Origin of the sequence: Rhodococcus sp. NPDC056516, assembly GCF_042794655.1 — a bacterium.
Taxonomy (GTDB): Bacteria; Actinomycetota; Actinomycetes; order Mycobacteriales; family Mycobacteriaceae; genus Rhodococcus_F.
The window spans coordinates 455,634-570,976 of record NZ_JBHTTG010000005.1 but is presented as its reverse complement, the minus strand read 5'-3'; the positions used below and the strand labels follow the sequence as shown (position 1 = coordinate 570,976).

General features: G+C 61.9%; 101 protein-coding genes (2 of these 101 cut by a window edge). 35 read left to right on the top strand and 66 right to left on the bottom strand.

The features are described 5' to 3' along the window. A protein-coding gene (locus tag ACFQ6Y_RS18505) for a globin domain-containing protein (protein ID WP_378635614.1) crosses the window boundary here: on the bottom strand, positions 1 to 268 show its 5' portion. The gene continues 893 nt to the left of window position 1, outside the view; only the first 268 of its 1,161 coding nucleotides appear in the window; the start codon lies at positions 266 to 268; the stop codon falls past the left edge of the window. A 235-nt stretch (positions 269 to 503) separates the two neighbouring features. Between ACFQ6Y_RS18505 and ACFQ6Y_RS18500 the strand changes: the two genes are divergently transcribed. Continuing rightward, a complete protein-coding gene (locus ACFQ6Y_RS18500; protein WP_378536081.1) occupies positions 504 to 1,691 on the top strand; it encodes a nitric oxide synthase oxygenase in 1,188 nt (395 codons plus the stop codon). 6 nt (positions 1,692 to 1,697) lie between these two features. Here the strand turns inward: ACFQ6Y_RS18500 and ACFQ6Y_RS18495 are convergent, their stop codons facing one another. Together ACFQ6Y_RS18495 and ACFQ6Y_RS18490 are read right to left on the bottom strand one after the other, a co-directional pair. Continuing rightward, positions 1,698 to 3,101 (bottom strand): CitMHS family transporter, encoded by a 1,404-nt coding sequence (locus ACFQ6Y_RS18495; protein WP_378635604.1) that lies wholly within the window; start codon positions 3,099 to 3,101, stop codon positions 1,698 to 1,700. Positions 3,102 to 3,194: 93 nt separating this feature from the next. Further along, positions 3,195 to 4,247: a Bug family tripartite tricarboxylate transporter substrate binding protein gene (locus ACFQ6Y_RS18490; RefSeq protein WP_378635600.1), complete on the bottom strand. Its 1,053-nt coding sequence runs from the start codon at positions 4,245 to 4,247 to the stop codon at positions 3,195 to 3,197. A 112-nt stretch (positions 4,248 to 4,359) separates the two neighbouring features. Here ACFQ6Y_RS18490 and ACFQ6Y_RS18485 point away from each other — a divergent pair, with 112 nt between their 5' ends. Together ACFQ6Y_RS18485 and ACFQ6Y_RS18480 are read left to right on the top strand one after the other, a co-directional pair. Continuing rightward, a complete protein-coding gene (locus ACFQ6Y_RS18485) occupies positions 4,360 to 6,012 on the top strand; it encodes an ATP-binding protein (RefSeq protein ID WP_378635596.1) in 1,653 nt (550 codons plus the stop codon). Beyond that, positions 6,009 to 6,692: a response regulator gene (locus tag ACFQ6Y_RS18480; protein ID WP_378635593.1), complete on the top strand. Its 684-nt coding sequence runs from the start codon at positions 6,009 to 6,011 to the stop codon at positions 6,690 to 6,692. The genes ACFQ6Y_RS18485 and ACFQ6Y_RS18480 overlap by 4 nt, the downstream gene beginning before the upstream one ends. A gap of 24 nt (positions 6,693 to 6,716) precedes the next feature. Here the strand turns inward: ACFQ6Y_RS18480 and ACFQ6Y_RS18475 are convergent, their stop codons facing one another. Next, on the bottom strand, positions 6,717 to 8,291 hold the full coding sequence (locus tag ACFQ6Y_RS18475; protein WP_378635712.1) for an AMP-binding protein: 1,575 nt from the start codon (positions 8,289 to 8,291) through the stop codon (positions 6,717 to 6,719). 222 nt (positions 8,292 to 8,513) lie between these two features. Here ACFQ6Y_RS18475 and ACFQ6Y_RS18470 point away from each other — a divergent pair, with 222 nt between their 5' ends. From ACFQ6Y_RS18470 to ACFQ6Y_RS18450, 5 genes are all read left to right on the top strand, one after another. Next, complete coding sequence (locus tag ACFQ6Y_RS18470; protein WP_378635589.1) at positions 8,514 to 9,059, top strand: hypothetical protein; 546 nt, start codon at positions 8,514 to 8,516, stop codon at positions 9,057 to 9,059. 126 nt (positions 9,060 to 9,185) lie between these two features. Next, positions 9,186 to 10,382 carry a Rieske 2Fe-2S domain-containing protein gene (locus tag ACFQ6Y_RS18465; RefSeq protein ID WP_378635584.1) on the top strand — a complete coding sequence of 399 codons (1,197 nt, stop codon included), beginning with the start codon at positions 9,186 to 9,188 and terminating at the stop codon, positions 10,380 to 10,382. Positions 10,383 to 10,433: 51 nt separating this feature from the next. Continuing rightward, positions 10,434 to 11,615, top strand: coding sequence for an acyl-CoA dehydrogenase family protein (locus ACFQ6Y_RS18460; protein ID WP_378635578.1), 1,182 nt, complete (start codon positions 10,434 to 10,436; stop codon positions 11,613 to 11,615). Positions 11,616 to 11,654: 39 nt separating this feature from the next. Further along, positions 11,655 to 12,566: a biphenyl-2,3-diol 1,2-dioxygenase gene (gene bphC, locus ACFQ6Y_RS18455; protein ID WP_378448546.1), complete on the top strand. Its 912-nt coding sequence runs from the start codon at positions 11,655 to 11,657 to the stop codon at positions 12,564 to 12,566. Between the two features lie 188 nt (positions 12,567 to 12,754). After that, positions 12,755 to 13,537 carry an IclR family transcriptional regulator gene (locus tag ACFQ6Y_RS18450; protein ID WP_020968790.1) on the top strand — a complete coding sequence of 261 codons (783 nt, stop codon included), beginning with the start codon at positions 12,755 to 12,757 and terminating at the stop codon, positions 13,535 to 13,537. Position 13,538: 1 nt separating this feature from the next. Here ACFQ6Y_RS18450 and ACFQ6Y_RS18445 read toward each other — a convergent pair whose 3' ends face one another. Beyond that, positions 13,539 to 14,240: a PadR family transcriptional regulator gene (locus ACFQ6Y_RS18445; RefSeq protein WP_378448547.1), complete on the bottom strand. Its 702-nt coding sequence runs from the start codon at positions 14,238 to 14,240 to the stop codon at positions 13,539 to 13,541. 225 nt (positions 14,241 to 14,465) lie between these two features. Between ACFQ6Y_RS18445 and ACFQ6Y_RS18440 the strand changes: the two genes are divergently transcribed. The 3 genes from ACFQ6Y_RS18440 (at position 14,466) to ACFQ6Y_RS18430 (ending at position 15,712) form a co-directional block, all read left to right on the top strand. Continuing rightward, positions 14,466 to 14,966: a flavin reductase family protein gene (locus ACFQ6Y_RS18440; RefSeq protein ID WP_378548515.1), complete on the top strand. Its 501-nt coding sequence runs from the start codon at positions 14,466 to 14,468 to the stop codon at positions 14,964 to 14,966. Positions 14,967 to 15,080: 114 nt separating this feature from the next. Continuing rightward, positions 15,081 to 15,467 carry a nuclear transport factor 2 family protein gene (locus tag ACFQ6Y_RS18435; protein ID WP_020906616.1) on the top strand — a complete coding sequence of 129 codons (387 nt, stop codon included), beginning with the start codon at positions 15,081 to 15,083 and terminating at the stop codon, positions 15,465 to 15,467. Continuing rightward, positions 15,467 to 15,712 (top strand): hypothetical protein, encoded by a 246-nt coding sequence (locus ACFQ6Y_RS18430; protein WP_317552662.1) that lies wholly within the window; start codon positions 15,467 to 15,469, stop codon positions 15,710 to 15,712. The genes ACFQ6Y_RS18435 and ACFQ6Y_RS18430 overlap by 1 nt, the downstream gene beginning before the upstream one ends. Here the strand turns inward: ACFQ6Y_RS18430 and ACFQ6Y_RS18425 are convergent. Then, a complete protein-coding gene (locus ACFQ6Y_RS18425) occupies positions 15,685 to 16,170 on the bottom strand; it encodes a flavodoxin family protein (protein WP_378548509.1) in 486 nt (161 codons plus the stop codon). The two genes, ACFQ6Y_RS18430 and ACFQ6Y_RS18425, sit on opposite strands and share 28 nt — an antisense overlap. Before the next feature lie 119 nt (positions 16,171 to 16,289). On the opposite strand from ACFQ6Y_RS18425, the gene ACFQ6Y_RS18420 reads away from it, so the two are divergent. From ACFQ6Y_RS18420 to ACFQ6Y_RS18410, 3 genes are all read left to right on the top strand, one after another. Then, positions 16,290 to 16,724, top strand: a complete 435-nt coding sequence (locus ACFQ6Y_RS18420) for a nucleotidyltransferase domain-containing protein (protein ID WP_378536057.1) — start codon at positions 16,290 to 16,292, stop codon at positions 16,722 to 16,724. Continuing rightward, on the top strand, positions 16,721 to 17,350 hold the full coding sequence (locus ACFQ6Y_RS18415) for a uridine kinase (protein ID WP_378536055.1): 630 nt from the start codon (positions 16,721 to 16,723) through the stop codon (positions 17,348 to 17,350). The genes ACFQ6Y_RS18420 and ACFQ6Y_RS18415 overlap by 4 nt, the downstream gene beginning before the upstream one ends. 789 nt (positions 17,351 to 18,139) lie before the next feature. After that, positions 18,140 to 18,382: a hypothetical protein gene (locus tag ACFQ6Y_RS18410; RefSeq protein WP_378536053.1), complete on the top strand. Its 243-nt coding sequence runs from the start codon at positions 18,140 to 18,142 to the stop codon at positions 18,380 to 18,382. 57 nt (positions 18,383 to 18,439) lie between these two features. Here ACFQ6Y_RS18410 and ACFQ6Y_RS18405 read toward each other — a convergent pair whose 3' ends face one another. Next, positions 18,440 to 19,711 (bottom strand): EAL domain-containing protein, encoded by a 1,272-nt coding sequence (locus ACFQ6Y_RS18405; RefSeq protein ID WP_378536051.1) that lies wholly within the window; start codon positions 19,709 to 19,711, stop codon positions 18,440 to 18,442. Between the two features lie 236 nt (positions 19,712 to 19,947). Beyond that, positions 19,948 to 20,259 (bottom strand): STAS domain-containing protein, encoded by a 312-nt coding sequence (locus ACFQ6Y_RS18400; RefSeq protein WP_378536049.1) that lies wholly within the window; start codon positions 20,257 to 20,259, stop codon positions 19,948 to 19,950. 425 nt (positions 20,260 to 20,684) lie between these two features. Between ACFQ6Y_RS18400 and ACFQ6Y_RS18395 the strand changes: the two genes are divergently transcribed. Beyond that, a complete protein-coding gene (locus ACFQ6Y_RS18395) occupies positions 20,685 to 22,127 on the top strand; it encodes an FAD-dependent oxidoreductase (RefSeq protein ID WP_378635573.1) in 1,443 nt (480 codons plus the stop codon). A 1-nt stretch (position 22,128) separates the two neighbouring features. Here the strand turns inward: ACFQ6Y_RS18395 and ACFQ6Y_RS18390 are convergent, their stop codons facing one another. From ACFQ6Y_RS18390 to ACFQ6Y_RS18375, 4 genes are all read right to left on the bottom strand, one after another. Continuing rightward, positions 22,129 to 22,431, bottom strand: coding sequence for a hypothetical protein (locus tag ACFQ6Y_RS18390; RefSeq protein ID WP_378448553.1), 303 nt, complete (start codon positions 22,429 to 22,431; stop codon positions 22,129 to 22,131). Positions 22,432 to 22,498: 67 nt separating this feature from the next. Next, complete coding sequence (locus tag ACFQ6Y_RS18385) at positions 22,499 to 23,329, bottom strand: mycofactocin-coupled SDR family oxidoreductase (RefSeq protein ID WP_378635568.1); 831 nt, start codon at positions 23,327 to 23,329, stop codon at positions 22,499 to 22,501. Positions 23,330 to 23,333: 4 nt separating this feature from the next. Then, entirely contained in the window at positions 23,334 to 24,131 is a 798-nt protein-coding gene (locus tag ACFQ6Y_RS18380) for a mycofactocin-coupled SDR family oxidoreductase (protein WP_378635564.1), read from the bottom strand. Then, positions 24,128 to 25,753, bottom strand: coding sequence for a flavin-containing monooxygenase (locus ACFQ6Y_RS18375; protein ID WP_378635559.1), 1,626 nt, complete (start codon positions 25,751 to 25,753; stop codon positions 24,128 to 24,130). Before ACFQ6Y_RS18375 ends, ACFQ6Y_RS18380 begins: the two co-directional genes overlap by 4 nt. A 279-nt stretch (positions 25,754 to 26,032) precedes the next feature. Here ACFQ6Y_RS18375 and ACFQ6Y_RS18370 point away from each other — a divergent pair, with 279 nt between their 5' ends. Next, complete coding sequence (locus ACFQ6Y_RS18370) at positions 26,033 to 26,473, top strand: hypothetical protein (protein WP_378548446.1); 441 nt, start codon at positions 26,033 to 26,035, stop codon at positions 26,471 to 26,473. A 7-nt stretch (positions 26,474 to 26,480) separates the two neighbouring features. Here ACFQ6Y_RS18370 and ACFQ6Y_RS18365 read toward each other — a convergent pair whose 3' ends face one another. Then, on the bottom strand, positions 26,481 to 27,140 hold the full coding sequence (locus tag ACFQ6Y_RS18365; RefSeq protein ID WP_378635555.1) for a response regulator: 660 nt from the start codon (positions 27,138 to 27,140) through the stop codon (positions 26,481 to 26,483). A gap of 176 nt (positions 27,141 to 27,316) precedes the next feature. Here ACFQ6Y_RS18365 and ACFQ6Y_RS18360 point away from each other — a divergent pair, with 176 nt between their 5' ends. Further along, positions 27,317 to 27,778, top strand: coding sequence for a hypothetical protein (locus ACFQ6Y_RS18360; RefSeq protein ID WP_283305945.1), 462 nt, complete (start codon positions 27,317 to 27,319; stop codon positions 27,776 to 27,778). 88 nt (positions 27,779 to 27,866) lie between these two features. Here the strand turns inward: ACFQ6Y_RS18360 and ACFQ6Y_RS18355 are convergent, their stop codons facing one another. From ACFQ6Y_RS18355 to dnaK, 9 genes are all read right to left on the bottom strand, one after another. Continuing rightward, positions 27,867 to 29,042 (bottom strand): NADH:flavin oxidoreductase, encoded by a 1,176-nt coding sequence (locus ACFQ6Y_RS18355; RefSeq protein WP_378536035.1) that lies wholly within the window; start codon positions 29,040 to 29,042, stop codon positions 27,867 to 27,869. Between the two features lie 133 nt (positions 29,043 to 29,175). Continuing rightward, positions 29,176 to 29,895, bottom strand: a complete 720-nt coding sequence (locus tag ACFQ6Y_RS18350; RefSeq protein WP_138870008.1) for an ABC transporter ATP-binding protein — start codon at positions 29,893 to 29,895, stop codon at positions 29,176 to 29,178. After that, positions 29,895 to 31,745, bottom strand: a complete 1,851-nt coding sequence (locus tag ACFQ6Y_RS18345; protein ID WP_378635550.1) for an ATP-binding cassette domain-containing protein — start codon at positions 31,743 to 31,745, stop codon at positions 29,895 to 29,897. Before ACFQ6Y_RS18345 ends, ACFQ6Y_RS18350 begins: the two co-directional genes overlap by 1 nt. 1 nt (position 31,746) lies before the next feature. After that, a complete protein-coding gene (locus ACFQ6Y_RS18340) occupies positions 31,747 to 32,604 on the bottom strand; it encodes a branched-chain amino acid ABC transporter permease (RefSeq protein WP_378536030.1) in 858 nt (285 codons plus the stop codon). Beyond that, the gene (locus ACFQ6Y_RS18335) at positions 32,601 to 33,815 is read right to left on the bottom strand and encodes an ABC transporter substrate-binding protein (protein WP_378635545.1); all 1,215 of its coding nucleotides are present in this window, start codon (positions 33,813 to 33,815) and stop codon (positions 32,601 to 32,603) included. Before ACFQ6Y_RS18335 ends, ACFQ6Y_RS18340 begins: the two co-directional genes overlap by 4 nt. 330 nt (positions 33,816 to 34,145) lie before the next feature. Then, entirely contained in the window at positions 34,146 to 34,556 is a 411-nt protein-coding gene (locus ACFQ6Y_RS18330; RefSeq protein ID WP_003944355.1) for a heat shock protein transcriptional repressor HspR, read from the bottom strand. Then, positions 34,553 to 35,725, bottom strand: coding sequence for a molecular chaperone DnaJ (dnaJ, locus tag ACFQ6Y_RS18325; RefSeq protein WP_050656306.1), 1,173 nt, complete (start codon positions 35,723 to 35,725; stop codon positions 34,553 to 34,555). The genes ACFQ6Y_RS18330 and dnaJ overlap by 4 nt, the downstream gene beginning before the upstream one ends. A 22-nt stretch (positions 35,726 to 35,747) precedes the next feature. Next, complete coding sequence (gene grpE, locus ACFQ6Y_RS18320) at positions 35,748 to 36,344, bottom strand: nucleotide exchange factor GrpE (RefSeq protein WP_249037189.1); 597 nt, start codon at positions 36,342 to 36,344, stop codon at positions 35,748 to 35,750. Continuing rightward, entirely contained in the window at positions 36,341 to 38,194 is a 1,854-nt protein-coding gene (gene dnaK, locus ACFQ6Y_RS18315; protein ID WP_019749384.1) for a molecular chaperone DnaK, read from the bottom strand. The genes grpE and dnaK overlap by 4 nt, the downstream gene beginning before the upstream one ends. Positions 38,195 to 38,456: 262 nt before the next feature. On the opposite strand from dnaK, the gene ACFQ6Y_RS18310 reads away from it, so the two are divergent. Together ACFQ6Y_RS18310 and ACFQ6Y_RS18305 are read left to right on the top strand one after the other, a co-directional pair. Continuing rightward, positions 38,457 to 39,032 (top strand): hypothetical protein, encoded by a 576-nt coding sequence (locus tag ACFQ6Y_RS18310; protein ID WP_378536021.1) that lies wholly within the window; start codon positions 38,457 to 38,459, stop codon positions 39,030 to 39,032. Next, on the top strand, positions 39,029 to 40,033 hold the full coding sequence (locus ACFQ6Y_RS18305; protein WP_378536019.1) for a TIGR03617 family F420-dependent LLM class oxidoreductase: 1,005 nt from the start codon (positions 39,029 to 39,031) through the stop codon (positions 40,031 to 40,033). Before ACFQ6Y_RS18310 ends, ACFQ6Y_RS18305 begins: the two co-directional genes overlap by 4 nt. Positions 40,034 to 40,064: 31 nt before the next feature. On the opposite strand, the gene ACFQ6Y_RS18300 is transcribed toward ACFQ6Y_RS18305, so the two are convergent. From ACFQ6Y_RS18300 to ACFQ6Y_RS18280, 5 genes are all read right to left on the bottom strand, one after another. After that, positions 40,065 to 40,709 carry an FMN-dependent NADH-azoreductase gene (locus ACFQ6Y_RS18300; RefSeq protein WP_378548437.1) on the bottom strand — a complete coding sequence of 215 codons (645 nt, stop codon included), beginning with the start codon at positions 40,707 to 40,709 and terminating at the stop codon, positions 40,065 to 40,067. A gap of 23 nt (positions 40,710 to 40,732) precedes the next feature. Further along, positions 40,733 to 42,328 (bottom strand): MFS transporter, encoded by a 1,596-nt coding sequence (locus ACFQ6Y_RS18295; RefSeq protein WP_378548434.1) that lies wholly within the window; start codon positions 42,326 to 42,328, stop codon positions 40,733 to 40,735. A 104-nt stretch (positions 42,329 to 42,432) separates the two neighbouring features. Continuing rightward, complete coding sequence (locus tag ACFQ6Y_RS18290) at positions 42,433 to 43,917, bottom strand: dynamin family protein (RefSeq protein ID WP_378635541.1); 1,485 nt, start codon at positions 43,915 to 43,917, stop codon at positions 42,433 to 42,435. Further along, on the bottom strand, positions 43,914 to 45,782 hold the full coding sequence (locus ACFQ6Y_RS18285) for a dynamin family protein (protein WP_378635536.1): 1,869 nt from the start codon (positions 45,780 to 45,782) through the stop codon (positions 43,914 to 43,916). The genes ACFQ6Y_RS18290 and ACFQ6Y_RS18285 overlap by 4 nt, the downstream gene beginning before the upstream one ends. Before the next feature lie 123 nt (positions 45,783 to 45,905). Then, positions 45,906 to 48,221, bottom strand: coding sequence for an IniB N-terminal domain-containing protein (locus tag ACFQ6Y_RS18280; protein WP_378635531.1), 2,316 nt, complete (start codon positions 48,219 to 48,221; stop codon positions 45,906 to 45,908). Between the two features lie 334 nt (positions 48,222 to 48,555). On the opposite strand from ACFQ6Y_RS18280, the gene ACFQ6Y_RS18275 reads away from it, so the two are divergent. The 5 genes from ACFQ6Y_RS18275 (at position 48,556) to ACFQ6Y_RS18255 (ending at position 57,072) form a co-directional block, all read left to right on the top strand. Further along, positions 48,556 to 50,277, top strand: coding sequence for an Hsp70 family protein (locus tag ACFQ6Y_RS18275; RefSeq protein ID WP_378548422.1), 1,722 nt, complete (start codon positions 48,556 to 48,558; stop codon positions 50,275 to 50,277). A 14-nt stretch (positions 50,278 to 50,291) separates the two neighbouring features. Beyond that, entirely contained in the window at positions 50,292 to 52,727 is a 2,436-nt protein-coding gene (locus ACFQ6Y_RS18270) for a LuxR C-terminal-related transcriptional regulator (RefSeq protein ID WP_378635527.1), read from the top strand. Between the two features lie 111 nt (positions 52,728 to 52,838). Further along, positions 52,839 to 54,086, top strand: a complete 1,248-nt coding sequence (locus ACFQ6Y_RS18265) for a hypothetical protein (protein WP_378635522.1) — start codon at positions 52,839 to 52,841, stop codon at positions 54,084 to 54,086. Positions 54,087 to 54,195: 109 nt separating this feature from the next. Then, positions 54,196 to 55,536 (top strand): S1 family peptidase, encoded by a 1,341-nt coding sequence (locus ACFQ6Y_RS18260; protein ID WP_378635518.1) that lies wholly within the window; start codon positions 54,196 to 54,198, stop codon positions 55,534 to 55,536. Between the two features lie 225 nt (positions 55,537 to 55,761). Then, on the top strand, positions 55,762 to 57,072 hold the full coding sequence (locus ACFQ6Y_RS18255) for a S1 family peptidase (RefSeq protein WP_158170301.1): 1,311 nt from the start codon (positions 55,762 to 55,764) through the stop codon (positions 57,070 to 57,072). A gap of 79 nt (positions 57,073 to 57,151) precedes the next feature. On the opposite strand, the gene ACFQ6Y_RS18250 is transcribed toward ACFQ6Y_RS18255, so the two are convergent. After that, the gene (locus ACFQ6Y_RS18250; RefSeq protein ID WP_050655717.1) at positions 57,152 to 57,802 is read right to left on the bottom strand and encodes a glycine zipper family protein; all 651 of its coding nucleotides are present in this window, start codon (positions 57,800 to 57,802) and stop codon (positions 57,152 to 57,154) included. A gap of 359 nt (positions 57,803 to 58,161) precedes the next feature. On the opposite strand from ACFQ6Y_RS18250, the gene ACFQ6Y_RS18245 reads away from it, so the two are divergent. Then, positions 58,162 to 61,299, top strand: a complete 3,138-nt coding sequence (locus tag ACFQ6Y_RS18245) for a (Fe-S)-binding protein (protein ID WP_378635513.1) — start codon at positions 58,162 to 58,164, stop codon at positions 61,297 to 61,299. Positions 61,300 to 61,473: 174 nt separating this feature from the next. Here the strand turns inward: ACFQ6Y_RS18245 and ACFQ6Y_RS18240 are convergent, their stop codons facing one another. Both ACFQ6Y_RS18240 and ACFQ6Y_RS18235 read right to left on the bottom strand, forming a co-directional pair. Then, complete coding sequence (locus ACFQ6Y_RS18240; RefSeq protein WP_378635508.1) at positions 61,474 to 61,929, bottom strand: hypothetical protein; 456 nt, start codon at positions 61,927 to 61,929, stop codon at positions 61,474 to 61,476. A 40-nt stretch (positions 61,930 to 61,969) separates the two neighbouring features. Continuing rightward, a complete protein-coding gene (locus ACFQ6Y_RS18235) occupies positions 61,970 to 63,148 on the bottom strand; it encodes a DUF6745 domain-containing protein (protein ID WP_378635505.1) in 1,179 nt (392 codons plus the stop codon). Between the two features lie 244 nt (positions 63,149 to 63,392). On the opposite strand from ACFQ6Y_RS18235, the gene ACFQ6Y_RS18230 reads away from it, so the two are divergent. Beyond that, the gene (locus tag ACFQ6Y_RS18230; RefSeq protein ID WP_378635502.1) at positions 63,393 to 64,361 is read left to right on the top strand and encodes a hypothetical protein; all 969 of its coding nucleotides are present in this window, start codon (positions 63,393 to 63,395) and stop codon (positions 64,359 to 64,361) included. Here the strand turns inward: ACFQ6Y_RS18230 and ACFQ6Y_RS18225 are convergent. After that, positions 64,309 to 66,246 (bottom strand): prolyl oligopeptidase family serine peptidase, encoded by a 1,938-nt coding sequence (locus ACFQ6Y_RS18225; RefSeq protein ID WP_378635499.1) that lies wholly within the window; start codon positions 66,244 to 66,246, stop codon positions 64,309 to 64,311. The genes ACFQ6Y_RS18230 and ACFQ6Y_RS18225 overlap by 53 nt on opposite strands. 99 nt (positions 66,247 to 66,345) lie before the next feature. Here ACFQ6Y_RS18225 and ACFQ6Y_RS18220 point away from each other — a divergent pair, with 99 nt between their 5' ends. Further along, on the top strand, positions 66,346 to 67,599 hold the full coding sequence (locus ACFQ6Y_RS18220) for a pyridoxal phosphate-dependent aminotransferase (protein ID WP_378535989.1): 1,254 nt from the start codon (positions 66,346 to 66,348) through the stop codon (positions 67,597 to 67,599). Positions 67,600 to 68,130: 531 nt separating this feature from the next. Beyond that, complete coding sequence (locus ACFQ6Y_RS18215; protein WP_378548396.1) at positions 68,131 to 69,393, top strand: YibE/F family protein; 1,263 nt, start codon at positions 68,131 to 68,133, stop codon at positions 69,391 to 69,393. Positions 69,394 to 69,402: 9 nt separating this feature from the next. On the opposite strand, the gene ACFQ6Y_RS18210 is transcribed toward ACFQ6Y_RS18215, so the two are convergent. After that, positions 69,403 to 71,082, bottom strand: a complete 1,680-nt coding sequence (locus ACFQ6Y_RS18210; RefSeq protein WP_378635496.1) for an Hsp70 family protein — start codon at positions 71,080 to 71,082, stop codon at positions 69,403 to 69,405. Positions 71,083 to 71,231: 149 nt separating this feature from the next. Beyond that, positions 71,232 to 72,551, bottom strand: coding sequence for a UDP-glucose dehydrogenase family protein (locus tag ACFQ6Y_RS18205; RefSeq protein ID WP_378635493.1), 1,320 nt, complete (start codon positions 72,549 to 72,551; stop codon positions 71,232 to 71,234). A 108-nt stretch (positions 72,552 to 72,659) separates the two neighbouring features. Between ACFQ6Y_RS18205 and ACFQ6Y_RS18200 the strand changes: the two genes are divergently transcribed. After that, positions 72,660 to 73,184 (top strand): low molecular weight phosphatase family protein, encoded by a 525-nt coding sequence (locus ACFQ6Y_RS18200; RefSeq protein WP_378635490.1) that lies wholly within the window; start codon positions 72,660 to 72,662, stop codon positions 73,182 to 73,184. Here the strand turns inward: ACFQ6Y_RS18200 and ACFQ6Y_RS18195 are convergent. The 20 genes from ACFQ6Y_RS18195 to ACFQ6Y_RS18100 all read right to left on the bottom strand — a co-directional run bounded on the left by ACFQ6Y_RS18195 (position 73,156) and on the right by ACFQ6Y_RS18100 (position 98,981). Then, on the bottom strand, positions 73,156 to 74,580 hold the full coding sequence (locus ACFQ6Y_RS18195) for a polysaccharide biosynthesis tyrosine autokinase (RefSeq protein WP_378635487.1): 1,425 nt from the start codon (positions 74,578 to 74,580) through the stop codon (positions 73,156 to 73,158). The two genes, ACFQ6Y_RS18200 and ACFQ6Y_RS18195, sit on opposite strands and share 29 nt — an antisense overlap. 130 nt (positions 74,581 to 74,710) lie before the next feature. Next, positions 74,711 to 76,036 carry a UDP-glucose dehydrogenase family protein gene (locus tag ACFQ6Y_RS18190; protein WP_378548381.1) on the bottom strand — a complete coding sequence of 442 codons (1,326 nt, stop codon included), beginning with the start codon at positions 76,034 to 76,036 and terminating at the stop codon, positions 74,711 to 74,713. Between the two features lie 55 nt (positions 76,037 to 76,091). Next, positions 76,092 to 77,060: a GDP-L-fucose synthase family protein gene (locus ACFQ6Y_RS18185; protein WP_378548378.1), complete on the bottom strand. Its 969-nt coding sequence runs from the start codon at positions 77,058 to 77,060 to the stop codon at positions 76,092 to 76,094. Continuing rightward, positions 77,057 to 78,088: a GDP-mannose 4,6-dehydratase gene (gmd, locus tag ACFQ6Y_RS18180; RefSeq protein WP_378548375.1), complete on the bottom strand. Its 1,032-nt coding sequence runs from the start codon at positions 78,086 to 78,088 to the stop codon at positions 77,057 to 77,059. The genes ACFQ6Y_RS18185 and gmd overlap by 4 nt, the downstream gene beginning before the upstream one ends. Before the next feature lie 97 nt (positions 78,089 to 78,185). After that, positions 78,186 to 78,986 (bottom strand): WecB/TagA/CpsF family glycosyltransferase, encoded by an 801-nt coding sequence (locus ACFQ6Y_RS18175; RefSeq protein ID WP_378635485.1) that lies wholly within the window; start codon positions 78,984 to 78,986, stop codon positions 78,186 to 78,188. A 5-nt stretch (positions 78,987 to 78,991) separates the two neighbouring features. Further along, on the bottom strand, positions 78,992 to 80,158 hold the full coding sequence (locus tag ACFQ6Y_RS18170) for a glycosyltransferase family 4 protein (RefSeq protein ID WP_378635477.1): 1,167 nt from the start codon (positions 80,156 to 80,158) through the stop codon (positions 78,992 to 78,994). Continuing rightward, positions 80,155 to 81,051, bottom strand: a complete 897-nt coding sequence (locus ACFQ6Y_RS18165) for a glycosyltransferase family 2 protein (RefSeq protein WP_378635474.1) — start codon at positions 81,049 to 81,051, stop codon at positions 80,155 to 80,157. The genes ACFQ6Y_RS18170 and ACFQ6Y_RS18165 overlap by 4 nt, the downstream gene beginning before the upstream one ends. Further along, complete coding sequence (locus ACFQ6Y_RS18160; protein ID WP_378635471.1) at positions 81,048 to 82,259, bottom strand: hypothetical protein; 1,212 nt, start codon at positions 82,257 to 82,259, stop codon at positions 81,048 to 81,050. The genes ACFQ6Y_RS18165 and ACFQ6Y_RS18160 overlap by 4 nt, the downstream gene beginning before the upstream one ends. Beyond that, entirely contained in the window at positions 82,256 to 83,467 is a 1,212-nt protein-coding gene (locus ACFQ6Y_RS18155; RefSeq protein ID WP_378635467.1) for a glycosyltransferase family 4 protein, read from the bottom strand. The genes ACFQ6Y_RS18160 and ACFQ6Y_RS18155 overlap by 4 nt, the downstream gene beginning before the upstream one ends. Position 83,468: 1 nt before the next feature. Beyond that, positions 83,469 to 84,794 (bottom strand): O-antigen ligase family protein, encoded by a 1,326-nt coding sequence (locus ACFQ6Y_RS18150; protein ID WP_378635463.1) that lies wholly within the window; start codon positions 84,792 to 84,794, stop codon positions 83,469 to 83,471. After that, positions 84,781 to 86,304, bottom strand: coding sequence for a sugar transferase (locus ACFQ6Y_RS18145; protein ID WP_378635459.1), 1,524 nt, complete (start codon positions 86,302 to 86,304; stop codon positions 84,781 to 84,783). The genes ACFQ6Y_RS18150 and ACFQ6Y_RS18145 overlap by 14 nt, the downstream gene beginning before the upstream one ends. A 1,190-nt stretch (positions 86,305 to 87,494) precedes the next feature. Further along, entirely contained in the window at positions 87,495 to 88,940 is a 1,446-nt protein-coding gene (locus tag ACFQ6Y_RS18140; RefSeq protein ID WP_378635456.1) for a polysaccharide biosynthesis tyrosine autokinase, read from the bottom strand. A 711-nt stretch (positions 88,941 to 89,651) separates the two neighbouring features. Then, the gene (locus ACFQ6Y_RS18135) at positions 89,652 to 91,004 is read right to left on the bottom strand and encodes a UDP-glucose dehydrogenase family protein (protein ID WP_378635451.1); all 1,353 of its coding nucleotides are present in this window, start codon (positions 91,002 to 91,004) and stop codon (positions 89,652 to 89,654) included. Positions 91,005 to 91,103: 99 nt separating this feature from the next. Further along, positions 91,104 to 92,546, bottom strand: a complete 1,443-nt coding sequence (locus ACFQ6Y_RS18130; RefSeq protein WP_378635447.1) for a lipopolysaccharide biosynthesis protein — start codon at positions 92,544 to 92,546, stop codon at positions 91,104 to 91,106. Positions 92,547 to 92,555: 9 nt separating this feature from the next. Continuing rightward, entirely contained in the window at positions 92,556 to 93,302 is a 747-nt protein-coding gene (locus ACFQ6Y_RS18125; RefSeq protein WP_378635443.1) for a polysaccharide pyruvyl transferase family protein, read from the bottom strand. 37 nt (positions 93,303 to 93,339) lie between these two features. Further along, a complete protein-coding gene (locus tag ACFQ6Y_RS18120) occupies positions 93,340 to 94,431 on the bottom strand; it encodes a hypothetical protein (RefSeq protein ID WP_378635439.1) in 1,092 nt (363 codons plus the stop codon). Then, the gene (locus tag ACFQ6Y_RS18115; RefSeq protein ID WP_378635436.1) at positions 94,428 to 95,324 is read right to left on the bottom strand and encodes a glycosyltransferase family 2 protein; all 897 of its coding nucleotides are present in this window, start codon (positions 95,322 to 95,324) and stop codon (positions 94,428 to 94,430) included. Before ACFQ6Y_RS18115 ends, ACFQ6Y_RS18120 begins: the two co-directional genes overlap by 4 nt. Further along, a complete protein-coding gene (locus tag ACFQ6Y_RS18110; RefSeq protein ID WP_378635433.1) occupies positions 95,321 to 96,076 on the bottom strand; it encodes a WecB/TagA/CpsF family glycosyltransferase in 756 nt (251 codons plus the stop codon). The genes ACFQ6Y_RS18115 and ACFQ6Y_RS18110 overlap by 4 nt, the downstream gene beginning before the upstream one ends. Next, a complete protein-coding gene (locus tag ACFQ6Y_RS18105; RefSeq protein ID WP_378635430.1) occupies positions 96,077 to 97,369 on the bottom strand; it encodes a hypothetical protein in 1,293 nt (430 codons plus the stop codon). Between the two features lie 91 nt (positions 97,370 to 97,460). Continuing rightward, positions 97,461 to 98,981, bottom strand: a complete 1,521-nt coding sequence (locus ACFQ6Y_RS18100) for a sugar transferase (protein ID WP_378635427.1) — start codon at positions 98,979 to 98,981, stop codon at positions 97,461 to 97,463. Between the two features lie 872 nt (positions 98,982 to 99,853). Between ACFQ6Y_RS18100 and ACFQ6Y_RS18095 the strand changes: the two genes are divergently transcribed. From ACFQ6Y_RS18095 to ACFQ6Y_RS18085, 3 genes are all read left to right on the top strand, one after another. Continuing rightward, positions 99,854 to 101,323, top strand: a complete 1,470-nt coding sequence (locus ACFQ6Y_RS18095; RefSeq protein WP_378635425.1) for a hypothetical protein — start codon at positions 99,854 to 99,856, stop codon at positions 101,321 to 101,323. A 29-nt stretch (positions 101,324 to 101,352) separates the two neighbouring features. Then, entirely contained in the window at positions 101,353 to 102,789 is a 1,437-nt protein-coding gene (locus ACFQ6Y_RS18090; protein ID WP_378635709.1) for a glycosyltransferase, read from the top strand. Positions 102,790 to 103,050: 261 nt separating this feature from the next. Beyond that, positions 103,051 to 103,377, top strand: coding sequence for a helix-turn-helix domain-containing protein (locus tag ACFQ6Y_RS18085; protein ID WP_378635421.1), 327 nt, complete (start codon positions 103,051 to 103,053; stop codon positions 103,375 to 103,377). On the opposite strand, the gene ACFQ6Y_RS18080 is transcribed toward ACFQ6Y_RS18085, so the two are convergent. The 4 genes from ACFQ6Y_RS18080 to ACFQ6Y_RS18065 form a co-directional block, all read right to left on the bottom strand. Beyond that, entirely contained in the window at positions 103,371 to 104,294 is a 924-nt protein-coding gene (locus tag ACFQ6Y_RS18080) for a UTP--glucose-1-phosphate uridylyltransferase (protein WP_378635417.1), read from the bottom strand. The genes ACFQ6Y_RS18085 and ACFQ6Y_RS18080 overlap by 7 nt on opposite strands. A 572-nt stretch (positions 104,295 to 104,866) precedes the next feature. After that, positions 104,867 to 106,015, bottom strand: a complete 1,149-nt coding sequence (locus ACFQ6Y_RS18075) for a beta-mannosidase (RefSeq protein ID WP_378635413.1) — start codon at positions 106,013 to 106,015, stop codon at positions 104,867 to 104,869. Between the two features lie 46 nt (positions 106,016 to 106,061). Next, the gene (locus ACFQ6Y_RS18070) at positions 106,062 to 107,795 is read right to left on the bottom strand and encodes an ArnT family glycosyltransferase (protein ID WP_378635410.1); all 1,734 of its coding nucleotides are present in this window, start codon (positions 107,793 to 107,795) and stop codon (positions 106,062 to 106,064) included. Further along, the gene (locus tag ACFQ6Y_RS18065; RefSeq protein WP_378635407.1) at positions 107,792 to 109,753 is read right to left on the bottom strand and encodes a hypothetical protein; all 1,962 of its coding nucleotides are present in this window, start codon (positions 109,751 to 109,753) and stop codon (positions 107,792 to 107,794) included. The genes ACFQ6Y_RS18070 and ACFQ6Y_RS18065 overlap by 4 nt, the downstream gene beginning before the upstream one ends. Positions 109,754 to 110,058: 305 nt before the next feature. On the opposite strand from ACFQ6Y_RS18065, the gene ACFQ6Y_RS18060 reads away from it, so the two are divergent. Further along, positions 110,059 to 110,781 carry a hypothetical protein gene (locus tag ACFQ6Y_RS18060; RefSeq protein ID WP_378535927.1) on the top strand — a complete coding sequence of 241 codons (723 nt, stop codon included), beginning with the start codon at positions 110,059 to 110,061 and terminating at the stop codon, positions 110,779 to 110,781. A 34-nt stretch (positions 110,782 to 110,815) separates the two neighbouring features. Here ACFQ6Y_RS18060 and ACFQ6Y_RS18055 read toward each other — a convergent pair whose 3' ends face one another. The 9 genes from ACFQ6Y_RS18055 to ACFQ6Y_RS18015 form a co-directional block, all read right to left on the bottom strand. Continuing rightward, positions 110,816 to 111,013, bottom strand: coding sequence for a CsbD family protein (locus ACFQ6Y_RS18055; RefSeq protein WP_378448616.1), 198 nt, complete (start codon positions 111,011 to 111,013; stop codon positions 110,816 to 110,818). An 80-nt stretch (positions 111,014 to 111,093) separates the two neighbouring features. Next, positions 111,094 to 111,357 (bottom strand): GlsB/YeaQ/YmgE family stress response membrane protein, encoded by a 264-nt coding sequence (locus ACFQ6Y_RS18050; RefSeq protein ID WP_378448617.1) that lies wholly within the window; start codon positions 111,355 to 111,357, stop codon positions 111,094 to 111,096. 406 nt (positions 111,358 to 111,763) lie between these two features. Then, entirely contained in the window at positions 111,764 to 112,348 is a 585-nt protein-coding gene (locus ACFQ6Y_RS18045) for a hypothetical protein (RefSeq protein WP_378535923.1), read from the bottom strand. Continuing rightward, positions 112,345 to 112,914, bottom strand: a complete 570-nt coding sequence (locus tag ACFQ6Y_RS18040; protein WP_378535921.1) for a DUF6286 domain-containing protein — start codon at positions 112,912 to 112,914, stop codon at positions 112,345 to 112,347. Before ACFQ6Y_RS18040 ends, ACFQ6Y_RS18045 begins: the two co-directional genes overlap by 4 nt. Then, the gene (locus ACFQ6Y_RS18035; protein WP_378535919.1) at positions 112,911 to 113,300 is read right to left on the bottom strand and encodes an Asp23/Gls24 family envelope stress response protein; all 390 of its coding nucleotides are present in this window, start codon (positions 113,298 to 113,300) and stop codon (positions 112,911 to 112,913) included. The genes ACFQ6Y_RS18040 and ACFQ6Y_RS18035 overlap by 4 nt, the downstream gene beginning before the upstream one ends. Then, complete coding sequence (locus tag ACFQ6Y_RS18030) at positions 113,293 to 113,472, bottom strand: hypothetical protein (RefSeq protein WP_230816399.1); 180 nt, start codon at positions 113,470 to 113,472, stop codon at positions 113,293 to 113,295. The genes ACFQ6Y_RS18035 and ACFQ6Y_RS18030 overlap by 8 nt, the downstream gene beginning before the upstream one ends. Before the next feature lie 38 nt (positions 113,473 to 113,510). Further along, complete coding sequence (locus ACFQ6Y_RS18025) at positions 113,511 to 113,777, bottom strand: hypothetical protein (protein WP_378535917.1); 267 nt, start codon at positions 113,775 to 113,777, stop codon at positions 113,511 to 113,513. Further along, complete coding sequence (locus ACFQ6Y_RS18020) at positions 113,770 to 114,054, bottom strand: hypothetical protein (protein ID WP_378448622.1); 285 nt, start codon at positions 114,052 to 114,054, stop codon at positions 113,770 to 113,772. The genes ACFQ6Y_RS18025 and ACFQ6Y_RS18020 overlap by 8 nt, the downstream gene beginning before the upstream one ends. Continuing rightward, the gene (locus tag ACFQ6Y_RS18015) at positions 114,051 to 114,515 is read right to left on the bottom strand and encodes an Asp23/Gls24 family envelope stress response protein (RefSeq protein WP_378635405.1); all 465 of its coding nucleotides are present in this window, start codon (positions 114,513 to 114,515) and stop codon (positions 114,051 to 114,053) included. Before ACFQ6Y_RS18015 ends, ACFQ6Y_RS18020 begins: the two co-directional genes overlap by 4 nt. Before the next feature lie 185 nt (positions 114,516 to 114,700). Here ACFQ6Y_RS18015 and ACFQ6Y_RS18010 point away from each other — a divergent pair, with 185 nt between their 5' ends. Then, on the top strand, positions 114,701 to 115,279 hold the full coding sequence (locus ACFQ6Y_RS18010; RefSeq protein WP_378635402.1) for an RNA polymerase sigma factor: 579 nt from the start codon (positions 114,701 to 114,703) through the stop codon (positions 115,277 to 115,279). Then, positions 115,276 to 115,343, top strand: partial view of a hypothetical protein gene (locus tag ACFQ6Y_RS18005; protein ID WP_378635399.1) — the 5' portion only. Its footprint extends 424 nt past the window's final position; 68 of the gene's 492 nt are visible here — the first part of the coding sequence; its start codon is at positions 115,276 to 115,278; the stop codon falls past the right edge of the window. The genes ACFQ6Y_RS18010 and ACFQ6Y_RS18005 overlap by 4 nt, the downstream gene beginning before the upstream one ends.

Sequence of the window (115,343 nt, the reverse complement as noted above, 5' to 3'; positions counted from 1 at the left end):
TGACTCCGTACTTACGGTGATCGCGGCCGAGCTGCGCGAGGTACTCGAGTATCGCGTCGGACTCGTCGAGACGTTCGACGACGTGAGCGATAGCGCTGACGAGCCGATCCCGCTGCACATCCATCGCTGCCGGAAAAAACTCACGGGTTTCGGGCGATCGAGCGAACAGAATCGAATAAAAGGTACGGGCGAGCCGTTCCGGACCATCTTCTACCGCAGCGACGGATTTGAAGCTCGACCGGACCAGAGAAATTGCTTGCGAATCCACGCTCATCCTCGTCCCGACTAGACGCGGCAAGACCCGCCGCGGAATTTCGTCTGCAGCTTATGTCACAAATGTCTGACTCGTAAATCATTCTGGACAAGTGTCACAATGCGACCCCATTTCGCGGTGTGACCGTCCCTTTCTTATTCTTGCGTGCAAGATAAACAAGAGCTTCGACACTCTCGATCGCCGAGCTAACGTTCAGCGAAATCTCAACCAGCCAAACAGGAGTCGTGCCGTGGATTTTGTTCGACAGGACGAATTGCCCACCGATAGCGGGCTTACGTCCCAGATCGCCTCCACTACCCCGACGCTGACCGAGCTTCAACGTCGGGAACTCGAGTGCGTCGAATTTTTCGACTCTCCGGAACTGGGCCACCTCCCGACGTCTCGGCGGCGCGAGGCCTTGCGTGAGCTCCATCGGACCGGTACCTACACGCACACAGCGGAGGAATTGCTCGTCGGCGCCAAACTCGCCTGGCGAAACCACGCCAGGTGTGTCGGTCGCGCGCATTGGCGGACCCTCAAACTCATCGACGCGCGCGATGCCGTCACGGCTTCCGCTCTCGCAGAAGCATGCTGGGAGCACCTGCGTATGTCGACCAACGGCGGCGCTCTGCAGTCGGTCGTGACGGTCGGGCCACTCCCCCGAGAGGACGGTCAGGAGTACCGCATCCTCAGCCCGCAACTGATCCGCTACGCCGGCTACCGGCAGCCTGACGGCACCATCCTCGGCGACCCGTGGCACGTCGATCTGACCGCTCAGGTCACCGCGATGGGATGGAAAGGCGCCGGTACGCCGTTCGACGTTCTCCCCGTACTGATTTCGGTTCCCGACGAACCCCTGCAGTACTTCGACGTCCCGGCCGACCTCGTTCTCGAGGTCGAGATCGAGCATCCCGAATACAGCTGGTTCGCTGATCTGGGGCTTAAATGGCATGCCGTTCCCGCAGTCTCGGACATGAACCTCGACATCGGCGGAATCGTGTATCCCTGCACGCCGTTCAGCGGTTGGTACGTCAGCACCGAGGTCGGAGCCCGTAACTTCAGTGACGGCGATCGCTACAACATGTTGCCCACCATCGGAGCGATGATGGAGCTCGACATGAGCCACGACCGCACGCTCTGGAAGGACCGCGCACTGGTCGAGTTGAACCGCGCAGTTATTCACAGCTACCGCAAGGCCGGCGTCATCATGGTCGACCACCACACTGTCGCAAAGCAATTCATCGATCACATCGCGCGCGAGGACAAGGCCGGGCGCAAGTGCCCCACCGACTGGTCATGGGTGAACCCGCCCATGTCCAGCTCGCTCACGCCGACGTTCCACCGCCTGTACGACGAGCCCGATCTCGACATCCGGCCCAACTTCGTGACAAAAAAGAAGAAGGGCACCGACCAAGGCCGGTGCCCCTTCCACAACTGATCGCGCTCAGAAGGGGATCTGTCCCAATCCGACGCCGACCACGAGCATCGTGATCGAGATCAGACCGGCTCGCCACAGAACCTTCTTGTGGTGATCCGCCAGCGACACACCGGCGAGTGTGACCAGGAGCAGGATCGCCGGGACCAGCGGGCTCTGCATGTGCACTGCCTGCCCGGTGATCGACGCACGTGCCATCTCCACCGGCTCGATTCCGTACTGCGCTGCCGTCTCGGACAGCACCGGGAGTACACCGAAGTAGAACGCGTCGTTGGTCATGAAGAACGTGAGCGGAATGCTCAGGACGCCCGTGATGACGGCGAGGTGCGGGCCCATCGCGTCGGGAATGACCTGGAGCAACCACTCGGCCATTGCCTCGACCATGCCGGTTCCCTGGAAAACGCCGGTCAGCACGGCTGCTGCCAGCACCATCGCGACCACCGAGACGATGCTCGACGAATGGCGTGCGATTGCTTCACCCTGATCCTTGACCGCCGGGAAGTTGACCGCGAGGGCGATCGACGACGCGATCATGAAGAGGACCGGAATGGGCAGGATGTCCATCACGAGCACAACGAGAAGGATCGTCGTCAGCGCTGCGTTGAACCACAGGAGTTTCGGCCGCAAGGTGTCACGCCCGGGGGCAAGCCCGTCGATGAAGCGTCCGGTGTCGCCGCCGTCGTCTTCCGGCTCGTTCGAGCCGCCGGTGCCGGCGCTTCCGGTGCTTCCGGTGCTTCCGGTGCTAGAACTTCCACCGTTTCCGACCTTTTCGAGGATGCGCTCAGAAGTCAGGACCAAAGTCCCGATCCTTCGGCGCTCCATGATCCCGAGGTGAATGGCGAACCCGAGCACCATGATCAGTCCGACGATCAACGACGGCACCATCGGGACGAAGACGTCGGAAGGTGAGAGTCCCAGCGCGCTCGCGGCCCGGACGGTCGGGCCACCCCAGGGAATGATGTTCATCGTCGCGTTCGACAGGCCGGCGATCACCGTCAGGACGACGGGACTGACGCCGAGTTTGAGGTAGAGCGGGAGCATCGCGGAGGTCACGATGATGAAGGTCGTCGAACCGTCGCCGTCCAGGGAGACAACCATCGCGAGCACTGCGGTTCCGACCACGAGCCGCATCGGATCGTCACGCACCATCCGCAGGATGAGCTTGACCAGCGGATCGAAGAGTCCGACGTCGATCATGATTCCGAAGAAGATGATCGCGAAGAACAACAGCGCCGCGGTGGGTGCGAGCGACTTGATGCCGTCGGTGATCATGTCGCCGATTCCGAGGCCGGCCCCGGCAAGTAGTCCGAAGGCCACCGGAACCAGAGTCAGTCCCACCACCGGGGTCGCGCGTTTGGTGAGGATCAGGAACATGAACACCGCAACCATGAGGAAGCCGAGTGTGACGAGCATGATGAACTCCTTTTGTGCTGAATTGCCGAGAAAAACGGCACGGCAAATCGAGCCGGTGACCTTCGTTGAGGTGAAACGAAACTTCGGTTGTGCTTAGTTGATGCCGGGCGGATCGAGTGTTGCGTCGACAAACCGGGATTGATCGGTGAGGAATGCGGAGAACTCGGGTTCGGTGAGAACTGCACTGTTCCAACCGTTTCGGCGAGACAGCTCGTTCCACCGCGGGCTTGCCGCCAGATCCCCTACCAAATTCTGCAAGTGCTGACGCTGATCGTCCGTCAGGCCCGGCGGCGCCATGAGCCCGCGCCAATTGGTGAACGTGACGTCGACGCCGGACTCCGCCATCGTGGGCGCATCCACCGCCGGGGTACGGGCCGGCGAGCTGACCGCAAGGACCCGAACCGTGCCTGCCGCAATCTGATCGAGGTACTCACCGATACCCGTAGCAGCGACGTCGACCTGCCTCGTGAGCAGTGCGGGAAGCAGTTCTCCACCGCCGTCGTAGATGCGGTACGGGGAGCGCGACGGATCGACACCGACCGCCCGGGCGAACAGAAGGCGGAACAACCCGTCCGGTCCACCTTCACTCGAACCGCCGCCGATCGAGATCGACGACGGATCCGCCACCCAGGCCTGCGTCAGATCGGCGAGAGTTTTGTACGGTGAATCTGCTGGAACCAGTAGCGCTTCCGGTTCTTCGACCAGTCTCGCGATCGGCGTCACGTCGGCAAGTGTGTGCTCGGACGGCAGTATCTCGAGCGAACCGAGAACTCCGAGTCCCATGACCATGAGAAGGTCGGGGTTTCCGCGTTCGAGAGCCAACCGGTTGAGTCCGACGATGCCGCCCGATCCGGGCAGCACAACGACGTCGGCGTCGACGGTTCCTTCGTCGGCAAGTGCTTGCACCATGGTCCGGGCAGTCAGGTCGTAACCACCACCGGCCACCGAGGGCACCAGTACGCGCAGTTCCTCGGAACTCTCACCCGCTCGGCCACCGGCAAAAAAGGACTCGAGCGGAGTACATCCGGTCGAGAGCACAAGAGTCATCGCGCAGGCACCGAGCAGGGCGATATGCCTGCTCAGCCGCTTCGATGCGCTCATGGCCTTGTCCTTGTCTGCCGGTACCGATGTGTGAACAGGTTTCATACTGACGCACTTTGTGACTGGGGTCACCATTGGGAAAGCAAATTGATTTGTGCTCATTGTGCTCACGAACGGCCGCTTCCCCGGCATCGAACTGAAGGCTAGGGTCTGGCTGGTGTCCTCAGGAAACGAGCAGGCGGAGCGAGAGCGCAAGTTGCCTCTGCGTGCGCGACTTCGTCGGCGCCGGCACACTCTGGCGACACAACTTCTCGAACTGCAACTTCTGATCGTCGTCGCGGTTCTCGTGTGCGTCACTGCCCTCTCCCTCGCGCAGTCGTCTGCGAGTTTCCAACGCGAGGAAGGACGCCGCGCACTCTCGGCAGCGGAATCGCTCGCAGCCAATCCGGCAGTGCGCGAACTGCTCCCCCAGGCTCAGACCCGCCTCCGCTCCGGACTACAAGGTTCGGTCGACTCGGTGCGCGCCATCTCGGGCGTCACCTATGTCTCGCTTGCCGACGCCGACGGCGGTGTCGTGATTTCGACGCGTCCCGGCGACGTCGGCATCGACGCACGTCAGACCCAGGATCGGTCATGGACGGGTTTGGTCGACACGCCCTCCGGCAAGGCCGTGGAGGCGCACGTTCCGATTCTCGGCAGTGAAGGAGCGATTACCGGGACTGCGATCGTCGGCATCGAGTACCCCTCGATCTGGACGCGGCTAGGACAGTCCGCGCCGAATCTCCTGGTGTACCTCGCGGTGGCATCCCTTCTCGGCGGCGTCGGGTCGATCCTGTTGGCCCGCAGGGTCAAACGGCAGACCCTCGGCATGGAAGCCGGCGAGATCCTGGACCTGGTTCGCCAACGTGAGGCAATGCTGCGCGGTCTCAAGGAAGGCGTCATCGCATTCGACGCGCAGGGAAAAGTGGTGCTGATGAGCGACAGTGCCCACCAACTCCTCGACATCCCACGCGGCAGTGCCGGCAGATCGGTGCGGGACCTCGGTCTCGACGACCGCCTCCAGAGTGTACTGACTTCCGGCACAACCGAATCCGATCAGTTGGTTCTTGTCGGCGATCGCCTGCTCGTCCTCAACACCGTCTTGATCGAATCGAAGGGCCGCACCATCGGTTCGGTCACCACTTTCCGCGACCGCACCGAATTGCGTTCCGTGGAAGAAGAACTCGACGTGACCAAAACCAGCACCGACGCACTACGCGCTCACATCCACGAGTTCGACAATCAACTGCACACCATCTCCGGCCTCATCCAACTCGGCGAATACGACGAGGTGGTCGGCTACGTCGAGGGTCTGACCATGGAGCGCGCGCAGGTCAGTGCGACCGTGACCGAGAAGATCGCCGACGTCGGCACCGCCGCACTCGTGATCGCCAAGATAGGCGCCGCTGCACAGGGGTTGGTCACGGTCGAGTTGGCGCCGGACACGCATCTGGAGGCGGTGGACCGCGGACTCGGACGAGATCTCGTGACGGTAGTCGGAAACCTCGTCGACAATGCCGTCGACGCCGTCGGTGAGATGCCGGAAGCCTCGCGTCGCAAGGTTCGGTTGTCGATTCGCGACCGTGGCACCGCCGTCGAAGTGCGTGTCGAGGACGCCGGCCCCGGTATCGCGCCGGAGAATCGCGACAGGGTTTTCGGCCAGGGTTGGAGCACCAAGGGACAATCGAGTGACGGACACGGTTTCGGCTTGGCGCTGGTACGCCTCACGTGTCGTCGACGGGGCGGCGACGTCACCGTGAGCACTCGTTCGGCAGAAGGCATCGAGTGGACTGTCTTCACGGCAGTCCTACACGACGGAGAGGGCGCATGATCCGGGTACTGGTGGTCGACGACGACTTCATGGTGGCGAAGGTGCACAGCGGATTCGTCTCGCGGATAGACGGTTTCGAAGTGTGCGGCGTCGCCCATTCGGCCGAGGCCGCCCTGACCGCAGTCGGTGAGTTGCAACCCGACCTGGTTCTTCTCGACGTCCACCTGCCCGGCACCACCGGACTCGATCTGATCGCCCCGTTTCGCGAGCTGGCACCGGAGCTGGATGTTCTTGTCATCACGAGTGAACGCGAGGCGGGCTCGGTCAAGAAGGCACTGCGCAGCGGCGTCGTGCATTACCTGATGAAGCCATTCACGTTCGAGGTTCTACGTGAGCGTCTCGAGCGGTACCGATCGACGTACGCGAAGCTCGACAGCATCGGCGAAGCTGAACAGCGAGCGGTGGACGAGGCTTTCGGCGTGGCCGGTGGCGCGACCGCGGCATCGTCGCTCAAGGGTCTACCGAAGGGACTCAGTCCTGAGACCCTTCAGCTGGTCGAGACAGCACTGCGTGACGGAACCGAACCCGCCTCGGCTACAGACATTTCCGAGAGGGTCGGCATCTCGCGGGCGAGCGCGAGGCGCTACCTCGAGTACCTGTACGAAACCGGGCGGTCCACCACCTCGCTGAAATACGGAGTGGTGGGCCGCCCGGAGCGTCGATACGTCTGGAAACGCTGAACCTGCGCTACACGACGCTGGTTGCTAGACCGCGCGGGCGCTGGTCTCCCAGTACCTCGCGCGCAGTGCCTTCTTGTCCAACTTGCCCAGCGGCGTCAGCGGAAGGGAATCCACGAAGTCGATGCTCTTGGGCGCGTGAACCGAACCCTTGGCTGCCTTCACCTTCTCGACCAGTTCCTCGGTGTCGACGGTCAGTCCGGCACGAAGCACCACGCACGCCTTGACGGCTTCGCCCCACTTGTCGTCGGGCACACCGACTACCGCCACCGATGCGACGGACGGGTGCGCCGAGATCACGTCCTCGATTTCGCGCGGGAACACGTTGAAACCACCGGTCACGATCATGTCTTTCTTGCGATCGACGATCGACATGAACCCGTCCTTGTCCTTACGCGCGATGTCGCCGGTGTGCAGCCAACCACCACGGAATGCCTCGGTGGTCTCGGCAGGCTTCTTCCAATACCCCTTCATGATCAGCGGACCGCGCACGCAGATCTCACCAAGTTCTCCCTGCGGCACCTCGTTGAGGTCGTCGTCGAGCAACCGGACGTCGAGCCACGGCACCGGACGCCCACACGTGGCGAGGCGGGCCGGATCGTCGGCGAGGTGTTCTTCCTTGCGCAGCACCGAAATTGTCATGCCGCACTCGGTCTGACCGTAGAACTGGAAGAATATCTGACCGAACTTCTTGATGCCCTCCTGCAATCTGGCGGGAGACATCGCGGACGCTCCGTAGAACAGCGTCTGCAAACTCGAGACGTCACGCTTAGGTAGATCCGGGTGATCCATGAGCATGTAGATCATGGTGGGCACCAGCATGGTTGCCGTGATCTTGTGCTTTTCGATCGCCTCGAGCACCGCGCCTGGTTCGAAGGCGGGCAGGACGATCAACGCGCCGCCGCGCAGCAAAGTCGGGATGAAGAACGCCGCACCCGCGTGCGAGAGGGGCGTGCAGATGAGGAAGCGGTTGTCCTCGGGCCACTGCCACTCCGACATCTGGATCTGATTGAGCGCCGCACCCGAACGGAAGGACCCCACAACACCTTTGGGCTTGCCGGTCGTTCCACCGGTGTAGACCATGCTGCTGGCGTCTTCGGCGTCGACGTGCGCTGCCTTCAGCGGCGCAGGCTCGAACGTGGCAGCCAGCGCGAGGATGTCGATTCCCACCTCGGACGGCCCCATCGAGAGCACGTTGGTCAGCGAAGGCGACGACGCCTTCAACTCGGCGGCACGCTCCTCGAAGGCGTTGGGATCGAAGATGAGGGTCTCGATCTCGGCGTCGTCGACGATGTACTTGTGGTCGTCGAGCGATCCCATCGGGTTCAGGGCGCTCGCCCGACAGCCGGTGATCATGGTCGCGCCCATGCTGATCAGGACCTCGGGACGGTTCTTCGACAGCATGGCGGTGCTGGTGCCCTGAGTGATTCCCAGTGACGCGAGCGCCTGGGCGAAGCAGCTGATCTGATCGCGCATCTGACCGCCGGTGAGAATCACGTCGCCGAGGTACAGCGCGGGCTTGTCGTGATTGCGTTCCAGAGCGGTGATGAGCAGGTCCGGACCGTAAACCGGTCGGTGCAGGTCAGCGAACTCGTCTGTCATCTGGTCTTCCTTCTGCTCGGCGCGTGCAGTCATCGAGATGTGCTCCCGGTCACGAATACGATATCCAGAATTGCACAAAACTGGAACAGGTTCCACCTCTTCGATCGAATCCGAGAATGCTCCCGATCAGCGGGAAGCCCGTCGTCACCCGCCAGAGCGGTGGTTAGCGTCGATGTACCCACCGAGACGACCGCGTCTCGGTCGCGTCCAACGGAGAGTGTCATGACTACCAACCTCGGTACCGCCCACTTCACGGCAACTGCTCCCCGTGCTGCCACCACGCTCCTGCCCGATTTCGACTCGTTGTACGGAACCGTGCGCTCCGCACCCGACGGGTCCGTCGTCGAGCAGGACGTCGTGTTCTTCGGACGCCCCGATCCCGGCGCGCTGCTCACCGGATCCGTGAGATCGCTGGGTTCGACGCTCGAGCGGATCACCGAATACCACGATCAGACCGGGCATCTGGTGGCCGAGGTCTTCGTTCGTGAAGCCCCGACACCTGACGCCGGAACCGATTCCGTTGCCGCCCTTGCTGATTTCGCCGCTCGACGTTACGGTTCCGCGTCGCTACGCCGGTTCCGCGGACGCTGCACCTCGACCTCCGTAGGAACAGATCTGAACTGCTCCGTGACGGTGCTCGCCACGTACGAGAAGGACCACGAGAGCGTCACCGACGTAGCTCTGGTCGCCACCGATCCCGCCGGGGTCGTCACCGCCCGCGCCTGGGCGACTTACGCGATCGACAATGCGGCGACTCTCGCGAGCTGAATCTCTGCAGGTCACCGAGTAGGCGTTCCATCCAGCGGGAACTGCCGTATCTCCAGCGGGCGCTTCGTCGTTGTATGAGGCGGATCACATCACTGGAGCGTCGCAAGACGCGGCTCGGAGGAAGACATGGCACTCGGAACCGGCCCACTCACCACTACGGACGCCCCGACGCAGTCGGGCGCCGGCGAGGAAATTCGAGAAATCGAAGCGGCAGCGCCTCCCGCGCGGTTCGCGCGTGGATGGCACTGCCTCGGACTCAGCAAGACCTACCGCGACGGTCAACCCCACCAGATCGACGCATTCGGCACCAGCCTTGTCGTCTTCGCAGACAGTAAGGGCGACATCAAGATCCTCGACGCCTACTGCCGCCACATGGGCGGCAACCTGGCGCAGGGCACGGTCAAGGGCGATTCGATCGCCTGCCCGTTCCACGACTGGCGTTGGGGCGGTAACGGAAAATGTACGGCGATCCCCTACGCACGACGGGTTCCGCCGCTGGCCAAGACGCGGGCGTGGACCACACTCGAGAAGAACGGCCAGCTCTTCGTCTGGCACGACCCCCAGGGAAATCCCCCGCCCGCCGAGGTCACAATTCCCGACATCGAGGGTTTCGGAAGCAGCGAGTGGAGCGACTGGAGCTGGAACACGCTCACCATCGAAGGCTCGCATTGCCGCGAGATCGTGGACAACGTCGTGGACATGGCCCACTTCTTCTACGTTCACTACTCGTTCCCCAAGTACTTCAAGAACATCTTCGAAGGTCACGTCGCGAGCCAGTACATGGAATCGGTGGGACGTGAGGACATCATCAGCGGTACCAACTACGGCGATCCCAACGCTGTGCTTCGTTCGGATGCATCGTATTTCGGTCCGTCGTACATGATCGACTGGATCAAGAGTGAAGCCAACGGGCAGATCATCGAAACCGTATTGATCAACTGCCACTACCCCATCTCGAACAATGCCTTCGTGCTGCAGTACGGCGCGATGGTCAAGAAGCTTCCCGGTATGGACGACGAGTCCACTGCAGCGATGGCAGCGCAGTTCACCGAGGGGGTCGAGATGGGATTCCTTCAGGACGTGGAGATATGGAAGAACAAGGCCCCCATCGACAACCCGCTGCTCTCCGAGGAGGACGGCCCGGTTTACCAGTTGCGGCGCTGGTACAACCAGTTCTACACCGACGTCGAGAACGTCACGGAAGACATGACCAAGCGCTTCGAATTCGAGATCGACACCACCCGCGCCGTGGAGAGCTGGAAGCGGGAAGTCGCCGAAAACGTTGCCGCACGCGACGCCGGGGCGCTCGAGACAACCTCCTGATCCGCAGTCGAAAACACAGCTGAAACAACCGGACTGGACGCAAGGAACAACATGACGTACGAAGTACTCGAACAGATCAACGCGATGGCCGACGACATCTTTGCCGAAGGCATCGAGGCCGAGCGGATCGGCCGAGTGGCCGACGACACCGCTAAGAAGATGAAGGCAATCGGTTCCATCCGCATGCTGCACCCCAAGGAACACGGCGGCATGGAGGCGCATCCTCGCGAATTCGCCGAGACCGTCATGCGCATGGCTTCGCTGAATCCCTCGGCCGGCTGGGTGCACGGGATCGTCGGAGTTCACCCGTGGCAGCTCGCGTTCGCGGATCCGAAGGTGCAGCAGGAGATCTGGGGATCGGATCCCGATACCTGGATGGCCTCGCCGTACATGCCCGGCGGAATGTGTATCCCGACCGACGGTGGCTACAAGTTCTCCGGTCGCTGGCAGTTCTCCTCCGGCACAGACCATTGCGACTGGGCATTCCTCGGCGCGATGGCCTGTGACAAGGACGGCAACATGGAGATGCCGCCGCGCATGCTCCATGTCATCATTCCGCGTACCGACTACGAGATCATCGAAGATTCGTGGGATGTCATGGGACTTCGCGGCACCGGCTCCAAAGACCTCGTGGTCAAGGATGCCTACGTCCCCGATTACCGCGTCATGGACTGCGACGAGGTCATCGACGGCACGGCAGTGCGCAAGTACGGACGCACCGAGACGCTGTACCTGATGCCGTGGTCGAACATGTTCCCCCTCGGTATCACCGCCGCCACGATCGGCATCTGCGAGGGAATGCTCTTCCACGCCAACGAGTACCAGGCCGATCGCATCAACGCACAGGGCACGGCCGTCAAGGACGACCCGTACACCTTGTTCGCGATCGGTCAGGCAACTGCCGACATCCGGGCCGCGCGCGACACCCTGCTTGCCAACGTCGACCGCATGTGGGATCGAGTGGACGCCGGCAAGGAAGTGACCTTCGAGCAGCGCGCCGAGGGACGTCAGACTCAGGTGCAGGCCGCCTGGCGCGCGATCAACGCGATCGATCAGGTCTACCCACGCTGCGGCGGCAACGCACTGCGGATGGACAAGCCGCTCCAGCGATTCTGGCGCGACGCTCACGCTGGGCAGCATCACGCAATTCACGTACCGGGCACCGTATTCCACGCCGCCTCACTGAGCCGCCTCGGCGCCGACCCGCAGGGTCCGCTGCGGGCGATGATCTGATCAGGCTTCGACACAAGAAATCGACAGGAACCAGACACGATGACACACACTGACATCAAGGGACTTGGCTACGTCAAGATCTCGACCAACGACATGGCACGTTGGCGCACTTTCGCTTTCGACGTTCTCGGCTTCGCCAAGGGCAGTGGGCCGGACGAGAACGCTCTGTACCTGCGGCTCGACGAGCGCGCTGCGCGCATCGTCGTCGTCGAGGGTGAGCGCGACGAGATCGTCAACATCGGTTGGGAGGTCGCCGATCACGCCGCACTGCGCCGCGTTCAGGAAGCGCTCGAGAAGAACGGCACCGAGGTGGAGCAGCTTTCGCTCGCCGAGGCGGACGCTCGACGGGTCGAGGAGGTCATCGCCTTCACCGATCCCGGCGGAGCAGCCATCGAGGTCTTCCACGGAGCGATCCTCGACCACAGCCCGGTGGTGACGCCCTTCGGCGCTCGATTCGTCACCGGCTCACAGGGTCTCGGCCACGTCGTGCTTCCGGTGATGGACAGCGCGGCGAGCTTCGACTTCTACACCGAGGTGCTCGGCTTCTACCCACGCGGCGCGTTCCGTCTGCCGGCTCCGCCCGAATTCGGGCCGCTGCGAATCCGTTTCATGGGCGTCAACGAGCGTCACCACAGCTTGGCCCTGTGCCCGGCACCGCACGGCGGCGCGCCCGGCTTGATTCACATCATGGTCGAGGTGGACACCCTCGACGCCGTCGGCCAGGCACTCGACCGAGTGATGAAGGACGGGTTCTCCGTCTCGTCGACCCTGGGTCGTCACACCAACGACAAGATGATCTCCTTCTACGTCCGCGCACCCGGCGGCTGGGACATCGAGTTCGGCACCGAGGGCTCGAAGGTGGATCAGGACTCGTACTCCTCCGAGGAGATCACAGCAGACAGCTACTGGGGCCACGACTGGTCCGGAAGCGAGCCGCTGGCAGCGATGTAGTACCTGCCGGTACGGGAACCAAGGGGGCTTGCGCGAGTATTCGCGCAAGCCCTTTTCCTCGTTTCCAAGGTGACGCGCCCGAAAACAGACCGGTGATCCACTTCACAAATTCGTAAGTCTATGACACTATTTCTAATTGAAATAGCCAGTTCACTGGTTGTGGAGCTCTAAGAGAAGTGAGGTACACGATGACACTGCAGGCTGTAGATGCTTTAGGCGCCGATTCGGCCCCGACGGCAATTCTCGATCGCGTCTCGCTAGTTCTCGACGCCTTCGACGGTCCCGGCAGGTTGACGCTCGCTCAAGTCGTTCGGAGCACGGGCCTTCCCCGCTCGTCTGCCCATCGCATGCTCGAACGTCTCGTCTCGATGCGTTGGCTGCGTCGCGACGGCCGCGACTACGAACTCGGTATGCGCCTCGTCGAGCTGGGATCGCTCGCGGTTCATCAGGACCGCCTCCACGCTGCAGCCATGCCGCTTCTCCACGAGCTCTACCGCGTCACCGGCTTTGTGGTTCACCTCGGCATCCTCGACGGCCCCGATGTGGTCTACATGGAGAAGATCGGCGGACGCCTCGCAGCCGCGGTGCCGACGCGTGTGGGTGGTCGACGCCGGGCCGAGACCACTGCGATCGGTCAGGCGCTGCTCGCGTTCGGTTCGCCGAAGTCATCGGGTTACGCGCTGCCCCACCTCGCCCGGATTCGCGAATCCGGGGTTGCATTCGAAACCGGAAACGGCCTACCGGGATTCAGCTGTCTTGCGGCACCGATCGGCCCCATCGGGCGCGCCGTTGCCGCGGTATCCATCTGCGCGCCGTCGAAGGCTCTCCGCCTCGACCACGTCAGCGCAGCACCGGTTCGGATGGCAGCCGCTGCCATTTGGCGAGGCATCGACGGCGGGTCGCTGAGCGTCACTCCGACATTGCAGCGTCGTCACCTGCTGCGCAACATGCCGACCGCAGCCGGGGCCTGACTCAGATAGTCGAGCCGTTACCGGTGAGCCCGGCCTGCTCGAGCGCCAACACGTACTCCTCGACGTTCTTCCATCTGCCAGGCGTCGAGGGCAACGGCGATCCCAGTCGATCGTGCTCGGCGACGTTCGCGTACTCGGCGGACGCACGATCGATGTCTTCGAGAAGTTCGCGAGCAAGTTCGATCTCTGCTCGGAAGTAACGCTCCGACCAGCGCAACGTCATGACCGGGAACGACCAGGCCGGCTCGTTCTCGGCATGATCTGCGTGGAGTTTCGCGCGTCGAATCTGCTCTTCGACGTTGGCGATGTGGGCTTCCACCAGCGCCTTCAGTCGCTCGGGCTCGTTGAGATGCCCCATCCACAGACGCAGCATCACGCCGTGCTTGAGCACCGGAACCTCCACTGGAGCTTCGCGTGACCACGTCCGGACGGCGTCGGTTCCTGATTGGGTGATCGAGTAGAGGCGCTTGCCGCGTACACCCGGCTCGGAGACGACCCGAGACTCCACGAACCCGATGCTTTCGAGCTTCTTCAACTCTGCGTAGACCTGGCTGATGGACGGGCTCCAGTAGAAGAAGCCGACGCTCCAGTCAGCCCACTTCTTCAGATCGTTTCCGGTCAGTTCCTCCCCGAACGTGAGCATTCCGAGCACTGCCCAGCTGGTAGCGGGAAGTCCTCGGGACACGTCATCAGGTTCGGACATGCCCGAAGTCTAACAATCACTGGTGATTTGCTGGTTTCGTAGAATCCGAACGGACCGCTGAGCGGGATCAAATTTGTGTGAGACCCCTTCACCTGGCACTCGGCGGTCCGGATCCGGGCAGAGACGGCATTACTGCCATTGAGTGGGACTGCCGCTGGATTACGGCCGCGACGCCACACATCGTTGCTTCTGAAGTTGTTTGCAGAGTTCGAACAAGGAGACGACATGTCCGTGGAAAACGCCGAGCCGCCAGTTCTGGACGGGCGCACACTTCGTAACGTGATGAGCAATTTCTGCACCGGCGTCACCGTCATCACCGCTCACGACGGAGATTCGCCACTGGGCTTCACCTGCCAGTCCCTGGTCTCGGTATCGCTCGATCCCCCGCTGCTCTCGTTCTGCCCGGCGAAGACGTCGACGAGTTGGCCGAAGCTTCGTGAATCCGGAACTCTCTGCATCAATGTTCTCGCCCACGATCAGCAGGACATGTGTTCCGCCTTCGCGCGCGGCGGAACCGACAAGTTCCTCGGCATCGAGTGGGGTGCCGCCGGCAACGGTGCTCCAGCGCTCAGCGGCGCGCTGGCCCGCATCGAGGCAACCGTCGAGCAAGAACACGACGCCGGTGATCACACCATCGTCGTCGCACGCATCACCGACCTGAACGTGCTGCGCCACGACGGTCCGCTTCTGTTCTATCGCGGTGGATTCGGACGCTTCGACGCCTGAGTTTGTTGTGTCCGTCCCGCTGCGTGGGAGATTGCGGCGCCGAATCGAGACAGCACCGATAGCGTCCGAAGTAGTTGTCAGACCCTGAACTTCTCGACTGATCGGACTAACTCGATGACCACTCTCGAACCAGACACCACGGCCGCGATCACGGCGACGGTAACCACCTACCTCGACGCCGTGGCTCGCGGATCGTCAGCGGACATCGCCGCCCTCTACGCCGAGAACGCAACGCTCGAAGACCCGGTCGGCAGCGAACCCCGCGTCGGCAAAGCTGCGATCACCGAGTTCTACGGCGCTCTCGAGGGCGGTTCGCAAGAGACGGAGCTGCTTACCCTGCGGGTGAGCGGATCCAGCGCGGCCTTCCACTTCCGCGTCGTCACGCCGGTGGGCGATCAGGTCTACGAGGTCGAACCCATCGACGTCATGACTTTCGATGCGGACGCGAAGATCACGAGCATGCGCGCCTTCTGGTCACCGGCCGATCTGATTGCACGCTGATGCGGCAGGTCAGTTGCCGCAACTGCGGAAATCGTGTCCTGGTCGAGAAGTACAGCGACGCGCACACCAGCGTTCAATGGCTCGAAGAGTCGCAGGAAGTGTGCCCGGAGCTGGGGCGCGCGAACAGCCGTGCCAACGCTCAGCGGACGTGTGGCGCTCTGCGTCAGACGATCAACGACCTTGCCGACGCCGGAGAGCTCGAGATGAGCCTTCGCAGTTACCCGGTGCCGGGCAAGCTGTCCTGAACGCTTCCGCGTAGCACTTCGGCGAACATGCGCGCCGATTCCAAATCGGCGGCATTCGGCCGCCCCTTCCGGATGCCGCCGACGAGTTTGAACGGCAGATACGTATCCCACGCACGCGACGAGAAGGCTGCGACCACATCGAAGCCCTTCTGTTCGAGGAGCTGAACCAGTGGGCGTGAGAAGCGGTGAATCCCCTTGTCGGGAAAACCACTGGTGGCGAAGACAAATGCCTTGGATCGGCGTTCTTCGGGGAGCGACTCGATGAACGCACGTAGGTTTTCGTGGTACGAGCGCAGGTAGATCCCGGATCCGAAGCCCACGAGGTCGTAGTCGGCGAGCTCCGCGGCGTCGATGTCGCCGGGTTCGACCACGCGAGCATCGAGAACTTCGCCGATGACGTCGGCGATCCGCCGCGTATTGCCGTGGGAGACAGAGGTACACACGATGATCGTCTTCATCGACTGCCTTCATTGGTCGTGGACATGTGCATCTTCTCCCATAGGTTTGTCACGTAACTCCACCAAGGATATGGGCAGGACTGCGCTCGACTTCCCTTTGGTGAGGAAAGATACCCGTCATGTCAGCACGATTGAAGGGGCGAAAACGCGCAGTCAACTCGTTGCTCGTCGACGTTGAACGATGGGCCGGTGAGCACGACAGCGTCAAAGCTGTAGCGCTGGTCGGGTCGTACGCGCGCGGTGCGGAGCGTATGGCAAGTGATCTCGATCTGATGATCCTGGCCGAAAACCCGGAGGCACTGGCCGATGAAGGCTGGTTCGTGCAGATCCGTCCCGACGCGCGTTTCGTCCGAGCAGCCAACTGGGGACCGATCCGAGAGCGACGCTTCCGCCTGGGCTCCGGTCTTCTCGTCGAACTGAATTTCGCGACTGAAAGCTGGGCGGACGTTCCGCTCGACGGGGGCACGAGGCGCGTGCTCGAAGACGGCCACCGAATTTTGTACGACACGGGGTCTCTTCGTGCTGCTGCGAGTGCTGTAGGAACTGATCGATGAGCACTGCGTCGGTCTTCGAAATCTTGGCCGCCGAAGTATCCGCGTTGCGCGGCTCGCCTCTCGTCGCGATCGACGGCGTCGACGGGAGCGGGAAGACGACCTTCGCAAAAAGCCTGGCGGCACAGCTGAATGCACGCCCCGTCATCGTGATTCACGTCGACGACTTCCTCAATCCGTCGGAGATTCGCCATCGTAGAGGGCGACAATCACCGGAAGGGTTCTGGCTCGACAGCTACGACTACGACGCCCTCGAACGACATGTTCTCGACCCACTGACGCCGCGAGGGAGCCGCGAGTACCGACAACGACGGGACAGCGACGCATACCTCGTTGCAGCCGATGGAGCGATCGTCCTCGTCGAAGGCCTTTTCCTGCATCGTGACGAACTCGCCGGACGATGGGACTACTCGATCTTCCTCGACGTGCCCTTCGGGATCACCGCCCAGCGTATGAACCTTCGCGACGGAACAAACGCAGATCCGGAACATCCGTCGATGAACAGATATGTCGGCGGCCAACGGCTGTACTTCGCCGCTGCGAAGCCCTGGACTCGGGCCGACTGCGTCATCGACAACGCCGACCCGCGCCTGCCGCACATCACGACACATGCCGCCCACGAAAAGTAATCCGTTGATCGCACCCTGATGGGGAGGCCAAGCTCGGTCGCCGTACAGAGTGCAGCCGCGTCGACGATTCCGTCGAAAACTGCTGGAGGAGTGGGTCTCTACTGGTGAAACTCTCGTAGAAATATCGCTCTGTCAGCTTGGCATGCAAACCGCTGGCGGTCACGGTCGCCCCCTGTCTGCCGCGGCAGCACAGACTTCCAGTCCTGCGGCGAGGAAGCTTCACGCTGAAGCGATGCCCGCTGCCCACCACTCAGACCGGCATACCGGCGGAGTGTCGGAGAAGCAGCGTGTCGATGTTGACAGACGACGCGAATGTGACGCAGACTGCCCAATCTGACAGGAATCACTGTCAGATGTAAACGGAAGGCAGGTACGTGATGTCGAAGATCCTGGCTGCTCCACCCATCCTGTCGCGCTTGCGTCCCATCTCAGGCAATTCGGGACTACCCGGAATAGATCAAACTTTTCGAATACATCCGCGAACCTCTTGCTTTGATACAAAAACGGCTGGGATCGTTGCGGCGAAGCCCCGTGGTTCTCGATGGCCGGTAGACGATGGGTCGCAGTCCTCGGATCCGATGCATGCCAAGAAGTTCTCCAGAACCGACTCGAAGACAAGGTGCACTGGTGTGCCTGGGAACCGTTCGGTGGAGGCGGCACAAATGCCGTTCCCCCGACGGACAGCCGATCGATCTGAAGCTACTCACCACTTCTCATGACCGGTGATGAAACGAAGATCTCCTTGCACATGGCCACCGGCACAGAAGCTTTCGAAATCAAGAGGCAAACATGAGCACTCAGCCTGCCCGAAACCGGCACACACACGCTGCTCCGAAACCAGAGGTCGTCGCAGCGGCGGAGTTCTTACTTGCAGAATCAGACGCCCATATCTTCCGTCGCCGCTATCTCGAACTGCTCACCCACACCACAACGCCGGATGGCGCAACCGTCACGGACTACACGGTCGCCGAAAGGTATCTACTCAACACTGCAGCAAAGAGACGTCTTGCGCGGCGCCCGTCCAATCCTTAGCCACGATCGCCGGTCAAGCAGCGCTCGCGGCGAACTTCGAGGACATCGGTACTGGGTTCACGAATTCGTCTTGGGGTAGCGACGGAGAATAGAGTGCGCTGCCTGGGTGACACTGGTGCGATCGTAGGTTTGCACGAAGTCGAAGGTCCGTTCGAGATCTGGACCGTTGTCATGAAGATCTCGCGCCGACAGCATCGCGGCATGGTGTGGCCCCAGAGTGACGACCGTCCACTCGTTGACGAGATCATCACCCGGTTCGAGCGGTGCGTGTTGAACTTTACCGTCGAGCATCACGGACAGACCGACACCGTAGACACCGGCAAACCCCACGGTATCGGCGAGATGACGCCACCGTGCAGTTGTGGATGCAGTGAAATGCTCGGCTTGTTGAAAAGTGCCCAGAACAAGCATCGAGGAACCCGATGTGGCGGCTTGTGCTTCGAGGGACTTACTCAGTTGGATCAACAGACGCTTGGTACCGCGCCGGATCTGGCTGTGAGCAGACACGATCGAGTAGGGAGTGCCCACTTCGGGGATGGGATCACTCCACACCGGAGTATCGGGCATCGCGACGACCGGTTCGGACAACAATGAACTCGGATCGGCGACTGCGGGATACAACTCACCCGTTCCGTATGTGGCTCCGATGGTGATTGCGGCAAGACGGGACGATTCCGAGTCGACACCCTCGGCAAGGATAATCGCGTTCGATCGCTCGACGTAGGCGCCGAGCGCGTGCACTGTCGTTCCGACTTCGAAATATGCTGCCTTGGAAAGCAATTCAGCGGAAGTGATAATGATGTCGGGTTCAACCAAAGACAGAAGTGTCGCCGAGTGCCTGTCGATGCCGACGCCGTCGAGTGCAATCAGACGCCCGCCCGCGCGGGCTTCTCTGATCACTGCCAGAGAGTTGTGGGGATCGGTAAGCACCGATGCGCTGTCAACCGTGATGACGATCCGTTGCAGATTTCTCGTCGCTCCTTCGATACCAGGAGCGTTCAGAGCTGCTCGGGAAGCCGAGTCGACGGCCACCAGTAACGGCAGGCGATCCGCGACCGTGCATGCGAGGGCAGTACGGGACATGGCCAGTTTGTGACTGTCGAATTCCGAGCGTTGCTGCATCAATTGCGAGGCGCGGCGAAGGGCATGCGCCGAACACAGAGAGGAATTGTCAGGCCCACGCAATTGCAGCTCGACACCTGCAAGTGCGTGGTCGTCGAGGCGGCGTATCGGTGCGAACTGCATGCTTACTTCCAGACCAATCACATCGGAGAACTGGGTGATCGGAGAATTCGACGATGTCGAACCGTTGCTGGTGTCATACGCCATGGTGTGGCTCTTCACTACGAGTCGGGACCACCAAGCGTTCATGCGGCCGGACGCGTCGATGGCGGCGCCGGCTGCTCGACACTGAACGAGACTATCGCAAATCTCGGCGCAACCCGGTGACGACAACCTGATCCCGCGCCGCAAAATGCACATCGAGACGCAGATCAGACCAGGAACCAAGTCAACGCGTATCGAGCGCTGCTCACTTCACATCGTTCGTGGGATTTGTTTCCGGCTCAAGCGCCGAGTGCATCAGCGGTCGACGTGGCATCGCCCGCAATGAGTTCGGAGGCGCCGAGAGCCTGAAAAATCATGGAGACCGCTCGCGTCGGGGCAAACAAGCGAATGCGGTTGTTGCCACGCCCCGCAGCATCGACAACGGCATTCGCCACTCCGGACGACATGAAGGTCACGCCGGAGAGATCGACGTGAATATCGGTGCCGACCAGAAGAAGTCGGTCGAGAGCATGCACCAATTCCACACGCTGACCCATGTCCAATTCCCCGGAAAGCCTCAATACCGCATACGAAGGGGTGTAGCTTTCCACGTCGATACTGTACCGATGCCCTTCTCGGAGGGCGCTGTCAAATAGATCGAGAACATTTGCAGCTGAAGAACGTTCGTTGATCGTAGTCATGAAACCCTCTTGTCTGGACTCGGCGTGCCCCACCGCCGGAATCAGCGATGAATCACTGTGCTTCGGATAACCAACCGTGTCGGTCACTGCGTTCCAGACGAACTCTGCCAACGGCAGGTTTCACCAACACATCCAGATCTGTAACGCTAGAGTCTCGAAAATGTCACAGCGCGATATCGCACTTTTGGCGCTACCCCTGACGCACTGAACGCAAGCACCTCGCCTGGCCCCCGACGTGCCTGCGGGGCGGCGTCTCTGCGGCGTCGACCACTGGCTTTCTCGCTCATCGGGAAGGTGAGTTCGCCGCACCACCATTCCGCAATACCTTCTGTGACATGGATAACATTGTCGACGTACTCGTCATCGGATCGGGCGCTGCCGGATCGGCCGCAGCGCTCCAAGCGCACGCCGACGACGCATCGATCGTGATTCTGGAAAAGAGCGGACCTGATTCCGCGGGCGGCAACACTCGATTGTCCGGCAGTGGATGGTTCGTCAACCAGGACCCCGCTGCCGCCCGAACCTTCCTGCGTTCGTTGAACGGGGAGTTCCCCGTTGCCGACGACGTCATCGATGCCTGGGCCGAGAACACTCACGGGCTGTCCGACTGGCTCCGCAGTCTGGGTGCAACTGTAGCGATGACCGGCGATTTCCATTCCACAGCAGAGTTCGCCGAACTCGACGGAAGTTCTTGTTACGCAGGGATGGACACCGTCGAAGGGAAGATGGGCAATGAACTTCTCTACCGGTTCCTCGTCTCCGCTCTCGCGGAACGCGGCATCACAACTCTTTTCGACACCGAAGCCACCAGACTCCTGACAGATGAATCCGGAGCGGTGACCGGAGTCGAGATCCGTTCGGGTGAACAAACTTCGCAGATCCAGGCGCGCCGGGGTGTCGTCCTTGCCACCGGAGGATTCGAAGCAAATCCGACGATGGTGCGCGACTACCTGCGTCTGGAGAATCCGAAGATCTGGGGCTCACCATCGGCTACCGGCGACGGTCACCGCATGGCGCAAGCGGTAGGCGCAGATCTGTGGCACATGAACAACATGATGACCATTACGGGAATCCCCGGTGATCCCGAGAATCCGACGGGTTTCTTCCTGGCACTGTGGAATGCCCACAACTATGTGTTCCTCAGCCGGGAAGGTCGACGCTTCACCGACGAGTCGGCCGAAATGCGGCACGGTCATGTGTTCAGAGAAGGTTCCTACCAACACTTTCCAGTGCAACCGATGAACATCGTCTTCGACGAGACGATGAGGTTGGCTGGACAACTGAGCCCCGGTCGCGACGCACTGCCCGTCGGCCACAGAGTTCTCGACGAAGGGTACGAGTGGAGTGCGGACAATCAAGCTGAGATCGACAAGGGATGGATCGTCAAGGCAGACACGCTCACCGAACTCGCCGGGAAGCTCGGACTGGACCCAACCGTCGTGGAAACGAGCGTGCGACGCTACAACGAGACGTGCGCGGACGGCGTAGACCATTCGTTCGGTCGCAATCCCGAGACGTTGGCCCCGGTGGCCACGGCTCCGTTCTACGCCGTCGCCGCACCGCCACTGCTGGGTTGGAGTAACGGCGGACCGCGCCGCGACGGTCATTCCCGCGTTCTCGATACTGCCGGCAATCCGATTCCAGGACTTTATGCGGCGGGCGCCGTCAGTTCCACGTACAGCGCGGCGAAGGACGGTGGATTCCATATCGCCGATGCCTTGGCGTTCGGCCGGGTTGCCGGCGCCCATGCTGCCGCGCGCGCGACAGCGGGCGCCTGAGTCACACCCGAGCGGCCTTGACCTCGTCGAAGAACGCGACGACGGCGGCTTCGTCCTCCGGCGGAACGGTGAGCGATGCTCGTGGCCCCGCTACCGCGATGGAGTCGTCAGCGAGCCGATTACCGATAGTGAGTTTGAGACCCGACTTCGACGGTTTTGCCTTCACTGCAATGTGTTCGACGTGCCAGCGGGCCACTTCACTCGTGCTCGCGGCGGTGCGGTCGAAAACCTCCACAGTGCGGTGGTCGAGGACCATCACGATGTTGGTCCCGACGGTGACTTCCAGATAGCGTCGTTCCGCCACGGTGTGCGCCTTTCGGTTGGGTGAAACCGACGCTACACACCGTGGCGGAACTCAGCGTGTCCAAACGTCAGCGGGACGAACTGCCCGCATCCACTGGCAGGGCGACAGACGTGATGTAGCGGGCCTCGTCGGAGGACAGGAACAGTGCAGCGTTCGCCACGTCCACCGGTTCGATCCACGGAATGGCGAGCATGTTCATCGTCATCGCCGCGGCAGCAAATTCCTCGCGGGTGGGGTTCTCGAGGTCCGGGCGGAACTTGCCGCGAACCAACGGGTTCTGAATCATCGGGGTGTCGACGTTGGTGGGATGAACAGTGTTGACGCGCACGTTGTACGGCGCCAATTCCTTTGCCAGCGAGCGCATCAAACCGACCACACCGTGCTTGGCCGCTGTGTAGTGCGCAACCCCGACCAACCCCCGCAGTCCGGCGATGGAACTGGTGAGTGTCATCGATCCCCCACCTCGCTCGATCAAATGCGGAGCCGCAACGGTGGTGGTGTGCCACACGCCGGTCAGGTTCACGTCCAGCATGGTCTGCCACATCGTTTCCGACATGGTCAGCGCCCCGTCAGAGGACGTGATACCGGCTGTAGCGCAGACGATGTCGAGACCACCGAGCGCTTCGACGGCCGAGTCGACGGCACTTCGCAGCGCCTCGAGATCCCGAACGTCCACTACAGCGGATTCGACCTTTCGCCCCAGCGCCTGGATCTGCGCGACGGTCTCGGCCAGATCGGCCTCCGTCGCGGGCGGCGTGACTGTGGTTTCCACCGAGGTGCACACGTCGACCGCGATGATGTCCGCGCCCTCTTCGGCAAAACGCACGGCCTGAGCCCGCCCGATTCCTCGTGCCGCACCCGTGATCAGCGCGATCTTGCCTTCCAATCGAGAAGTCATCAATTCACACTTTCTGGGTCAGGCCGGCGTCGACAACCAACTGACAGCCGGTCATGTAGCGGGACTCCGCGGATGCGAGAAACAGGACCGCATTACTGACGTCCACCGGATCGACCCAGGGAACGGGCAGCAAGTTGCGAGCGCTGAGCACTGCAGCAGCGTCTGCTTCGGTGGGATTCTCGATGTCCGGGCACAGGTTCGCGAACACTCGCTCGTTGATGATCATCGGAGTACGTACCGAACCCGGATGCACGGAGTTGACCCGAATGCCTTCCGTCCCCAGCTCGTTGGCCAATGTTCTGGCCAGACCCACCACGGCGTGCTTGGCAGCACTGTAGTGACCTGCTCCGGCAATACCTTTGATTCCCGCTGTCGAGCTGACCAGAACGACAGACCCACCGTCGGCGAAATGCGGAACACAGGCCTTGACCGTGTGCCACGCCCCGGTGAGATTGACGTCGAGCGAACGGTTCCAGACCGCCGGTTCGATGGTCCACGTCGGTCCAGGCGTGTCGTAGACGCCGGCGTTGGCGACCACGACGTCCAGACCCCCGAGTTCGGCAACGCACTCTGCCACTACGGCGGCCAAGCCGTCGAAGTCCCGAATGTCCGCGACGCCGGTGACCGCGATGCCACCTCGATCACGCACTGCCTGAGCGGTTTCCGCCAAACCCGACTGCGCCTGTTCGACATCCAGCGCGATCACGGACGCGCCTTCTTCGGCGAGCCGCTCGCAGTGTGAGCGCCCCATTCCGCCGGCCGCACCGGTCACCAGTACGCGCTTGCCCTCCAGCCGACTCATGCGTGCACCGCACTGTTCAGCTCGAAGCCTCGGTATCCCGCTGCTGCCACGTCAGCACAAATGTCGGAGTAGACACCGAAGCCCCCGATGAATGGCATGAATATCCTCGGCTTTCCCGGGATGTTGGCTCCCATGTACCAGGAGTTCGCGGATGGAAACAGCGTTGCCGACGCCCGGCGCGAGCACTCCTCGAGCCAGCTGTTCACGGCTTCTGCGCTGGGTTCGATCGTGTCGATGCCGTTGGAATCGAGATGGCCGATCGCGTCGGCGATCCAGTCGACGTGCTGCTCGGCAGCGAGAATCATGTTGGACAGCACACTCGGGCTACCCGGCCCGGTGACGATGAACAGGTTCGGGAAGCCGTGCATGCCCAACCCGAGGTACGTTCTCGGGCCTGCGTGCCAATTCTCCCGCAAGGTCTCGCTGCCGCGTCCTCGGATCTCGATGCGATCGAGTGCCCCGGTCATCGCGTCGAAACCGGTGGCGAACACCAATGCGTCGAGTTCGTAGTGCGAGTCGGCCGTCTTGATCCCGGCCTCGTCGATCGCCTCGATCGGTGCGCTCTTGAGATCGACCAGGCTCACGTTGTCACGGTTGTAGCTCTGGTAATAGTCGGTGTCCGTCACGATCCGCTTGGTCCCGATGGGGTGGTCGTTCGGGATCAGCAGGTCTGCGATGGCCTGATCTTCGACCACCGATCTGATCTTGGCCTCGGCAAACGCTGCCGCCGTCGCGTTGGCGTCGATGTTGCTGGTCTGATCTGCGAAGGTCTTGGCGAACAGAACACCGCCGAGCTTCCACCGCTCCTCGTAGGCCGCGTTCCTCTCGGCTTCGGCCACCTCGAGCGCACTGCGCGGGTCCGAGACGAACGGTGATCCGCCGCCACTGCGCTTGGACTGCGCTCGACGCTCTGCGTAGTCGGCCTTGATCTCGGCGCGCCGCTTGTCATCGAGGGGTGTGTTTCCCGCCGGAACACTGTAATTCGCGGACCGCTGGAACACGAAGAGGTGATCGGCCTGCTCGGCGATCAGAGGAACGGACTGGATGCCCGACGATCCGGTGCCGATTACCCCGACTCGCTTGCCGGTGAAATCGACGCCCTCGTGCGGCCAGAAGCCGGTGTGGAACACCTCGCCGCCGAAAGTCTCCCGCCCTGTGATGTTCGGGACGTTCGCGGTCGAGAGGCTGCCGGTGGCGCAGACAACGAAGCGTGCGGTCACGTCATGACCACCGTCGGTGTGCACTCGCCACGTCGACGAGCCCTCGTCGAACTGTGCGCTCTGGACACGGGTATCGAAAGTGAACCCACTGCGCAGGTCGAAGCGATCGGCAACATGATCGAGGTAGGACAGGATCTCCGGCTGCGCCGCGTACTTCTCGCTCCAGTCCCAATCCTGTTGCAGCTCTTCGGAGAACGAGTAGGAGTAGTCGAAACTCTCGACATCGCAGCGTGCGCCCGGGTAACGGTTGAAATACCATGTTCCGCCCACTCCGGAGCCCGCCTCGAAGCCGTGGACACGCAGCCCCTGCTCGCGAAGTCGGTGCATGGCGTACATGCCGGCGACGCCGGCGCCGATGACTACGACGTCGAGTGGTGCGGTGGAGAAGTCAGGATCGGTCATGGTGGTCACGCTATGAGTGGACTGGTTGGTAGAGGAACGGGTTCTCCCGCTGGGTGGGCGGAGCCTCCACCCCCTGACACTGGGTGGGCGGAGCCTCCACCCCCTGACACTGGGTGGGCTACGGCAGTGGAGAGCGTTGGTGTCCACCGATCGGGGGACACCGATGTCATCCAGCACTCGGACCCGTAGGTGGACAGACCCGAAAGGATTTCGGGGCCATAGTTATCTCATCACCGAAACACACGGTCACCGAGACCGACAAACACGAGGAGAAACATCATGAGCACCAACACAATTCGACCCGAAGCGGTTACCTTTTCCGGCCTCAGCATGGCAGCTCTGGTCGCCCGCGCCGCCGGTGCGAACGCCGTGAAGTCGATGACCGACACCTCCGTCACGACGGCGATGATCAGCAATTCGGGCTTCGGTGCCCTGTATCTGGTCGACGCATCCAACCCGAACGGCGACTGGATCGTCCCGCCGGCCGACTACATCCTCCCGAACATGAACGTGAACGTTGTCGCCACGAGCAAGAACCAGAACGACTTCCCCATCGTGCTCACGTACCGCTCCGACGACGGTGGAGTATTTGTCTTCAGTGCCACCAACTCGAAGACCAGGGCGGATGCCGGCGGAACGTACGCCACCGATGGCCACGACGTCACGGTGACGATGACCTCGGGTTACCCGGCCATGAACGTCACGTACGTCCTCCGGTGACGCCTGCTCACTCCAACAGACCCTGCCGCATCGCGGCGGCGACGGCAGCGCCTCGATCGTTGACTCCGAGTTTCTCGTAGAGGCGCTGAACGTGGGTTTTGACGGTGGACGGCGCGAGAAAGAGCTGAGAGGCGATGGCGGGGATGCTGGCGCCCTGCGCGATCAATCCGAGGACTTCACGTTCGCGGGCGCTGAGCGTCGGGCCTGACGGTTCACTGCGACGCCGAACCTCTCCGACCAATCCGGCGGCGATACTGGGCGGCAACACATCTCGGCCCGCAGCACAGTCGAGCACGGCGCTCACGATCTCGGCGCGAGTGGATTCCTTCGGCAAGAATCCGGCAGCACCCGCTTGCAGAGCCTGATAGACGACGGACGACTCGTCGTGAGCACTGAGCAGCAGCACCCGCGTCGGAAGCTCGTCTCGAACCACTGCGGCGGCGACCTGAGTTCCGTCCAGATGCGGCATCCGGAAGTCGAGCAGCGCGACCTGCGGGCGTAGCTCGCGAATCATTGTGAGCGCTGCTGCGCCGTCGTCGGCCTCGCCCAGGACGTTGATGCTGTCATTGCCGGTCAGAGCCCGAACCACGCCCTCACGGAACAACGGGTGATCGTCGCCGACCACCACGGAAACCTTGCCGGCCAGCGGCTTCGTGCCTTCGCGCATTGCTCACTTTCTCACGCCCGTACCAGCAATGCGAGCACTTACGCCTCCCCCGATCGGGGGACAGACGATTCACCCCCGCCAAGGCCCCGTCGGCGGACATACAGCAGCACTCATTCGCGACAAGATTGATTCATCGCCGAGAACGGCAACCACACACCATCCCAGGAGCAGACATCATGCGTACCAACACCACTCGCTTCGTAGCAGTCACCGCAATCGCCCTCGCTGTCGGCGGAACCGCACTGGGAACGGCAGCGGTCGCCAACGCCGGCACCATGCCGACCGACGGCCCGACGGTTGCCATGACCATCACCAACAACACCGACAATCCGATGCTGCTGGACAGCGCATCCAACCCCTACGGACAGTGGATCAACGGCCCCCGCTCCTACCTGGCCCCGCACACAACCGAAATCGTCACCGCCTACAGCAGCGATCCCCGCGGTATCGGCGTCGATGTCACCTACAACGTGGCCGACGGTGTACAGACCGTCATGGCGGCCAACAACTACGCCGGCAACCCCACTCTCGACGGCACTCGCATCATCGGCGACCCGACGCACGTCATCCTCACCGATTACATGGCCACCGGCTACCCCACGATGAACGCGTCGTACGACGTCTTCACCCAGAACTGAACCAGACAGGCTGAATCAAACAAACTTGTTTCGCTACGGCCCACGACCCGGTATCCACATGGATGTCGGGACGTGGTGTGTGCCGGCCCTAGACCCGCTCGACCAACACGCAGCGGGCGCCACTGAAGATCGTAGGCATGCACTTGTTGCAGTGGATGCACAGTGAATGAGTATCGGATTCGGCCGCGATCCGATTGATCAGATCCGGTTCTCTGAGCAGCGCCCGCGCCATGGCGACAAACTCGAATCCCTCCGCCATCGCCGTATCCATACCCGCTTTGTCCGTGACACCGCCGAGGAGCACGAGCGGTAACTTCACCGCAGCACGGATCTGCCGAGCCTCTTCCAGCATGAACAGCGGCTTGTACGGGTAGGTATGCAGCATGCTCTTGCCCACCAACTGCACACCGAGTCGAACTGGTTGCGGCATAGCGGCGGCGAACTCGCGGATCGGCGCATCGCCCTTGAACAGGTACATCGGGTTGAGCAGTGAGCTGCCCATCGTCAATTCGAGCGCGTCGACGCTTCCGGATGCTTCGAGCCACTGCGCAACCTGGATTGCTTCGTCCACCCAGAATCCGCCTGGCACACCGTCGTCCATGTTCAGCTTGGCCAAGATCGCGATCTTGTCGCCGACGGCATCGCGCACACTGCGCGCAGTTTCGAGTACGACGCGGGCCCGGTTCTCCAGTGATCCGCCGTAGGAATCCTTACGACGGTTGAGTTTCGGGCTCAGGAACGAGCTCGCGAAATAGTTGTGACCGAAGTGAATCTCGACGGCGTCGAATCCTGCCTCGACGGCAAGTCGCGCAGCGCTCCCGTGTGCCGCCGCAATTCTGGTGATGTCCGCTGTGGTGGCAGTGCGAATCATCCTCATGCTCAACGGATTGAACGAACTCGACGGCGCCAGCGCAGGCAGACCGGTCGACTTCTGATTTGCCACCGGACCGGCATGCCCGAGCTGCGCCGACGCAGCAGCCCCTTCGGCGTGAATGGCATCGGTGAGTCGTCGCAGCCCGGGGAGCGCCTCGGGCCGCATCCACAGCTGGCCGTATTCGGTGCGCCCTTCCGGTGCGACGGCGCAGTACGCGACGGTGGACATCCCGACTCCCCCGGCTGCCGGGCGGCGATGGAACTCGATCAGTTCGTCGGTGACCAGGGCGTCGGGAGTTTTTCCTTCGAATGTCGCGGACTTGATGATTCGATTTCGAAGGGTCACCGGGCCTAGCTTTGCCGGGGCAAGTACGTCGGGAGCAGCGGTCATCAAGTTTGCCTCTCGCGGTAGTTGTTTGCAGGACGTTAGATCGATGGCCCCGAGCCGGCTAGTAACCGTGCCACGGAGCGGGAAACGACTTCAGCCCGGCCGAGGTGGCCGGGCTGAAGTACGTCACTGCTGTTCAGACGCGTCCGAAGTACGCGTCCTTGAGCACTGCCAGGTCGTCGATGTCCTTCGCGTCGGCGTCGAGAACCACCTTGCCGATGTCGAGGACTGTCACGTGATCGGCGACGCTCATCGCGGCCTCCACCGCCTGCTCCACCAGCAGGACCGCGAGCCCGGTTTCCTTGAGTAGCTGCACGCGGTCCATCACCTCGCCGACAATCACGGGAGCCAGCCCTCCCGAGGGTTCGTCGAGCAGGAGCAATCGGGGCTGCGCCATCAGCGCCGCACCGATCGCGAGCATCTGTTGCTGACCGCCCGACATGGAACCGGCGGGAAGCGAACGCTTTTCCCCCAAGATCGGGAACATCTCGTACATGGACTCGACGGACTCCATGAGTTCGCTGCGCTTCACCTTGCGGGTGTACCCGCCGAGCAGGAGGTTCTGCTCGACGGTCTGCTTGTGAAAGACCCGCTTGCCTTCCTGCACGTACGCCATCCCCTGCCGCACCCGCTTGTGCGCGGGAACTCCGGTGATGTCGGCGCCGTCCATCTCAACGGTGCCCGAAGCCACTTTGTTGAGGCCGGACAGGGCGCGGAGCGTGCTCGTCTTGCCTGCCCCGTTGCGTCCGAGCAGAGCGGTCACCTGACCGGGATAGACGTCGAACGACACATCCCAGACGACGCGCAGATCGCCGTACCCTGTCTGCAGGTTCCGGACCTTGAGAATCGGTTCCATCACTTCACCTCGCTGGTCTGATGGTCTACTGCGCCGATTTCTTCGAGAAGCGCTTCTTCGTCACCGGACTTGACTCCGAGATACTCGCTCAACACGCGCGGGTGATGTTCGATCGTCGCGGCATCACCGGTAGCGATCACCTGCCCTTGTGCCAGCACGACTATCTCGTCGGCCAACGAGAGCACGAGGCGGAAGTTGTGCTCCACCAACACCACTGTGGCCCCGGCATCTCGCAGTACCCGGATCAGATCTGCCAGGCGTTCGAGTTCGTCCTCGTCGAGTCCCGATGCCACCTCGTCGAAGAGGACCACCCTCGGCTCGGCTATCACGGCGCGAGCAACCTCGAGCATGCGACGCATCCCCAGTGGCAGTGAGGTCGCGATCTCGTTGCGCAAGTGCGACATCCCCACGAGTTCGAGGACACGCTCGGCCTCGACGATGTCGGCCTTCGCGATCTTGCGGAAGCTGGGAAGGCGAAGCACGGCCGACGCCATCGACGCACGGTGCACCGAATAACGTCCGGATGCAACCGCTTCCAGAACCGTGATGTTCTCCGGAATCGTCGGAGTTTGGAACGTCCGCGCCACACCCACGCGCGCCACCTTGTGCGGCGACGACTGCGAGACGACCGTGTCACCGATCGTGATCACGCCCGCATCGGCGGTGTAGAAACCGCAGATCATGTTGAGCATGGTCGTCTTGCCTGAACCGTTCGGCCCGATCAACGCAGTGACCTTACCGGCTTCTGCAGTCAGAGTTGCCGCATTGAGTGCCTGGTTGCCACCGAACGCCTTGGACACTCCGTCGACCACCAACCGTGCACCGTTGATCGGTGCCAGTTCCGTTGTTCCACCGCTGTTTTCCTTCACAGCGACAACGCCCAAACCGGCCTTGCGATCGAGTTTCGAGACGATCGCTCGCCCGACCTTGGTCAAACCACCGGAGAGAAGCACGCCGCCGATGATCAGGAAGCCGCCGTAGAAGATCAGCGAATACTCCTGGAATGCCGTCGACTGGTTGGGACCGAGCTGCATGATCGCGGCACCGACCACGGCGCCGTACACACTTGCCGCACCACCGAGGATCGACGCCGCCAGAACTGCTGTGGCAAAGGTGAACCCGAAGGCCTCCGGCGAGATGAACAGGTCGGTGTTGGCAAACAGCGCACCCGCCAGCCCGGCCGGGAACGCACCGATGGCATAACCGAGCAGCTTCATGCGGAAGACCGACACACCCTGCGACGACGCCAGAACCGGCGACTGCTTAAGTGTGCGGAACGCTATGCCGTGGCGCGAGACCACCAGGTTGCGCATCACCGCGAACCAGAGGACGGTCACGACGACTACCACCATGTAGTACTGCTGGGTGTCGAGTTCGGAACCGAAGAGCGTCGGCGGCTCCATACCGGTGAGGCCGTTTCGGCCGCCGGTCTTGCCGCCGAAGATCGCCAGTACGTCCGGTACCAGCAGCACAAGGAAGAACGACGTCATCGCCAGAGACCAGTTGCCCAGGCGCAGACCGGGAACACCGGTCAGGATGCCGACAGCCAGTGCCACCGCACCGGAAGCAGCAAGCTGGAGCAGGATGTCGGTGTGACCTGCCTGGGACATCAGACCTGCGGTGTAGGCACCGGCCGCGTACATCGCGGCCTGACCGAGGGCCAGTTCACCGGCAAAACCGAGGCTCAGGTTCAGACCACTGACGACAAGCGCCAGGATGCAGGCCAATTGAATCTGCCGTGATGTCGACAGATCGAGTCCGAGGACCGGGAGCAGCAAGATCACCACGGCCAGGCCCAGCGGGATGATCCAGCTCGGAAGGGAACGGAAAGTCCGCCACGCACTTACCATCTCACACCACCCGTTCTCGGACATTGCCGAACAAGCCGGCAGGTTTGACCATCAAGATGACGATCAGCACCGTGAAGACGGCGATATTGCTGTACTGACTTCCCGCCCACAGGGCGGTGAACGACTCCACCAGGCCGACGGTCAACCCGCCGATCAAAGCGCCTGGCAGAGAGCCGAACCCGCCGATCGCCAGCGCCACGAACCCCTTGAGTGCCAGTGCGGCACCCAACGTCGCAACCGCAAACGTCTTGGGACCGACAAGGAGTCCGAGGACTCCGGCCAAGGCACCCGAGAAGGCAAACGCACCCAACGCCAACCGTCGTACGTTGACTCCGCGCAGCATCGCCGCTTCACGATCCTCGGAGATACCGATCAGAGCCAGACCCGTCATCGTCTTCTTCGAGACGTAACTCAACCCGATGACCAGTGCGATCGCCGCCACCAGCAGAGCGATCTCGACCGGGTAGGTACGGCCGCCGAGCAAGGTGATCGGTTCGTTCGATCCGAAGAACGGAACCGTGAGAGGTTCACCACCCCAGATCAATTGGGTGGCACCGTTGAGCAGAGTGGCAACACCCAACGTCGTGACCAATTGGTTCTGGTGGTCGGCCACCGGTCTGATCGCGACGATCTCCTCGACCGATGCGAGGAGCATCACGGTCACGGTCGCCATGACGGCCACCACGAGAACAGGGAGTTTCAGGGTCACCAGACCCGTGTAGGCGACAAAGGTGCCCACCATCATCAGTTGAGCTTGAGCGAAGTTGAAAGTGTTGGAGGAAACGAAAACGATGTTGTACCCGATGGCAACCAGCACGTAGACCGCGCCGAGTGCCAAACCGGACCACAGAATGGTCATGATGCGGCCGGGTTTCCGAACTGACCGTTGAGGATCTTCGTCGGACTGATGAACTTCAGCTCACTGGTGTCCGGGTTCGGGCCGTGGTTGTCGGAGCTGAAGTTGTAGCGCGAGAGGAAGGCAGTCTTGGCGTTCTCCTGGACCTCCGAGGTTTCCAGCGCCTCGGCGAGTTTCTTCGGATCGGTCGAACTGCCGACCTTCTGCGCTGCCGCCGCGACGAGGGGGAAAGCGTCGTAGTTGTCGGCAAGGATGAGTGTCGACGGGATGGAGCCCAGCGACGCCATCGTGTCCACCATGGTGCTGACGAGCGCATTGTTCGGATCGAACACCGTGCTGGTGAACACCTGTGTCACAAGGTTCTTCACCTGGGGCGTGCCGAGCACACCGGCCGGCGGATCGTTCGCGATCAGGTTGGTGGCAGAGACCGAGGTGTTTCCGACCAGCGGTACGTCCCAGCCGAGACGCTCGAGGCTCTGCAGAACATATCCGAGGGGAGCGCCGTACGCGTCCAAGGCGATTGCCGCGGCACCGGCATTCTTGAGCGATTGCAACTGCGCCGTCATGTCCAGCGCGGCGGCGTCGTACTCCTCGTTTCCGGCAGCTTTCAGACCGGCAGACTGCAGAGCGCTGGTCATCTCTTCGCCGAACAGCTCACCGTAGGCGGTACTGCCGTGCAGCACTCCGACGCTGCTGTAGCCCTTGGTCTTTGCATACTCGGAGATTCCGCGAGCAGTGTCCGTCGCACCTGGAGCCAGGTCGAAGTTCAGCGGGAACTTCGACGGGTCCGTCGAATCAGGAGAAGGCGCCATGCTCAGTGAGAGGATGTTGTTCTGCTTGAGGATCGGGAGAACCGCAGCCGCGATCGACGAAGGACCCGAGTTGAGGTAGAGGTCAGGCTTGTTACCCGAGTTGATGGCTTCGCGCAGCTTGGTGACGGCGATCGTTGCATCACCTGCGTCGTCCACCGTGGTGAGTTCGATCTGACGGCCACCGATTCCCCCGGCCTCGTTCTGGACCTGAACTCCCGCCTTGGTGGCGAGCAGCGAGGTCTGCGAGTTCGCCGCGAGGACTCCCTGTGCACTGATTCCGCCGGTCAGCAGAACTCGGTAAGGCGAGTCCGCGCCACCATCGGACTCCGAAGAACCACTACACCCTGCAAGAGCCAGAGCCGTCACGGCTACTGCCGCAACAAGAATGGGCCGACGATTCATGTCTGCACTCCTAGAACACATGTATGCACCGAACGTCAGGCGAATACCTGACGAAAGAAGGGTCGGCCGGTGGACACGCCTGATTTCGAGCACCAGCCAACCAAGCACCCGCTTGATGATCTAGCAAGCAGTTGCTTGGGTTGGAGCATAGAATGTGATCTGGATAACGTCAAACGCGCAAAAGAGGAGTCATGAAAGCGGACGCTATGCACATCGGAGCCGCGTCAACAGATCGATTCCCGCTGGGTGGAAACACAAAACGGCCCCACGCTCAGGGGATTCGACGAAGTGAATCCCACTAGGCGCGGGGCCGCGTTTCCAGAGTTCCGACTAGCGTTGGTTGCGAGGCTTCCAAACCACCAACGCGTTGTTGCGCGGGATCGGCACGAGGTCCCGGCGATAGCCCGCATGGACTTTCGCGATTTCCTCGGCCAATTCACGGACGCGGTGCTGCAGAGCCTCGACCTGGTTGGTCAGTTCGATGATCCGTTTGATTCCGGCAAGGTTGACACCCTCGTCCTGCGAAAGCCGTTGCACTTCACGAAGAAGGGCAACATCACGCGGGGAGTAGCGTCGTCCACCACCGGTGGTTCGGTGCGGGGTGACCAACCCGAGCCGGTCGTAGTTACGCAAGGTCTGCGCATGCATTCCGGCCAACTCGGCTGCCACCGAGATCACGAAGATCTGAGCGTCAGGATCGACCGTCGCATCCCATTGATTCTGCGGTCGCTCGGTCATCATGCACCGGCCCACCCGGCCCGTGGATCGAACCCGCTCGCCTTCTCGGCCTCGAGATAGGTTTTCAGCGCTTCGATCGCCGGGTCGTCCAACTTCTGCGGGACGGATACCTTGACGGTGACCAGAAGGTCACCAGCGCCCTCGGGACGCTTGGGGATGCCACGTCCGCGAACTCGCAGAATGCGTCCGTCCACCGTTCCGGCCGGAACCTTCACTCCGACACGGCCGTCCAACGTCGGCACCGACAGGGTCGTACCCAGTACCAGCTCGCCGTAGCTCACCGGAACCGTCAGTGTCAGGTCGTCACCGTTGCGGCCGAAGACGCTGTCCGGCTTGACGCGGATGTTGACGAACAGGTCGCCGGCCGGAGCTCCGCGGAGTCCCGCTTCACCCTTGCCCTTGAGTCTGATCTTCTGGCCATCGCTCACACCGGCAGGCACCCGTACCGTGATGGTCCGTGTGCGATTGGTGACGCCGCTACCGTGGCAGTCCTCGCAAGGCGAGTCGATGATCGAGCCGGTTCCCCGGCAGTCGTCACACGGCTCACTGAATCCGAAAGCGCCCTGGTTCCGGCTCACTACGCCGGTTCCGTTGCAATGCGGGCACACTCGCGGGCTGGTGCCCGGCTTTGCGCCGCTGCCGTGACACGTGGTGCACGACGTCGGGCTGGTCAGACGAAGTGGGACGGTGACACCGAGCGCTGCTTCGCGGAAGGCGAGCGTCGTCTCGGTCTCGAGATCCTTGCCTCGACGCGGGCGGTTGGGTGCAGCTGTGCGCTGGCCCGCTCCCCCACGGTTGAACAATCCGCCGAAGATGTCTCCGAGACCCGAGTCCTGTCCACCGGCGCCGCCGCCGAACAGGTCGTTGATGTCGAAACCACCAGCGCCGGGGTTGAATCCGCCGCCGCCTTGCGCGCGGGGACCGAAGCCGCCGCTGGCAAACAGACGCCTGGCTTCGTCATACTCCTTGCGCTTTTCCGGATCGGAGAGCACTGCATGAGCTTCGCTGACTGTCTTGAAACGCTCTTCGGCCTTCGCGTCGTCAGGGTTGGCATCGGGATGCAGATCCCGGGCCAGCTTGCGATACGCCTTCTTGATCTCGTCGGCCGTGGCGGTGGACGAGACGCCCAGCTCCTTGTAGAAGTCCTTCTCGATCCACTCCCGTTGACTCACTGGGCGTCTCCTCCTCTCACTCTTACTTCGCTTCTTCCTCTGAACCGTCTGCAGGCTTGTCGCCCACCCGGTCCGTCACGGCCACCATCGCGGTCCGAAGGACCCGGTCGCCGAGCTTGTAACCCTTGCGCATGACCGTCCCGAGTACGGGGTCGTGGCCTTCGCCTTCATGCTGCACCGCTTCGTGGAGCGCGGGATCGAAATCGTCACCCTCGTTACCGAAGTCGGTCAAACCCAGACCCGTCAGGGTCGTGTTGAGCTTGTCCGCGAGCGCACGCAACGGACCTGTTTCCAGATCACCGTGCGCCCGAGCGCGATCCAGATCGTCGAGGATTCCGATGAGCTCGGTGATGACCGAAGCCCGCGCGGTTTCCTTGATGACCTGCTTGTCACGCTCGACGCGACGACGGTAGTTGGTGAACTCCGCCTGCAAGCGCTGCAGATCCGCAGTTCGTTCGGCGAGCTGATCGGTGGCGGATGCTTCCTCCACGATCGACTCTGCTTCCTGAACTACCCCTGTGTCTTCCGAGTCGAGCGGCGGCAGGGATTCCCCCGCCGCCTCTCCCTGTGCACCGGTCTCGGGGTCGACCGGGTTGTTCTCGGAGTTGTCCGAGGTCACTTCTTGTCCGAGTCGGTGGGCTCGTCGACAACCTCGGCGTCGACGACGTCGTCGTCATTGCCTGCGCCGTCGGTGTTTCCGGCCTCGTTTGCAGCGGAAGCCTCGTAGATGGCCTGGCCCAGAGCCTGCGACTCGGTGCCCAGCTTCTCCACTGCGGTCTTCACTGCAGCGATGTCGGTGCCTGCCAGGGCGTCGTTGACGTCCTTGACCGCTGCCTCGACCTTGGTCAGGATCTCCTCGGAGACCTTGCCCGCGTTCTCACCTTCACGCTGCTCCTTGACGAACTTCTCCGTCTGGTGGACCAGCGACTCGGCCTGGTTGCGGACCTCTGCCTCTTCGCGACGGGCCTTGTCTTCCTCGGCGTGAGCCTCGGCGTCCTTGACCATGCGCTCGATCTCTTCCTTGGACAGACCGGAGCCGTCCTGGATCTTGATCGTGTTTTCCTTGCCGGTGCCCTTGTCCTTCGCCGTCACGTGCACGATGCCGTTGGCGTCGATGTCGAACGTGACCTCGATCTGCGGAACGCCACGCGGGGCGGGCGGCAGATCGGTGAGCTCGAAGGAGCCGAGCAGCTTGTTGTGCGAAGCGATTTCGCGCTCACCCTGGAAGACCTGGATCTGCACCGAAGGCTGATTGTCGTCAGCCGTGGTGAAGGTCTCGGAACGCTTCGTGGGGATGGTGGTGTTGCGCTCGATGAGCTTGGTCATCACGCCACCCTTGGTTTCGATACCGAGGGAAAGCGGCGTGACGTCGAGGAGCAGAACGTCCTTGACCTCGCCCTTGAGCACGCCGGCCTGGAGTGCGGCGCCGACGGCGACGACCTCGTCCGGGTTGACACCCTTGTTGGGCTCACGGCCACCGGTCAGTTCACGAACCAGATCGGAGACGGCCGGCATACGGGTGGAGCCACCGACGAGCACGACATGGTCGATGTCCTTGACGGCGATTCCGCTGTCCTTGATCACTGCCTGGAACGGCGCACGGGTGCGATCGAGCAGGTCGGAGGTGATCTTCTGGAACTCGCTGCGGGAGAGTTGCTCGTCCAGGAAGAGCGGGTTCTTGTCCGCGTCGACCGTGATGTACGGGAGGTTGATGGAGGTGCTCTGCGAGCTGGAGAGCTCGATCTTCGCCTTCTCCGCAGCCTCACGCAGACGCTGCAGGGCCATCTTGTCCTTGGTCAGATCGATGCCGTTCTGAGCCTTGAACTTGTCGACCAGCCAAGCGACGACGCGCTCGTCCCAGTCGTCGCCACCGAGGTGGTTGTCACCGGAGGTTGCACGAACCTCGACGACGCCGTCGCCGATTTCGAGCAGGGAGACGTCGAAGGTGCCGCCACCGAGGTCGAAGACCAGGATGGTCTGCTCGGTGTCGCCCTTGTCCAGTCCGTATGCCAGTGCAGCCGCGGTGGGCTCGTTGACGATACGAAGGACGTTGAGGCCGGCGATCTGGCCGGCTTCCTTGGTTGCCTGACGCTGTGCGTCCTCGAAGTACGCGGGGACGGTGATGACGGCGTCGGTGATGTCTTCGCCGAGGTAAGCCTCCGCGTCACGCTTGAGCTTCATGAGCGTGCGGGCGCTGATTTCCTGCGGCGTGTACTTCTTGCCGTCGATTTCAACGTTCCAGTCAGTGCCGATGTGGCGCTTGACGGAACGGAGGGTGCGGTCGACGTTCGTGACTGCCTGGTTCTTCGCGGGCTGACCGACGAGAACCTCGCCGTTCTTGGCAAATGCGACCACCGAGGGGGTGGTACGTGAGCCTTCGGCGTTGGCGACCACTACGGGCTCGCCGCCCTCCAGCACTGCAACTACCGAGTTGGTCGTACCGAGATCGATACCGACTGCACGAGCCATAGTGTTCCTACCTTTCGTTCTGCGGTTCTCTGCCCGAGTGGTTGATCTCGAACATGACCGCGAGTTTTTCGCTTGGTGAGCGTCCTCCGCTCAAGTTTGCCTCCGACCGTGGCCGGGAGTCAACTTGAAGTTGAGCCGGGGGCGCTCAAGCTTGTCGAAATGGTCAACTACAGCCCACGTAGATTTGTTCCCGCCTTCCCCGAAAAGGCGAAAAAGTGCGCCACATCACTTCCGCATCTCTCCAAATGGCTACGATCGGCCAGTGACCGATCCCGACAATTCCCCCGCTCGACCTGCTCGCCCGTCACCTCCACGCCCGGCACCCGAGCGACCCGACGTCTCGGTTCGGCCACTCCGAGCGCCGGCGAGCGACGAGACGCCCAAAGCCGTGACCTTGTCTGCTTCTGCCTGGATCGGCTCGTTCGTCGTGCTGGCCGGAATCGCCGGAGTGGTAGTCACCAGCCTCGACGACGTCCGATCCGCTCTCGAAGAATCGACTGCGCGCGACAACCCCGGATACTCGTCCACCGACATCTCCGACGCCGTGACCGTCGTACTCGCGGGCAGCGGCGGCGGCGCTCTCGTCCTGGCCCTGCTCGCACTTTTGAGCCTTCAACTCCTCCGCGCACGCAAGAACGCCGGGCGGGTGATGACGGCGATCGTCGGAGCCTCGAGCATCGCGGCCGGGCTCGGCTTCATGTCCCTGGTCGACGGCGCAGCGGATATCGGCGCTGGAGTCCTGACGTGGGGTCCGATTCTCTACTGCGTCCTTGTCGCGGTGGCGGCGATCGCGCCATTTGCTCCCGGTGTCAGTGACTGGCTGCGAGCACGCCGATGAAGATTCACGTACAACTCGACTCCGCACCGGGCGCAGGCGCTGCTCGCAGCCGTGAACTCGCGGAGACCGGCGCCGGCGGCCTGTTCACGTTCGAGGGGCCGCACGACGTGTTCTTCCCACTCGTCGAAGCCGCTTCGGCCGTCGACCTCGACCTGATGACCAACGTCGCCATCGCGTTCCCCCGCAGTCCCATGCATCTGGCGCATTCGGCCAACGACCTGCAGTTGCTCAGTCGCGGCCACTTTCGGCTCGGTCTCGGGTCGCAGATCAAACCGCACATCGAAAAACGCTACAGCGCAACGTGGTCGCGTCCAGCGGCCCGCATGAAGGAGACCGTCGCCGCGGTCAAGGCGATCTTCACGGCGTGGGAGAACACCTCGACGCTGAACTTCCGCGGCGAGTTCTTCACCCACACTCTGATGCCGCCGACATTCGACCCCGGCCCCAATCCCTATGGACCGCCGCCCATCCTGATGGGGGCACTCGGGCCGGTGATGACCCGTACCGCCGCGGAGGTTGCCGACGGACTACTGGTCATGCCGTTCCACTCGGAGCGACATTTCCTCGAGCGCACACTTCCGGCCGTCGATACAGGCCTTCGCGAATCCGGACGCACCCGAGACGAATTCACGATCATCCCGCAGGTCATCGTCGGCGTCGGCCGCAGCGACGATCAACTCGCCGCGGCCGCCCGAGGCGTCCGGGCGCTGCTCTCGTTCTACGGATCGACGCCCGCATACCGTCCGGTGCTCGACGTCGAAGGGTGGGGGGAGGTCCAGCCGGAACTCAATACCCTGTCGAAGCGAGGCGGCTACGCCGACATGGCCTCGTTGATCACCGATCCGATGCTGACCACACTCGCCGTCGTCGGCACCCCGGAAGAATGTGCGACCGAGATTCGGCGGCGGTTCGGCGAGCATGCCGACGAAGTGTGCTGCTACTTCCCCGGTTACGACGCAGAGCCGAAAGACGTGGCGTCGATGATCTCGGCTCTCGCCTGAACCTGGTCAGGCGCCCTGATCAAGCCCCTGATCAGGCTCCTAAGGTACGGGCCAGCTCGGTCAACGACTCCCGGGCAGCCCGCAGGCTCGCCTCACCCTGCTCGATCAGCGGCGCCATCGCCGGAATACGCTGCGCCAAGGTCAGTTCCGCGGTGATGACGGAGACATCCATGCCCATCGACACCCCCAATACCTGAACGAGCGGCGGGACGGTGTGATCGTCGGCCTCGTTCCCCGAACCCGGCGCATAGGTGTTTCCGCGACTGGACACGATCACCACGGGCTTGCCTGCCATGGGCTGAGTGCGAGTGTCGAAAGGCACCGTTGTACCCAGGACGTGTACGTAATCGATCCACGCTTTCAACGTGGACGGGATCGACCAGTTGTACATCGGTGCACCGATCACGACTACGTCCGCCGCGGCGAGTTGCTCGATGACCCGAGCCTGCAGTGTTTCTGCGTCGGCGTCCGGACTCTCTCCGTCGACGCGCAAGCGTGGTGCGTAGTGCAGGGCCGCGTCCGCGAGGTGCGGCAAGGGATCTCGGTGCAGGTCCAACGTCACCGTCGTGTGATTAGGGCTGATCTCCGACCACTGCGCAGCGAACAGTGCGGTCAGGTCACGCGAGGTCGAGTTGCGGAGTTCGGCAGACGAATCGATGTGAAGTAGTTGTGGCATCCCTCATCAGTACCAGAGCGTGCTCAACTCTTCTCCGCACTCTTCTCCGCGGCGAGATCGGATTCGGCCGCGTACTCCGCCAGAAGGACACGCTCACGCTCGCAATGCGGATAGAAGAACGTCACCACTGCGGCACCGGCGCACACGATGATGATCGCCGCGATGTAGGCATGTGTATCCCCGTCCAGGAAGGCGTTTTTGGCGGCGGTCATGATTTGGTCCGCGTATTGCGGGTAGCGTTCCGCCAGAACTTCAGCGCTGGAGAAGGATTTGGTGAGCGCGGCTTGAGTTTCGGGAGTCACCTCGGATGCGTTCGGCGAGGACGAGATCGCATTCCCCAACGATTTTGCGTACCCGGCGGTGAGTATGCCGCCGAGAATCGACTGCATGATGGCGCCACCCAGGTCGCGTTGCAGGTCCGACGTTCCCGACGCCATACCCGCGCGATGCACGGGAACGGATCCGGTGAGGGAGCGCGATGCCGGTGTGCCGGCGAGTCCGACGCCGATGCCGACAAGTGCGTAGGCCAACGCAACCTGCCAATACTGCGTGCTTTCGTTCCACATGAACAGCGCGACAAACAATCCGAGAACCACAAACAGGTACCCGGAGAGCAGAGTGACTCGGGCGCCGTACCTTTCGATCATGGTCGCCGAACGCGGCGCAACGATCACCATCGCCAGGGCCGCCGGAATGATGGCCGCACCGGCTGCCAGCGTCGAGTAACTCAGTACGTTCTGCAGGAACTGCTGGCCGATGAACATCGCGCCCATGAGCGAACCGAACACCACCAATCCGCCCACGGCTGCGACCCAGAAAGTTGGGCGCGCAGCTACGTGAAGGTCGAACAGTGGATTGACCGCGCGTCGTTGCTGCAGGAAAAACCCGATGCCCGCGACGAGCGCGATCGCACCGAGCACGAGTGCCATCGTGCCCGAACCCTTGACCGGCGCGAAGTTGATGGACAGCACCAGCGCCCCGATGAAGACGATCGAAACGATGCCGCCGAGATGATCGACTCGCTCGGTCGTCTCGTTGACGTGAGCGGGCACCAACATCAGTGAGCAGATGAGTGCCACGAGAGCCAACGGAAGGGTGACGAAGAAGACCGATCCCCAGTGAAACTGCTCGAGCAACGCGCCCGCGACGATCGGCCCCAGTGCCGAGATCGCGCCGCCGATGGCCGACCACATGGCTATCGCTTTGGTTCGTGCCGGTCCTGCCCACAGCGCTGTGATGATGGCCAGCGTCGTCGGGAATGCCAGACCTGCCGAGACGCCTCCGACTATTCGGGCGAGGAAGAGAACTTCGAAGTTTCCGGCGAATCCCGCCACGATCGACGCCGGAATGGACAACGCCATGCCGGTGACCAGCAGCATCTTGCGACCGTATCGGTCTCCCAAGGCCCCCAGGTAGAGCACCGTTCCGGCCAGGCCAAGCGAGTAGCCGACCGCTATCAGATTCAGTTGCGTCTGACTGGCGTCGAAAGCCCGCCCGATGTCGGGTAGCGCGACGTTCGCGACCGAGAGATTGAGGTTCGCGACCGCAGCCACCAGGATGAGCGTCCCCAGGACGAAGGTGGCTCGATCCGGTGATGCGGACTTGATGTCACTCGCCATGCGCGTGCTCCCATCGCGGTGGGACCCGAACCTGGGAGTTATGTCCGGATCATCCCGAACTCAAGATAGAACCCTCTTCCGGCGCTCGCATAGTGAACGGGTCCCTATTCGGGCACAATTTCAGCCAGGACGCCCTCGGCGCTGCGGGCAGCAACCAGGCAGGCGCGCGAGGTGAATCTGTCGAAGAGCGGATGTCTGGACAGTTCGCGCCATCGCCGGACCGCCGCAGTAGCCCGCGCACGCTGCGCCTCCGGCGATTCTTCCGGTTCGCAGCCCAGCCGGTCACTGGCCCGGATTCCGTAGCCACCGATCAGTCTTTGCAGTTGTGCCAGGTCGTCGGGGGGCAGATCTGTGTGTACCGAACGAAGACGCCCGAGCAGGCGAAGTTCGTGGAAACCGTGAACATCGGCGAGCAACCGTTGCGCCTCCGCCGCGATCTGATCGCCTTCCTCGCTCGGATCGGCTTCGAGGATTCTTCCCAGCGTCACCAGCGCTGTATGCGATTTGAGCTGATCTGCCCGTTGACCGAATTGAACGTCGATCACCTGACGCAGTTCGTCCAGGCCGCTGCGCTCCAACAATTCGGCCGCCAGGGACGGCGAATCAGTGGCCCCCAACTTGATCGACGTCACGGCGAGGCGAATTCCGAAGAGCCCGAACCGATCGGCCAATTGCGCCCGCATGGCCGCATCGACCGGCAGCGGACTGTCCTGCCTGGCAAAGCGATCCGCGGAGAGGAGCGCCAGGCTCAGATCCTCGGCCGGAACCTGCGCGAGCGCCGAGAAGGCCGCGAACTCACTCTGTCTCATCGTCCGAGCAGCGAGCGCGAGCAGACCTGCCACCGGAACCACCGACTGGCACAGGCCGGTTCGCTCCAACTCCTCGGCAAATCGTGCCGCGACGTCCTTCGCCGAAGACAACGCGTCGAGCCTGCCTGCGCCGACCTCGTCGGCACGCGAGAGAACACCGATCACTCCGAGCGGCCCGGATTCTCCGCCCACGTGATCCGCGATCTTCCCGAGAAACTGCATGTCACTGGCGTTCAGGGCCCGCAGGAGATAGACCACTGCATCCGCGCCCGGCGCCCCGCCGTCGGGAACAAGCATGTCCCAGGTGCGGGCCGAAACCTCGGTCGAGAGCGACGAGGTACCCGGTGTGTCGATGATCGTCGTACGCGCCAAAGCCGAAGACGGCCAGTCGACGTCGATGCGGTCCACCGAGTCTGCGGTGTACTCGCCCAGTTCGAAGGTGAGCCTGCCGTCGCGGCGGGTCACCGGCACGTTGAACTCGGCGCCGTTCTCGGCCGTCGCGGTCACCTGCGGCGTTGTCCCGTTCCGATACCAGGTGACGACGCGCGTGCACTCGGTCGCGTCGGTCGGCGCTATATCCTGTCCGACAAGCGAATTGAGCAGCGTCGACTTACCCGCTTTGAGGGAGCCGGCGAGCGCCACCCTCAGCGGCTCGTCGAGCCTGGCCGCGCATTCTTCCAACTGGGCGCGCGTCTGTGGTTGATCGGCGTAGACCCGTCTGGCGCGGTCGATCAGTGCGTGTGCCGACTCCACAGCAGTCACGGCGGTCGTTGCATTCATGCGTTGGTCACCTTTGCCGAAGCAGGAGCGGGAGTTTCGCCGATCAACGTTCCGGCAACGGCGTCGAGCTCGGCGACGACGCGCATGTCGGTCTCCAGACGCTTGATACGAGCGGCATGTTCGCTCGACTCCAGCTGCGCGGCTTCCTGCGTGGCGCGAAGGGATTCATTGATCGAGCGCAGCGCCTGCTCGGCGATGTCGGTGAAGTGATCACGCAACAGCCGCTGCACCAGGCGGAGTCGATCCTTCGATTCCTTGCCCACCTGGAAGCTGACGTCGTCGGCAAACCGTCGGATGGCCGCTTTCGCCTCGGCCCGACGCTTGAGTACCTGAGCCTGCTTGTCTTCACGATAGGCCTTGGTACCCAGCAGGACCCCGGCGCCGATGGAGATCGGGTTGACCAGAGCCATGCCCATCATCGTGGTGATCAAGCCGAACATCAGAACGCCACCGTACGAGCCGCGCATACCGACCAGAACCTTTTGAGTGATGCCGATTCGGCCCGACTCGAGATCCGACAATGCGCCGACCGGTTCCAGGAAACCGTCGGTGTCGGCGACGTCGAGATGCGGTAGCGCGACGTCGCCGGTCTCCGCAAAGTGCTGTGCCACAACTTCTGCCAACCACTGCGCACGGTCGTGAGCCCACACGAAGTTGTCACCGATCGCGGTGGCGATCTCCTGCTCGAGCCACTCCCCCACGACGTCCCAGTCCTTACCGGGATCGCCTTCGTCGACCGTCTCCTCGGCCTGGCGGGTGACCCGGCGCAACCGGTCGCGGAGGTCGTGATCGATGTCGGCGGCGAGGTCTGCGATGCCGTCGCCGAGGCTCTGTTGCCAGAGTGAGGTCTTTTTGTGCAGTTCCTCGGCCGCTGCCCGGGCGCGCTGCAGCCCCGCGACCGCTGCCTGCGCAGTCGACGGGTCCTTCAGCGCGGCAAGCTCACTACCCATCTCCAACGTCAGATGCGCTGCCGCAGAACGCACGTCCATCGCAACTGCGCGTCGGGTGTTCGACTCGGCACGTGCAACGACGTTGTCCCGCAAGAACTGATAGAGGTCCAGGAAGCCGGATTCCGCTTCGAGTTCTTTGTCCCCCAGCCTCAACGCGTGCGAGCGCAGTACCGAGGAGATCGGGATGAGCGGCAGGTCCAACCCGGCGCGCTGGAGGTGTCCGCGGTCGGCGTCGAGGATCTGCCGCCAGTGCGGGTACAGATCGGTCTTGCTGATCAGCCCGGCCACCGCAGGACACAGATTGACGACCTGGCGGATGAATCCAAGCTCCGGTTCGGTGAACTCCTGGCTGGAGTCCGACAGAACCAACACGGCATCGGCCGCGGTGATCAATCCCAATGTTCCTGCAGCATGCGGATTTCCATGACCGCCCACGCCAGGGGTGTCGATCAGTACCAAACCGTCGGCCAACAGTGGACTGGGAACACCGACCTCGACGCGCAACACCTCGCGCCCTTCGGCGCGAGGTGTGGCCGGGGTGATCCCCATGAGTTCTTCGAGCGGAAGTGGTACCCGGATGGGCATCGCGCCCGGATCGGCGAGAATAAGTTCGGCAACCGCGGTCTCCGAATACTGTACGACCGTCGCCACGGCAGTGGTCTCGTCGTCACCGACCGAGCAGACGTCGATGCCGAGCAGCGAATTGACGAACTGGCTCTTGCCCTGCTTGAGGGGGCCGACCACCACGATGCGAATACGCGGGTCGTTGACTCTGACCTGAGCGTTCTCGAGTCGACGCACCAGATCCGTGCGCCCGAAATCCTTCGCCACTGCGGCTGTCCGTTCGAGCAGCGACGCCGTCGACGACGCGACGCGCGCCTTCCGGTTGCTTACCTGACTCGCTGAATCACTCATGAGCTACGTTGACCCGCAATTCTTCCCGACTCGAATATCCGGCCCTGCGAACGCATAGCGCGCGCAGGGCCGGATTTGTTACATCAGGTCATTTTGACCGATTTCAGTTCCTGCGTCAGCAGATCAGGGATGCAGGTGATCGACAACCGCCACCGGGTCGATGTGATCGACCGGTGCTGCAACCGAATCCTCGGCGAAGAGCGAGTGTCCGGTATCGGCGCTCAGGCCCGAAGCGGAACTCGAACCGAATGCGTCGGTCGCATCGATCGACGACCACGGGTTCAGCGCACCGGTCAACGAACTCGTCAGGTCGGACACTCCGCTGACCGCTCCACCGAGGGATCCACCCAGGTCAGCGACTCCACCGCCGCCAACGGTACCGCCGCCGTCGACGGTGCCACCGGCAGCCGCGGTTGCGTCTGCTCCGATCGAACCGGTCACGTCGGTGACTGCTCCGACGGCCCCACTGAGCGATCCACCGAGATCGGTGACACCGTTCAGTGCACCTCCGAGCGACCCGCTCACTGCACCGCCGAGCGACCCGCCCAAGCCGGCCGCCGCGTTCGTGGCTGCATCGAGGCCTGCGGTTGCGTCGAGACCTGCTGTTGCGTCCAGAGCGCCGCCCACCGTTGCTCCGAGATCGCCGGTCACAGCGCCGAGGTTCAGGCCGTCCGCCGCGATGCTTCCGAGGTCGACGGAAGGCAGTTCAGCGGAGATCGGACCGAGGTTCACTGCGCCGAGGTCGACGGAGGGCAGATCGGCGCCGATAGCGCCGGTACCGATTCCGCCGATGTTCAGTGCCGAGTCCAGCGCTCCACCGAGGGCACCTTCGGCACCGAGAATGCTGTCGAGAGAGCCGCCCAATCCAGCCCCGAGGCCTGCGCCCAGTGCACCGTCGAGCGCGCCGGTGAGGTCCGTGCCCACGGAACCGACAGCACCCAGGCCGCCTGCACCCGCGAGAGCGGAGTCGAGAGCCGCCGCCACACCGGCAGCCAAGCCTGCTTCGCCGCCCAGGCCGAGTGCACCACCGACGTCGATTCCGGTAAGTCCGCCTGCGCCCAGTGCTGCGTCGAGTGCGCCGCCGAGGCCGCCCGCGAGCCCGGCATCGACGCCGAGCGCCGAACCGAGGACGCCTTCGAGGGCCGTCGACAGATTCGCGCCTCCGCCCAGAGCCGCCGCGAGGTCGGCGCCGAGTCCGCCTTCGAGGTCGAGTGCTCCCCCGAGCAGTCCGCCGAGTGCGCCGCCCAGGTCGGCTCCGACCGTTCCGCCGGCACCGAGAGCGCCGGAGAGTGCCGCGCTGAGCTGAGCGCCGAGGTCTGCGCCGCCGCCGAGCACTGCGTCGAGGTCTAGTCCGCCGCCGAGGCCCAGTGCTGCGTCGAGTGCGCCTCCGAGTGCAGTTTCCAAGCCGCCGCCGACGCCGAGTGATCCGCCGAGGGCGCCGCTGAGGGCAGCACCGAGATCGAGCCCTCCCGCGATATCCGTGAGAACACTGACGTCGGTGATCGCGCCGAGAACGCCGCCGAGCGATGCACCCAGATCAGCGCCGATCGTGCCGCCGGCTCCCAGGACACCGGAGAGCGCGCCGGACAACGCCGTGCTGAGGTCACCCGTCAGAGCGCCGGCCAGGTCCAGGCCGCCGCCGAGGGCAAGGGCGGATTCCAGTGCGCCGGTCAGGCTTGCACCCAGTTCGCCGCCGATGTCGAGGAGACCACTGAGGTCTGCTGCGCCGCCGAGGAGTCCACCGAGAGCCAGTCCGAGGTCCGCTCCGAGGTCGCCGCCGATGGCGAAGACGGGTGCGAGGGCTCCGCTGAGCCCTGCCGTCAGGTCGAGTCCGCCGACTGCGCCGATTGCGGCGTCGAGCGCTGCTCCCAGTTCCGCGGTCAGGCCGCCGGTCACTCCGAGCGCACCACCCAGAGCCGCGCTGAGCTGTGCACCGAGATCGAGTGCGCCGCCGAGGTCGAGTGCGCCACCGAGGCCGAGGCCGGCTTCGATGACGGCGCCGAAGGCTGCGCCGAGGTCGGCACTGATCTCGCCGCCGATGGCAAGCGCAGCACTGAGGGCTGCTGCGAAGTCGCCGACCAGATCGAACTGGCCGCCGAGGGCGCCTCCGACTCCCAGGCCCGCACCGGCGCCGAGACCCAGGCTGCCCCCCAGACCGCCACCGAGGCCACCGGTGAGTCCACCACCGATTCCGAGCCCGCCGCCGATCGCACCGGCAGCGGACGCGCCGGCGTTGACGATCGCGGACAGGTCGGCGCCGCCACCGGCAAAGAGTCCGGACTCGGCGACCAGCGGAGCAACAGCGACGATGTCGGCGGGGCTGACGTCGCACAGACCTGCAGCGTTGAGAGCCGCGGTCGGGTTGGCGCAGTAGTTGGCAGCTGCCTCGTCGTCGCGAAGTAGCCCGAGGATGAATTCGAGTACGGCGTTCGTTGCCATGGCGGGTTCTCCTGAAGTTCGTTGACCGTGATGTTGCCGGTGGGTTGTTGCCGGTGCTCCGGAAACTGGTGCGCTGCCAGAGGTAGCGAGTGGAATCAACGCTAAGAACTTTTGCGACCGGGGCCAACGGGGAGCACCCCCCTCTTCTGCCGGGGCGGACGGGGAAGTCCCCTACGGGCCACGACTGGCCTGGTTAGGGGATTTGCCCCGATTAGGGGATCGGCCCCCTACTTCGTCGGAGCGCCTCCAATCCGGTAACGATCTTGGTCCTGAAACCGACATCGCAGACAACCGCGACAGTCCTTCTGTCGCCCACGACCAGGGGAGTTCGTTCATGGCGGCAGGGCTCGGCATCAGCATCGGTTCGGCCACTCTCGTAGCTGTCAGCGACGGCTCAACCGGTGAAACGCAACAGGTCCGCTTACCCAGTGCACTGCAATTGGACGACGGATCCGTCATCACCGGATTTGTCGAGCGCGTCGGCGATCCGATTCCGATACTTGCCGCCGACGGCACCGAGTACCGCGGCGAGGATCTCGCGGCAACAGCGGTAGACGCGCTCGTCGGCCAGGCGGGAAGCGGCGAAGGGCCGACGGTCGTCCTGGCTCACCCCGTGGGGTGGAACCGCCACACAGCACGCACCATGGAGTCCGCGCTGGATGGCGCCGGGGTTCACGGCGCAACTCTCGTCGCCGAACCCGCGGCCGTCATGGCGTGGCTCGCCGCCTCCGGAACTGTTGTCAACGACGGTCTGACCGTCGTCTACGACCTCGGCGCCCGTTCGCTCGACGTCACGATGATGTCCACGACCGGCGGACGGAGCGAGATCTTCGGCAAGCCGCTGCGCAGCGAGGACATCGGCGGTGACGAATTCGATCACCTCGTCACCGTGCACCTGCTCGATGCGGTGTCGGATCACTTCGCAGCCCTCGATCCCTTTGCTCCCCAGACGATTGAAGCGCTGGAAACGCTGCGTGAGCATGCTCGCGCAGCCAAGGAGGAGCTTTCCACCGAGACGGAAACCGTTGCCCGCGTCGCACTTCCCGGTGCAATCAGCGACGTTCGACTCGTTCGTTCCGAGCTCGAGGATCTGATCCGCCCCGCCCTCACTGAATCGGTGGCCTTGGTTCGCGAAAGCCTGCGATCTGCCGGCGTCGAATCCAGCGATGTCAATCAGGTTGTTCTGGCCGGCGGAAGTTCGTCCATTCCCCTTGTCGCCGAACTATTGTCTGCGGAGCTTCGTGTTCCCGTGATCGCCGACGCCGATCCGGCGTCGTGCGCGGCGTCCGGCGCTGCGACCCTGGCGACAGAAATGACAGCCACCACGGCACTCGCTGTCCCTGTTGTCCCCGCCGAGCCCACCCGCAAGCCCGCACCGGTTCCTGCCTTCTCCACTCCGCTGCTTGCCGAGCCGACCGAGGAAGAGAACACGGCGACTCGACGCTCGTCGAGGGTGGGCGTAGTTGCTGCGGTGGTTGGAGCATTCATAGTGCTCGCCGCAGGCGGGCTCGGAATCGGAACAGCCATGGACAAGATCAACGTCCCGTCCAGTTCAGCGAACACCACGAGCGAGTCCACCTCCTCGACCGCATCGACCACCGCAGGCTCTACTCCCGGCAGCACGACGGCAGCCGAAGCGGCAGGTACCGGATCCACGACTGCGAACAACGGAACTCAGAACAATCAGCCCGGTTCTCCTGCTGCCGCGGGCGGTTCGACGACGGCGCCAGGGGCAGTTCCGGTTGCCGGCGCACCAGCTGGATCTGCGCCCGCACCGGGCGAGACCGCCCAGTCGGCGCCTGCACCTGCCGCACCCGGCGCCCCGGCTCCCGCACCGGCTCCCGCCCCAGCACCAGCGCCCGCGCCCGCACCTGGGGCGGGCGTCGGAACCGGTATCGGTGATGCTGCGACCGGCATCGGCAACGGAGTCGGCGGTTTGGTAAACGGCGTCGGGGACGGTGTCGGCGGAGTGGTCGGAGGTCTCGGTAACGTCGTCGGAGGTGTCGGAAACGTGGTCGGTGGTGTCGTCGGCGGCGTCACCGCGCCGATCCGCTGACCGGCAGGCTTTCGATGAACCGTGACAGCGGCACCGAATCGTCGTACATCGCAGGACTTTTGCGCGGCATCGATCTGACTGCATCGCCACTGCGCCTGTTCGTCACCGGGACCGACGCCAGCGCTCGGCCCCAGGTGTCGAGGGCAGTCCGGAAAAGAATCGAATCGGGTGACAAGCCCGTGGTCACCACGCTCGCACATGACGCCCCGGCCGATGCGATTGTGGTGATCGCGGACGCGCAGGCTCTGACCTCCGATGAAATCCGCGCCCTGAACGAGCTTGTTCAACGCGACGACCTCGGAGTTGTCATCGCCTCCGATCGGATCGATCCTCCACTCGCACCGATCTACGCGAGCATCTCGAGTTTCGGTACCGTCCTTCACCTGAACCCGTTGAACCGATCCGATATTCGGAAGATCGCCGCAGAGCGAAGAATCCCACTTGACGACCGTGCAGTGCTGACGCTCGAGCACCTTGCCGGTGGTTCCTTCGGGGCAATCGAAGCGTACTTCGCCGCCGCCGCGGCGGGCCGCCCGGAAATGGCGCCGGCTGTACGCACACACTTTCTCCATCAGGTCACTGCTCTGCATCCGATCGAGCGGGAGATCCTCGAGGTTTCACTGGCCGTCCCGGACGTCGACGCTTTCGAACTCGATCTGGGACAGGAGAAGTTCAGCCTCACAGCCGCATTCGACCGCGCTCTGGCGTCCGGACTGTTCGGTTCACGATCTCCTCTCGTCGCAAGCGTTTTGGCAGAGTCGACCAGTACAGGGCGTATCCGCAGCGAGCTGATCAGAATCGTCGAATCACGCGCGCACGCGCGAACTCTCGACATCGACACAGCAATAAGGCTTTTCGACTCCGGCATCCGCCACCGAGATCTCACGGCCGTGCTACGAGACGCAGTCGACGGCAGCATGCCGGCGGTCGCGGCAGATCTCTTTCGTCGTGTGCATTCGATCGAGCCTCTCGACCTGGCCGACACGCTGCTGTACGCCCAGGCCTCGGCTCGAAGTGGTGACCTCGACACCGCGTGCCGCCTGGCAGATTCCGTCATCGCCGAACCTGATCTCGACAACGCGAAACTGGCGACGGCAGTGCGGGTCCGCGCGGCTTCATCCGCTAGCTGTGGTCAACTCGGCGCTGCTGCTGATCTCTACGCCTGGCTCGGGCCAGAGCGCACCGGAACCGAATCCCCCTTCGCCGCAATCACCTTCCTCGGCATCGGCAAGGTCGACGACGCGAACACGTCGCTCACCGGACACACCGGATCACCGTCGAGCACCACGGTCGGCGCTGCCACACTCGCCAACGGACTGATGCAATCGGTAACGGGGGGTGCACCGAGTGCGCTCAACACGATGTCACGCGCGCTCTCCCTCCCCGGCGGCGCCGACACCTCGCAATTCCAGCCAGATTCCGCCCCGGCGCTGGTCGCTCTGGCGCTCCTGCACAACGGTGCCCATGAACGCGCCGCCGCTGTTGTCACCGCCGCGATCGCCGGCGACGACGCAAGCAGCCACACGTGGGCGCGGCTTCACATTCTCGGCGCCTGGATCGCGATGATCCGTGGGAACGACACTGCTGTCGACGACCTACCGGACGATGTGGTCCGCGGCCCCCTCCGCGAACGTGACGCACTGTTTCTGCATGCTCTGATCGTGGGTCTCGCTCGGCGCTCCGGCGATCTCGCTCAGTTGCGTCGGGCTTGGTCGGGCGCGGCAGGCCCCCTCTCGTCCTGCAGCGTGGATCTCTTCAATTTGCTTCCCATCGGCGAACTGTGGCTTGCAGCAGTACGACTCGACGAGGCCGAGCAGGTCGAGCATCTTGTCGACGACGCGCGCTCACTCCTCCGCGCACTCGGCGAGCCGCCGCTGTGGTCTTCGCCGCTTCATTGGTACGGCGTCCAGGCATCGATCCTCGCGCAGTCGCCGGCCGACCTCCTTCCACACGCGCATGCACTCGCGGAATCAGCCAAAACCCACACTTACGCAGCCGGTTTGGCGACCGCCGGCCGCCAGTGGCTCCTACTCATGCAGGGAAACGTCGACGCAGACGAAGTCGAAGCCGCTGCGCGAACGCTCAGCCGAATCGGACTCCCCTGGGACGCGGCCCGCCTCGCCGGCGAAGCAGCGCTGCGCACCCCGGACACCAAATCGGCGACGGCATTGCTCCACGTTGCACGCTCGCTACGCACAACGTCGACGGCCGAGACGATCGCAACCGATTCGGCCGACAGCGCGACACCACCGTCGGTACTGACCGAGCGCGAACAAGAAGTTGCCGAACTCGTCGTCGTCGGCCTGACGTATCGGGAAATCGGCGAACGTCTCTATATCTCCGCCAAAACCGTCGAGCACCATGTCGCACGCATCAAGCGGCGCGTCGGGGCACAGTCCCGTTCGGAATTGCTCACCATCCTTCGAAGCATGACACCGGCGAACAAATAGTTAGCTGAATATTGCCCGGAGGGTTGCGTATATCCGTTTAAGTGATAGTTTTCACAGGAATCAGGACATGCATGCCGAGCAAAGTTCGGTAACTGTGAAACGGGGATCGCTATGAATTGGGGAGTCGGACTCGCCGTCGGCAATAAACGAAGCATTGCTGCGATCGCGAAACCTGACTCGGTGCTGGTGACCCTCGAACGCGAATCGGTGCTGCACCACGCCCCTGACGGCACCGTGCAGCTAGGTGAAACCGCGACTGGTTCCGCCGGGTTGCGGGGGTTCCTCGACAGGGTCGGAACTGACGATATCGACAACTTCTCCGAGCACATGACGCGAGGGGAAGAACTCGTAGCGACGGCTATGTATTGCCTGGTCAAGGAGGTTCGCGCACTCACCGAACACAACTTGGACATCTCTGCCGTGATTCCCGCAGGTTGGTCGAGCGATTCCGTCGACGCACTGCGCGTCGCACTCGACAGCATGGATCTCGACGGCGTCGAACTGATTCCGGAAGAGGACGCCTCCGCGGCTTGGCTCGCAGATCCGGATGCCGACGACAGTGCGGCTCGCGGAGCCGCAGCGTTGGCAGCGCATTTCTCGATCACCACTGCGAGTTCCGAACCCGAGCCAACCGCTCTTTTCGAACCGGAGGAGACCCCCGAGGAGTTTCCGCCGTTCGTCCTGATCGAACCGGAGCCGGAATCCGACGTGGTGGCAACGGTCACGAAAGCAGCGAGTGTCGACAGTTGGCGCAGTCGTCAGTGGCAGTCGGAGCGCCGACCGATCATCGCCGCAGCAGCCGCCGCAGTTTTTCTGACGGTGTCGGGCTGTGCGGCAGCGGTCATCATCGGACACACCCCGACGGTTCCGGCACCCGGGATTCTCGACGCACAATCTCACTTGTCCCCCGGCACCACGCCCGCCACCGCGGCGAGTCCGTCCGGCGCGGTTTCGCAATCACCGACCTCGCTCCCGTCGGAAGTACCCGCACTCGGCGCGCAGCCGACGGCGCAGTGGTGGTCATCCGAAGCGGATCCGACCTCATCCGAATCCCAGACCACGCCGGAGAATCCGCGCGCCAGTGCCGAGAAATCGACAACGGCGAACGCCCCCGTGCAGCAGGGATCGCCGATCACCGTCCAGATCGACCCACTTCGGATCGAGAACCTGCCGCCGGTCGTCAGACCGCTGGATCCTGTCGATCCGGCTACCCCGGACACTCCCACCGTGACCGACCCCACTGATACACAGACGACGCCGACACAGCCCACCAACCCGACCGACACAACCGATCCGGCGGTTCCGAATCCCGACATGCCCGCAATGCCGGTGGCCCCGAGACCCGGAATGCCCGGTTAGACAAAAGGATTCAACTGTTCGACAGGAGGCGCACATTCCTCCTCGAAACTTTTCCCCTATGGTGGGTGCGGTACCTACCGGCTCGGTGCCGGGGACTTGAAGGGATTTCATGCGTAACTCGTTGGCGATCCGCACCGCTGTGGTCGGCGCCTCGGCACTACTGCTCGCAGCTCCATTCATCACGACGGCATCGGCAGAGCCCGCCTCCGACACGCATGTCGAACAGCTCGAAGCCGACCAGCTTCCGGCTGAGCTTGTCGAGGCGATCACCCGCGATCTGAAGATCTCCCCGCAGGAGTACCTGGACCGCGCTGCCAAAGCTCAGGAGCTCGGTGCGTACGCCCAGGATTTCAAGTCCGAGCGTCCTGGCGACTACGCCGGCTCGTGGATGGGACTCGACGGTCAACCCGTCGTAGCCGTCACCACTACCGAAGCTGCACGCATCGCCGCCGACGACGGTTACCGCACGCACGTCGCCCCCGTCTCCGCCGACACTCTCGAGAAGACACTGGCCGACGTCAACGGATGGATTGCCGGGCTGCCCAAGGAAATCTCACGCGCAGTCAATTCGGCGACTATCGACGTCCTGAACAACCAGGTTGTCATCGACGTCGCGAACAGCCCCGTCGGGCAGGCACTCAATCTTCCGACCCTGCTCGAGAACACCAAGATCGTTCTCAGCCCGGACGGTGGCGGATCGGTTGATCCCCGGGCACTCGGCGGCGACACCTACATCACGTCGACGGGCCCCATTCGCGAGACGCCGACCGAGAACATCTCGGTCTGCTCGTTCGGGTTCAACGCCGTCGACAATCAGAACAACGCACTCAATATCAGTGCTGGACACTGCAATCCGGCCGAGGGTTCGAAGTCGCCGGTCTACCTGCCGAATCACGCGAACGTCGACGACAGTCAGTTGATCGGCGCCTTCTCACAGTCTTCCGTCGGCAACAACGCCGGCGATCTCGATTACTCGGTCATCAAGTTCGACCAGCCGGGCATCGATGCGGGCCTCGATCGCGCTGCCGTCCGCGGCGCCAACGGAACCACCCTCGCGATCACCGGAACAGCACGTCCCGTGATCGGCGCCCCCATCTGCAAGTCGGGCCAGACGTCGTCCTTCACCTGTGGCGTCGTGGCGGCGGATCGCGTCGAAACACAGCTGGTCATGGCGGACGGTGATTCGCGAACAGTCCGCGGATTCGCCGGTACCGCGTGCACCCTCGCCGGCGACAGTGGCGGCGCCATCGTTTCCGGAACCTTGGCGCTGGGCATCACCAGCGGCTCCAACAGCAGCGGCGCCCCGAGTTGCAACGAAGCGAACCTGGTATTGGCGACCTCGGGCGGAACCTCGAATCTCGGCATTCCGGTCGGAGACATTCTCGACGCGGCAGATCGCGCATCCGGCGGCGGTGTCGGTTCCGGAATCCGCGTTCGCACTGCGGGTTGACCCAGCCCTGAGCTACTCACTGTGCCCGCCGATCCGTTTCTCGATCGGCGGGCACAGTGCTGTTGTCGGTCGGAGTCCCCGCTGCGCGCTTGTGTAACGGGTGGGATTAGTGCGTTCGAACCCATATAGTCATGGTCGACTGTGATCGGCTCACCACAAGTCCGTGAGCCGTATCCGTGTGCTCCCAGGGGGGTGGTACGCGGTCAACGAAGTGGAAAGGCCCTCATGCGAAGCTCCATCGCACGTCGTGCCGCAGTGTTCGGTTCGGCCGCGCTGCTGCTCCTCGGACCGATTACCGCGGTCGCGAACGCAGAACCGAACGAATCCGGGGTATCCGATCAGGCAGCCCATCTGCCCGTCGAACTCGCCGAAGCTCTACAGCATGACTTGGCGCTGACGCCCGACCAGTTCGTCTCGCGTTCCGAGCTCGCGCAGAAGCTCGCCGAGTTCGCCGCCATCGCGCGCGTCCAGTTCCCCGACTCCTTTGCCGGTGTCTGGCTCGACGACCTCGGCAAGGGCGTCGTCGCTCTCGCTGACGGTCGAGACAAGGACGCCGCCCGCGAGGCCGCCGAGAAGGCCGGCTTCGAGGTCAAGGACGTCGCTCAGAGCGAGCAGGCTCTGCAGGGTCAGCTCTCGGCGCTCAACACGTGGCTCGATTCGCAGCCTGCCGAGGTCGCTGACCTCGTGCGTGGAATTGCCGTCGACGTAGTCGGCAACGGAGTCGCCCTCACGGCCGATCCTGCCGCCGGCATCGAATTGCCTGAATTCCTGAAGCGGACTGTTGTACACACCGCTGCTCCGCTGCTGGTTCCCCCGATCGTCGCGGACCTCATCCCCGCAACCGGGTCCGCCACCGGCGACGCCGCACTGGGCGGAGACGCCTTCGGCGCAACCTCCGGTAACACCGGGCTGCGTTGTTCGTTCGGCTTCAACGGCACCGACGGTTCAGGACGCACGGTCAACATCAGCGCCGGCCACTGTGATCCCAACCGCGCCGCCGCCGGCACCTCGAACTCCAGCCAGGTCTTCCCGATGGTGAACAACCAGACAGGACCCCGCGTCGGATACTTCGCCAAGAGCAGCTTCGACGGACGCGACTACTCGATCATCAACATCGACGACAACGCGAAGTACCGCTTCGAGAACAACAGCGTGCGGGTCCCGTTCAACCGCTCGGTCAACATCACCGGTACCGCCGATCCTGTTGTGGGCGCCCCGGTCTGCAAGGCAGGGTCGACCACCGGCTTCAGCTGTGGCGTCGTCACCGGCGTCAACCGCGTCGCCAAGGTTTTGGATCACACCCTCGACAACGGCTTCACCACCAACATCTGCGTCCTGCAGGGTGACAGCGGTGGCCCCATCGTCTCCGGAACGCTGGCAGTGGGCATCACGAGTGCCTCCAACGTCGCCACCTCGCCCCTGTGCGAGATCGCTCAGGCCGAGACATTGTTCGGACAGGAAGCACCGACGCAGTACGCGACGCCGATCAACGACATCCTCGCGGCCAATCCGGGCCTGAAGGTTCGCGACTACTGATCGCACACATTCCCTGAGGTAGCAAAACGGGCGCCACACCTTCTGAAGGTGTGGCGCCCGTTTCGGAGTCCGTGACGTTCTACTGGAAGAGAGTTGTTCCAGCCGGAGCGTTCAGGACCTTGATCAGGTCCATACCCGCGACAATGGCGGTTCCACCGCCGGCGAGGATGGTACCGGCGACTCCACCGATACCGGCGCCGGTGACCATGCCGGGCAGGCAGCCGATAACCAGGCCGGGCAGACCCACGATGCACCCGATGACTGCACCGACGATCGTGCCGGTGAGGCTGCCGATCTGCGTGGCAAGCCCGAGCTGTGACTGGAACTTCTCGATGGCCTTCTGATCCTCGTCAGGCGAAGCGACCGGGGTGAACTCGGCAGCGACCGGCTTCGGCTTGGAGCTGGCCGGATCCAGGTTCGGCTTGAGGGTGAGGGTCTTGCCGTCCTCACTGACGGTCTCGTCGAACGGGAACTGAACGTCGCCGAGGTTGAACGCGAGCGGCAGGCTCACGAGAGTTGCGCCCTGGCTGTTCTGCAGGTCGACGTGTGTTCCGTCACCCGAGACTCGGAATGCTCCGGCGTCGATGGTGGTGACGACAGCCTGGTCGACGACCTCGGCGGTGTACGAAACGTCGGGTGACGTCTCCGGAGCTGCGTAAGAAGTACCTGCAGCGATGCCCGTAGCGGCAATGGTCATCGCTGCGACGGCCGCAGCTTTACGAATGAACATTTTCAATCCTCCCCGGGATCGGGCAGGCGCAAGTCGATGACTCACACCACCCGTGTCCCCTGTGCGTGACGGGCGTAACGATAACAGCCGGTCGGTTGGCCTCACCTGCTCGGAACCCGAGTTAGGGCTGCCTGACAGATGGACACCTGATGGGCACCGCCTAACGTGACGACCAGACATGTCTGCGTCTGGCCAAGCCCGTCCGACGCAGAAGATTGATCTCTCCAGGCCACGAGCGGTTACCAGCCGGTACCTATAGGCTGGTAATGCTAGTTACTGGCGGGTAACATAACGCAGGTTAGTATCAGTGGGCTGTCCCGAGGTGGCCGACGCGTCGCCCTGAAACGAAAGGCCGCGACATGAATGCCCTGACGATTACGTTGGGCACGATTGGTGCACTGCTGAGCTTGGTGTGTTGGTACATCTTCCTCTCAGGTGCATTGAGGATGTTCAACACCGTGCGCATCGGCCAGTCGGCACCCGATCGATGGCGCCCGTTCTTCCCTCGCTTCAAGCAGATGATCATCGAGTTCATCGCGCACACGCGCATGAACAAGTTCCGCAGCGTCGGCTGGGCCCACTGGCTCGTCATGGTCGGCTTCCTCGGCGGATTCCTGCTGTGGTTCGAGGCTTACGGCCAGACGTTCAACCCCGAGTTCCACTGGCCCATCTTCGGTAACACGTGGGCGTGGCACCTGTGGGACGAGATCCTCGGCCTTGGCACCGTCATCGGTATCACCACGCTGATCGTGATCCGTCAGCTCAACCACCCGCGTCTGCCCGCGCGCCTGTCCCGTTTCGGCGGCTCCAACTTCAAGGCTGCCTACGTCATCGAAGGCATCGTCCTGCTCGAGGGCCTGGGCATGATCATGGTCAAGGCCGGCAAGATCGCGACCTACGGCCACGCCAACCCGTGGACCGACTTCTTCACCATGCAGGTCGCCAAACTGCTTCCCGCCAGCCCCGTCATGATCTCGGTGTTCGCGTTCGTCAAGCTGATGACCGGCATGATCTGGCTCGCGATCGTGGGCCGCAACATCACCTGGGGTGTCGCGTGGCACCGCTTCTCGGCGTTCTTCAACATCTACTTCAAGCGTGAGGACGACGGCACCGTCGCCCTCGGCGCCGCAAAGCCCATGATGTCCAAGGGCAAAGCCCTCACCATGGACAACGTCGATCCCGACACCGACACCCTCGGCGCCGGAAACATCGAAGACTTCTCCTGGAAGGGCTGGCTCGACTTCACCACCTGCACCGAGTGCGGGCGTTGCCAGTCCCAGTGCCCCGCGTGGAACACCGGAAAGCCGCTCTCCCCCAAGCTGCTCATCATGTCGCTTCGTGACCACGGCTATGCCAAGGCCCCGTATCTGTTGGCCGGTGGACGCAAGGACATGGGCGGCGACGAGATCGGTCTCGTCGACGCCGAAGGCAACGTCAAGGAAGGCGCCCTCGCCGCGATCCCGGAGGCCGCACGACTCGAGGCCGACCGCAAGCTCGTCGGTGAGACCGTCGAAGGTGAGATGGCCCCGGTCATCGACGCCGAAACCCTGTGGAGCTGCACCAACTGCGGCGCCTGCGTCGAGCAGTGCCCCGTCGACATCGAACACGTCGACCACATCATCGACATGCGCCGCTACCAGGTCCTCATCGAGTCGGAGTTCCCCTCCGAGCTCGCCGGCCTGTTCAAGAACCTCGAGAACAAGGGCAACCCCTGGGGTCAGAACTCCAAGGACCGTCTCAACTGGATAGGCGAGATGGACTTCGAGATCCCCGTCTTCGGCAAGGATGCCGACAGCTTCGAGGACTACGAGTACCTCTTCTGGGTCGGCTGCGCCGGTGCCTACGAAGACCGTGCCAAGAAGACCACCAAGGCCGTTGCCGAGCTACTCGCCACCGCGGGAGTGAAGTTCATGGTTCTCGGCGCCGACGAAACCTGCACCGGCGACTCCGCTCGTCGTGCCGGCAACGAGTTCTTGTTCCAGCAGCTCGCGATGCAGAACATCGAGATGCTCAACTCCGTCTTCGACGGTATCGAGAAAAAGAAGCGCAAGATCGTCGTCACCTGTGCGCACTGCTTCAACGCCCTCGGCAACGAGTACCCGGAGGTGGGCGGCGACTACGAGGTCGTGCACCACACCCAGCTGCTCAACCGTCTGGTGCGCCAGAAGAAGCTGATCCCCGTTGCATCCGTGAGCGAAGACGTCACCTATCACGACCCGTGCTTCCTCGGACGCCACAACAAGGTCTACGACGCTCCCCGTGAACTCATGGAAGCCTCGGGCGCCAAGCTCGTCGAAATGCCGCGTCACGGTGAACGTTCCATGTGCTGTGGTGCCGGTGGCGCCCGCATGTGGATGGAAGAGAACATCGGCAAGCGCATCAACGTCGACCGCGTCGACGAAGCGCTCTCCACCAACCCCAAGAAGATCGCCACGGGTTGCCCGTTCTGCCGCGTCATGCTCACCGACGGCGTCACTGCCCGCCAGGAGCAAGGCCAGGGCGAAGGCGTCGAGGTTGTCGATGTCGCACAGCTGATGCTCAACTCCGTCACCCGTCTCGAACCCGCCAAGCTCACCGAGAACATCAAGGTGATCCCGCGGGAGAAGGCACCGGTCGCTGCTGAGGCAAAGGCCGAAACCGTCGAGCAGGATCGGGTCGCCGAAGTCGAGGAAGCCGCCGCGACGCCGGAAGCCAAGGCCGCTCCCGCCGGCAAGGGCCTGGCCATGAAGGGCCTCGCCAAGGCACCCGGAGCGAAAGCTCCCGGCGCCAAGGCACCCGGCAAGGGACTCGGAATGGCGGGCGGGGCAAAGGCTCCCGGCGCCAAGAAGGCAGCTCCTGCCGAAGCCGACGCAGCTCCCTCTGCCGAAGCCGCAGCACCCGCCGCACCGGCGGCAAAGCCAAAGGGCCTCGGTCTTGCGGGCGGAGCCAAGGCTCCCGGCGGCAAGGGACTGCAGATGAAGGGCGCCGCCAAGGCACCCGGAGCCAAGGCCGCTGCCGCACCGGCAGCGGAAGCTCCCGCTGCTGAGGCTGCTGCACCCGAAGCTGCTGCGCCCGTCGCCAAGCCGAAGGGTCTGGGCCTGGCGTCCGGCGCCAAGGCTCCCGGCGGCAAGGGACTGCAGATGAAGGGCGGGGCCAAGGCTCCTGGAGCGAAGGCAGCCCCTGCTTCTGAAGCACCTGCTGCTGCTCCGGCAGAGGCTCCGGCCGCCGAGGCGGAAGCCCCGAAGGCTCCGCCTGCCGCCAAGGCCGGCGGACTCGGATTCAAGTCGGGCGCAAAGGCTCCCGGCGCTCGGAAGGCAGCTCCCGCTGCGGCCCCGGCGCCGGCTGCGGAGGCACCGGCGGTGAAGGCCGAACCCGTGAAGGCAGAAGCACCTGCCGAAGCACCTGCTGAGGCGTCCGCACCCGCGGAAGCTCCGGCACCTGCTGCCGCGCCGCCCGCCCCCAAGGCAGGCGGACTCGGATTCAAGGCCGGCGCAAAGGCTCCCGGTCGCAAGAAGTAGACGCACCACCCGCGAATGCCCTCACCGTCATGGTGGGGGCATTCGCGTTTGTATGGGAGCCCCTAGCCGACCGAGCACCCTTTCCCTCGACCCAACACACCGTGCAGCACACGGAAACCGGTGCTAGCCCTACGCAAGTGGTGCTCACTCCCCCGCCAACTCGAGGCCTGCGTGTCAATCAGCGACAAGCATCACCGCACCGCGCGCACGCCCGACACCCCTTTCCTGCTGCCGTCCGATGACGTAACGCCCCGGAGCGATGCCGGTCGCGCCGTGCTCCGGATGGATGAGGTACGCAGTCACCCGGGTGTCGACCACGCCGAGTGCAAGGCCCCGCGCATCTTTCACCGGCGTCGACCAGGTGCACTCACCTGCGTCCGCAACCAAGCTGTGAGGGTTCCCGCCCGCCGCACTTCGCAGCAGTTCCACTCCGGAGAGCGGAACGTTCACTGATCGAGTCCACGGCAGAGGCGCGACGATGTTTGCAAGCAGCGAGAACGGGATCACGATCAGATCGCCCTGTGCCTGAAGACCGTCGACCACAGGAATGGACACTTCCTTGTCGAGATAGTCGAAGACATCGAGGCCGGTGAGGGTGGTAAGAGCGGACAAGGTCATGTTCGAGCTCATAAGTATCACCAGGGGTTTGAGGTTGGGGTGCGTTTGACGTTCAGGTTCGGCGAACGAGGCGTGCATAGTCGGCACCGGTGATGCCGTAGGTCCATCCGGCGGCATCCATCGCGGACGTGAACCATCCCGGCACGTGAAGACCATATCGCCGTCGATGCCCATCGCGCTCGAGAGAGCCGTTGACCGCGAGCAGGATTCGTCCACTTCGGCCCCAGGCTTCCGGTGACGCGTAGAGCTGAAGCAGACAACCTGCATTGCCGGGATCGTCAGTTTCGTCGACCAGTGTCAGTCCGGCAATCTCGATGTAGGTATCCCAGCCGATGCGCTCGATCGCACATCGGCGGATCTCGACATTGCGCTCCTGCGCGATCCGGTCGGGGTTCGGGTCGAGCACCACCCAGTCGGGAACGATCGCCCCGTGCAGAACGAACGCGTTTGTGCCGTCGTCGAATTCGATTGCGGGGGAATCAGAATGGTGCAACCGCCGCGCTCCCTGCGCGCTGCCCGGAATCGGTTCGGCATGTAAGGCGGTGGGTCGTTCAGCCATGATGCACACATTGTCGAACGCCCACCACCACCCGGTCGAGTCAGCCAGCGCCGTTTGCACGTCGAGAAGCTCACGGTCTTCCGACTCGAATGTTGCAAGACCATATCGGCGGAACGTGTCGTAGTACGCGATTCGATGGGCTTCTTGCTGTCCGTACCAGGTCACCCTGCCTGCCACCGGGGTCAACATCGTTCGTATCGCAGCTGCGACGCCGTCGAACAGCGTGGTGTGCAACGATTCCCAAACGGACGCCCTGATCAGGCGCTCCCTCTGTCGGCGTTCTATCTGCCAGCCAGTTCTCCGACGTTCGATTCGCGTGTCCATGCGGCGGCGCGATGCAGCAAACATGCTCGCGATATACCCAGATGCGCAGTCGAGTCCGGCGCCGTCCAAGGACATCTTGGTCGACAGTCCTTCGGTGACGATCAGGTCCGAACCGGCACGGGGAGACGGAACCCAGACGAACTCCGGTTTCGGGAATCCGGACCGCCGATACAGTTGCGAGACAGAGAATTCTGCGGTGTTTCGATCAGCAGGACGAGTACACAATCCGCGTTCGAGCCAAACGTCGCGGATCTTTTCCAAGGCCAGACTGTCTTCATCGAAGAATTTGAAGTTCTCGGGCAATGTCGCTCGACGTGATGCCGACGAGCGAATCGGTGCGGCGCTCACGCGACGGTGGCGGTGTCCGCCTTTCCTGTAGTCATAGTTCTACAGCGTGGCACGCAAACGCTCCGAACGCAAGGAACACCCGAGCGCAACGTCGAGAACCGGCCACCGTTTCCGTCTACTCAACACCCCCTCCAACGGGATGAAACCAGTTCGCACTGTGGACAAGTGGTGCTCACTCGAACTTATCCACAACCTCCGGATCACCACTTCCCTCTCGTCGCCACGTGCACCAAGATCGATCGGCATGGGGGAACAGACACCTATCATCCGCAGGCCGGACCAACTTTCGATCGGTCGCACCGATGCCGAGATCCGGCAGGCCTGCGCCAGTGGAACCTGGGCCAGAATCCATCGTGGTGCGTACGTGGACAGCGGCCACCTGTCCCGCCTCGACGCGTACGGACGACATCGATTGCGGACCGAGGCCGTGGCCTGCGCCGCTTCAACCGGTGCCGCTGTCAGCCACATCTCGGCTGCGGTTCTGCACGGTTTCGAACTCTGGAACACTCCGCTCGAGGTCGTCCACCTGTCCCGGAACCGGCGAGGTGGTGGCCGAAAGTCCGCTCGACGTCACGTGCACTCGGCATCGCTGACGGACAACGAGATCACCGAGGTCGATGGTCTGCGCGTCACGACTCAGGCTCGCACAGTTGCCGATCTCGCCAGAGTGCTACCTTTCGAACAGGCTCTCGTGGTTGGCAATTCAGCACTGCACCGGTCGTCCTTGACGACGGAAGCGCTCACGGACTCGATTGTGCTCAGCCCGAACCACCCGCGACATCGACACGCGCTTCACGCCCTCGCTGCGATGGACTCCCGTATCGAAAGCGTCGGCGAATCACGCAGCCTCGCGCTGTTCATCCGCGAGCACTTGCCGCTCCCCGAGCCACAGGTCGAAATCCACGACGCTCGCGCGCTGGTCGGTCGCGTCGACTTCCTGTGGCGTGAACAGCGCACTGTCGGAGAGTTCGACGGTCGCATCAAGTACGGCCGACTGGTGCCCGCCGGTCGCAGCGCCGAGGACGTGCTCTGGAACGAGAAACTCCGCGAAGACCGGCTCCGTGACGCAGGTTGGCAGGTAGCGAGGTGGACCTGGTCCGACCTGTCGACTCCTTCGGTGGTGGCAGGTCGGATCACGGCGGCCTTCTCGCGCGGGCCGGTCAGGTACCAGCCGGCTCCCACAGCTCCAGTGCCGGAATGCCGGGTGGGGTGAATCCTAGTACCTGCCCGTAGAAGGACAACTCGGCGTTACGTGAGCTGATGATGGTCGACTGCTTGCGGAATCCGTGGGATTCACCCTCATATGCCAGGTACGCGTGCGGAATGCCCTTGGCCACCAGGGCATCTCGGAATCGCTCCGCCTGCGAGGGTGGCACGATCGGATCGTCGAGACCCTGGAGCAGCAACACCGGGCAGTTCAACCCGTCGACGTTGTTGAGCGGAGCACGTTCCGCATACAGATCGGCAGATTCCGGCAGCGGGCCGATCAAACCGTCGACGTAGCGCGATTCGAAATCGTGAGTTTCCTGCACGAACAGGTCCAGTTCGGCCACGCCGAAATAGGAAGCACCACAAGCGAACACGTCGGAGGTTGTCAGCGCGGCCAGAACGGTCCATCCACCGGCAGATCCGCCCTCGATGGCAAGGCGGGCCGGATCGGCAAGTCCCTGCTCGGCCAACCCGGTGACGGCGGTGACGACATCCTGCACGTCGACGACGCCCCACTGTCCACGCAGTCGGTTGCGATACTCCCGTCCGTAACCGGTCGACCCTCCGTAATTCACGTCGACGACGCCGATTCCGCGGCTGGTGAAGAAGGCGTAGACGAGGTTCAGTGCCGGTGCTACGTGCGCCGTCGGGCCACCGTGAACAAACGCGACGTACGGCGGCAGTTCACCGTTGAGACCTTTGTATCGCGGACTGCGCGGCGGATACGCGACGGCATGCACTTCTCGCCCCTGTCCGTGGGCGACGACGGCCCGCGCTTCCGGGAGATAGGCGGACTCGGGCAATTCTTCGACCGAAGAACGGATTTCTTCGAGTTCGCCGGTACCGAGGTTCAATTCACGTAGCGCACCCGCCAGCTTTGCTCCGCCCGAGGTGAGCAGCAGCCGGTCTCCACGGACCTGCATGAGGCCGATGCTGGTGACGCCAGGGATCGCGATGTCGCGCAGTTCTCCCGACGCCGGGTCGAGTACCGCCAGTGTGTCGGTTCCCACGGTGCGTGCGGTGAGAAGGTGTCCGTTGTCGAGTTCGACGAACCAGCGCGCGCCGAATCGCCATTGCGGCCCACCGAAATCCGCATCCGTCGGGCAGATCGGGGTGATCTCGGCGCCGACGCGATAGATGTTCCACCAGCCGCTGCGATCACTGATTGCGTAGAGCTCGTCGTCGGTGATCCACTCCGGTTGCAGGACAGACTCTTCGGATCCACCGACCAGCACGGAATACGCTTGCGCGACGCCGTCGACGAGTGGAGCGACCCGTAGTTCGGTACCGTCCCAGGGCATTTGGGGATGATCCCACGCGATCCAGGCGATCTTGGTTCCGCTCGGCGAAAGCCTCGGTGAGGAGAGGAAATCGGAGCCGCCGACGATCGAGCGAATCTCACCGGAGCCGTCCAGCGGAATCGCACAGATGTCGCGAGTGATCGTCCCGTCGACAGCGTGCGCTTCCCTAACCGCCCACACCTCGCCGTTCACGATCTGCAGGTCCGCGTACCGCAGCGCGGCCGGCGACGCCGGCTCTGGCGTCAGAGCCCGCGGAGTGAGGCCGTCGAGGACGTACACACGTTGATCGGAGAATTCACTGAAGACCAGTTTCCCGGACTCCGTGACGGTCCAGGCGCCACCGCCGTACTCATGAACCCTGGTCCGCGCATTCCATGGCGCAGGGAGAATGTCGACGGGTTGGTTGTCGAGACCAGACCGACGAATCGACGTCCGACCGCTCTCGGTCGGCCGGAGTTCGGCCCACCAGATCTCGTCGCCGACATATCGTCCGCCCTCGACTGGGTGCCCGCCTGCAGCGAGATCAGCTGCTGTGATCGGCGAAGTCCACGATCCGTACGGGGCTGCAATCTGCTCGCTCGGGGTCATCGCTCGACAATAGCCAACGGGTCGTGCGAGACGGTCCCCGACAATGCACTTGCACAGTCCCCGACAATGCACTTGCACAGTGGTGGGATCATGTAACTCGTGAGCACACCAGAACCCGCCCGCCATCGTCAGCCGCAGCGCGAGCTGGAGCAGTCGTCGAAGCTCCAGAACGTCCTGTACGAAATCCGTGGACCGGTGCACGCGCATGCCGCCCGGTTGGAGGCGGAAGGGCACCGGATCCTCAAGCTCAACATCGGCAACCCGGCACCGTTCGGATTCGATGCTCCCGATGTGATCATGCGGGACATGATTGCTGCTCTGCCCTATGCGCAGGGCTATTCGGAATCCAAGGGCATTCTGTCGGCGCGGCGCGCGATCGTGACGCGATACGAGCTGGTTCCCGGCTTCCCCGAGCTCGACGTCGACGACATCTACCTCGGCAACGGTGTATCCGAGCTGATCACGATGACGATGCAAGCTCTCCTCAACAACGGCGACGAGGTGCTGATCCCAGCGCCCGACTACCCGTTGTGGACGGCGATGACGAGCTTGTCCGGCGGCACACCCGTCCATTACCTCTGCGACGAGGCCAACGACTGGAATCCCGATATCGCCGATATCGAATCCAAGATCACCGACAAGACCAAGGCTCTCCTCGTCATCAACCCGAACAATCCCACGGGTGCGGTCTACTCGATGGAGGTTCTGCAGCAGTTGGTCGATCTGGCGCGCAAGCATCAGCTTCTGCTGCTCGCCGACGAGATCTACGACAAGATCCTCTACGACGACGCAAAGCACATCTCACTGGCGACGCTTGCCCCTGATCTGCTGTGCCTGACGTTCAACGGCCTCTCGAAGGCCTACCGTGTCGCGGGCTACCGCTCCGGCTGGGTTGCGATCACCGGACCGAAGGATCATGCGGCCGGCTTCCTCGAGGGGCTCGACCTCCTGGCGTCGACGCGGCTGTGCCCCAATGTTCCCGGACAGCACGCCATTCAGGTCGCTCTCGGCGGACACCAAAGCATCGAGGACCTGATCCTGCCCGGCGGCCGCCTGCTCGAACAGCGCGACGTCGCCTGGGAGCGGCTGAACATGATTCCTGGTGTCTCGTGCGTGAAACCTCGCGGCGCGCTCTACGCGTTCCCTCGTCTGGATCCGAACGTTTACGAGATCCACGACGACGAGAAGTTGGTTCAGGACCTGCTTCTCCAGGAGAAGATCCTGATGGTTCAGGGCACCGGATTCAATTGGCCGAACCACGATCACCTTCGGATCGTGACGCTCCCATGGGCCCGAGATCTTGCCGTGGCCATCGAACGATTCGGCAACTTCCTCACCAGTTACAAGCAGTAGATTCTCCGGCCGAATCCGGGCGAAATCGAGTAAACAATTCGTTGTACAAATGCCCCGTAAACGTAAAACGGCGGGGCATTTGTGCGACCTTGGTCACATATTTCGCAAACCACGCGGTTTGATTGACACTTTAACTAATTAGTGACCTGCCCTGATGTGAAAACGGTCCAACCGGTACGTGATTCGTTGTGAAATTGGTAGTTGGACAACGCGCCAAATCGGTTTGAAATTGGGTACATTAGTTATCAGCACTTCGGTGCCGCGAGCACCTGGTATCCCTCCCCCCCCTGTGGATACCAGGTTGGTGGCGGGGACAACCCCCCCTGTTCCCCGCCACCCAGCTCGACCAATCCCAGTTTTCACTTTTCGGTACTTCTCTCCCGGTTATTGCCTGTGCCAACACTGCCGTCGATCAAAACTGCCGTCGATCAAAACTGCCGTCGATCGACACTATCCACAGAAGCTGATCATTCGCTTCGGAGCCGATAACATTGCACCGGTGCAAATCCCCAGTCCGACACTCCGTTTCCGATGAGTCACGGCCACGGCCACGGCGGACCCATTCAGATCGGGCCCACCGCATCCCGCGTCGTCATCGGCTTGCTCGTCGTCATCGGTATGGTCGTCGTCGCAGCAGCAATCGCGCTGTGGCCGGACAAGAACACCATTCCCGTCCCGCTCCCGTTTCAGAACGCCGACGGCAGCTCGGTGGAAACCGAAGCGGGCACTGTCACGATGCAGGACCTCGGCGACTGCGGAAGCTCCTCCGCTGGAAGGGTATTCGTCGGCGCACCGCAACCGCCACCCACCTCTGCCTATCAATGTCAGCGAAGTATCGTCGATATCGAATCCGGGCCTAATGCCGGAACGAAGACATTGCTCGAGGTCATTCCAGGTGCCGGTCAGCCGGACCTTCGCGTGGGTGACCACATTCGACTCGTGCGTCAGACGGACCCGAACGGCAATACGCAGTACTCCTTCGAGGACTATTCGCGTGGACTCCCGCTGGCGCTGATCGTCATCGCGTTTGCCGTCGTCATCATCGCCGTTGCGCGGTGGCGCGGACTGCGCGCACTTGTCGGCCTGGTGATCGCCTTCGGCGTTGTCGTCGGATTTCTCCTCCCCGCCTTACTGGACGGCAAGCCTGCAATACCCGTTGCACTGGTCGCCGGGGCGGTGATCTTGTACGCGGTTCTCTATCTGGCGCATGGCGTCTCGTTGAAAACCAGTTCGGCATTGCTGGGTACCCTCGCCGCGATGGTGCTCGCTGCCGTTCTCTCCTACCTCTGTATCGAACTGACTCATCTCACCGGCTTGTCCGAAGAGCAGAACACCAATGTTCAGACGTACATCGAGCACATAGACATCACCGGCCTGCTGTTGGCGGGATTCATCATCGGCTCACTGGGCGTCCTCAACGACGTCACCATCACCCAGGCATCCTCGGCGTTCGAGTTGGCCGAACTCGACAAGCATGCGTCCCGCCGAAAAGTCTTCAGCGGTGCGATGCGGGTCGGACGCGATCACATCGCCAGCACGGTCTACACCTTGGTTCTCGCGTACGCGGGCGGGGCTCTGCCGTTGCTGCTGCTCTTCAGTGTCAGCGGGCGCCCGCTTCAGGACGTTTTGGTCGGTGACGCCGTCGCGATCGAAATCGTACGGTCCGCGGTCGGCGGAATAGCTCTGGCTCTTTCGGTTCCGCTCACCACTGCCATCGCCGTGATTCTCGCGCGGCCACCCGGTAGTGCGGTCCAGGCCGGTTCGACTTCAGGTGGACGCCACTCCAAACGCTGAGGGCCGGCCTCAGAGTCCAGGAATCGGAGGAAGGACCGGCAACAGAATCGGCGGCAGTCCGGGAATGTAGATCGCGGGCGGCGGAGGCGCAGGTGCTGGCGCCGGCGGCACGTAGGTGTCCTGCACAACCGGCGGTGCCTCGACGACGGGTGGGGCTTCCTCGGTCGTAGTCGGAGGCGGCGTCGTTGTGGTCGGCGCCGGCGGAGTGGTCGTGGTCGTCGGGGCCGTCGTAGTCACCTCGGTTGCCACAGGTCCGGCTTGTTCGGAGTCTCCGAAGACCTTTCCGCCGTAGCCCAACCCCAGTCCGACGATGACGACTGCCGCGATCACACCGGCGCCGAGGCCGGCAAAACGCAGTGGATTCCTAAGCTCGGTGGATGTGGTTTCCACAGTCTGTGTTCCGGCGAGCCACGACGGGTGTGCGGTCCCTGCTCCGACTCCCTTGTCTTCGCGCACTGCCGAGTACGCCTGGGCGTCAACCATCACGGCCACGGTATCGGCGTCCTGCTCGGCCCCGAACCCGTCCGTGACCGGTTCACTGTCAGTGACGACAAAATCTGCACTTTGGTCGAATCGTTGCTCGTGTCGGTTCGGTCGTGGCTGCGGCAGTTCCGCAGCGTACGGACTCGACCTCTGTTCCTGCGGAACAGACTTCACCTCGGCAGCAACCTCCGGCGCAGCTTTCGGTCGCTCTGATTCGGGGAGCGTCGCGACTCCTCCATGACTGAACGCCTGTACCGGGACGGGCACCTCCGCCGGTGTGTGAATCGGATAAGGCGCGAAGATCGGCGCCACCGCCGGGACCTGAACCGGCGCGGCGACCGGGCGTGACGACGGCGTCACGGACAACTCCGCGATCAGCGCAGCACCTTGTGCGGTCACCAGTTCAGGCTGCTCGGGCGCGATGACGGGGCAATCGAGCCACGCCGCGAGAGTCGCCCGCACGATCGGGACGCGCGCGCCGCCGCCGATGAGGACAATCGCGTCCGGGTTGCGGCCGGACGTAGCGATGACCTCGCGTATTTCTCGCGCAAATGCCTCCACCGACGTGATGACCAGGGAATCGAAGACTTCCCGCGACAGCAAGAGAAGCCCACCAGGGCCGGGCAGGCACACGGCGCTCCGTGTGGACAGCTGTTCCTTGGCAAGTCGGCATCGCGCCTGCAGTTCGGAGTCGCCGCCCGGGTCGGCCGGCGTCGCAATTCGGCGACGCACCGTTTGGTCGGAGTAGACGAGGTCGTCGAAGTGGTCTCCACTGACCCGAGTCGACCGAGCGGTCACGACGGTAGACCTCGTATGCCTGTCCACAACGCTGATCGTCGATCCCGAACTACCCATGTCGACGACGACAAGCGTGTTCTGGTCGGTCAGCGCACCGGGTTCCTCGAGCATCCGGAGCGTCGCCGAAACTTCGGGAACCAACTCGAAGTTGTCGACACCTTTCTGTTCGAACGCGGTCTGGAGTGCACCGGCTTGCGCTTGATCCCGGTAGACGACGACCGTATGACTGCTGAGTTCGGCATTCTCGGACAACGCCACTCGGGTCGCTTCTGCAGCGATGTCCTCCGGGACGTCCCGCCCCCGCTCAACCGATCTCGATCGAAACACCGGACCGCTGTGGTCAGGCGTCCCCGGTCGCGCCAAACGCACAGCGCTGGCTCCCACCGTCACGCCCAAAACCAAGTTCATGATCCACCTTCGTCGACCGTGGACGGGTCTTGTCAGCAGACCCCGTCATTCCCCGGCCGGAAGTCTACCCACTAGGGGTGGTCCGCGAGGTTCGCGCGTCGCATCTAACAGCCAGATGCAGCTACTTTTTCGCAACCTGGACGTTCGACCTAGCGACCTAATCCGCGATAGTTCCATCCGGCGGCACGCCAGACCTTCGGATCGAGGCAATTTCTGGCGTCGACGATCACGCGTCGACGAACAAGGGGTTCCAGATCGGCAGGCACGAGTGAGGCGAACTCGTCCCATTCGGTCGCGATCAAAACGACATCAGCATTCTTGCAGGCGTCTGACGTGGAGGTTGCGTAGTGCAGGGTGGGAAACAGTCGGCGAGAATTGTCCATCGCCTTCGGATCGAAGACGGTAACTGCCGCCCCGTGAAGCTGCATCATTCCCGCCACGTTCAGCGCAGGCGAATCGCGAACATCGTCGGATTCGGGTTTGAATGCGGCCCCGAGCACCGACACGTTAGCTCCCAGCAAACCGCCTTCGCAGGCTGCCGTCACCAGTTCCACTGCTTTTGTTCGTCGCCGCATGTTGATGCTGTCGACCTCACGAAGAAAGTACAGCGCTTGGTCTACACCCAACTCGCCGGCGCGTGCCATGAAAGCCCGAATGTCCTTCGGCAGGCAACCACCGCCGAACCCCAAGCCCGCATTCAGAAACCGCCTGCCGATCCGGTCGTCGTATCCCAGAGCGTCTGCCAACATCGAGACATCGGCGCCGGTGGCCTCACACACCTCCGCAATCGCGTTGATGAAGGACACCTTGGTCGCGAGAAACGCATTCGCAGATCCTTTGACCAACTCGGATGTAGCCAGATCGGTCACGAGGAACGGCACCCCCGCACCTAGCATCTCGGCGTACACCTCACGAAGAACACCTTCGGCATTTCCCGGTCGATCACGATCAACCCCCAGAACCAACCGATCAGGGCTCAGGGTGTCCGCGATGGCGTGCCCCTCACGCAGAAACTCCGGATTCCAGGCCACCTCGACGGCGTCACCCGCGGGCGCAGTGGCCCGCAGTCGCTCGCCGAGAGCCGCAGCCGTCCCCACCGGGACGGTCGACTTGCCGACGATAAGCGAAGGCCGTAGGAGGAACGGCGCCAACATGTCGATCACCGAATGAACGTGACTCAGATCCGCGGCGTACTCCCCCTTCTTCTGCGGAGTCCCCACCCCGACAAAATGAATGTCGGCGAATTCCGCGGCGTCGGCGTAGGACGTCGTGAACCGGAGCCGACCAGCCCCCAGATTCTTCTCGAGCATTTCGGTCAGGCCCGGCTCGAAGAACGGGACCTCCCCCCGAGACAACTTGTCGACCTTGGACTGGTCGATGTCGACTCCCAGCACGTCGTGGCCCAGTTCGGCCATACACACTGCGTGGGTCGCCCCCAGGTATCCCGTTCCGAACACGGTCATTTTCATGTGTTGTTGGTATGCGCCCGAACTTTCCGACACGCGTACGCGAGGTGGGCGCGAAACCAACATCGGGCGTACGACGAGTGCGTCGCGCCTGCGACCTATGCTTCTGCCATGCACGTTCTCTTTGTCTGTACGGGAAATATCTGCCGATCACCTACCGGTGAACGCCTGGCGCGTGCCTATGCCGCCGAAGCCGGGGCCACCGGATTCACCGCTTCGAGTGCCGGCACCCGGGCGATGGTCGGACACCCGATCGAGCCGACTGCGGCACGGGTTCTCGCGGGTCTCGGCGGCGAACCCGGAGAGTTTCAAGCCCGACGTCTGACGACGGCGCTGGCTGCGGATGCCGATCTCATTCTCACGATGACCGAAAGTCACCGGGACAAAGTCCTGGCGATGGCTCCGACCCGACTGAAGCGCACCTTCACCCTTCGAGAGGCCGCACGGTTGGCCACGCTCGCCGACGCCGGCAGTGTCGACGATCTCGCCGCCGCCAGACCGCGTTTTCGTGCCACCGAACCCGAGGACGTCACGGATCCGATGGGTAAGGAAGAGAAGCTCTTTCACGAGATCGGACTTCAGATCGCCGACCTCGTGGGCCCGTTGCTCAGCCGACTTCGCTTCGGTGAGGGCTGAGCGACGGCACCGCGGTCAACTGCGGTAGCGACTTGTCCGACTCGTAGGAGTAGCTGTACTCGTATGCATTACGTCCTCGAGACGGAGTCATCGTGATGACAGTGCCCAGGACGTGTGCTCCCACGCTCTGCAGGTTTCCGACGGCGCGCGCCAGTTGATCACGCTTCGTGGAGCCGTGTCGGGCGATCACCAGAGCGCCGTCCGACATGGCAGCCAGAACTGCAGCGTCCGTGACGGGTAGCAGCGGAGAGGCGTCGATGATGACGTAGTCGTATCGCGCCCGCAGTTCCTCCAGAACGTGTTTGGCCGTGTCCGTGCCGAGCAGTTCGCTCGGGTTCGGCGGGATCGGTCCCGAGGCCAGCACGGTCAGCCCGGCGAATTCGGTCGGCTGCAGCACGTCATCCAGGGTCGCTTGACCAGAGAGTACCGAACTGACACCGACGCTCCCGATCAATCCCAGGTACTTCGATACCCGCGGCTTCCGGAGATCACCTTCCATCAGACAGACCGATTTACCTGCCTCTGCCAAGACCAATGCGATGTTCACTGCCGTGGTTGTCTTACCTTCGGAGGGAAGCGAACTCGTGACGACAATCGCGCGAGGTGGGTGATCGACTTCGAGGAACTGAAGGTTGGTGCGCAATTCGCGGAACGCTTCGGCACTCACGGAATTACCTTCACTGAAAGCAATCGTGTGGTTGACTTCGACATCCTTGTCGAACGGGATTGTGCCCACCATCGCCGAACCCGCGATCTCTTCCACTGTTCGACGATCCTTCACCGTGTTGTCGAGTCGATCGCGAATCAGCGCAAGAGCGATCCCCAACAGCAGTCCCGCCACTGCTCCGAGCGCGAGGTTGCGCGAAGTCTTGGGTGACACGGGAACAGTCGGCTCTTGAGCTTGCTGCTCGACGACCACACGCGCAGGCGGTGTTCCGCCGTTCTCGGGTGTCTCCAGTTCCTTTGCCAATGCGACGAATTCGGATGAGAGAGTGTTCGCGATCTCGCGTGCGAGTTCCGGTGACGCGTCCTTGACCGCGAGGTCGATCAACACAGTGTCGGGCGCCGACGTTGCAGTGACCTTGGAGGCCAACTCGTCAGCCGACATCCCGCCGACCACTCTCGGCCCCAGTTCGTCGATCGTCCGCTGTGCGAGCGTTCGACCCGTCAGAAGTTTTGTATACGACAGAACTCGCTGCTGCGACAGCTGGCTACCTTGAAGTGCCTCGTTGACCGAGGTTCCCGCCGACGTCGACACGAACAACCGGGTCGAGGCCTGGTAGATCGGTGTCGAAAGAAGGGACGCACCAAGTGCTCCCAGGATTCCGAGCACGGTTACGACCGCGACTGTCCGCCACCTGGCTTGTAATATCTTGAGGTAGTCGATTATTTCCATCTTGATGTCTCCTTCGGCTCACGCATGCCCACTGCGGGTCTGAGCGGTTGTTGCCGGTCAGGCCGCGAGGGCGAACCGGGCTTTCTCAACTTCGATATCGATCAACTGCAGCAGGCACCGTGCCCTGTGCTCACGGACGTCCCAATCCGCGGTATGTCCAACCCGCGCCTCGCCAGCCGGCTGGCGACAGGCAGTTACGCCCGTCGACGATCACTTTCTTGCGAACCACCGAGTCGAGATCAGACGGTTGCAACTTCAAGAATTCGGGCCACTCGGTCAATACCAGGACGACATCGGCACCTTCACAGGCCTCCAACGCATTTGCCGAGTAGGTCAGTGTCGGGAAGAGCGCGCGCGAATTGTCCATGGCCTTCGGGTCGTACACATTCACTGCGGCACCTTGGAGCTGAATCTGACCCGCGACATTGAGTGCCGGCGAGTCACGAACGTCGTCCGAGTCAGGCTTGAATGCGGCACCCAGAACTGCAACTCGCGCGCCGAGCAGCGACCCGCATGCCTCCCGAGCCAATTCGACCATTCGGGTACGTCTGCGCATATTGATGTTGTCGACTTCGCGCAGGAACGTCAGTGCTTGGTCGGCACCGAGTTCCCCGGCGCGGGCCATGAAGGCACGGATGTCCTTCGGCAAACATCCTCCGCCGAAACCAATTCCCGCGTTGAGGAATCGACGTCCGATCCGAACGTCGTGCCCGATCGCGTCGGCGAGCACCGTGACGTCGGCGCCCGCGGCCTCGCACACTTCGGAGATCGCGTTGATGAACGAGATCTTCGTGGCCAGGAAAGCATTCGCCGACGCTTTGACCAACTCCGCCGTCGCAAGGTCCGTGACAAGAAACGGAATCCCCTCATCGATGAGCTCTGCATAAACTTCGCGCGCAACAGATTCTGCCCGACCGCGGACATTTCGATCGACCCCGAGCACCAGCCGGTCCGGGTGCAACGTGTCCTGGACGGCAAATCCTTCACGGAGAAACTCGGGATTCCACGCGACTTCGACGCCGTCACCGATCGGTGCCAGTTCCCGCGCGCGCTTACCGAGCCGTTCCGCGGTTCCCACCGGCACCGTGGACTTGCCGAAGATGACCGAGGGTTTGGTGAGCAGCGGTGCCAAAGTCTCGATCACCGCGTCCACGTAGGTCATGTCCGCGGCGAACTCGCCCTTCTTCTGCGGCGTCCCGACGCCGAGGAAGAACACGTCCGCAAATTCTGCGGCTTCCTCGTACGACGACGTGAACTTCAGTCGCCCTCGATCGATGTTTCTTCGTAGGACCTCGCCCAACCCTGGCTCGTAGAACGGAACTTCACCTGCTGCCAGTTTCTCCAGCTTTGCCGCATCGACATCCACTCCGAGGACCTCGTGACCGAGTTCGGCCATACAGGCCGCGTGTGTCGCGCCCAGGTATCCCGTGCCGAATACTGCTATGCGAGTGCTCATGTTGCTCGATCTGCTTTCTCGAGAGTGTGCGAAGTGTGTTGATGGGAAAAGCGATTCAGGTGCGTACGGCACCGATGTTGTCGCGGTACCACGAGACTGTCGACGCGATACCCTCGCGTAATCCGATCGTCGGCCGCCACCCGAGTTCACGAATCATGCTCACGTCCAGAAGTTTCTGCATCGTTCCGTCCGGCTTCGAGGTGTCCCACCGCGTCTCTCCGGTGTATCCGACCTCCGCGGCGACTATCGAAGCGATCTCACGAACTGTGTGATCCTCGCCGGTTCCGACGTTGACATGCGATGCACCGTCGTAGTTTTCGAGCAGATGTAGACACGCCGACGCCAGATCGTCGACATGCAGGAATTCACGGCGCGGGTTGCCACTCCCCCAGTTGACAACCGACTGGACTGCGGACGACTGCGCCTCGTCGTAACGCCGAACGAGTGCGGGAAGTACGTGCGATCCGCGTGGCGAGAAATTGTCTCCCGGGCCGTACAGGTTGGTGGGCATAGCCGAGATCCAGGGGCGACCATGCTGCCGCCTGGCAGCTTGGACGTGGAGTATTCCCGCGATCTTTGCAATTGCGTAGGCGTCGTTGGTCGGCTCGAGATGACCGGTGAGGAGGTATTCCTCCTTGATCGGTTGCGGCGCCAATTTCGGGTAAATGCACGATGATCCGAGGAACAGGAGACGCTCGACACCATGCGCGAGGGCGGCGTCGAGCACGTTCACCTGGATGCGCAGATTCTCCGACAGGAAGTCGACGAGGAACGTGCTGTTCGCCGCAATCCCACCAACTTTTGCCGCTGCGAGGATCACGTTGGTCGGCTTTTCGCGGGCGAAGAAATCGAAAACAGCTTCCCGGTCACGTAGATCGAGTTCGGCCGATGTCTTTCCGAGCAACCTGGAGAAGCCGACAGATTCCAGGTGTCGCCACACCGAAGAGCCGACCAAACCTCGGTGTCCAGCCACGTAGAACGGTGCGTCTCGATCGAGGGGTCGCGGCGCGAACGAATCACTCATCGCGTCGCCAACCAGTCGGGAAGTGCCGGAGTGTCGATCCACGGTCGCCCTTCGTGCTCGAGCGCTTCGACGTCTGCGTCGACCATGATCCGGGCCAGTTCGGGTGTGTGGACGCCGGCCTTCCAACCGAGCTTGCGCTCGGCATGACTCGGATCCCCGATCAGTGCGTCCACCTCGGTCGGCCGAAGATACCGTTCGTCGAATCGAACGTGGTTTTCCCAGTTCAGACCTGCATGTTCGAAAGCGACGGCGAGGAAGTCGCGCACCGAGTAGTTGCCACCGGTGGCGAGCACAAAATCCTCAGGCTCGTCGACCTGCAGCATGCGCCACATTCCCTCCACGTACTCCGGCGCGTATCCCCAGTCGCGAATCGCATCGAGATTGCCCATGTACAGGTGATCCTCGATACCCGCCTTGATACGTGCGACTGCGCGCGTGATCTTCCGCGTCACGAATGTCTCACCACGCCTGGGTGACTCGTGATTGAACAGAATTCCGTTCACGGCGAAGATCCCGTACGCCTCACGATAGTTCTTGGTGATCCAGTACGAGTACACCTTCGCCGCACCGTAGGGCGAGCGAGGGTAGAACGGTGTCTCCTCGTTCTGCGGTGGTGGTGTCGCACCGAACATCTCGGAGCTCGATGCCTGGTAGAACCGGCAGTCGAGTCCGGCCATCCGAACCGCTTCGAGTAGTCGGATCGACCCGACGCCGGTGGTGTTCCCGGTGTGTTCGGGTTCGTCGAAGCTCACTCTGACGTGAGACTGCGCAGCGAGGTTGTACACCTCGTCCGGCTTGATCTGCGCGAGCAGCGTCACCAGACGCGCTCCGTCACTGAGGTCACCGTAGTGAAGAAAGAGTCGAGCACCTGCATCGTGCGGGTCCACGTAGATGTGGTTGATCCTCGAAGTGTTGAACGTCGAAGATCTACGGATCAGTCCGTGAACCTCATAGCCTTTGGAGAGCAGCAACTCGGCGAGGTAAGAGCCGTCCTGCCCCGTGATTCCGGTAATCAGTGCGCGTTTCATCCTGCGTTCCTTCCGTTGCGGGACAGCCCGCCTGATGGTTGCGAATCCACGGTTGTGGTCCGTATTCCTCCGAATCGCTCGGCGGTCTTGATCTTGCTCATGTGCGTCCCCCCGAACGGCCGAAGACATTTCGTATGTCACGTGATGCCAGCCGGAGGAAAGTCGAGTTACCGAACAGGTAGCGTCGCCATAGACGCTTGGGTTCCGACACAAGTCGATACAGCCACTCGAAACCCGAGTTCTGGACGAAAGTTGGTGCTTCGGAAACAGTTCCCGCCAGGAAATCGAAGGCGGCACCCACTCCGACGGCCACGTAGTCGGTTCGGTCTGCTATCGCCTTCGTGACAAAATCCTGCTTGGGTGCACCCAGACCGACCCACACGATGTCCGGCGACGACGGACCGACCTTCGTGATGATGTCGTCGACGAACTCCTTGCTGAACTCGGCAAACGGTGGCGCATAGGTGCCGGCCACCTTGATGCCCGGGTACAACTCCTCTACTCGCTCTGTCAAGAGACTCAACGTCTCTTCTGTCGTGCCGACAAAATGGTGACGAAGCCCGTAGCGGCGTCCCTTGTCCAGCGTGGCCTCGAAGAACGACGGACCGCGAACTGGTCGCACACCGATCTGATCGGAAATGGCACCGCCACCTGTCAACCGCATGACCCAGCTGACCGGGGTTCCGTCTGCGAAGTTCACTCCGGGGCCTTTCAGCACTGCGGAGTAGTCGCGATCATTGTGTGCCGCCGACACGCAGTAGGAATTCGACAACCTCACGGAGACTCCGGTTCCCACCCCCTCCCGCCTCTCGTTGACTACCCAATCGGTAGCTCCCTCGAGATTGGTCGCGGCAAACGGAATGCCACCTACCTCGATGACCTCGAACGGACTGCTCATCTGTCTCACCACTTTTCCGAGTTCGTTTGTTGACGTTCATTGCACTGGCCGTAACTGCGCGACAAGATCGATTCCAACCTGGATCGAGTCCAATCACGTTGCGGTTCAAAGAGAGAAAGCTCGGTCTCGACAATCGATCGAGCAATACGCGCGGGAAGTGTGGATGCCGGCGCAACCGGAATCGCCACGGCGTTCCGACCGGCCAGAGTCGGTACACCGCCGAGATCCAAACAGACCACCGGGAGGCCCACCGCGGCAGCTTCGGCGGCCACCCAACCGCCGGAATCGTGCATGCTCGGGAAGAGCAAGGCCGAGGAGGCCCCCATCTCCCTCATCACTTCCGATCTGTCGCGCCACCCGTGAAGCGTGATCTGACCGCGCCCGTAGGGCAGCGACTTCTCGATTCGCGCTCGCGCGGGCCCTTCCCCGACAAAGGTCATGGACCAATCGGTACCGAGATGCTCGAGCGCGTCGAGTATCAGGTCGATCCCCTTGTACTGCAACAGCCTTCCCACAAAGAGCAGTTTTCGTTTCGGTCTGGGTACCGGTTGAACTTCGATTCCGTCGTAGTCCAGAACACAATTGGGCTGGACGACGACGTCGCAGGCTCGCGGGGCCCCGCGGCCGCTGTCGGAGTTCATCGCGATGAAGGTGTCGACGCGCCCGGACACGAAGATGTGGGTCAGTGCCCGTACGACTTTCGTCGAGCAGGTGCGAACAGCCGTGGTGGTCAGGTATCGCATACCGACACTCCTGGCGAGTGACATCGGCGGGTAGGTGTTTCCGCCGGCAGGCCCCCACACGAGTCGTTTGCCACCGACTCCACCGAACAGCACCGGTGGGGGCAGCCAGTCGGAGGCGAACGTTGCGTGGTGAAGGACGTCGAAGTGTGCCGCTTCACGCCGAACGAACAGTGAAGTGTGCCAGAGCCATCGGAGGTATCGACCGTACGATCCGGCTTCTTCCGCGGTCAACGTCGCCATTCGCACGACTCGAACTTCGCAACCGAGTTGTTCACACGCGGATTCCAACGTGGGAGCCTCACCGGAGCGAGTCACCACCGTGATCGACTCACACAGTTCGGAAGCCGCCGAGAGAAGCGCCCAACCCGCCCCGGACTCACTCCCCTGATTCGGATCGCAGGCGTATGCCGTCATCAACAACCGTGTCATCGCGCTACCTCCAGCCTCTGTGCGCGTGGCATCCGAGAATCGTGGCGACCGAATTGCTGTGAGAACCACCCAATGTTGCGTGCACCGTGATCGAGAATGATGCGTTTGACACGCGGGCTGAACACGGCGACAGGTGTCGCCACGGCCGCTGCGAGTACGAGAGCAGCTCGCTTGACGATCTGAACCGTCAACTGCGGCGCGGTGAGTTGTCCCTGACAGAGCGCCAGGATCCGGCCGTTGTTGACGTATCGTGCGAAGAGCCAGGAATCCCGACGCCGATCCGCGTCGACGGGTTCGTACGCAATTGCCTCGTCGCACCACAGCAACCGGACACCGCCGGCGCACATCCGGAGTGTGAACTCGGTGTCCTCGCCGCCAGGTAGATCCCAATCGTCACTGAAGTTCAAGCCGTTCAAAGCCTTCAGGTCCAACAACAGGTTTCCAGCACCTGCCGACGCAACAGGAGTGCCGGTGGTGTGGCGAACACGGGCGTGCAATGGAAGTTCTGAAGCAGGCAGACCCACCGGAATCACAGGACCGGCCACGGCACCCGCGTCGAAATCTGCGGCGCAGGTGAGGAGATTCGACAGCCAGTCGACATCGACATATTCGTCGTCGTCGACGAACACGATGTATCGACGTTCTCGCGCGTTGGCGAGATCGACAAGTGCACGTCGCGCTGCCGATACCCCGCCGAACCCGAGATGCAGTCGCTCGATCCCGTCGACGACGTATGTCGGTGTGGTGGAATCAGGATCGTTGTCGCCTACCACGATCTCGGCCGCAACGCCGGCAGCCACGATCGACGCCCTGACGCTGTCAATGCAGTGCGCAAGTGCCGATTCGCGACGGTACGTCAAAATCGCGACCATGACGCCGCTCAGGTCCTTCATGAGAGACCAACCTTCGGCCGAGAGACGTCGTTCATCGAGACCAGGAGCACGACGCTCGCACTGACACCAGCCGATACCGCCAATGCTCCTGCGACATAGACGGCATCGTCGGACAATCCCGCTCCGAGAACGATCAGAAACTGCAGCGGCAGCAGCAATGCGCGAAATGTGTTGAGCGTTCCGGTCTTGTCCACGACTCGAATCGACGTTCCTACACCCAGAAGAATCCCGTTGAACGCCACTGCCAGTCCGCACAGCAGAATGACCGGCATCAAGTTCGGGAAATGCGGCCCAACCAGGTGATCCGTCAATCGAACTCCCGAGAGCCGAATCTCGAGCACGAGACAGATCAGCGAAACGCAGACGATCGAGACGAGGAAGATCCGCAATCCCACTCGGCGACCGAGTGCCATGCACTCGCTCGGGCTCATCGATTCGACACCACTTCCGAACTTGCGCATCAGGATCGGCGAGATACCTGCGAACATCAAGGACAGTGGACCGAGCAGTGTCTGGGCAGTTCTGATCTCACCGATCATCGAGATCGATGCCACCACGGTCAGTATCAAGAACATTGCCTGCTGCGCAGCTGATCCCATCAATATCTCGATCGCGAACGGCACGGATCTGTATCGGTGCGTGCGCGAGTACCTGATCGACGGCACCGGCGGCACCAGACGCATGGATGCGTGACCGAGAGCGAGCGCAACGAAGACACCGACCGTGTAGGTCACGAGAGCAAGTGTCAGATTCTCGACCAGGAAAGCTGCAATAAGTACGAACGAGAGTGTCACGATCTGTATCGACGCGGAGATCCAACTCGCACCATCGTGCATCAACATCGTGCGTATCACGTCGAAGATCACGAAACCAACTGCGGCCAAGGCATATACCGTGAGATTCATCGAGTCCGACCCGGCGATCAAGAACAGTGCCCACACCGATGTCACCGATACTGCCGACAGCACCATCGTGGGGGCCAAAGCCGGCCGACGCTCGTCGGACCTCGCTCCTCGTGAGAGCCAGACGTCGACGCCGATCGCTCGCCCCAGCGCCAGTGCCAACAAACCCGCCGATTGAATGACGGCAACCTGGCCGACTTCGATCGGACCACCGAGTCGTGCCACCGAGGTGAGAACGACAAAAGTAAGGATGCTCGAAAGTCCCTGATCCGCCATGAATGTCACATGCCGCGTGCGATCGTTCACGAGCTCACCTCGTTGATGAGCTCACGCATCGACGTCGCCGCCTTGCGCGAGGTGAAGCGACTCGCGTAGTGACGATATGCGGATTTGCGTATCGCGGATCGGTCGTCCGCTCCGAGGATCCGTGCGAGTGCCTCGCGGATCGACGATTCTTCCAGGGAATGAAGGGGCGTTCCGCCCGGTCCGACGATGTCCGCGAGTGCACCGCTGGTTGCGTAGATGACGGGGGTACCCACCGACATCGATTCGATCGCGACGCGTCCGAACGGCTCTGCCCATTGAGATGGCACCACGGACGCCGCACTGTGGCGGAGTATCTCGATCACATCTTCGTGTGCCGTGAATCCGGCCATCGTGACGTTGTCGAGAGCTGCACTCAAGCTGGAGATCTCGCCATACTGCGGTCCGTCACCGAGAACTGTGAGGGAGGGGCTTCCGGCACCCTGGGGCCAGTTACGCACCAAGTCGAGGACGCCCTTCTCGGGTGTCAGTCGGCTGACACACACAACCGAATCGTTGCTCCGGAATTCGGGTTCATTTTCTTCGAATCCGAAGTTCGGACGAACCACGACGCGGTCGGATTCGATCAGTCGTCCCGCGACCAGACGTGCTGTCATCGCGCTCGTTGCGACGAACCTGTGTTGCTTCCACCCCAAGACGCTGAGCTTGACCGCCGCAGCGCTCAGGTAGCAGACAAGGCTTTGCAGTCGGCTGTTCCCGTAGCATCCGTTGCGGACACAACTCGTGAAGTAGTTGGTGGAACCGCATTCGGTGCACGTGCCATCGGCGCGTAACTTGGCCGAGGGTGTGACCAGGCGATAGTTCCGAACCGCCTGCAGCGTAGGAATTCCGGCGACTCTTGCGGCCACGAGCAACGAAGCCGAAAACGCCGGCCAGAGGTTGTTGACGTAAACGATGTCCGGCCGCTCCGTGCGGATGATTCGCAACGCATCGACGAGTACCCGGAGGCTGAACACTGCCGTGGCGCCCGCCCACGGTCTCCGCGAGATCTTGGAGTTTTCGGTGGTGCACCGAACCGTCTCGTACCCGATCGATTCGAGGAGTCTGGACTCGTTTGCGAAGCTCTGTTCCTCACCACCCGGATTTCGATAGATCGCATGGAACATCAACGCTTTCGGTGCCGCCGATCGAACGTCGGGCATCGGGCTCACATCGGTCTCCGTGCGGGTTACATCGAATGACTTGTACATCTCATTCGCCTCCTCTTCGCGGCGAAACGGATTTGTTGGCGATGTTCTTGTCGGTACGGCCCCCACCGATAGACAGTTCGGCGCTGCGGGGACCGTGTGAACGGGGTGTGGAGGGTCCGTACGGAGCCAGGAAGACCCACACGATCAACCACATAGCGCCGAAGAAGAGCGTCGACTCCGTCAAGTCCATCGAGAAGACGAGAACCATCAGCGCGACGATGGCGATGTACTCGGTCCTGCTGTGAGCACGCGAAAGAGAAGTACTCAAAAGCAGGTAGTAGCCGGCCAACAGCAGCAGGAATCCGATCCAACCGATCTGCAGCCGTATGTCGAGCATTCCGTTGTGTGCGCTGGTCGCCGAGAAAGAAAGCTTGGACCGAATCATCTGCCCCACTGCACTGTCCGGCGCCCACACCGAGCCGAAGCCCCATCCGAGCAGAGGCCGCTGTTCGGCGTAGTAGTTCGAAACGGTCCAGAGGTGGAGCCGGCCGGTCAACGTGGCGTCTCGCGAGAGTAATTCTGCGACATCGGGTCCGAGCACCTTCATCGCGCCGGACACCCCGAGGTACAGGCCGATGATCACAGTCGAGGCGAGGTGACCGTTCGGTGTCCGTCGAAAACACTTCAGAGCAAGAACTGTCGCCAGCGCAATCCCTGCTGCGACGAGACTGGTCTGGCTCCGGGCTTCGAACAACACGATGCCGGCGACAGCCAGCGCCGCCACCCACGGAATCCGCTTGACGTCGGGCAGCATGAGCATGACAGCGACGAGTGCAACTTCGATCGCAGCCATTCGGCCCAAAGTGTTCTTGTGCGTGAAGATTCCGCGATACGTGACAGCGCGTGTGTCCACGTCGATGCCAGTCGAAGGATCGAGGAACACGACCAGCAGTGACAGCACGAGCAGTACCATCAAGGTGAGGGCAACGGTCCGTACTCGCACCGCGAACGTCAACTCACGGGCGACGATGATTCCCGTGATCGCCAGGCACACGATGACGACGCCGGCGACGGCGGAGTTCCGAGGCAACGTCGACCAGTACCAACTGGTTGCCGGGACGACGGCCGCGACCAGAAGCGCGAAGACCGGCCAGGTCGTGTTGCGTGAGTATCGCCGATCGAGGAAGTAGACCAACGCCAGTGTCGCCGCGAGAGCGGCCGAACCGTGTACGAGCAACGATCCGAGCGCTGTCTTCTGCGTGTACGCCTGAAAGGCTCCGCTCGCGCCGATGACCGCGATCACCAGTGCCGTTCGCAAGATCAGCGGATTGTTCGGTTCCTTGTTCTCGCAAGGCGCCGGTGCCGCCTTCTTGTCAGTAGGCGCCATCACTTCCCACCACCGCCTTGAGCGTCTTCGCGACGATCATGACGTCACCCATCATCGACCAGTTGTCGACGTAGGAAAGATCAAGGCGGACAGTGTCTTCCCAGGAAAGATCAGAACGCCCGCTGACCTGCCACAGGCCGGTGACACCGGGCTTGACCAGTAGCCGGCGACTGACCGCACCGTCGTACAACTCGACCTCACGCCGAAGGGGTGGCCGCGGTCCGACGACGCTCATCTCTCGCCGAAGAACATTGACGAACTGGGGCAACTCGTCGATCGAGTATCGACGCATGAATCGACCGACAGTCGTCACGCGCGGATCGTCTCGCATCTTGAAAAGCACTCCGGCGCCTTCGTTCTCCTTCATCAGTGCCGTGACCTGAGAATCCGCATTCTGGACCATCGAGCGGAACTTGAGCATGGGGAACGGCTGACCGTCCAACCCCATCCGCTCGGACTTGTACAGAACCGGACCCTTACTCGTGAGCTTGACGGCGATCGCAGCCGCCAGAAGCACCGGACTGATCACTGTGAGTACCAGCGTCGCGAAGACGATGTCGAAGGTCGTCTTCGTGAACTTCTGTGCGCCGTGATAGCGCGGACGCTCGACATGTATCAGCGGAAATCCAGAGACCGGGCGCATCGACAGCCTCGGCCCGGACACATCCAGAATCCCCGGCGCAACAACAAGGTCCACATGATCGCGCTCGAGATCCCAGGCCAGCTTGCGCAACCCGTCCGGCCCGAGTCGCTCCGACGCCGTCACTGCCACCGTGTCGGCGCCGACCTGTTCGAGCGCGTCGGTGACACTGTGCTCGTCTCCGAGCACCGGAATGTCCCGGCCGTTCACTGCGACAACCTCGCCGACGTCTCCTCCGTAGCCGGGTACACAGACTCCGACGACTCGGTATCCATGGGCATCGTCACGCTCGAGGTTCCGTGCAAGATCGACAACCGCCCCTCGTACACCGACCACGAGTACCGCAGTTCGAAATTCACCTCGCGCTCGCTCTCGAGCAATCACTCGTCGCCAGATCCAACGACTCGCGATCAAGGCCGTCAATCCCATCGGAAATGCCACGGCGAGGTACAGGCGCGCGATCTCGAGGTGGAGGAGAAGGCTGGCGATCGCAATCAATCCGAACAGGCGGAGCGTGCCGACAGCGATCAATCGGTACTCTTCAGGGCCACTTCCGATCACCCGAGGAGATCTGGTGCGAAATACTCTCAGTACAGCGAACCAGCCGATAATCAGGGCGAAAGACAGTGCGGTGTAGCTGAAATGGCCGATCGCTTCGCCGTCGACGACATCAACGTCGCTACCGAAGCGCCACCATTGCGCCAGAAACACAACTGCCGCAACGATAATCGTGTCGGTAATCGCCAGACGACGAAGATACGCAGATTGCCATTTCCTGCGTGCGGATACTCCGCCAGCCCTCTTCGGAGCCTCTCGTCGATGTTGTTGTGGCCGTTCTTCCGTGGGCGCGGCAATCTCGAGAACCGTCATGTTTTCAGAAACCTTTCCCCATGCACAGAACTCGGCGCGAAGTTGTTCCCCGGTCGAGGTCCATCGGACCGCCTTGCCGAATCCCGATACTTCGACGGCGAAGGCCCCGCATTACTGCGTTCAGTGCGAATGGTCGCATTACGTGCGCCTTGTAGTTCAACCGGCGACTAAGGCCGGGCCTAGGCCCAACTGTCGAGTAAATGCGGCATTGCCGCAGCTCACACCCCATGATTGAAGCAGAGTCCATTAACGACCCAAACACGAGGCGATCGGCGATTTCTCGTCGCCCGCTGACGTCGCCAGCCCCGACATTGCCGCGACTCACATCATGGCAACTAGTTGGCTAGCTGGTCAGTACCAGTGAGGAGTTTGCCACATTCCGGACAGTGTGGCAATAGCGCTTTCCTAACTTCTTCCCGGCGCCAGCATTGAGATCAGTTATTCACCGTCCAGGAGGGAACGTACGCGCATGTTTCACCATTGATATTGCGTACCTATAGTTTTCATTGCCTTGGTCAACTGGACTCCACGTTTGTACGGAAACCCGCACGCGGACGGTAAACGCTCTGCAAATCGAACTATCGCCCGTCCGGCCGCACGGCAATTCTGAACAATCGTCCGACAATTCGCCGCTGGGTGCCGCGCCGCGATATGTGAAGGTGAAATCTTCGGCGAATTGGGCCATACCTACCAAGCGAATAGTTCGCAGATCGTAAATGGTTGCAGTACCACATCATTCGCAGTAGTTGCCAGTCCACCGGCCCGAAACTGCAATACGCGGAGGCTGCTACCTCATAAATCCGTCCCGTTACCAACGGCACTCACAGAACGAAGGGCACGTCGACTGACGTTCGTAGACCGCTGGATCTCAATCTATCCAGCTCACCCGAGCCGAATCAGACGTTGACGGGCCGCCTATTGGCCGCATCGACTGGCAGGAAGCGAAATATCGCCGACACCGGAAATCCGTAAGGACGGATGCAAACGCCGACGACCCGACTCGCCATACTCTCACGAGCATCTCCAGTCGGGTCCGGTTCACAGATCGAGCTGTCTGCGACGGGTAGTCGCCTCCCGCGCCCACACGGTAGTTGCTGGCGGAGTCGCTGCAAAACTAATGGGCCCCCGAGCATTGCTCGGGGGCCCATTAGCGCAGACGCGGGTGAAACAAAGGTCAGTATTCGACCCGTTCAGTTGACTGTCGACGGCGTCCGCACTTCGCTGACTGCGTTGACGCCGACCGAACTTCCCACAGCCACGTCAGCGACGACAGGATCGGAATCGTAGTAGTACTTGTATTCGTAAACCCCACGACCGTTCAGCGGGGTCATCGTTATGACAGTGCCGAGAATCGTCGCGCCCACGCTGTGGAGGTTGCCCACCGCCCTGCTCAACTGTTCCCTCTTCGTCGAACCGTGACGAGCGATGACGAGTGCGCCGTCAGCCAGAGCAGACAGAACTGCAGCATCCGTAACCGGAAGCAACGGCGAGGCGTCGATGACGACGTAGTCGAACCTTCTGCGGAGATCGGCAAAAACTGCATGCGCAGTGTCAGTCCCCAGCAATTCGCTCGGGTTCGGAGGAATCGGACCCGAGGCAAGAACCGTCAGGTCCGCATTGCTCGTAACCTGAAGCACGTCGTCCAGATCTGCTTGCCCGGCCAGGACCGAACTGAGCCCAACGCTTCCGATCAGTCCGAGGTACTTCGACACACGCGGCTTGCGGAGGTCACCTTCAACGAGACACACCTTCTTGCCCGCCTCGGCCAACACGAGTGCGATGTTGACTGCGGTCGTGGTCTTACCCTCCGACGGAAGCGAACTCGTGACGACGATGACACTCGGGGGGCGATCCACTGCCAGGAACTGCAAATTGGTTCGTAGTTCACGGTATGCCTCGGCACTGGCGGAGTTGCCTTCGTGGAAGTTGATTGCTTGGTGAACTTCACGTTCCTTGTCGAACGGAATTGTTCCCACCATCGCCGCACCAACGATGTCTTCGACTGTCTTTCGTTCTTTGACAGTGTTGTCCAAGCGGTCACGCAACACGGCCAGTCCGATCCCCAGCAGTAGACCGATCACTGCTCCGAGGGCGACGTTTCTCGTGGTCTTCGGAGATACCGGTTCTACCGGGGTCTGGGCTCGCTGCTCGACAACGACGCGCGCAGGCGCGGTGCCGCCGTTAACGGGCGTGCTCAAATCCTTGACCATGAAGACGAATTCGTCCGAAAGTGCGTTGGCGATATCGCGGGCCAGTTCAGGCGATGTATCTTGCACGCTCAGGTCGAGAAGTACGGTATCCGGTGCCGATGTGGCCGTCACTTTCGATGAAAGCTCCGCGGCAGAAAGCCCTCCGAGCCGATCTGGCCCCACTGCATCGATTGTTCGCTGGGCCAGCGTCTCCCCGGTGAGAAGTTTGGCGTACGAAGTGACCAACTGCTGCGACAGCTGATTGCCTTGGAATGCCTCGTTCACCGTTGTTCCGGTCGAAGTCGACACGAACAGGCGAGTAGACGCCTTGTACACCGGCGTGGCAATCAACGAGGCACCCAATGCTCCCACGATCACGACCACAGTAACGACAGCGACTATCTTCCACCGCGCCTGCAAAGTCTTCAGGTAGTCCCGTACATCCATCGTCGAATCTCCTTCGGCTCGAATACGTATCGCGCATCCGAGCGGTTATCACCGGCCATCGGTCGAGCCACTACCCCCGCTCTTGTCTGAACAGGACAGCCATCCGTATGACGTTCTTTCCACGTATCGCGGCAACAAGCTGGCGGAGTAAAGACACGACGATCCCATTGAACCGAAGACAATGAAGGGTGAGGCCAACTCACTCCTCACTTTCACCGGCCCGGTCTGTCACGTCTTGAACTGCGGCTGATCCCGTGAATCCATGGGAGCGAACACCACGAAGGGCCGAACTGAACCTTACTGTCTCATCACACTTTTCACCACTCCAAGTACCGTATATATCCCATCGCATCACATCTCGTCGTACCGATGAACGACGTAGGCCAAACATCACGCACTGCGCTCGGGACCTAAGTCCGGCAGCGAACGCCAACGATGAACCCACAACATCCGAAGGCAACAATCCGAGACATGACGCCTACTCGTCCGATCGATACGTCGAATCGACCATCGGCGAGCGAATCGACGAACACCGCGGTTCGGTGCGCTACGAATAGTTGACTCGCCAGTAGCCACCGCTCCCCCCAACACGAATGCCGCTGCGCTACTGGGTCTTCTGCCGGATCTCGGACGACGACTGGACGACCAACCAACAGACTTTGGTCCCGACTTCCGATCAGGAGACTGAGTCCGAGACGATCAGGCAAGACACTAAGGCCGTCCGAGCCCTCGGTAGGTCCACCCTGCATCTCGCCAAATTGCCGGCTCGAGACAATTGCGTCCGTCGATGACAACCTTCTTCCGCACAATGTCGTCGAGATTCGAAGGCAGCAACTTCCGAAACTCCGCCCATTCCGTCAGGATCAGGACGACATCTGCACCCGCGCAAGCTTCCTCCGTGTTCGCCGAATAGGTCAAAGTCGGAAACAACGATTTCGAATTCCCCATCGCCTTCGGGTCGTACACACTGACAGCCGCACCTTGAAGTTGAATTTGGCCGGCGACATTCAAGGCCGGTGAGTCTCGAACATCGTCCGAGTCCGGTTTGAAAGCAGCTCCCAGCACAGCTACTCGGGCTCCCAGCAACGATCCACACGCCTCACGCGCCAACTCGACCATCCGCGTCCGACGACGCATGTTGATGTTGTCTACCTCTCGCAAGAATGTAAGAGCTTGATCTGCGCCCAATTCGCCTGCACGGGCCATGAATGCGCGAATGTCCTTGGGGAGGCAACCGCCGCCGAAACCGATTCCGGCGTTGAGGAATTTTCGGCCGATTCTCTCGTCGTGCCCGATTGCGTCCGCCAGCACCGTCACGTCTGCACCCGACGCCTCGCATACTTCCGAAATCGCATTGATGAACGAGATCTTTGTTGCGAGAAAAGCATTGGCCGACGCTTTCACCAACTCCGACGTTGCAAGATCTGTGACGACAAAGGGCGTTCCCTCGTCCAGGATCTTCCCGTAGACCTCGCGTGCGACGGATTCGGCACGCCCCGGGCGCTTGCGGTCCACGCCCAGTACCAAACGGTCGGGGTGCAGCGTGTCCTTGACTGCAAATCCTTCTCGGAGAAACTCCGGGTTCCAAGCCACCTCGACGTCCTGTCCGGCCGGTGACAATTCTCGTGCCCGGATACCAAGCTTCTCTGCGGTACCGACCGGCACTGTGGATTTTCCGAAAATCACGGCAGGTCGCGTCAGTAGCGGAGCGAGACCGTCGACGACTGAATCGACGAACCGCATGTCGGCGGCGAATTCCCCTTTCTTCTGAGGAGTACCCACACCGAGAAAGTGGATGTCCGCAAATTCCGCGGCCTCTTCGTACGATGACGTGAACCGGAGACGACCTGCCGCGATGTTGCGCTGAAGCACCTCTTCGAGTCCTGGCTCGTAGAAGGGGACCTCCCCCGCTTCGAGCATCGCAAGCTTGCTCGGATCGACGTCGACGCCAAGGACTTCGTGTCCCAACTCGGCCATACACGCCGCATGCGTCGCCCCGAGATATCCGGTACCGAAAACAGTCATCCGGCGCGAAATCGATTCGGTCGGGCGGAGCTCAGTCATTGAAAACCTTTCGGTCGAAGTTCGTGTGGACGAGGTGATCGGGGCATCCACTCCCGTGTGGCCGAGTACTCCGTGTGCGGAGGTCGTTGAACGGCGCCGTCAACCGACCACCTTCCTGCACGTGTCCACCAGCGCACCCAAGTCCGAACGCACCGATCTGGAGGCGAGGGCAACAACTCCCACGAAGACGACACAGACCATTCCCGCAAGTGCGAGCGCTACGAAACTCGGAACCTGTTGAAAAAGGGTGAGCGAAAGTGAGGCGACGCCGAACATCGCAGTGAAGAGCGCCATCGGTCGCGCAGCGCTTCGGACCAAGGGCCCTGTCCCGATTCCGATGCGTGGAATGGCGACAAACGAGTAGATCAACCAGACTGCAACAAAGCCGACACTGCTCCCGATCGCCGTACCCAAGCTTCCGAATATCGCGCCGACACAGACTGCGACGATCATCAATCCGCGCCCCAAAAGGCTGTATCGAAGATGCACATCGACTCGGCCAGTGGAGAGGAATACCCAGTAGTAGATGTAGGACAAAGCTTGAAATGCACCACCTACAGCGAGTATCCGGAAGATCGGCGCCGCAGCATCCCAACCACTTCCGAGCACTAGATCCATCAAGGGGTACGCCACAGCTGCCGCGTACGCAAACGCTCCGAGCATGACGTAGCACAGTACGGTCTGCGCACGTACCAGATATGCCATATAGACAGTAGGGTCGGTGATTCGTGAAAGCACCGGCAACGCAACACGTGTCATCGGTGTGGCCAATTGCGCAATCGGTATCTTGAAGAGCTGATACGCACGATCGTAGACACCGACTTCAGCACTGCCGTGCAGTTTTCCGAGTGCCACGGAATCCGCGTTCGCACTCGAATAGGTCACAAGCTGCGTCAGCATGGTGTTGGTGCCGAATGACAGTAGGGACCGCATGTCTGCACGGCGTGTCGGGCGATTCGGAATCCATCGAAGCAGCATCGCCGAACTGCACAGGAGCACCACCGCGACGATGATTTGCTGAGCAACGAGTGACCAAACTCCGTAGCGCGACAGAGCAAGCGGAATCGTTACCGCCAAGGCGATCCCCTGCGCGGCAATTTCGGTCACCGTCAGTTTCACGAACTTCAAATTGCGAGTCAGGTCCGCTCGCAACTGTACGGTGAGCCCGTTCAGCACGAAGATCACCGATACCGCCCTGACAATGTCGGAAAGCCCGTCGACGTCGTAGAACCCGTCGAACAATGGTGCTGCGGCAAAGACAACGAGCGTCAGCAGCAATCCGATCGCCGTGTTGATCCAGAAGAGATTCGATCGCTGATTCTCCGAAATCTCAGAGGCTTGTACCGAGGCAAGAGAAAGCCCGAAGTCGCCGATCACGGTTGCCGCTCCGACCACCGCCATGACCATTGCCATCTTGCCGAAGTCATCCGGGCTCAGGACCCTCGCAAGTACGGCGATCGAGGTGAACTGAATGAGAAACTTGACCCATTGTCCCCCCAACGTGACAGCGGAGCCGCGCGCAGCGGTTGTACCCAATCCCACCGCGTGCGCCTACCTTCCGAAGAGATCGTGGGGAAATGCTTCGCGAAGTGGTCCGTCGTTCCACATCAAGCTCGGCGCGCCACCCATCGAGATCGCGGTCTTCACAGTTGGTGCGGTGGACAATTCGCGCCCTGTGCCGAGGTAGTAGTCCGCATACTTGAATTCCGCTTCCGAACCTGAGGGAATCAGACGCGCAGGAATTCCCAGCGCGTCGGCAACGATCACGGCATGAAGCGAACTCCCGACCACAAGTCGACTGCTCGCAATAGTTCGGAGGCAGGTCTGTAAGTCCGCGGTTGGGTCGAGCACCGACGGTGTGTCGAACCACCGCGGCAGGTCGTTCAGATTCGGAACGACAACGATGTCGCGCGAAGGGTTTTTCGCGAGTTCGACAAGTTCGGGAAAGACGGAGGGAAGGAGCAATCCCGGGTCGCCGTACGTGGGCGGGGTGTGAATTCCACGCTTCTCCAGGAACTCACGCGAGAGCGGTCCACGAACTGCCCGGACGTCGAGCGCCTCGAAGCGATACTCGTCCGGAGTTATCTTGCCGTTGACCCCAGTTCCCCAGATGCAGTCTCCGGTTCTCGCCATATGCATGATGGATCCAACCGACAGCAACCGTCGGTCGAGCTTGCTGCGCTGCACTCGCCTGCGACTCTGCTTCGACATCCATGCGACCACGACCGGACCTAGAAGGTCGCCGAAGTTGTTGATTCGTCGCCCGATTCGAAACCTTCGCGAAACACCTGGGATCATGACTTGGTTCCTGGGATTCCAGTTGACAACCTTGACGTCAGACATTCGCGACCTCCCCGGAGTGGACACCGGGAATCGTCTCGTCGAGCACCGTGCTGACAGCAAGGGCCCACTCCCGCGTCGCGCGGATGTCATGATTCCGAGCGCTTTCTGCAACAGCAGCGCGGTCCGCGTCGCTTGCTCGGGCAGCACAATCAGCGAGCATTCTCGTGTCTCCGCTATCGGCAAGGCTGTCGGCGGGAAGCATTTCGAGGAGAACGTCCGACGTGAAGGCGGCTACGGGCAATCCCACCGTGAGTGCCATCAAGATGGTTCCGGACGCAGTGACATCCCGGTAAGGCGCCACCAACACGGACGAGGACTCCATGTATCGGCGCACGTCCACATCCGACATATGCGTAGACGGTTCGGCCAGAACGTCGATGTTCTCGCACTTACGCAGAAGGTCGTTCTCGCTCGACGTCAGCCTGCCGATTGCACATTGCAGCCTGATGTTCAGATCAGAGAGATTCTCCGCCAGCGTTGGCAACACGTCGAATCCCTTGTCTACGCGAGCACTTCCGAGATAGAGGGCTGCCGACGAACTGTCTCGAGGTAGACGCATCGCTCCTTCAGTGGACTCCGACCACGCAAGGTAAGCAGGGTGAGCGGCGACGAGGACGTTCGCATGCTCTCCGATTCCCGCGCGGAGCGAAGAGTCGTGAACCAACAAGCCGCTCGCGCCCGAACGAATGGAACGGATGATCGAGTGATCGTCCGCATCGTCCCGACTCTTGACGGGATTGTGTACGACTACCAGCGTTCGGCATCCCGAAAGCTGAAGGCCACGAATGATTCTTCGTTCCGGCTCGGAATTCATCCAGCAAACCACCACGAGTGGGCGCCGAACGATTGCGTAGACGACAAATGCAAGAAGCCCCGCCAGGTACTGCACCAGCACCCAGATGTTGCGAGAGCCAACTGCGGGCGGAGGGAGAAGACCGATCGACTTGACCAGACCGTGGGTGATCGCCTGTCCACGCCTGCCGAAGCGAAGCACAGACCCGTGCGAATCCGCGATCACACGCGTAACTTCCACTCCGTAGGGATTGAAGGGATTGGGATCCCACACAACAATTTGTCGACTCACGATGCCACCCGCTGACGAAGCCTCTTTCCGAACTCGACCGCACCGTAGAGCGAGACGATCAGCGCCGCCGGGTGAACACGGGACTTCGAAAGCCCGGTTGCTGCGTACACAATCCCCCGCCCGTCGCCGGCAGCCAGTGCAGATCTCAGTATTTGAGTGGCGATGAAGTCGCCTCTCGCCGTCTTCCCCAACGACGACGCATGTTTGTCGTAGAACGGGACGCTTCGCCTCCAATTCCGCACAGTCGAGATTGAACTCTTGCTGGCCTGTTGGACGTGAACGAGAGGCTCGTCGACATATGACACCCTCTCGCCTACTTCTTCTTCAAGCCGAACCACCAGGTCCCAATCCTGATGCTTGGAAAGTGATTCGTCCCAGGCGACCAGTTGGGCGAGTCGGCGGGTCAAGATGATCGAACTCGACTGCACGTATCCGTGTCCGTGCCGTAGCCCAGGCCGCAAGACAAGGTAGTCTCCCATCGACGAACCCTGCCGGTACGGAGTCAGCGGAAGCGTACGGACCACGTTTCCTGAGTGAAAGTAGGTTGCGGTGTAAGAAAACTCGGTCGATTGTCGAGTCATACTGGCGATCTGCTTCTCAATCTTGGTTTCTTCCCACCAGTCGTCGTCGTCGAGAAACGCGACGTAGCGTCCGGATGCTGCAGTGACTCCCATATTTCTTCCTACTGCAGCACCTCGACCACCCCCGGTGGTCAGCACGATGTCGGCACCGACTGCGGTGCCGCCCTCGTCCACGGCGGTATCCAGCACAACGATGATTTCGATATCGCGGTGAGTCTGATTCCGAACACTCTCGATCGTGCGAACCAATTCACTTCGCCCCAGCGACGGAATGACGACGGTGACAAGTTGATCGTTAACTCCACCGGTCACAAAATTCCTCGTCTCTCGAACTGAAACTCGACGGTCACACGCAACAGCTTGAATGGCTCCACCAGATACCTCGACGCGAGCCTCTTCGGATCCGAAGCCAGCCTCCACAGCCATTCGATACCCAACTTGCCTGTCCACCGAGGGGCCAGGCGCTGCTGTCCGGACAGTTGATCGATAGCCCCGCCTACTGTTGCGAATACCGCGGCGGGCAATGCATCCCAGTGCTCGAGCAGAAACTCTTCTTGGATCGGCATACCCAATCCGATCAGTACGAGATCGGGTCGAAACGTGTGCAGGGACTCGAAGCCTTCGGAAATCAGGGTTTCCTTGTCCTCGTATCCGCACCATCCTCGAACTTCACCATGTTCGACCATCTTCGAAATTGCTTCCACAGCGGATGAATTGGAACTCGCGCTGGCACCGATGACCGCGATACGAATTCCGTCGTCTATGTGACCGACCAGTGGGATCCAGTCCGTCGAACCACAGCGTTGCGAAGCGCTCAGTGACGGTTGTTGTCTCCGAAATCTGCGAATTGCCAAGGCCGCCAGTATCGGCATCCCGTCGATCAGAGTCAGATCCGAATTGGAATAGAGACTGCGAAACTTGTCGTTCGTGAGGTGGAGATACGTGCTGTGCAGATTGTGGTTCAGCAGAATCTTCTTTTCACCCTGATTGTTCCTGATCCATTCGATGACATCATCGGGCGCACAGGGTTTCACGCGTATTCCCCACAGATCGATGGTATCCATTCAACTGACCCGCCCAAAGTTGTTCTTGCCCGACATTGTCAAAGAATTTTGCGTACTCAGAACAACGGCGACGACCATCCAGAACATCATCGCCACCGAGCCGCTACTGAAATGCGAATGAAATGAAGAAATGACGAGAATCCCGACCAGTGCCGTTCCAATTGCGCGGAGGTTGTTGGTACCCAACAAGTCCGAGGCAGTCCATACCTTGTGAGCGGCGTAGGCGAGAAGTGCAACCTCCAGAGCGGCCAGGACAACTCCGCTGGCAACAGCGGTTCTCATCCACTCGGATTCTGGAGACGGCCATCGCAACGTCGAGGGCGCCGTCCCTGTGGAGATACGGTTGTAGACGTTCGCGCCGTGCCCGAACAGCGGACTGTCCAGGACAGCCGGGATGGTCTCGTTGTTCCAGATCCCGACCCGATATCTGATGGTTTCGGGAATCCACGAAGGGAGACCGTCTTTCGACGGGGTACTCAGTTGCGAGGTCAGTCGATCGCCAACTTGCTCGTCGAAGAGCAAATATGCCGCGGCGCCGATACTTACCAGAGAGAGAAGGCCGATGAAACGAATCTTGACCTGCACTGCCGTGTAGAGCATCGTCACGATCGCGACCATGATCGGCGCAAACGTAAATGTCGACACCTGAGCGACGAAGAGGATGCCAACGCCGAGAACCATAGGCTTGGGGATCGCCCGCGAATCCGATTCCTCCACAATCAGATAGCAGCCGATGGCGATAGCTATGGCCAGGTATCCGCCCAAGGCTGTCCAGTGACCGAGAGTGCTCGTAGCGCGCAGTGGCCATCCGAGATCAAGCCTGCCCTGCAATCCCGGCGCGATGGTGAATCGCACCAGAAGTTCGCTGACCTGGCGGCCGCCGAGCATCTGGAAGATCCCCAGCACGGCAACTGGTATCGCGGCAATGAAGACGCCCTCGAGTACTCGGAGACCGTCGTTTGTGCTCGTCACGACCAGTCGGCACGCGAAGTACACAGCAAGTACACCGACCAGATTCAGAATCGTCGACAGTGAAAAGGCCGCGTCCGTGTAGGTTACGTCGAAATACTCGACCAGAGCGATGGCCGTCACGTACAGCAGAAGGAAAGCGTCCATCGCCCGCAAGCGAAACCGAACCACGCTCCCCCGCGGCGATGCCATACACGCAATGACGAGAGACAGTGCCGCAACTGGCAGCGAAGCATTGACCGTAGAGGGCAGGCCAGGCAGAGATACTCCGGTTAGAGCCGCGGCAGCACCGGCAACGATGCCTACCCATGAAGCGCTCGACATTTTCCGGTTTCGATCGTTCGTCGATTCGCTCGGGGACCGAAGAGACGAAGCGTCAGTCATTTCGCCGTTGCGGATATTGGTAGGCGGGAAACTAGTAGGCGCCGTCACTGGCCAATACCGCTTTCAATGTTTTGCCGACAATCAAGACATCCCCCATGAGCGACCAGTTGTCGACGTACGAAAGATCCAGTCGTACAGTCTCTTCCCAAGAAAGATCCGAGCGTCCGCTGACCTGCCACAATCCTGTGATGCCCGGCTTGACAAGAAGTCGGCGACTGACTGTTCCGTCGTAGGACTCGACCTCGCGACGCAGCGGCGGCCTTGGACCGACAACGCTCATCTCGCGCCGAAGAACATTGACGAACTGGGGCAGCTCGTCGATCGAGTATCGGCGCAAGAAGCGCCCGACAGGTGTGACGCGCGGGTCGTCGCGCATCTTGAAGAGCACACCGGCCCCGTCGTTCTGGGCCATCAACGAAGACACCTGTGAGTCTGCGTTCTGTACCATCGAGCGGAACTTGAGCATCGGGAATGGTTTGCCGTCCAGTCCCATTCGCTCCGCTCGGTACAACACCGGGCCCGGGCTCGAGAGCTTGACTGCCAGAGCCGCGACCAGAAGAACAGGTGCAATTGCTGCCAGTATCAGCGACGCGAAGATCACGTCGAACGAAGATTTCGCAAAGCGCTGCGCACCATGATATTTCGGACGCTCGACCCGTATCAAAGGCTGACCTGCTACCGGCCGCATCGACAGGCGTGGCCCCGACACGTCGACGATACTGGGCGCAACTACCAGATCAACATCCCGCGACTCCAGATCCCAAGCAAGCGCTCGGATGCCATCCGAGCCGAGATGTTCGGTTGCCGTCACGGCAACGGTGTCTGCGCCGACCAGTTCCAACGCTTCGACTACCGATGCCTCACCGCCGAGGAGCGGAATGTCACGCCCGTCGACCGCGATGGACTCGTCTGCGCGCCGAAGGAACCCCGGCACACACACTCCGACCACGCGGAACCCGTCTGCGCTACCTCGCTCGAAGTTTCGTGCGAGTTCAGCGCCGGCATCCTTGCTGCCGACCACCAGTACAGATGTGAGGCACTCACCGCGAGTACGCCTTCGCACGATCACCCCGCGCCAGAGCCAACGGCTTACCAGCAGCGCAAGAAGGCCGACAGGAAACGCGAACGCGAGGTAGAGCCGGGCGATATCGAGACGGAGCAGAAGGCTGACGATCGCGATGACCCCGAACAATCTCATCGCGGACACCAGGATTCGCCGATACTCCTCCGGACCGCTCCCGATCACACTCGCGGATCTCGTCCTGAATATCTGCAACGTCGCCAGCCACGCGACCACCACACCGATGGACAAACCGGTATAGCTGAACTGGCCGAGCTCACGAGCGTCGACGGCGGTCGGCGCGGCGCCGAATCGAAGCCACTGCGCAGCCGACACCGCCCCGATGACAATCAGCGAATCCGTCACTGTCAGAGCGCGTATGTACCGCTGCTGCCACGCAGCACGCGAGGAAAACTCCGCACGGGAGTCCGGCACGATGCGCGGACGCTGATACCCGAGCGACGGCGCCATGGACATGTCCAATGCCGACATCTGACCAACCTTCCCGTTTGCGAGCCGCCAGGCTCCGACTGTTCTTCGGAATTTCCGATGTGTACCTGAAAGCTCAGACACACGCTTAAAGATGAAGAAGAGCAAATGTTCCGCTTAGGTATCGGCAACATTGCAACTTGATAATCTGGGGGCGTTGCATGTGCCGCGTGGGTACTATGAGAACATCTCGAGAGCCCGAGTTCAATTCGAATGATGTTGCAGGTCAAGACTCTAACCGGCAATCTCTCTCCTCGGCAGGCGCCCGACAAATGCTGGACGATCGTTCATGTTCGATTGCAACGATGTCGCAAGGCAATTTCCCCTCCAGTTACCAGCAGGTAGCTATAATTCAGCTATTCAGCAAATCCGCGGAAACGTCAAGGGCTTAGGTCCCAACGACCGCAATAGCTCACAAAGCGGACATCGCCTCTCAGCGCTGACCACAGTTCTTTCGCATGGGTAACTGGACCTGAATCCACACAACCGAGAACCGTCCCTGCACTCCGGGGACCTATGTCCCCGGGGGTCGAATCTGCTGGACTTGATTGAACTTTCTGCAATCCGAAGGTGAATTGCCCTTCGATGTGCAGCAGTTCGGGAGACCGAGAATCTCGTCATGCCATTCGATCGGCCAAAAACCTCGCCGGGCACCGAAAAAAAGATTTCAATCTTCCCACTGTGTGGGATACGAGTATGTGAAGGCCGGCCGGACTGTTCAGAGGCCGGCGCCTCGACGTGACGTGGGCGATATGTCTCGATCAAGTAATGTCTGCATGTGGCGCCGAGCCGAGGGCGTCGGTCGGCGGTCTTTAGCGGTGCGCAGCCTCGAATCGCACGCAGATCTGTCGGGTAGCAAGCGAATGGAACTGGAAATGTTGAAGATTCGTGATATCCGCTCCGAGTCCGGGATCATTCCGCGACTCGCAGTGCGGTGGTTGATGATAGCGCTCGCCACGATCTTTGCATTCTGGCCTACCTGGACCAAGCTTTGGCAGAGCACGGCCAGCGGAACTGCCATCGGCTACGTCTTCGCCCTACCGCTCTTGTGCCTGGTTGCAGCAGTCGGAACAGACTTGAGGCGCGGCCCCGAGCTTCCTATTCACGATCGTGAGACCGACAAGATAGTCGGCTGCATCGGCCTCTTCGTCGCATTGGGGCTCCAAGCGCTCCTGCTACCGCGTTTTGCCGAGACCTACGAACTGATGCATATCGACGTGATCGCGGCGTGGGTATTCGTCTGGAGCGCAGCGATTCTGATGTTCGGCCTACGCCCGGTCAATCGGTACTGGGCGATCTGGGTGGTCCCGATCATTTTGGCGCCGCTGCACTATCGAGCAATCGCGACCCAGATGGGCGGGACACGTTTCGACTACAGCGTCCTGATGGTGCTGGTCGCATCTGCCGCGACCACGATTGCCGTCAGCCGAACGTGGAGGCGAGGCGCGATCGCCTTAGTCGCCGCGACTGCGCTCGGTGTGGTCGTTCTCTACGTCACGATTCAGAAGTACCCCACTGCCCCGCTTTTCGCCGTGCAATTGTTTCCGGCGCTCGGAACCGCAATCGTCGTCGGTGGCGCGTTCTATCTGTACGAACGCCGGGGAAAGTCTCTGAAACCGTTCGACCGACCACTTCGAAAGCCATCGACGGCCACGAGCAACTGGACCATCCTTGCGGTCTTCGCCGCGGCGGTACTGATGTTCTTCACACCGCTGCCGCCGACAAGTCTGATCGTCAACGTCGGTCCACCCCCGACCTCGACCGATCCTCGACTTGTCGTTCCTCTGGGCTGGCATCAGATAGCAGTATCCGAATACGACTGGCCCCGTCGATACTTCGGCAGTACCTCCGAGTTGAGTCGTCAGACCGTTCGAGCCGACACTCCGAATCCTGCCTGGGACTCGCAGATGCGGCCTCGCACAGTGCAGATAGACGTCGTCCAGGTCCGTCGGCCCTCCACGCTCGCCGTGTACCCCAGCAAGACCACGTACGACCTTGAGAACGCGCGAGTCAGTCCGACCGTCACGGTGGAGTTGCCGCACGGGATCGTCGCCGAGATGTACACGATCGTCGACGACACGCTCCTCCTCACGTGGAGCAATCTCAATTTCGTCTGGACGCGGGGCGACGGCGCCGCGCAGCGAGTCAGCCTGATCAGCGTCGACAATCACGAACCCGACGCCTACTTCCCCGAACCGAAGCCGTCGATGGCGTCCAACGGTAGAAATACGCTCGCCGTACTACTGCGTGGTGAAACCTCGACCGAAGACACCGAATCCGAGTACAAAGACCTGGACATGCTCGAAGCACTCGCTCGACTACTCGTGGAGGCTCAGACGTGGTGAACGAAAACCTAAGCCAGGCCAACAGTGTCGTGGTCAGCGGCGACCCGGATACGCCGGAGTACCGGGAGGCCGCCTTGCATGATGCAATAAATGGTCTACGCGAGCGCCATCCGATCTCATCCGCCTCCGTGGCCTTCTATCCGTGGCAGCGAAACACATTGTTGGCAGCCTTTGCGTCGGTGGTCGTCAGCCTCGTTTTCTTCCTCGTTCCAACTCTGATCGCGCTGACATTGATCTGCACCATCGGATACATCTGGGCGATGGTGGACCGGCTGATTCTGTTCACGAGGGGTCTCGATGCGTCCTCGATCATGACAATCAGTGACGAAGAGGCACTTGCTCTTTCGTACGACGATCTTCCCACCTACACCATTCTGGTCCCCGCATACAACGAACCGGAGGTCGTCGGCGACCTCATCGCAGCCATGCGAGCGATCGATTATCCGGCAGACAAGATGCAAGTCCTGCTCCTGCTGGAGGAGGATGACGCCGTCACTATCGAAGCTGCTCTTGCCGCCGGCGTGGACGAGGTCGTCAGCATCCTGAAGGTGCCCGCCGCCGATCCACGGACCAAACCGAAAGCCTGTAACTACGGTCTACATTTCTCGACCGGCGAGATTGTCACGATCTACGACGCCGAGGACTCCCCCGATCCACTCCAATTACGGCGAGTGGTCGCAACTTTCGCAAGGCTTCCCGAGAACACCGCGTGTGTTCAGGCGAAACTTGCATTCCACAACGGAACTCAGAATCTGTTGACCGCGTGGTTCACCGCCGACTACGCGCTGTGGTTCAACTTCATCCTCCCTGGGTTGATGCGGAGCAATTCGCCGATACCTCTCGGCGGCACCTCGAATCACCTACGACGCAGCGTCCTCGACGAGATCGGCGCGTGGGATCCTTTCAATGTCACGGAGGATGCAGACCTCGGCGTGCGGATTGCCGAGAGCGGATACCGCACTGCGGTCTTGAATTCGACCACACTCGAAGAAGCCAACAGCGACACGATCAACTGGATCCGCCAGCGCTCGCGTTGGTACAAGGGCTATTTGCAGACGTGGCTCGTCCACATGCGCCAACCCGTGAAATTGTGGCGAGGATTAGGCCCGATCGGCTTTCTCCGATTCACGATTCTCATGGCCGGCACACCATTGGTCGCCACTTTGAACATGGTGTTCTGGCTCATCAGTCTGGACTGGATTCTCGGACAACCTGAAGTGATCCACCAGATCTTCCCGAACTACGTCTATTTCCCCGCCCTGATCTCGCTGGCATTCGGCAATGCGGCTGTTCTCTACATGAACCTCGTGGCGTGCCGCGAAACGCGAAACGCGATGCTCCTCCTCGCCTGTCTCACGGCTCCGTTGTACTGGGTGCTGATGAGCATCGCGGCGATCAAGGGGACCTACCAATTGATTCGCAACCCGTCCTACTGGGAGAAAACATTCCACGGTCTGAACACGTGAGCGAGTAACCCTCGCGTTCTACACAGGTGTGAGTTGTGTCTACCGATCCGCCTCACCCACAATTTCACCCGATTTCGAGTTTCAACGGAAAACACACAGCTAGACGGTTGCGGTAAACACACAATCCAGTCACAAAACTTAACTGCCGATACGCGAGAATCGCGGTGAATGGTTGCCGAACGATCACAGATCAGCCATCGAGCACCTTGAGCGCCGAGACGGCGCTGGCTTACCGCGCAGCACTCAGGCACTATGACCGGTATGAGCGGTTTTTCGCAATGGGTGAAGCATCAACTGGAACTTCGCCAAGAATCAGACGTGGCTGATGCTGCGCGTGCGCTGGGAATACGCCCCTCCGAGCTCGGTCGGTGGCTGTCCGCGAAACGCCCTCCCACGCAGGACACGATCAGAACTGCGTGCCGCGTCTTCGACGTCCACGTTCAGGAAGTTCTTGTCGCGGCGGGCTACATGACTCCTGAAGAGTCGGACCTGGACGACAAGCCGATTTCTCTGTCGTCGCTCAGCACGCAAGAGCTCGCCGATGAACTGGCGAGACGCTCCGCGTCGCACACCCTCGCAAGTCAGTAGGTCAACTGCGGATCCGGCTGATCCAACCGTTCCTTGAGCCAGACTCGCAATTCAGGTCCGTACTCGGTGTGACTGAGCGCATGGTCGAGAGAGGCTCGCAGAAAGCCGCCCGGATTACCCAGATCGTGGCGGGTGCCGTGATGAACGACGACGTGAACCGGATGCCCCTCCGCGATCAACAGCGCTATCGCGTCCGTCAGTTGCAGCTCGCCACCCTGCCCTGGAGAGATTCTTCTGAGCGCGTCGAACACAGCGCGGTCGAGAAGATAGCGTCCGGCTGCGGCGAGAGTGGACGGAGCATCCGCCGGGTCCGGTTTCTCCACCATGCCGACGACGGCAAGCACATCCGGATCGTCGCCCTCCACAGGCGCTTGCACGTCGAACACTCCGTAGGCACCAACACGATCCGGCGCGACGTCGAACGCACACAGCACGGAACCACCGCGCTCGGCACGCACCTTCGCCATCGCGTCGAGAACGCCGCAGGGGTGAACCAGGTCGTCGGGAAGCAGCACCGCAAACGAGTCCTCGTCCGCGTCCAACACGGATTCGACAAGACCGACGGCGTGCCCCAAGCCGAGTGGTGATTCCTGTACAACCGGTTCCACGGAGATCAGGCCTGGAGCCCGACGCACACGCTCGAGTAGATGGTGCTTTCCACTAGCGGCGAGCTTGCCCTCGAGCACCAGATCCTCGACGAAATGGCCGACCACCGATGCCTTGCCCGGCGCCGTGACGATCACCAGACGTTCCGCACCGGCCTGCGCCGCTTCGCTCGCGACAAGCTCGATCCCTGGTGTATCGACAACGGGAAGCAACTCTTTCGGAACCGTCTTGGTGGCCGGAAGGAAACGGGTCCCCATCCCGGCAGCCGGTACCACCGCAGTCTTGAAAGGTCGTTCAGCGCACCCAGTCATCGTTCACCTCTCCGCTCACGCGATGTTTACTCACTTACCGTTACGCGCATGAAGCGGTCGTCCCCTCATTTCCGACGACCGAAAGCTCACATCGCATGTACAGCCTGCGCACAAGGTCTACCGGTCTGCCGAAGCCGTCGCAAGTTGGCTGAAATTCGGAATTCATTGCGCGCGAAAGCTACACACCGGCCAGCTGTGTCACTTCGGCGAGCGCGGCACCACGGTCCGCTCACTACCCGTTACCGCGGCGAACGGTTGTGATCGTTCTTCGACGTTGACCACGGCGGGACGTCGCTGCTGACCAAAGGGACAGGTACGACGCAACTTCCGAGCTCTGCACCTTGACCGGACCGTCCCCGTCTGACCCGGACGTAGGTCCTCGAGGCGCCGCATCGATGGTCCCGGACACCCGAGCCGGTGCTCAGGGTCGGCTACTCGCAGGTGAATCTCTTCGAATGCCATTGGTTGCGAACGAAATACGGCTAGTCGGCAACATCGACACTTTGGGTTGTTATCGAATCTTTATCTAAATTCCCACTGACCGGCACTCCCAGTGGACTACTAGCAGTGCCCTAACTTGCCAGTGAAGTAATCACGTCGAAGAGTGGATCGTCAGGCCCGATGTCCATTGTGCATTCGTTCGGCCGTGGATCCGGCACGAAGGCCCACAGGAGGGCTCCCGCCGTGCCGGCTGACTTCTGCCCCGTCAGCTTTGTCTCGATATTCGTGGCTCTGGTCGCCAGTGATTCACAACTGCCCGCCAATTCGCCTGTCTCGGCGACCAACAACGGCTTCCCGACGGTCGTCGCCTGTTCGATGCGACGCGCCAGTCCGTTCCACTGATCGCCCGGAAGCGGTACCCCGTCCGCTCCGTAGTCGTGATACTGCAGAACGTCGACGAAGTCGGACTCGCTCACGTATTGGTAGTCGTCACCAGCAGTGCCACACTGACCGCCCCCGACATATCCCGCCGTGATCAGAGTGTTCGGATCAATCGCCCGAAGCTCGGCGCCTGCCGTGTCGAAGAACTGCCGCAACACCTGCGCGGAATCAGACGGACACGTTCTCGTCCACCAATTGCAGGCCGCGTCGGTACACAGACTTGGCTCCGGCTCCCCCACCAATTCCCACGCCGCGACGGAAGGTTCGTTCTTCCAACGGTCGACGGCGGTGTGCATCCAGTCCTGGAAGCTCATGGTGGCTCGACCCGGAATCAGGTTCGCGACCTTCCAGTCGTCGGTGTACCAATCCCTGGACTTGAATTGCCCGTCATCACACCCACTGTCCTGGGGTGAGAGCACCGGAATCGTGAACTGGTTGTGTCGCGCCGCAGCGTCGAACACCGCGTCCATCGGGCCGAAATCCATCTCTCCGGAGAATTTGTTCACCGCAAGAGCCTGGAAGGCGTTGAAGCGTGTGACGGAGTTCGGTGGCAGCGAACCGAAGTACGCGTCGAGGTCGACCATGGCGCCGCAGCCGAAGTTCACCGACCAATCAGTGGCCAGCTGATAGGCATTGAGCCCGGTAGGCCACCACGGCTGGCCGTCGAGCGTCAGTCCGTTCGACGACGCTCCGACCCGAACTTGCTCGGGAGAATCGGCGCCTGCGGGCATCGTGAACACGCCCACGACCGCAGCGACGGTCACAACGGCGGCTACAGCGGAAGCGACACGGCGCCGGACTGCGCCACGCTCACGCGGACGCACTTCTTCAGAAGACATCTGCAACCATCCACGTCATACGGACAATCCTCCCACACGAATTGCCTCATCGACCCGTTTGGCGTTCACCGGTGATGCGGTACAAACGCCAGGCCGACGGGTCCATGCCGCCGTCGTTGGGTACTTCGAGCACCAGTGCACCGACCCCGCCTGCACCGGTGTCGTACATCGTCGGATAGCGCCGATTGACGGCGTCCGAAACGCCACGACCGGTATTCGGAACCGACAGGATGTACTCGACGTGATGTTCGGCGGGGTTGTTCAGTACGCGCACGAAGTCCGCATCGGAGGGCACGACAAACTGCCGAGGGTTGTTCGAGGACGCCACGACGGCGTAACTCTCCACGGTGTCGAGCAGAACCGATCCCTCCGGCAGATGCAAGTCGTCCAGATACTTCGCGATGCGACGCTCGGCCGCAAACGTGCGGAGATTCGTCTGCTCCTCGAGGTTCTGCCGGCCCGGAATGATCGCGCTGGCAATGGAATGCTCGAGCACTGCGAGCCGGGCATTACCCATCGCGACAAACGTGACCAACGTCGATCCGACCAGCAAGCACAGAGAGATCACAAGGGACAGAGACGGTCCCGACTGCTCGGGGTACGTCGTCACCGAGCGTGACGCAGCAGCCCCCGGCCGACGCGTGACGACCGGAATGCCGCGTGGAGCGATCAGCACGACCAGCACGAAGCACAGCGGAATGATCGAAATGTAGAAGCGCAGAAGGGGAAACGTCGAGCCCATCACGTACAGAAGCGTCTGAGCGCCGAGGATCGCGCCGAACAGCACAAGAGGCACGCCCACTTCGGTGTCCCGCCGCCGAAGTGCGTAGACGATTGCCAGGACAGCGAATACCGGGAGCGCCGGCCCGAGTACGGCCATTTCGGTAATCGAGAAAGCAAAGCGTGTAATCGGTGAGTCGGTTCCGGCCCCAGCCTGCTCGAGGATGGAACTGTTCCCGTACACCGACGAGAACTGTTGGAACGCTTGGCCCGTGATAAGCCAGCTGGCAAACGACCACAAGACGAACGCCAGGAACCCCGGCATCATCACGACGGCACCGTCGAGTGCCGCTGCCCAGAGCCGCAAGCCAGGTCCCGCGCCCTCGCCCCGCTCCTCCGCGGTCGGTTGAAAACGACGCCAACTCACCACCGTCACCAGCACCACTGCGACGAACAGCGGCGCCAATGCGTCGTATCGAGTGAGGTACGCCAGTGCAAATGCGAGGCCGGCACCGATGAGGTCGTGCACGTCGTCGCTGCGCATCCACCGAATCAGACGACGGGTCGCCCACAGAACGAAGAAGAGGAACGGGGCTTCGCTCATTCCGCTCGCCGCGTACATGACGATCATCGGATTGACGGCGAACAACACCGTAAGGACGACGGTGACCCATCGCGCACACCCGCGGTCGCGACTGATCCCGCGTATCTGAATCACCGCACCAGCCATGAACGCCGCAGACATCACGACCGCAGTGATGTTCCACCGCAGCAGATCCGGCCACCAGTGGCCCAACAGACCCATCGGAATCTGGACGGCCGCCGTCAACGGCGTGAACACGAATCCGATCGCCGCGAAGTGCGGATCACGGCTGAGCAGCATCGCCGACACCGCGGCAACACGGCTGAGCGAGTCGGTGAAGATGAAGCCGATGCCGGCGTTCATCCACACACCCAACGCGGTGTAGATCGCGAAGAGAACAACAAACATCCGCCAGGGCTTGCGGCCCGGCAGGTCGTGGACCGCGACGGACGTGGCCGGGCGATCGGTGACGGTCACTGTCCTCGACGCCTCGTCACGAGCACACCGCCGACGGCCACAGCAATCAGAACCAAGGTCCCGAATCCGATCCAGCCGATCGTGACCGCACTCAGGCCGGTCTCTTCTTCGGCGGATGTCGCAGTGCCCAACGGTGCGACGTTGACTCCGATGTCGAACGGCTCTCCGCCCGCAGGCGCCACCAGTAGATCGCCCGTCAGTTCTGCGAATCTGTCCTTCCCGCCCTCCAACCAGTTGAGCAGAGCGTCGGCATCGGCCGCATTACCTTCAGACGTCAGCGCTACCACTTCGTTGTGCGAACCCGAAACCACCTGCAAAGCACCGTATTGCCCACCGAATTCCAGGCCTTGCAACCGCAGGAGCCCTTGATCTGCCGTGTCCATGGGTAGAGCAACCGGAGTGGGCAGGGTTCCGTCCGCCGCGATCAACAACGCCGGCAGCGAACTGGTCGCGGCTTCGCCGAACGGGAGTACACGCGGTTGCATCGGCAGGTAGCTCAACCGCTGCATCGCGACAACGAGGCGCTGAGCTCGAATGAGATCGGCAAAATCACCTCGACTCAAACCGACGTCGAGCGTTGGCAGCATTGACTGCGGCAAGGCCTGGAATCCTCCTGGGGTCGGCGGAAATCCGGTAGAGGAGGTGATGGTGCTGGCCGGGTCGACGGTGAGGGAAGAAGGACTACTCGTGCCGCACTGGAAGTCGCCAGTCACGTCCATCGAGACCTCGAACGTCAAATCGCGCCGCAGGAGTTCGTTCGGAACATCGACCCCGATGTCGAAGCGCCCGGTCTCGTTCACCGTTTGCGAGGCAAGTCTCGTATCCCCGAGCGATATCGAAAGCTCTCCGTTGCGCGAATTCGGCAACGGCACATAGGAACCGATCATTCTTACCGACACGTCCTTCATCGGACGCCCCAACTGCGATTGACTGAACGGGACGTCGACCTCGATGTGATTGAGACCGGAAGCTGTCATCTTTCCGAGCTTCAGTTCACCGACGGTGATCGCGTCCTGGGAGATCTGGGCGACTGTGTTGTCCGGCGATGCAAGCGCTCTACTAGCTGCCCAGTAGCCGTCGAAGTTCGCCGCCAAGAGACTGACCTGAGGAACGAGTGTCTTGTCGTCCCCCGAAATCCGCAGCACAGGTGAACCATTCGGAGTCGCCACAAGATCGATGCCGGCGTCCCCGCTGTTGCCGAGCACAACAGCTCGCTCGAAGAGTCCCGGCTCGGCGGACGGTAGGCTCTGGCCGTTCGGCAGCTGCTCCACCACCACGGCATCGGGCTGACTTCCGTACTTGTTGACAATTGCTGCACTCAGTTGCAAAGCCGCGCTCTGCTGCGACCCCGACGAGCCGTCCGTGACGTAGATGGTTGCCTTCCTCAAAATCGGAGGAAAGAACGTTGCCACAGTTGTCGGCTGCTGCTCGGTACCGTCGTAGGCGACAAAAGCATCCCGGAGCGCGAGGGGCTGGTATCTCGTTCTGTCGTAGCAGCGGTTGTCGACGGGAACGAGGTGAGCGATCATCGACACGGTCACGCTTCGGTCGACTACTTCGAGGCCTTGCAAGGGAACCGAGATGGGTAGACCGGTTCCGGCTTGCCCTGCGTCGAAATCGACGCGGCTTACCAGACGTCCGTCAGCAGTCACTTCGAGCCACCCCCGACTGAAGTCGGTCGGGGCAGTCAGGATGCCGGTCACAGCAGTTGCGGTCAGTCCGTCCGGCACCGGCACGGTCACCAACACGGGCGCGTCGTCGGAGGAGAACACGATGTCTGTTCCCCGCCCGAGTTCGGTGAAGGAGATCGGGCTAACAGCTGGGGCGACAACCGAAGTGTCGGAGTCGTCCTCGAAATCCTGGGCCGAGGCCACAGTGCCGAGCGGAAGCACTAAAGTAACCGCGACCGCCACCGGCATTGCCAGCGCGCGCGTCAGCCAAGTTCGAGTGTGGCCCATCAATGTGTCTCCTCGACATCTTTTGTTTCCGCGCGATCACCAAACACAAATCACGAGTAGCAATCTCGCCAGTTCGCGACGGTCACAGGTCCGATCGCACCGTTACGGACAAACAAACCATAACGACCAATTTGTGCGTTTGGCTAATTATCCCGACGGGCGAGACTTTTGTTACGGCACGTCACATGATTAGTAATCACCGCCACTGGGAAGCCGACAGAAGCCGCCAAAAAGCCCGTCAAAACGCCTGAACGTCCGTCCAGTCTGGGCGATTCGCAGGCGGAAAGTTTTCAGATAAGGATCCCGTGACGATCAATTCGATCATCCCCGTCGGCAAGAGCGCGATCGGAACATTGATCGGTGCACCGTTCCAATTCGCATCATCGCTGCGCAGGGCCAGGGCTTTCCACCCTTACGGGCTCGAACTGAAGGGAACACTGAAACCGGCCACTCCCTGGTGGCCGGTATCGGAGTCGTCGACGATTACCGTCAGCGCTCGAATGTCGAAGGCACTCGGAACACCGGGGGACCTACCAGACGTACTCGGCCTGGCTCTTCGGTTGCATGATGTCGGCGCCGATGAAATCCCGTGGGACATTCTTCTCGCAACATCAGGACTTTCTACCTTCTCGAAAATGTTTCCCGCTCCGGCATTCTCATGGAACGGCGCGAGATACAGCACACTGGTTCCGTACTCACGCGCGGGCGGCGCCGCAGCGTGGCTGATCGTGACACCGCGCGGCGTCCACCCGACCGGCACTTCACTGCCCGCGCTGAAGGCGGCCGTCGATCATTCCCCTCTGCACTTCTCCGTCTACCTTGCGAGAATCCAACTTCAGTTGATTCCGATCGGACACCTCTGCCTCGACGAAGTCGCGGACCACCCGGATTGCCTCCAGCCGTCCTTCGATCCGATTCTGCACAGGCCGACCCACATGCGCATGCTTCCGGAGTGGCTCGCGGAAACGCGGAAGTTCGCGTATCGCGGTAGCCGCAACGGCCGAGGAGACACACAAAAGCGCGGTTGATCGGACTTGCCGATCAACCGCGCCCGAAGCTCACTCAGTTGGTGAACTTGTCCTTGATATCCGAGACCTTGTCACTGACAGCGTCTCCGGCCTTCTTGACCTTTGCCTCGCCCTGATCGGCAACACCTTCGGCAGCCAGATCATCGTTGCCCGTGGCATTTCCGAATTTTTCCTTCGCCTCGCCGATGAGATCCTCAGCGCGGTGCTTTGCCTTGTCGATGAAGTCGGACATGTGTTTCTCCTTCTAGGATTCGGCCGTGAGATTTGGTCGTGGGATTTGGTCGAACTCGAACAGCGTGGAATAGATGTGGGTCAGCGTTTTCCGGTGACTGCCTTGACCAGGAACAGCAAGATGACGGCACCGAGAAGGCAGGTGAGGAAGCTGAAGATCCAGCCTGCACCCTCGACATCGAAACCGAAGACCCGCAGCAGGAAGCCACCGATCAGGCCGCCGATGACACCGACCACGATGTTGAGGAAAATTCCTTGCTGGGCATCGGTTTTCATGATCTTACTGCCGATCCAACCCGCCAGTCCACCGATAATGATCCAGGCGATGATTCCGAGTGAGAGCATTGTGACTCCTTGAGGTAAGGGACGGCGCAATGAGAGACTGCCGGCGAAGGGAGAGTTCCACGCGATCGGCCCGCGCAACTAGACCGTGATCGCGGGTTGTGTTTGCACACAGCCGGACTCTCCGCCGCACGACGCGGGAGATCGTGCACTCGGTAGCAGCCACATTGTCTGCTTACCTTTCTATCAGGTGGTCACGACAGAACCAAAACGACTGGCTACTCAACACATACGACGAACAACACTCACCGACCCACACATGATCAGCGTCACGACGATTGCGATCACCATCGATGTCGCAGTCGCCACGAGAACCGTGACACACAGTGCCACAGCAACATCCATGATTCTGTGCGCGATGGGGAGGTCTACCAGTACCCGGTCGTCAGGCGGCTCAAACCTCGATTGATCAGAGAGTTCTCGGCTCATCGTGTTTCGCACTTTCAACGGCGATGCGAGTTCGGGTCGCGACGGACGGATCACCGACTACCGCTTGGACTTGATCGCCGGTATTGGCGACCCGAGAAACCAACTCGGGCAGCGTTTCCGATCCGGATATGACGCTCCGTCTCAAGGTCACCCGCAAATCGACTGTTCGAACTCCGCGGTCGACCAACGCTTTTCCTCGAACACGCGACACTTCGTCGAAGCCTTCCAATGATGCACTCGCTCCTTCGGCGACCGCACCCAGATCCGCGGTGATCGAATTGTGAGAGTTCGACCCCGGAACCGTGATCTCCTTCACCCGCCGAAGTGGCACATGAGAAATCAACCACCGCAACGCGAGTAGGGCAAGCAGAGCCCCACCAGCCCCGACAGCCCACGGCCACCACGAGCGGTCGCCGAGATCTTCAACCCACGGGATGTCGATTTGCGCCGGCAGATCCTTGATCACGTCGAGATTCCAGAGGATCGCTGCGACTCCCAGCGCTATCGAGAGCAGTCCCGCGATGCACGTCGCCACGCGATCTATCACCGTCGCCGTTCGGGTCATGATCTTTCCCCCGTCTGGATGCGAATCTTGATTCGAGGGGACGGTGACAGCGTCTGGGTCAAGTCCCCCAGCACGGCACGGATTTCCGATTCCGCGGTCGCGGCCCCATCGAGTGTGACCGTGGCCTTCACTTCGAGCTTGCGCCGAGTCGCGTGCGACGAAGCGGAGCGAACGTGGGTCAACGACTCGACGCGTACCGACGCTATCGCCGCGACATCTGCGGGATCGATCCACGTGTCAACGACTCCGACCAAGGCATTGGCTTTCTTTCGCCGCGGTTTGAGTCCGAGGATCACGAACCACAGACCGATGACGACGGCTGCGATTCCGGCCGGCAACATCCAACTCTGAAAGGCGAGCCCGTCCACATATTCGAAAGCACCCGATATCCACTGCGACCCCGTGATCACGCCGGTGTCCACAAGGACGTCTCGGATCCCGACCACGCCGAGCGCCAGTACCGCCGCGGCGACCAGAAATCCGGTGAACGTAGCTCCTGGCGTCGCCAATGGAACCGGAGCCGCAACCCTCGAGGCGGTAGGTGGTACGACCTTGTCCGAAGTCACTGCACTTTCCTTCCCGCATCACCGTTGGTCGATGCCGGGAGAACGCTCACTATCGACACGTCCACACCGTCTACGTCCAGTCCCGAGACCGATTCCAACTGGGCCCTCACGTTGTCCCGCACCGCGGTGCCGATGACCGACAAGGATCCGGGCCACTCGATCGCGATGTCCACCTTGGCTCGTACCCGCCTGCCGGACACCAGCACTCGTGCCCTCGGCAATTCGCGCCCGGTCAGTTTGTCCATGCCACCGGCGTGCTGACGCACCCCCGGCGTTCCGCGAGTCGCCTCGATCACCAGCTTCTGCGCGACTCTGTCTCGAATCGTCAGCGTTCCGCGTTCGCCCGGCTCGCCAAGCACAGCCTCCGGCAGAGCTGTGTCAGCCACGACCGCGACCCTTCAGCATCACACCGAGGTCGAACTCACCGTCACGCTGACCACCGACGAGGTAACCGACCACGCCGAGAACCAGCGCGATGAGGAATCCGGTGAAACCGCCTGCAGCAGCTGCGACTCCGAGAAGTAGTCCTGCCAGAAGGCCGACAGTCGAGGTGGTCATGTGAATCCTCCGTTGTGGATGATGTTCAAGGGTGCGAGTCAGATCTCGGTATAGGTCTTGGCGCCCGGTAGCCGAGCGCGCACCCGGGTGTACTGGGCCCGAACGGGTTTGACTATCTGCCGAATCGTGCCGCGCAGCGTCGTGCGGACACCCACATCGATCGGGGATGCGAAGTCCCGGTCGATGCGTTCGAGCGCTCGATTGAGCGCGGCGGCTGATCCGCCTGCATCAGGGTGGTGCTTCCTGATCGCCGCTCTTCGTGCAGAACGGCGATCAGGTTCAGTACCACGAGAACGCTCAGGCATTGTGCGGGCGGCCTACTACGTCTTCCACCGTCACGTTCACGGGGCCGGAAACGAGTCCCGAAATGGCTTGTCGGATACGTAAAGCAGTCTCACGAACGGCGGCGTCGGCGAAGATGCAGACGTGGACGTCGGTCGACGACTCCGTCACCCGCACGCCGACGACTCGACGACCGGGAAGGTAGGTGCCGACCTCGCCGAACATTCCGGCATGAAGTGATGCGACGCCAGGTACAGCCGTCACTGCCTCAGCGACGGTGTCAGCGATTTCGGAACTCACTGCACCCGTGTGGTCTTGGGCTCGCCTGTTTCGTCGTCACTGCCTTCGTCGAGGTGGACGTCGTGAACCGTGATGTTCACCTCGGTCACCTCGAGACCTGTCATCCGTTCGAGCGCTGCGATGACGTTGCGGCGAATGCCGGTGGCCAGGTCTGCAAGAGATACGCCGTACTCGGCCACGATGTCGATGTCCACCGCTGCTTGCTTTTCGCCGACCTCGACCGAGACGCCCTGGGAGTGGTTGACACTTGCGCCGGGAATCCGCTCGCGCAGTGCACCGACCACCCGGGATGCTCCGCCGCCGACGTCGTACACCCCGCTCACCTCTCTGGTGGCGATTCCGGCAATCTTCGAGACAACGGTGTCGGCGATCGACGTCTTTCCTTGCGAGCTCACCAGAGCCGAGTCATTCGATGATGCAACATCCTTCGTAGATGCTGTCGCAACCTGCGTGCTGACCATTGTCATCTCCTCCTGTTGATCGATCTACCTGTGTAGTCGTGACTCGAAGCTAAAACCGAATGCCTGATTCGAGTGACGTGCATCACTGACATTTATTAGTTACGGTCCGTAACATTCAACGCCCCGGCCGGACGAACAACTTTCGAACGCAGCCGAGTTTCCGCATTTCTGCGAGAGGAGCGACTGTGGCGTTACCGCTCACACAGGGGCTCACGGAAGCGCCTGACGGCTTGGACACCGCGACAGTGGACGCTGCGATACTCGGCGACCGAGAAGCATTCGAGTCACTGGTGCACCACTACGGACCAGCGCTCCACCGCTATGCACGTCGAATGCTCGCGGACGAAGGCGACATTCTCGAGGTAGTCCAGGACACCTTCGTGGCCGCATGGCGTCAACTCGAATCGTTTCGCGGTGAATCATCCATGCGAACATGGCTTTTCGCGATCTGTTCACGAAAGATCGTGGACAGCTACCGAATCAAGAGAGCTCAACCGATCGACGACAAACTGCTCGACCCTCTTGTACCGTCTCCCGAGGCCGGTCCATTCGACTCGACCTCGAACTCCGCCTTCCTGGAGGCGCTGGAGGAAGCGTTGGGGGAATTGCCTTACCGCCAGCGCGCGGCCTGGACGCTGCGAGAGGTGGAGATGCTCACGTTCGTTCAAATCGGAAAGATTCTAAGACTCACTCCGGATGCGGTGCGTGGGCATCACCATCGTGCACGGGCTAACCTGAGTGAACGAATGACGAGGTGGCGATGATCGAATCACGAACCGACGCATTGATGGCGCACGCATCCGAGGTCCTGCGAAATGCCCCGGAGCC

What these genes read in the sequence shown, in the direction of transcription:
- ACFQ6Y_RS18495 (WP_378635604.1), bottom strand. Translation starts at nt 3,101, where the DNA reads ATGCTCGTCACACTCGGCTTCCTCATGGTTGCGGTGTTCATGTTCCTG.
- ACFQ6Y_RS18490 (WP_378635600.1), bottom strand. Translation starts at nt 4,247, where the DNA reads ATGAAACCTGTTCACACATCGGTACCGGCAGACAAGGACAAGGCCATG.
- ACFQ6Y_RS18480 (WP_378635593.1), top strand. Translation starts at nt 6,009, where the DNA reads ATGATCCGGGTACTGGTGGTCGACGACGACTTCATGGTGGCGAAGGTG.
- ACFQ6Y_RS18475 (WP_378635712.1), bottom strand. Translation starts at nt 8,291, where the DNA reads ATGACAGACGAGTTCGCTGACCTGCACCGACCGGTTTACGGTCCGGAC.
- ACFQ6Y_RS18470 (WP_378635589.1), top strand. Translation starts at nt 8,514, where the DNA reads ATGACTACCAACCTCGGTACCGCCCACTTCACGGCAACTGCTCCCCGT.
- ACFQ6Y_RS18465 (WP_378635584.1), top strand. Translation starts at nt 9,186, where the DNA reads ATGGCACTCGGAACCGGCCCACTCACCACTACGGACGCCCCGACGCAG.
- ACFQ6Y_RS18460 (WP_378635578.1), top strand. Translation starts at nt 10,434, where the DNA reads ATGACGTACGAAGTACTCGAACAGATCAACGCGATGGCCGACGACATC.
- bphC (WP_378448546.1), top strand. Translation starts at nt 11,655, where the DNA reads ATGACACACACTGACATCAAGGGACTTGGCTACGTCAAGATCTCGACC.
- ACFQ6Y_RS18450 (WP_020968790.1), top strand. Translation starts at nt 12,755, where the DNA reads ATGACACTGCAGGCTGTAGATGCTTTAGGCGCCGATTCGGCCCCGACG.
- ACFQ6Y_RS18445 (WP_378448547.1), bottom strand. Translation starts at nt 14,240, where the DNA reads ATGTCCGAACCTGATGACGTGTCCCGAGGACTTCCCGCTACCAGCTGG.
- ACFQ6Y_RS18440 (WP_378548515.1), top strand. Translation starts at nt 14,466, where the DNA reads ATGTCCGTGGAAAACGCCGAGCCGCCAGTTCTGGACGGGCGCACACTT.
- ACFQ6Y_RS18435 (WP_020906616.1), top strand. Translation starts at nt 15,081, where the DNA reads ATGACCACTCTCGAACCAGACACCACGGCCGCGATCACGGCGACGGTA.
- ACFQ6Y_RS18430 (WP_317552662.1), top strand. Translation starts at nt 15,467, where the DNA reads ATGCGGCAGGTCAGTTGCCGCAACTGCGGAAATCGTGTCCTGGTCGAG.
- ACFQ6Y_RS18425 (WP_378548509.1), bottom strand. Translation starts at nt 16,170, where the DNA reads ATGAAGACGATCATCGTGTGTACCTCTGTCTCCCACGGCAATACGCGG.
- ACFQ6Y_RS18420 (WP_378536057.1), top strand. Translation starts at nt 16,290, where the DNA reads ATGTCAGCACGATTGAAGGGGCGAAAACGCGCAGTCAACTCGTTGCTC.
- ACFQ6Y_RS18415 (WP_378536055.1), top strand. Translation starts at nt 16,721, where the DNA reads ATGAGCACTGCGTCGGTCTTCGAAATCTTGGCCGCCGAAGTATCCGCG.
- ACFQ6Y_RS18410 (WP_378536053.1), top strand. Translation starts at nt 18,140, where the DNA reads ATGAGCACTCAGCCTGCCCGAAACCGGCACACACACGCTGCTCCGAAA.
- ACFQ6Y_RS18405 (WP_378536051.1), bottom strand. Translation starts at nt 19,711, where the DNA reads ATGGCGTATGACACCAGCAACGGTTCGACATCGTCGAATTCTCCGATC.
- ACFQ6Y_RS18395 (WP_378635573.1), top strand. Translation starts at nt 20,685, where the DNA reads ATGGATAACATTGTCGACGTACTCGTCATCGGATCGGGCGCTGCCGGA.
- ACFQ6Y_RS18385 (WP_378635568.1), bottom strand. Translation starts at nt 23,329, where the DNA reads ATGACTTCTCGATTGGAAGGCAAGATCGCGCTGATCACGGGTGCGGCA.
- ACFQ6Y_RS18380 (WP_378635564.1), bottom strand. Translation starts at nt 24,131, where the DNA reads ATGAGTCGGCTGGAGGGCAAGCGCGTACTGGTGACCGGTGCGGCCGGC.
- ACFQ6Y_RS18375 (WP_378635559.1), bottom strand. Translation starts at nt 25,753, where the DNA reads ATGACCGATCCTGACTTCTCCACCGCACCACTCGACGTCGTAGTCATC.
- ACFQ6Y_RS18370 (WP_378548446.1), top strand. Translation starts at nt 26,033, where the DNA reads ATGAGCACCAACACAATTCGACCCGAAGCGGTTACCTTTTCCGGCCTC.
- ACFQ6Y_RS18365 (WP_378635555.1), bottom strand. Translation starts at nt 27,140, where the DNA reads ATGCGCGAAGGCACGAAGCCGCTGGCCGGCAAGGTTTCCGTGGTGGTC.
- ACFQ6Y_RS18360 (WP_283305945.1), top strand. Translation starts at nt 27,317, where the DNA reads ATGCGTACCAACACCACTCGCTTCGTAGCAGTCACCGCAATCGCCCTC.
- ACFQ6Y_RS18355 (WP_378536035.1), bottom strand. Translation starts at nt 29,042, where the DNA reads ATGACCGCTGCTCCCGACGTACTTGCCCCGGCAAAGCTAGGCCCGGTG.
- ACFQ6Y_RS18350 (WP_138870008.1), bottom strand. Translation starts at nt 29,895, where the DNA reads ATGGAACCGATTCTCAAGGTCCGGAACCTGCAGACAGGGTACGGCGAT.
- ACFQ6Y_RS18345 (WP_378635550.1), bottom strand. Translation starts at nt 31,745, where the DNA reads ATGGTAAGTGCGTGGCGGACTTTCCGTTCCCTTCCGAGCTGGATCATC.
- ACFQ6Y_RS18340 (WP_378536030.1), bottom strand. Translation starts at nt 32,604, where the DNA reads ATGACCATTCTGTGGTCCGGTTTGGCACTCGGCGCGGTCTACGTGCTG.
- ACFQ6Y_RS18335 (WP_378635545.1), bottom strand. Translation starts at nt 33,815, where the DNA reads ATGAATCGTCGGCCCATTCTTGTTGCGGCAGTAGCCGTGACGGCTCTG.
- ACFQ6Y_RS18330 (WP_003944355.1), bottom strand. Translation starts at nt 34,556, where the DNA reads ATGATGACCGAGCGACCGCAGAATCAATGGGATGCGACGGTCGATCCT.
- dnaK (WP_019749384.1), bottom strand. Translation starts at nt 38,194, where the DNA reads ATGGCTCGTGCAGTCGGTATCGATCTCGGTACGACCAACTCGGTAGTT.
- ACFQ6Y_RS18305 (WP_378536019.1), top strand. Translation starts at nt 39,029, where the DNA reads ATGAAGATTCACGTACAACTCGACTCCGCACCGGGCGCAGGCGCTGCT.
- ACFQ6Y_RS18300 (WP_378548437.1), bottom strand. Translation starts at nt 40,709, where the DNA reads ATGCCACAACTACTTCACATCGATTCGTCTGCCGAACTCCGCAACTCG.
- ACFQ6Y_RS18295 (WP_378548434.1), bottom strand. Translation starts at nt 42,328, where the DNA reads ATGGCGAGTGACATCAAGTCCGCATCACCGGATCGAGCCACCTTCGTC.
- ACFQ6Y_RS18290 (WP_378635541.1), bottom strand. Translation starts at nt 43,917, where the DNA reads ATGAATGCAACGACCGCCGTGACTGCTGTGGAGTCGGCACACGCACTG.
- ACFQ6Y_RS18285 (WP_378635536.1), bottom strand. Translation starts at nt 45,782, where the DNA reads ATGAGTGATTCAGCGAGTCAGGTAAGCAACCGGAAGGCGCGCGTCGCG.
- ACFQ6Y_RS18280 (WP_378635531.1), bottom strand. Translation starts at nt 48,221, where the DNA reads ATGGCAACGAACGCCGTACTCGAATTCATCCTCGGGCTACTTCGCGAC.
- ACFQ6Y_RS18275 (WP_378548422.1), top strand. Translation starts at nt 48,556, where the DNA reads ATGGCGGCAGGGCTCGGCATCAGCATCGGTTCGGCCACTCTCGTAGCT.
- ACFQ6Y_RS18270 (WP_378635527.1), top strand. Translation starts at nt 50,292, where the DNA reads ATGAACCGTGACAGCGGCACCGAATCGTCGTACATCGCAGGACTTTTG.
- ACFQ6Y_RS18265 (WP_378635522.1), top strand. Translation starts at nt 52,839, where the DNA reads ATGAATTGGGGAGTCGGACTCGCCGTCGGCAATAAACGAAGCATTGCT.
- ACFQ6Y_RS18260 (WP_378635518.1), top strand. Translation starts at nt 54,196, where the DNA reads ATGCGTAACTCGTTGGCGATCCGCACCGCTGTGGTCGGCGCCTCGGCA.
- ACFQ6Y_RS18255 (WP_158170301.1), top strand. Translation starts at nt 55,762, where the DNA reads ATGCGAAGCTCCATCGCACGTCGTGCCGCAGTGTTCGGTTCGGCCGCG.
- ACFQ6Y_RS18250 (WP_050655717.1), bottom strand. Translation starts at nt 57,802, where the DNA reads ATGTTCATTCGTAAAGCTGCGGCCGTCGCAGCGATGACCATTGCCGCT.
- ACFQ6Y_RS18245 (WP_378635513.1), top strand. Translation starts at nt 58,162, where the DNA reads ATGAATGCCCTGACGATTACGTTGGGCACGATTGGTGCACTGCTGAGC.
- ACFQ6Y_RS18240 (WP_378635508.1), bottom strand. Translation starts at nt 61,929, where the DNA reads ATGAGCTCGAACATGACCTTGTCCGCTCTTACCACCCTCACCGGCCTC.
- ACFQ6Y_RS18230 (WP_378635502.1), top strand. Translation starts at nt 63,393, where the DNA reads ATGGGGGAACAGACACCTATCATCCGCAGGCCGGACCAACTTTCGATC.
- ACFQ6Y_RS18225 (WP_378635499.1), bottom strand. Translation starts at nt 66,246, where the DNA reads ATGACCCCGAGCGAGCAGATTGCAGCCCCGTACGGATCGTGGACTTCG.
- ACFQ6Y_RS18215 (WP_378548396.1), top strand. Translation starts at nt 68,131, where the DNA reads ATGAGTCACGGCCACGGCCACGGCGGACCCATTCAGATCGGGCCCACC.
- ACFQ6Y_RS18210 (WP_378635496.1), bottom strand. Translation starts at nt 71,082, where the DNA reads ATGAACTTGGTTTTGGGCGTGACGGTGGGAGCCAGCGCTGTGCGTTTG.
- ACFQ6Y_RS18205 (WP_378635493.1), bottom strand. Translation starts at nt 72,551, where the DNA reads ATGAAAATGACCGTGTTCGGAACGGGATACCTGGGGGCGACCCACGCA.
- ACFQ6Y_RS18200 (WP_378635490.1), top strand. Translation starts at nt 72,660, where the DNA reads ATGCACGTTCTCTTTGTCTGTACGGGAAATATCTGCCGATCACCTACC.
- ACFQ6Y_RS18195 (WP_378635487.1), bottom strand. Translation starts at nt 74,580, where the DNA reads ATGGAAATAATCGACTACCTCAAGATATTACAAGCCAGGTGGCGGACA.
- ACFQ6Y_RS18190 (WP_378548381.1), bottom strand. Translation starts at nt 76,036, where the DNA reads ATGAGCACTCGCATAGCAGTATTCGGCACGGGATACCTGGGCGCGACA.
- ACFQ6Y_RS18185 (WP_378548378.1), bottom strand. Translation starts at nt 77,060, where the DNA reads ATGAGTGATTCGTTCGCGCCGCGACCCCTCGATCGAGACGCACCGTTC.
- gmd (WP_378548375.1), bottom strand. Translation starts at nt 78,088, where the DNA reads ATGAAACGCGCACTGATTACCGGAATCACGGGGCAGGACGGCTCTTAC.
- ACFQ6Y_RS18175 (WP_378635485.1), bottom strand. Translation starts at nt 78,986, where the DNA reads ATGAGCAGTCCGTTCGAGGTCATCGAGGTAGGTGGCATTCCGTTTGCC.
- ACFQ6Y_RS18170 (WP_378635477.1), bottom strand. Translation starts at nt 80,158, where the DNA reads ATGACACGGTTGTTGATGACGGCATACGCCTGCGATCCGAATCAGGGG.
- ACFQ6Y_RS18165 (WP_378635474.1), bottom strand. Translation starts at nt 81,051, where the DNA reads ATGAAGGACCTGAGCGGCGTCATGGTCGCGATTTTGACGTACCGTCGC.
- ACFQ6Y_RS18155 (WP_378635467.1), bottom strand. Translation starts at nt 83,467, where the DNA reads ATGTACAAGTCATTCGATGTAACCCGCACGGAGACCGATGTGAGCCCG.
- ACFQ6Y_RS18150 (WP_378635463.1), bottom strand. Translation starts at nt 84,794, where the DNA reads ATGGCGCCTACTGACAAGAAGGCGGCACCGGCGCCTTGCGAGAACAAG.
- ACFQ6Y_RS18145 (WP_378635459.1), bottom strand. Translation starts at nt 86,304, where the DNA reads ATGACGGTTCTCGAGATTGCCGCGCCCACGGAAGAACGGCCACAACAA.
- ACFQ6Y_RS18140 (WP_378635456.1), bottom strand. Translation starts at nt 88,940, where the DNA reads ATGGATGTACGGGACTACCTGAAGACTTTGCAGGCGCGGTGGAAGATA.
- ACFQ6Y_RS18135 (WP_378635451.1), bottom strand. Translation starts at nt 91,004, where the DNA reads ATGACTGAGCTCCGCCCGACCGAATCGATTTCGCGCCGGATGACTGTT.
- ACFQ6Y_RS18125 (WP_378635443.1), bottom strand. Translation starts at nt 93,302, where the DNA reads ATGATCCCAGGTGTTTCGCGAAGGTTTCGAATCGGGCGACGAATCAAC.
- ACFQ6Y_RS18110 (WP_378635433.1), bottom strand. Translation starts at nt 96,076, where the DNA reads ATGGATACCATCGATCTGTGGGGAATACGCGTGAAACCCTGTGCGCCC.
- ACFQ6Y_RS18105 (WP_378635430.1), bottom strand. Translation starts at nt 97,369, where the DNA reads ATGTCGAGCGCTTCATGGGTAGGCATCGTTGCCGGTGCTGCCGCGGCT.
- ACFQ6Y_RS18100 (WP_378635427.1), bottom strand. Translation starts at nt 98,981, where the DNA reads ATGTCGGCATTGGACATGTCCATGGCGCCGTCGCTCGGGTATCAGCGT.
- ACFQ6Y_RS18095 (WP_378635425.1), top strand. Translation starts at nt 99,854, where the DNA reads ATGTTGAAGATTCGTGATATCCGCTCCGAGTCCGGGATCATTCCGCGA.
- ACFQ6Y_RS18085 (WP_378635421.1), top strand. Translation starts at nt 103,051, where the DNA reads ATGAGCGGTTTTTCGCAATGGGTGAAGCATCAACTGGAACTTCGCCAA.
- ACFQ6Y_RS18080 (WP_378635417.1), bottom strand. Translation starts at nt 104,294, where the DNA reads ATGACTGGGTGCGCTGAACGACCTTTCAAGACTGCGGTGGTACCGGCT.
- ACFQ6Y_RS18075 (WP_378635413.1), bottom strand. Translation starts at nt 106,015, where the DNA reads ATGTCTTCTGAAGAAGTGCGTCCGCGTGAGCGTGGCGCAGTCCGGCGC.
- ACFQ6Y_RS18065 (WP_378635407.1), bottom strand. Translation starts at nt 109,753, where the DNA reads ATGGGCCACACTCGAACTTGGCTGACGCGCGCGCTGGCAATGCCGGTG.
- ACFQ6Y_RS18055 (WP_378448616.1), bottom strand. Translation starts at nt 111,013, where the DNA reads ATGTCCGACTTCATCGACAAGGCAAAGCACCGCGCTGAGGATCTCATC.
- ACFQ6Y_RS18050 (WP_378448617.1), bottom strand. Translation starts at nt 111,357, where the DNA reads ATGCTCTCACTCGGAATCATCGCCTGGATCATTATCGGTGGACTGGCG.
- ACFQ6Y_RS18045 (WP_378535923.1), bottom strand. Translation starts at nt 112,348, where the DNA reads ATGACCCGAACGGCGACGGTGATAGATCGCGTGGCGACGTGCATCGCG.
- ACFQ6Y_RS18030 (WP_230816399.1), bottom strand. Translation starts at nt 113,472, where the DNA reads ATGACCACCTCGACTGTCGGCCTTCTGGCAGGACTACTTCTCGGAGTC.
- ACFQ6Y_RS18025 (WP_378535917.1), bottom strand. Translation starts at nt 113,777, where the DNA reads ATGCCTGAGCGTTCTCGTGGTACTGAACCTGATCGCCGTTCTGCACGA.
- ACFQ6Y_RS18015 (WP_378635405.1), bottom strand. Translation starts at nt 114,515, where the DNA reads ATGGTCAGCACGCAGGTTGCGACAGCATCTACGAAGGATGTTGCATCA.